At 40.1% G+C, this 89148-nt stretch carries 71 protein-coding genes, 3 tRNA genes and 2 pseudogenes; 49 read left to right on the forward strand and 27 right to left on the reverse strand.

Annotated elements, in window-relative coordinates:
- The first annotated feature begins 230 nt into the window (after positions 1-230).
- Entirely contained in the window at positions 231-4085 is a 3855-nt protein-coding gene (locus B4Z47_RS19000; protein WP_115047389.1) for a TIM-barrel domain-containing protein, read from the forward strand.
- Positions 4086-4162: 77 nt separating this feature from the next.
- On the opposite strand, the gene B4Z47_RS19005 is transcribed toward B4Z47_RS19000, so the two are convergent.
- The 3 genes from B4Z47_RS19005 to B4Z47_RS19015 form a co-directional block, all read right to left on the reverse strand.
- Positions 4163-5041: a pirin family protein gene (locus tag B4Z47_RS19005; RefSeq protein WP_070563786.1), complete on the reverse strand. Its 879-nt coding sequence runs from the start codon at positions 5039-5041 to the stop codon at positions 4163-4165.
- A gap of 129 nt (positions 5042-5170) precedes the next feature.
- Positions 5171-5485, reverse strand: a complete 315-nt coding sequence (locus tag B4Z47_RS19010; protein WP_070563783.1) for a hypothetical protein — start codon at positions 5483-5485, stop codon at positions 5171-5173.
- Positions 5486-5496: 11 nt separating this feature from the next.
- Positions 5497-5919, reverse strand: coding sequence for an OsmC family protein (locus B4Z47_RS19015; RefSeq protein WP_070563780.1), 423 nt, complete (start codon positions 5917-5919; stop codon positions 5497-5499).
- A gap of 261 nt (positions 5920-6180) precedes the next feature.
- Here B4Z47_RS19015 and B4Z47_RS19020 point away from each other — a divergent pair, with 261 nt between their 5' ends.
- The 9 genes and pseudogenes from B4Z47_RS19020 (at position 6181) to B4Z47_RS19060 (ending at position 20503) form a co-directional block, all read left to right on the forward strand.
- Positions 6181-6900 carry an outer membrane beta-barrel protein gene (locus B4Z47_RS19020; protein ID WP_139144934.1) on the forward strand — a complete coding sequence of 240 codons (720 nt, stop codon included), beginning with the start codon at positions 6181-6183 and terminating at the stop codon, positions 6898-6900.
- Positions 6893-7105: pseudogene (locus B4Z47_RS19025) on the forward strand (TMEM175 family protein); the annotation flags it as partial. The gene B4Z47_RS19020 and the pseudogene B4Z47_RS19025, both read left to right, overlap by 8 nt.
- A 138-nt stretch (positions 7106-7243) precedes the next feature.
- Complete coding sequence (locus B4Z47_RS19030; protein WP_236590881.1) at positions 7244-9268, forward strand: glycoside hydrolase domain-containing protein; 2025 nt, start codon at positions 7244-7246, stop codon at positions 9266-9268.
- Positions 9269-9704: 436 nt separating this feature from the next.
- Positions 9705-12242: a phosphodiester glycosidase family protein gene (locus B4Z47_RS19035; protein ID WP_286727729.1), complete on the forward strand. Its 2538-nt coding sequence runs from the start codon at positions 9705-9707 to the stop codon at positions 12240-12242.
- 140 nt (positions 12243-12382) lie between these two features.
- A complete protein-coding gene (locus B4Z47_RS19040) occupies positions 12383-12952 on the forward strand; it encodes a sigma-70 family RNA polymerase sigma factor (protein ID WP_115047393.1) in 570 nt (189 codons plus the stop codon).
- A gap of 64 nt (positions 12953-13016) precedes the next feature.
- On the forward strand, positions 13017-14201 hold the full coding sequence (locus B4Z47_RS19045; protein WP_115047395.1) for a FecR family protein: 1185 nt from the start codon (positions 13017-13019) through the stop codon (positions 14199-14201).
- Between the two features lie 116 nt (positions 14202-14317).
- Positions 14318-17806: a SusC/RagA family TonB-linked outer membrane protein gene (locus tag B4Z47_RS19050; protein ID WP_115047397.1), complete on the forward strand. Its 3489-nt coding sequence runs from the start codon at positions 14318-14320 to the stop codon at positions 17804-17806.
- Between the two features lie 18 nt (positions 17807-17824).
- Entirely contained in the window at positions 17825-19567 is a 1743-nt protein-coding gene (locus B4Z47_RS19055) for a RagB/SusD family nutrient uptake outer membrane protein (RefSeq protein WP_201303574.1), read from the forward strand.
- A gap of 27 nt (positions 19568-19594) precedes the next feature.
- On the forward strand, positions 19595-20503 hold the full coding sequence (locus tag B4Z47_RS19060; protein ID WP_115047401.1) for a glycerophosphodiester phosphodiesterase family protein: 909 nt from the start codon (positions 19595-19597) through the stop codon (positions 20501-20503).
- An 85-nt stretch (positions 20504-20588) separates the two neighbouring features.
- On the opposite strand, the gene B4Z47_RS19065 is transcribed toward B4Z47_RS19060, so the two are convergent.
- Positions 20589-21674 carry an SGNH/GDSL hydrolase family protein gene (locus tag B4Z47_RS19065; protein WP_115047402.1) on the reverse strand — a complete coding sequence of 362 codons (1086 nt, stop codon included), beginning with the start codon at positions 21672-21674 and terminating at the stop codon, positions 20589-20591.
- Between the two features lie 237 nt (positions 21675-21911).
- Positions 21912-22760: a helix-turn-helix domain-containing protein gene (locus tag B4Z47_RS19070; protein WP_115047403.1), complete on the reverse strand. Its 849-nt coding sequence runs from the start codon at positions 22758-22760 to the stop codon at positions 21912-21914.
- A 199-nt stretch (positions 22761-22959) separates the two neighbouring features.
- Between B4Z47_RS19070 and aroE the strand changes: the two genes are divergently transcribed.
- Positions 22960-23745 carry a shikimate dehydrogenase gene (aroE, locus tag B4Z47_RS19075; RefSeq protein ID WP_201303573.1) on the forward strand — a complete coding sequence of 262 codons (786 nt, stop codon included), beginning with the start codon at positions 22960-22962 and terminating at the stop codon, positions 23743-23745.
- Positions 23746-24384: 639 nt separating this feature from the next.
- Here aroE and B4Z47_RS19080 read toward each other — a convergent pair.
- A tRNA-Ile gene (locus B4Z47_RS19080) sits at positions 24385-24458 on the reverse strand.
- Between the two features lie 89 nt (positions 24459-24547).
- Between B4Z47_RS19080 and B4Z47_RS19085 the strand changes: the two genes are divergently transcribed.
- The 8 genes from B4Z47_RS19085 to B4Z47_RS19120 all read left to right on the forward strand — a co-directional run bounded on the left by B4Z47_RS19085 (position 24548) and on the right by B4Z47_RS19120 (position 32230).
- Complete coding sequence (locus B4Z47_RS19085) at positions 24548-25180, forward strand: HAD family hydrolase (RefSeq protein WP_175441966.1); 633 nt, start codon at positions 24548-24550, stop codon at positions 25178-25180.
- Between the two features lie 90 nt (positions 25181-25270).
- Entirely contained in the window at positions 25271-25465 is a 195-nt protein-coding gene (gene rpsU / locus B4Z47_RS19090; protein WP_046672133.1) for a 30S ribosomal protein S21, read from the forward strand.
- Between the two features lie 101 nt (positions 25466-25566).
- Positions 25567-26448 carry a tyrosine-type recombinase/integrase gene (locus B4Z47_RS19095; RefSeq protein WP_070563761.1) on the forward strand — a complete coding sequence of 294 codons (882 nt, stop codon included), beginning with the start codon at positions 25567-25569 and terminating at the stop codon, positions 26446-26448.
- 14 nt (positions 26449-26462) lie between these two features.
- A complete protein-coding gene (gene hpf, locus B4Z47_RS19100; RefSeq protein WP_070563758.1) occupies positions 26463-26822 on the forward strand; it encodes a ribosome hibernation-promoting factor, HPF/YfiA family in 360 nt (119 codons plus the stop codon).
- Between the two features lie 261 nt (positions 26823-27083).
- The gene (locus tag B4Z47_RS19105) at positions 27084-27458 is read left to right on the forward strand and encodes a DUF6686 family protein (protein WP_070563755.1); all 375 of its coding nucleotides are present in this window, start codon (positions 27084-27086) and stop codon (positions 27456-27458) included.
- A gap of 373 nt (positions 27459-27831) precedes the next feature.
- Entirely contained in the window at positions 27832-28359 is a 528-nt protein-coding gene (locus B4Z47_RS19110; protein ID WP_070563752.1) for a ferritin, read from the forward strand.
- A 224-nt stretch (positions 28360-28583) separates the two neighbouring features.
- Positions 28584-31262 (forward strand): TonB-dependent receptor, encoded by a 2679-nt coding sequence (locus B4Z47_RS19115; protein ID WP_236560267.1) that lies wholly within the window; start codon positions 28584-28586, stop codon positions 31260-31262.
- On the forward strand, positions 31259-32230 hold the full coding sequence (locus B4Z47_RS19120; protein WP_313396164.1) for an NAD(P)H-quinone oxidoreductase: 972 nt from the start codon (positions 31259-31261) through the stop codon (positions 32228-32230). The genes B4Z47_RS19115 and B4Z47_RS19120 overlap by 4 nt, the downstream gene beginning before the upstream one ends.
- Here B4Z47_RS19120 and B4Z47_RS19125 read toward each other — a convergent pair.
- Positions 32219-33082, reverse strand: a complete 864-nt coding sequence (locus B4Z47_RS19125) for an AraC family transcriptional regulator (RefSeq protein ID WP_070563746.1) — start codon at positions 33080-33082, stop codon at positions 32219-32221. The genes B4Z47_RS19120 and B4Z47_RS19125 overlap by 12 nt on opposite strands.
- A gap of 144 nt (positions 33083-33226) precedes the next feature.
- Between B4Z47_RS19125 and fucP the strand changes: the two genes are divergently transcribed.
- The 8 genes from fucP to B4Z47_RS19165 all read left to right on the forward strand — a co-directional run bounded on the left by fucP (position 33227) and on the right by B4Z47_RS19165 (position 41349).
- Complete coding sequence (fucP, locus tag B4Z47_RS19130; protein WP_070563743.1) at positions 33227-34492, forward strand: L-fucose:H+ symporter permease; 1266 nt, start codon at positions 33227-33229, stop codon at positions 34490-34492.
- A 10-nt stretch (positions 34493-34502) separates the two neighbouring features.
- Positions 34503-34835, forward strand: a complete 333-nt coding sequence (locus B4Z47_RS19135; protein ID WP_115047406.1) for an L-rhamnose mutarotase — start codon at positions 34503-34505, stop codon at positions 34833-34835.
- Positions 34836-34837: 2 nt separating this feature from the next.
- Positions 34838-36496 carry a UxaA family hydrolase gene (locus B4Z47_RS19140; RefSeq protein ID WP_112375752.1) on the forward strand — a complete coding sequence of 553 codons (1659 nt, stop codon included), beginning with the start codon at positions 34838-34840 and terminating at the stop codon, positions 36494-36496.
- 49 nt (positions 36497-36545) lie between these two features.
- Positions 36546-37859, forward strand: a complete 1314-nt coding sequence (locus B4Z47_RS19145; protein ID WP_115049457.1) for an alpha-L-fucosidase — start codon at positions 36546-36548, stop codon at positions 37857-37859.
- A gap of 2 nt (positions 37860-37861) precedes the next feature.
- On the forward strand, positions 37862-38626 hold the full coding sequence (locus tag B4Z47_RS19150) for an SDR family NAD(P)-dependent oxidoreductase (RefSeq protein WP_046672143.1): 765 nt from the start codon (positions 37862-37864) through the stop codon (positions 38624-38626).
- A gap of 41 nt (positions 38627-38667) precedes the next feature.
- Entirely contained in the window at positions 38668-39525 is an 858-nt protein-coding gene (locus B4Z47_RS19155; protein ID WP_115047407.1) for a fumarylacetoacetate hydrolase family protein, read from the forward strand.
- Positions 39526-39550: 25 nt separating this feature from the next.
- Positions 39551-40378 (forward strand): amidohydrolase family protein, encoded by an 828-nt coding sequence (locus B4Z47_RS19160; protein WP_070563734.1) that lies wholly within the window; start codon positions 39551-39553, stop codon positions 40376-40378.
- 179 nt (positions 40379-40557) lie between these two features.
- Positions 40558-41349, forward strand: a complete 792-nt coding sequence (locus tag B4Z47_RS19165) for an SDR family oxidoreductase (protein ID WP_115047408.1) — start codon at positions 40558-40560, stop codon at positions 41347-41349.
- A gap of 248 nt (positions 41350-41597) precedes the next feature.
- Here the strand turns inward: B4Z47_RS19165 and B4Z47_RS19170 are convergent.
- Together B4Z47_RS19170 and B4Z47_RS19175 are read right to left on the reverse strand one after the other, a co-directional pair.
- Positions 41598-41670, reverse strand: a tRNA-Phe gene (locus B4Z47_RS19170).
- 42 nt (positions 41671-41712) lie between these two features.
- Positions 41713-41785, reverse strand: a tRNA-Phe gene (locus tag B4Z47_RS19175).
- A 188-nt stretch (positions 41786-41973) separates the two neighbouring features.
- On the opposite strand from B4Z47_RS19175, the gene mnmA reads away from it, so the two are divergent.
- The 4 genes from mnmA (at position 41974) to B4Z47_RS19195 (ending at position 44911) form a co-directional block, all read left to right on the forward strand.
- Positions 41974-43065, forward strand: coding sequence for a tRNA 2-thiouridine(34) synthase MnmA (gene mnmA, locus B4Z47_RS19180; protein WP_046672147.1), 1092 nt, complete (start codon positions 41974-41976; stop codon positions 43063-43065).
- Between the two features lie 187 nt (positions 43066-43252).
- Complete coding sequence (locus B4Z47_RS19185) at positions 43253-44317, forward strand: PA0069 family radical SAM protein (protein WP_115047410.1); 1065 nt, start codon at positions 43253-43255, stop codon at positions 44315-44317.
- Between the two features lie 52 nt (positions 44318-44369).
- Positions 44370-44609, forward strand: coding sequence for a hypothetical protein (locus B4Z47_RS19190; RefSeq protein WP_115047412.1), 240 nt, complete (start codon positions 44370-44372; stop codon positions 44607-44609).
- Positions 44610-44629: 20 nt separating this feature from the next.
- Entirely contained in the window at positions 44630-44911 is a 282-nt protein-coding gene (locus B4Z47_RS19195; protein WP_236560372.1) for a GNAT family N-acetyltransferase, read from the forward strand.
- Between the two features lie 72 nt (positions 44912-44983).
- On the opposite strand, the gene B4Z47_RS19200 is transcribed toward B4Z47_RS19195, so the two are convergent.
- The 4 genes from B4Z47_RS19200 to B4Z47_RS19215 all read right to left on the reverse strand — a co-directional run bounded on the left by B4Z47_RS19200 (position 44984) and on the right by B4Z47_RS19215 (position 49299).
- Positions 44984-46402 carry an amino acid permease gene (locus B4Z47_RS19200; protein ID WP_046672150.1) on the reverse strand — a complete coding sequence of 473 codons (1419 nt, stop codon included), beginning with the start codon at positions 46400-46402 and terminating at the stop codon, positions 44984-44986.
- 387 nt (positions 46403-46789) lie between these two features.
- On the reverse strand, positions 46790-46951 hold the full coding sequence (locus B4Z47_RS19205) for a FeoB-associated Cys-rich membrane protein (RefSeq protein ID WP_083295845.1): 162 nt from the start codon (positions 46949-46951) through the stop codon (positions 46790-46792).
- 6 nt (positions 46952-46957) lie between these two features.
- Entirely contained in the window at positions 46958-49060 is a 2103-nt protein-coding gene (feoB, locus tag B4Z47_RS19210; protein ID WP_115047414.1) for a ferrous iron transport protein B, read from the reverse strand.
- A complete protein-coding gene (locus B4Z47_RS19215; protein ID WP_046672175.1) occupies positions 49060-49299 on the reverse strand; it encodes a FeoA family protein in 240 nt (79 codons plus the stop codon). Before B4Z47_RS19215 ends, feoB begins: the two co-directional genes overlap by 1 nt.
- Positions 49300-49427: 128 nt before the next feature.
- On the opposite strand from B4Z47_RS19215, the gene B4Z47_RS19220 reads away from it, so the two are divergent.
- Positions 49428-49877 (forward strand): MarR family winged helix-turn-helix transcriptional regulator, encoded by a 450-nt coding sequence (locus B4Z47_RS19220; protein ID WP_070563722.1) that lies wholly within the window; start codon positions 49428-49430, stop codon positions 49875-49877.
- 5 nt (positions 49878-49882) lie between these two features.
- On the opposite strand, the gene B4Z47_RS19225 is transcribed toward B4Z47_RS19220, so the two are convergent.
- Both B4Z47_RS19225 and B4Z47_RS19230 read right to left on the reverse strand, forming a co-directional pair.
- Entirely contained in the window at positions 49883-50692 is an 810-nt protein-coding gene (locus tag B4Z47_RS19225; RefSeq protein WP_070563719.1) for a ZIP family metal transporter, read from the reverse strand.
- A complete protein-coding gene (locus tag B4Z47_RS19230) occupies positions 50692-51273 on the reverse strand; it encodes a phosphatase PAP2 family protein (protein ID WP_070563716.1) in 582 nt (193 codons plus the stop codon). Before B4Z47_RS19230 ends, B4Z47_RS19225 begins: the two co-directional genes overlap by 1 nt.
- A 200-nt stretch (positions 51274-51473) precedes the next feature.
- Here B4Z47_RS19230 and glmM point away from each other — a divergent pair, with 200 nt between their 5' ends.
- Positions 51474-52856: a phosphoglucosamine mutase gene (gene glmM / locus B4Z47_RS19235; protein ID WP_070563713.1), complete on the forward strand. Its 1383-nt coding sequence runs from the start codon at positions 51474-51476 to the stop codon at positions 52854-52856.
- Positions 52857-52944: 88 nt separating this feature from the next.
- A complete protein-coding gene (locus B4Z47_RS19240) occupies positions 52945-55020 on the forward strand; it encodes a Na+/H+ antiporter (protein WP_115047415.1) in 2076 nt (691 codons plus the stop codon).
- 100 nt (positions 55021-55120) lie between these two features.
- Here the strand turns inward: B4Z47_RS19240 and B4Z47_RS19245 are convergent, their stop codons facing one another.
- From B4Z47_RS19245 to B4Z47_RS19260, 4 genes are all read right to left on the reverse strand, one after another.
- Positions 55121-56143, reverse strand: a complete 1023-nt coding sequence (locus B4Z47_RS19245; RefSeq protein ID WP_112375758.1) for a WD40/YVTN/BNR-like repeat-containing protein — start codon at positions 56141-56143, stop codon at positions 55121-55123.
- Positions 56144-56156: 13 nt separating this feature from the next.
- Positions 56157-56630 carry a hypothetical protein gene (locus tag B4Z47_RS19250; RefSeq protein ID WP_115047417.1) on the reverse strand — a complete coding sequence of 158 codons (474 nt, stop codon included), beginning with the start codon at positions 56628-56630 and terminating at the stop codon, positions 56157-56159.
- A gap of 1 nt (position 56631) precedes the next feature.
- Positions 56632-57120 carry a hypothetical protein gene (locus B4Z47_RS19255; RefSeq protein ID WP_286727730.1) on the reverse strand — a complete coding sequence of 163 codons (489 nt, stop codon included), beginning with the start codon at positions 57118-57120 and terminating at the stop codon, positions 56632-56634.
- A 96-nt stretch (positions 57121-57216) separates the two neighbouring features.
- Positions 57217-58239 carry a LacI family DNA-binding transcriptional regulator gene (locus tag B4Z47_RS19260; RefSeq protein ID WP_070563701.1) on the reverse strand — a complete coding sequence of 341 codons (1023 nt, stop codon included), beginning with the start codon at positions 58237-58239 and terminating at the stop codon, positions 57217-57219.
- 123 nt (positions 58240-58362) lie between these two features.
- Here B4Z47_RS19260 and B4Z47_RS19265 point away from each other — a divergent pair, with 123 nt between their 5' ends.
- From B4Z47_RS19265 to dctA, 8 genes are all read left to right on the forward strand, one after another.
- Positions 58363-59847 carry a xylulokinase gene (locus B4Z47_RS19265; protein ID WP_286727731.1) on the forward strand — a complete coding sequence of 495 codons (1485 nt, stop codon included), beginning with the start codon at positions 58363-58365 and terminating at the stop codon, positions 59845-59847.
- A gap of 1 nt (position 59848) precedes the next feature.
- Positions 59849-61177, forward strand: coding sequence for a xylose isomerase (gene xylA, locus B4Z47_RS19270; RefSeq protein ID WP_112375762.1), 1329 nt, complete (start codon positions 59849-59851; stop codon positions 61175-61177).
- A gap of 51 nt (positions 61178-61228) precedes the next feature.
- Entirely contained in the window at positions 61229-62905 is a 1677-nt protein-coding gene (locus B4Z47_RS19275) for a sodium/sugar symporter (RefSeq protein WP_115047423.1), read from the forward strand.
- A gap of 121 nt (positions 62906-63026) precedes the next feature.
- On the forward strand, positions 63027-64982 hold the full coding sequence (locus B4Z47_RS19280) for a gamma-glutamyltransferase family protein (protein WP_286727732.1): 1956 nt from the start codon (positions 63027-63029) through the stop codon (positions 64980-64982).
- A gap of 86 nt (positions 64983-65068) precedes the next feature.
- Complete coding sequence (locus B4Z47_RS19285; protein WP_115047425.1) at positions 65069-65671, forward strand: 2'-5' RNA ligase family protein; 603 nt, start codon at positions 65069-65071, stop codon at positions 65669-65671.
- Between the two features lie 84 nt (positions 65672-65755).
- Entirely contained in the window at positions 65756-67633 is a 1878-nt protein-coding gene (locus B4Z47_RS19290) for an Nramp family divalent metal transporter (protein ID WP_286727733.1), read from the forward strand.
- A 120-nt stretch (positions 67634-67753) separates the two neighbouring features.
- Entirely contained in the window at positions 67754-69664 is a 1911-nt protein-coding gene (locus B4Z47_RS19295; RefSeq protein WP_286727734.1) for a class II glutamine amidotransferase, read from the forward strand.
- 133 nt (positions 69665-69797) lie between these two features.
- Positions 69798-71063 (forward strand): C4-dicarboxylate transporter DctA, encoded by a 1266-nt coding sequence (gene dctA, locus B4Z47_RS19300; protein WP_286727735.1) that lies wholly within the window; start codon positions 69798-69800, stop codon positions 71061-71063.
- A 90-nt stretch (positions 71064-71153) separates the two neighbouring features.
- On the opposite strand, the gene lon is transcribed toward dctA, so the two are convergent.
- Positions 71154-73631, reverse strand: a complete 2478-nt coding sequence (lon, locus tag B4Z47_RS19305) for an endopeptidase La (protein WP_286727736.1) — start codon at positions 73629-73631, stop codon at positions 71154-71156.
- A 342-nt stretch (positions 73632-73973) separates the two neighbouring features.
- On the opposite strand from lon, the gene B4Z47_RS19310 reads away from it, so the two are divergent.
- Complete coding sequence (locus tag B4Z47_RS19310; RefSeq protein WP_112375771.1) at positions 73974-74630, forward strand: tetratricopeptide repeat protein; 657 nt, start codon at positions 73974-73976, stop codon at positions 74628-74630.
- 265 nt (positions 74631-74895) lie between these two features.
- On the forward strand, positions 74896-75450 hold the full coding sequence (locus B4Z47_RS19315) for a ferritin (RefSeq protein WP_286727737.1): 555 nt from the start codon (positions 74896-74898) through the stop codon (positions 75448-75450).
- Between the two features lie 92 nt (positions 75451-75542).
- On the opposite strand, the gene B4Z47_RS19320 is transcribed toward B4Z47_RS19315, so the two are convergent.
- The 4 genes from B4Z47_RS19320 to gpmI form a co-directional block, all read right to left on the reverse strand.
- Positions 75543-77837 (reverse strand): TonB-dependent receptor, encoded by a 2295-nt coding sequence (locus B4Z47_RS19320; protein WP_286727738.1) that lies wholly within the window; start codon positions 77835-77837, stop codon positions 75543-75545.
- Between the two features lie 163 nt (positions 77838-78000).
- The gene (locus tag B4Z47_RS19325; protein WP_159333236.1) at positions 78001-78315 is read right to left on the reverse strand and encodes a hypothetical protein; all 315 of its coding nucleotides are present in this window, start codon (positions 78313-78315) and stop codon (positions 78001-78003) included.
- A gap of 210 nt (positions 78316-78525) precedes the next feature.
- Complete coding sequence (locus B4Z47_RS19330; RefSeq protein ID WP_115047437.1) at positions 78526-79113, reverse strand: hypothetical protein; 588 nt, start codon at positions 79111-79113, stop codon at positions 78526-78528.
- A complete protein-coding gene (gpmI, locus tag B4Z47_RS19335) occupies positions 79094-80626 on the reverse strand; it encodes a 2,3-bisphosphoglycerate-independent phosphoglycerate mutase (protein WP_153845177.1) in 1533 nt (510 codons plus the stop codon). Before gpmI ends, B4Z47_RS19330 begins: the two co-directional genes overlap by 20 nt.
- A gap of 173 nt (positions 80627-80799) precedes the next feature.
- Between gpmI and B4Z47_RS19340 the strand changes: the two genes are divergently transcribed.
- The 4 genes from B4Z47_RS19340 to B4Z47_RS19355 all read left to right on the forward strand — a co-directional run bounded on the left by B4Z47_RS19340 (position 80800) and on the right by B4Z47_RS19355 (position 83798).
- On the forward strand, positions 80800-81258 hold the full coding sequence (locus B4Z47_RS19340; protein WP_157698559.1) for a DUF4783 domain-containing protein: 459 nt from the start codon (positions 80800-80802) through the stop codon (positions 81256-81258).
- Positions 81259-81335: 77 nt separating this feature from the next.
- A complete protein-coding gene (gene nadC, locus B4Z47_RS19345) occupies positions 81336-82193 on the forward strand; it encodes a carboxylating nicotinate-nucleotide diphosphorylase (RefSeq protein ID WP_070563656.1) in 858 nt (285 codons plus the stop codon).
- Positions 82194-82208: 15 nt separating this feature from the next.
- Complete coding sequence (gene plsY, locus B4Z47_RS19350) at positions 82209-82859, forward strand: glycerol-3-phosphate 1-O-acyltransferase PlsY (protein WP_046674998.1); 651 nt, start codon at positions 82209-82211, stop codon at positions 82857-82859.
- Positions 82860-82985: 126 nt separating this feature from the next.
- Positions 82986-83798, forward strand: coding sequence for a M48 family metallopeptidase (locus B4Z47_RS19355; RefSeq protein WP_070563652.1), 813 nt, complete (start codon positions 82986-82988; stop codon positions 83796-83798).
- A gap of 74 nt (positions 83799-83872) precedes the next feature.
- Here B4Z47_RS19355 and B4Z47_RS19360 read toward each other — a convergent pair whose 3' ends face one another.
- A complete protein-coding gene (locus B4Z47_RS19360; protein ID WP_070563649.1) occupies positions 83873-84349 on the reverse strand; it encodes a hypothetical protein in 477 nt (158 codons plus the stop codon).
- Between the two features lie 465 nt (positions 84350-84814).
- Here B4Z47_RS19360 and B4Z47_RS19365 point away from each other — a divergent pair, with 465 nt between their 5' ends.
- Positions 84815-88123: a TonB-dependent receptor gene (locus B4Z47_RS19365; RefSeq protein WP_286727739.1), complete on the forward strand. Its 3309-nt coding sequence runs from the start codon at positions 84815-84817 to the stop codon at positions 88121-88123.
- Positions 88124-88355: 232 nt separating this feature from the next.
- Here B4Z47_RS19365 and B4Z47_RS19370 read toward each other — a convergent pair whose 3' ends face one another.
- Positions 88356-88895, reverse strand: a complete 540-nt coding sequence (locus tag B4Z47_RS19370; RefSeq protein WP_070563643.1) for a transposase — start codon at positions 88893-88895, stop codon at positions 88356-88358.
- Positions 88892-89148, reverse strand: a pseudogene (locus tag B4Z47_RS19375) (hypothetical protein); the annotation flags it as partial. The pseudogene B4Z47_RS19375 and the gene B4Z47_RS19370, both read right to left, overlap by 4 nt.

Here is an 89148-nt window from a genome sequence, read left to right on the forward strand (position 1 = left end):
TCGTTTAAGTACTTCCGTATTTCCATGTATAAGACATTGCATATCCTCCGCCTATCGGTTATCGCAGCAGAGGACCGTCGGTGAGCCTGCTCCATCGGAAGCTGTTCCGAAACCGCCGCTAGCCTGCAACATTATTATTGGACAATCGTTTGCATTCCATAATTCCTTTTTTACTTCGATTTACTATTGTATTATTGTTATGTTAATTTAATGCATTATAAATCATACGCATGAAGATATCTTTTTGGAGCACAAAAGCACAAGTCAGTTTACTGATGGGATTGGCTTCTCCTTTTATTTTTCAACCCTCTCGAGTTGACGCTAAAGTAAGTACGATCAATTATTATAATACAATGGGTCGCGATCACGGAAACCGTATTATCACGATTCAGAAAATTAATCCGACAACAGTCGAGATTGTATACGATAATGGTCAACGTCTTACTTTAGATTTCTACGGTAATCATATTTTTAGGATGTTCCAGGATGTTCATGGCGGTATAATCCGTGAACCCGAAGCAAAAATATTGGTAGAGCAACCTCGGAAAACAGTCACTGGGCTTGAGGTAAAGGATGGAGGTAATAAGGTCAGCATCTCCACCAACGATATTCTTTTTTCAATGGATAAACAGACTTCACAGTTTAGTATCCTTAATCGTAAAACCAATAAGATTGTAGTTGAAAGCTTAAAGCCGGTCGTTTTTGAGGACAAACAAGTAAGCCTTGAATTAAAGGAAAATGCGGATGAGTACTTTTTTGGTGGTGGCGTTCAAAATGGACGTTTTTCACATAAGGGAAAAGTAATTGCTATCGAAAATCAGAACAGCTGGACCGATGGCGGTGTTGCCTCTCCAACCCCTTATTACTGGTCAACCAAAGGGTATGGTTTTATGTGGCATACTTTTAAGAAGGGAAGTTACGCCTTTGGAGCCAAAACCGCTGGCACAGTCAAATTGGCCCACGATACGGATTATCTGGATGTCTTTTTTATGGTTGGTGACGGTATTGTGCCTTTGCTCAACGATTTCTACCAATTGACGGGTAACCCAATTCTTCTACCAAAATTTGGTTTGTACGAAGGACATCTTAATGCTTATAACCGCGATTTTTGGAAAGAAGATGAAAAGGGAATTCTTTTTGAAGATGGCAAACGCTATAAAGAAAGCCAAAAGGACAATGGCGGAATCAAAGAATCGCTGAATGGCGAGAAAAACAATTATCAATTTTCGGCTCGCGCAGTCATAGACCGTTATAAAGCCCATGACATGCCTTTGGGTTGGATTCTTCCCAATGATGGTTACGGTGCTGGATATGGTCAAACGGCATCTTTAGATGGAAATATCCAAAACCTGAAAGAGTTCGGCGATTATGCACGTAAGAATGGTGTGGAAATCGGTTTATGGACACAGTCTGATCTCCATCCCAAAGACAGCATCAGTGCATTACTGCAACGTGATATAGTAAAAGAGGTACGGGATGCAGGTGTGAGAGTCCTAAAGACGGATGTGGCCTGGGTGGGCCCAGGATACTCCTTTGGTCTCAACGGGGTAGCTGATGTAGGGCATACCATGCCTTACTATGGCAACGACGCTCGTCCATTTATTATTTCATTGGATGGTTGGGCAGGTACGCAGCGCTATGCGGGTATCTGGTCGGGTGACCAAACTGGAGGTGTATGGGAGTATATTCGATTCCACATACCAACATATATAGGCTCGGGACTTTCGGGCCAGCCCAACATTACCTCTGACATGGACGGGATCTTTGGTGGTAAAAACTTCAAGGTCAATATCCGTGATTTTCAATGGAAGACTTGGACACCCATGGAACTCAATATGGATGGCTGGGGCTCGAACGAGAAATACCCTCATGCTTTGGGCGAGCCAGCTACTTCGATCAATCGTCTGTATCTGAAATTGAAATCTCAATTGGTTCCCTACAGCTATAGTGTGGCAAAACAAGCGGTAGATGGTCTGCCCATCATTCGCGCGATGTTTTTAGAGCAAGCAAATGCTTATACACTTGGAAAGGCAACGCAATACCAGTACCTCTATGGTCCAAATTTCCTGGTGGCACCGATTTATCAGGAAACACGTGTGGATGAGAAGGGAAATGATATACGCAATGGTATCTACCTGCCGGATGGTGAATGGATTGATTATTTTACGGGTGAAAAATACCAGGGTGGCCGTATCATCAATAACTTTAATGTGCCTATTTGGAAGCTGCCTGTTTTTGTGAAAAATGGAGCTATTATTCCGGTAACCAACCCGAATAATAATGTGCTGGAAATCAAAAAGGATCAACGTATTTATGAGGTGTATCCTTATGGGAATTCCAATTTCCTGGAATATGATGATGATGGAAAAACCGAGGCTTATCGGTATGGTAAGGGAGTAACTACATCCCTAACTTCGCAGTTAAACAATAATAAAGTTGTTTTTACGATTGCTCCAACACAGGGCGAATTTGACGGATTTGAAAAAATGAAGTCTACCGAAATTCGTTTCAACGTTACCAAAGCACCTAAGAAATTGACCGTAAAGGTCAATGGAAAAAATAATAAACTTAAAGAAGTGAACAGCTTAGATGCGTTCAATACTTCTGAAAATGTATATTTCTACGACGCACAACCAAACCTGAATCAGTTTGCAACCAAGGGATCTGAATTTGAAAAAGTACCTTTGGTGAAAAATCCGAAGTTGCTGGTACGACTAGCGAAACAGGATGTCTCATCGACTGCAATAGAAGTACAATTGGAGGGTTTCGAATATGCTCCTGTTGACAACTATCTGGCTCAGACCGGTGCTTTGACTTCGCCCAAAGCTGTTATCACAGATCAACATACACAAGCATATACCTTAACCCCAACCTGGGAAAAGGTTGCAAATGCTGATTATTATGAAATTGAATTCAATAATCTGATCTATTCGACCATCAAAGACAGTCAGTTGCTATTCGAAGGATTGGCCGCGGAAACTGATTACCAGTTTAAAATTAGAGCTGTCAATAAATCTGGTGTTTCAGATTGGAGTACATTTGCCGCAAAAACAAAGGCAAATCCATTGGAATTTGCCATCGAAGGAATCAAAGCAGAGACTTCTGTGGATAACCAAGGCGGAAATGGTATCAATAAATTGTTCAATTATGATGAGGGGGATATGTGGCATACAAAATGGGGACATACTGCGGTTCCGTTTGATATGATCTTAGATCTAAAATCCGTTAATCAATTGGATAAGTTTGTGTATCTTCCAAGAACCGATGGCGGAAATGGCATCATTTTAAAAGGAAAAGTATTCTATAGCAATGATAAGGACACCTGGACGGAAGCTGGTGGTTTTGACTGGAAACGTGATGGCGAAATGAAACGTTTTGATTTTGGAACCCATCCGGTGGCTCGATTTATCAAAATTTCAGTTTCTGAAGCTGTGGGAGGTTTTGGTTCAGGAAGAGAATTATATGTGTTTAAAGTGCCAGGTTCGTCAAGCTACTTACCGGGCGATATTAATAATGACCGATTGATCGATCATAATGACTTGACTTCCTATATTAACTACACGGGATTGCGACTGGGAGATGGAGATTTCGAAGGTTATGTCAGCAATGGTGATGTCAATAAAAATAATCTGATTGACGCTTATGATATTTCCAATGTTGCTGTTGTCATAGAAGGCGGTGCAAAACCAAATAAAGAAGAAAAGGTCAGTGGTAAATTAAAACTGATTCCTTCAAAAACGACCTTAAAATCGGGTGATATTGTGGAGATCAGTGTTAGTGGAGAGAATCTTAAAGCTGTCAATGCACTTAGTTTTGCTCTTCCTTACAATCAGGGTGATTTTGAATATGTCGGTATTGAGTCCGTACATTTAAAGGAGATGAACAATTATAGCAACGATCGTCTTCACACCAATGGAAGTAAGGCTCTGTATGCTACTTTTGTTAATCTGGGCAACAAGGAGACTTTGAATGGATCTGAAGTTTTATTTAAGATCAAATTGAAAGCAAAACGTAATGTCAATTTCAATCTGAAAGCAATAGATGGTATCTTCGTTGATAAAAAGCTGAATTCCGTTACTTTCTAAAATAAATAGCCTTAACAAAAAAGGGAGCCTCATAGGCTCCCTTTTTTTGTTAAATGATGTCTAAATAATGCACCTAATTAGTCCAATATCATACTAAGATCCATCAGCAGGATTTCAGTATCTGCTGAGGTTACTTTGAGGTTAATTTCAGCGACATCCCATATTCCAAAGCCATCTCTGCTTTCTAATTCTTTTCCTTCGACAGTAACACTACCTTTTATTACAAAAACATATACACCATTTCCTGCCTTTTTGATTCGGTATTTTGTTTGGACGTCCTTGTCAAAATGCCCCATGGAAAACCAGGCATCCTGATGGATCCATACACCCTCGTCTTCTCGATTTGGAGAAAGAATTTGCTGGAATTTATTCTGTCTTTGAGTTATATCCAATGTAATTTGATCGTATCGGGGGCTCACATTCCGTTGATTAGGGTACACCCAAATTTGAAGAAACTTGACTACCTGATCGGTGTTTTTATTATATTCACTGTGTATGATGCCTGTTCCGGCGCTCATGACCTGAATATCTCCTTTCCGGATAATGGCTTTGTTACCCATGCTGTCTTCGTGTTGCAAATCACCTTCCAAAGGAATACTGATGATTTCCATATTATCGTGCGGGTGTTTGCCAAAACCTCTTCCTTCAGCCACTATATCATCATTTAGCACCCGTAATACACCAAAGTGCATACGTTCGGGGTCGTGATAATTGGCGAAGCTAAACGTATGATTGCTATCTAACCAACCATGATTTGCATGACCGCGTGTAGCCGCCTTGTGGAGGACACTATGGTTTTCCAATTTGTCTGAATTATAGTTTACAGCTTCGGCATCCAGCGTTTCAAGCGGCTCTATCTCGTCAATATCATTCTTCAAGATATCAGCTGAAGACACTGTTGATGCAAATATCCCGGAACCCAAAAGTCCCTTTTTTATAAAGTTCTGTCTGTTCATGATCTTATTATTTAGTATCCAAAATTAGCCTATTGGCCGTCGATTTCTATTGATCTAGTTCAATAAAGAAAGAGTTTTAACGGTTTTCGGTTGTTTTTCTAGGACGCTATTGCTATATCCTGTGCTTTATTAAACGGAGAGTAAGTCTGGAAAAAGACTATAGACTTCATTTTTTAGAAGTCCACTTCCACCGCCATAATGTTTGATCAGACCAATCGGATAAGTGAGCCGCGTAAGGTGATCTGTTATTTCATGCTCTTCCTGAGGCGAGAGTCCCGAACTCAATAATAAAACATCTACAGGGACGTCAATAAGCTGTTTTTTACAGGCATCCAAATCGTATTGTATCGATGCATTCCAGTTGGGCGTGTTTTCAATGATTCTCTTGAGCGTGAGGAGAATTTCTTCATTTTTACCAAATATGAGAAAGGTTAAGATTTTCATGATGTTCTTTTTTAAGGATTTGTCCTGATGAGTGTATTGACAATGGCATTACCCTTTAAAATTTTTGAAATGGGACATTCTTCGGCAATTTGTTGCAGGCGTTCTCGGGTATCCTCTGCTAAGATTTGTCCAAAAGCTATCTCGCGATCAAAATATGTAACCACCTGTCCTTTTTCAATTTTGAGGTACATATTTGAACTGACTGAAATTTCTGGAATATCAAGCCCTTTTTTATCGATGTACATGCGTAAAGTAGCTAAGGTACAAGATACAAGCGATGAGATAAGAAGGGTGTAGGGGTCAGGCCCAAGATCTCTGCCGCCAAGTTTTTCAGGTTCATCCGTAATAAATTCACCATTCCTCCAGTGGATGCTGGTCTTATATTTCTGCTCGGCAATATGACCGATGACAGGGTTTTCCAATATATATTTCATACGGATAATTCTTTTGTTTGTAATACAACAAAAATAAGCCTGAATTGATTCATTTTCATTGATGTAGTTCAATAAATATAGTCATATTGTCTCCTGATATTTTTTTATTGGCTGATAAGATTGATGGATTTCCGCTGATGAATGCACCCTATCGTTACAGAAAAAATAAAGATTGGAGTAAGTTGAATCACATAAATTTTCTTACTTTTAACAATCAAATTCGCTCAATTTTTTAAAGGATTTTAATTTAATATTTCGGTTATGATGAAGAGATTTTTACTTGTCGGACTTTTTGCTGGTATAACCCATTTTATGGCTTTCTCGCAATCGCACGAACTACGTGTGGGTGTCACCTCCGGTGTGTCCAATTTTACGGGATCGGGAACCGAAGCAAAGAGTACGTTGAATGGATCTACACAACAGGACTATTATACCAATAATCCTTATGGAAAAAAATATGGAATCAATATTGGTGGCGCTTTAAACTACCGTTATGTTTTTGCCAACAACCTAATATCAGGTTTGGAAGGCGCCTATGAACGATTGCAGACAAAGATTGATTTGGAAGGCAATGAGTTTATGAATGGAAGCCGTGGTCAGACCCGTCTCAATCAACAATTTATCAATTTTAATCCTTTTGTTGGCTATCGTGTCTTTTTTGAACCGATGACAATGGATATACAGCTGGGTATGGATATTGCCAAAACGCTGAGCATCAAAGAAAATGGTAGCATTGAAGATAAACAGGGGAATAAAACAAGTTTTGATCGTGATAGAGGCAAGGTTATCGATTTGGATCTACGCCCGCGTTTACAGTTTAATGTAAATTATGACCGTTATACCATGTTTGCCGGTTATTCATGGGGCCTAAAAGACTACCGTAGTGGAATGTTGGGCGGTGATCCTGGTGTGGCGCGATTAAATGTATTCCGTTTAGGCCTGCAGTATCAGCTATTAACCCCGATCTTCAAAAATGACTAAAGGCAGGTTAGAAGCATTCAGTGATGGCGTTTTGGCCATCATTATAACGATTATGGTACTTGAATTATAAGTACCTGAAGGATTTACTTTTGCTAGCCTTAAACCATTATATCCTAAAGTTATCTCCTATATCGTTAGTTTTGTTTACGTTGGACTGTACTGGTATAATCACCATCATCTCTTTCAAATTGTTCGAAAAGTTCTCGAAGAATTAATAAATAAAAAACATCAGGCGCTGAAAAAAATAGTTGTTTGCTATGGCCAAGAACTGTATAGGTTAGCTTTTTGTATCGTGAAAAATCAGTTTGCGCCCTTTATACATATAAAAAATAATAGACTATATATGAAAAAATTACTGCTGTCTTTGATGCTCTGTTATGCTACAATTGCTGGAGCGCAGACCGATCGTGTAAACGTCTTCTTGGGATCTTCCGGCGACCACGGCCAGCTTTCACCAGCGGCTTCTTCTCCTTTCCATCAATTGAGCATTGTGCCCTATACTAATCCGGGGACGCATACGGGCTATGAGCATCTTGCCAAGGAAATTAAAGGCTTTACACACAATCGCCTCGAGGGAGTAGGTTGTATGGGCAGTGGTGGACTGATCCTTATTAGACCATTTATAAAAAATGATACAAAGCCGCTGAATAAAATTGACGAGCACGCCCAACCTGGGTATTATGCTTTAAAAACCGCAGAGGGTATTCAAGTTGAAGTGGCTGTGAATAATGATTTTGGTCGTGAACAATATACTTTTCCCGTGGGTAGGAAAGGTTTTTTTATTGATTTGGGGCATGCTTTCAATGGCGCTTTTGTTGACAATGAATTTACACAGGAGGGTAATCTGCTATTCGGTAAAGTACGTGCGAAAACGACCTGCCATGTGGGAACATATACCATTTATTATGCGCTGGAAATTCCTACAGCGAGCGAATGGCGAAAGGAGGGGAACAAGATCTGGGTAGACCTGAAGGAGGAAAGCCTTATAGCAGACGTCAATATTGCATTTTCGGCTGTGGATCAACAGGACGCAAAAAAGACACTTGCAGAATATGATAAGCTAGATTTTTCAACGGTAAAAAAACGTGCAGCTGATCGTTGGAAAACTGCCCTGTCGGTACTGCAGGTAAAGGGCGATTCGGATAAGGTAGATTTATTCTATTCCTTGCTCTATCGCAGTTTACAATCTCCTTATGTTATCAGCGATGAGCAGGGAAATTTTAGGGGAACAGACGGGAAAATACATCGTTCCAAAGAAATACGTTATCATGGATGGGCAATTTGGGACAATTATAAAACACAGCTACCGCTTTTGGAGCTGATAGATACTGAAATGTATCAGGGCGTTGTCTCCTCGATTGCAGACCTGTACCGTTATGGGAAATTTGACTTTGCAGGAGCTCATGAACCAGCAAATTCGGTCCGGACAGAACATGCCGCTGTCGTTCTTTTGGATGCGGTCAAGAAAGGATATCGGGTCGATATTGATGGAATAAAAGATTCGTTAATACATGATACCCTGCGCTATGATTTTAAGAAACCGGACAAGTACCTTGAAGCATGTTATGATATGTGGGCAATGTCCAAGCTTTTTCCGCAGAACAGCAAAATCTATCTGGAGCGAGCAAAATCATATCAGGCAATTTGGAATAAAGATTTCAAAGATCTGACCAAACGAGATGTCGACCGTATGTCGGCACGGGATATGTATCAGGGAACAATTAGGCAATATCGTTGGAATGTACCTTTTGATGTTATGGGATTAAGAAAGCTAGCAGGTGGTGAAGAAAATTTTACACAGCAACTGGATGAGTTTTATGACGGTTATTATTTCAATAGGGCGAATGAACCGGATATGCAATCGCTGACCTTATATAATGCGAGTAAAACCCCTTGGCGCTATCAGGAGTGGATACATCGAATTGCATTGGACACCATCATACAATATTACTTTAATGACAACAGCCGTGGAATCGGAGCACATATCGACCGGATCTATAAAAATGAGCCTAAAGCCTTTGTAAGAACCATGGACGACGATGCTGGTGCTATGTCGAGCTGGTGGGTGCTATCTGCGATCGGATTGCAACAACCTTTGGTCGGGGAACCTGTTTTTTATATCAGCGTGCCATTTTTTGATCAAATCAGATTGGAAAATAAAGAGAATCCACTGACCATTGAGGTGCCGAATCGAAGCGACAAAACGCGTTATATCAAATCGATTAAGTTGAATGGAAGGGATTTGAAGAGGTTATGGATCACACATGAAGAGCTTAGAAAGGGAGGGACGCTGCAGATTGAATCGTCGGAAATACCAACCGATTATGGAAGGGATGATCCTTGGATAAGTCACATGGACAACAATTAAACATGATCTGATCAGAGATTGTAGACTAAATTGGCGTTTTTTACTACTTGGAGATTTAAATATACTGACCATACAGATTTGAAAATCGATGACCAGTTAATTTGCTCCAGAATAGAATAACCTCATGCTAAAATAATGCAGTTACAAAATTTGCGATAAAAACTACGAAACTTAGTGGCTGTTTTTATCAAAGTGTGGTTGTATAGATATAATCTGGAAATGAACTTATTTTATTATTCAGATGTGTCTTCAATAACATATTTATTATTCCCTAAATATGTTGTTGAAGACTATTTCTAGAATGCAATTCGTAACCAAAACTACTCGGTCTGTAACCCTAAAATAGACAAAATTAATTATTTTCTTTTTTTATTTTTCTTGGTAAGGTGTTACTTTTTTTACCGTATCTAATAGTAAACTAAAGTATAAAAGAAAAATGAAACACTCAATTTGGATTTTTTTGTTAGCACTGCCATTTGCTCAGTGTAAAAAAATAACAACTGAGGTGGCTATTCCTACTACGGAAGAAACTTCAGCAAATGGTTCGATATCTACGGTTGAAGAAATGGAGGATTTTTTAAATGCCTTATCTTTAGGTGAGGATTTATCGAGGTTTAAAGATGATATTGGAGAAGTGTCACTGGCTAATAACATCGATATGCAAGATATAGATTGGGATAGTCTGAAGGCTTCGGTCTCTTCAGATGTGACTCAAGCAAATAAAGAGATTGAATATCGTTTAAGTGGGGGGCTGAATTTAGTCTTTAACGGAAATGGGCATCGACTTGAACATATAGATCGTGTGATTGATTTAGATCAAGGCGGTATTTCTTTCGGTTTGTTTGACGGAATTGATACATCTGGGGTCATTAAAAATCTGACGATGACAGGTGATATTATAGTTAATGGACAAAGTAAACAGGGTATTGCTATTGGTGCGTTTGGTGGATATGTTAAAGGTCGAATTGTAGATTGTACGAATTTAGTTAACATTTCATTTGCAGGTTCAGATCATGCTAATGTTTCGATGCGAATTGGAGGGATGGTTGGTGTGCTTGATGGCGGAAGTATTGGTCGTTTTGGTGAAGATTACTCCTGCATTAATAAAGGAGATGTAATCGTATCTGTTGAAAACAATTTGGCGACAGGCGTAAACAGTGGAATTCACTCTGGAGGAATTGTGGGATTTGTGCAAGGAACTGAAGCAATTATCTCGAATGCACAAAATTCGGGAACAATAAAAGTAGGGACGGGGCGTAGTGGAGGAATTGTAGGCTCTTTAAACGGAGGCAAAGTGGTTCAATGTATGAACGATGGTAAACTAATAGATGATTGGGAAAATAAGTTTCAAAACCGTGCGGATAGATATAATATAAAACGTATGGGAGGGATTGTTGGTGGTTCGGGAGCCAATACTTTGGTACAGACCTGCACAAACATGGGTTCCGTATTTTCAGTTAATGGCAGTCGTGTGGGGGGATTTGTGGGGCACAATGGGGGGTATGTAGATGATTGTACAAACGGTGGTATCATCCTTTCAGATGCTCGTGCTATAAGTTCTGCAAAACATGGTCCAGGGTGGGCTTGCGGATATTCCGGAACGAGTTCGTCTGATACATTCGTTAAAAATTGCCACATTGGTGGGAGGGTGGATAATTACAGTTTGTTTAGTCAAATTCCAGAGCAGGCTGCTGTAGCAACCTATAAAAATGCAGTGTGTCATGGTGCTTTCGATCCTATGTTGAATTATCTCAACAATAGGGATAATGATTATTACGCATGGGAAACGATTGACAGTATTCAATTAGCGCCTGGAGTATCATATCGAAAATATTCATTTATAAATTTTGGACAACATATTTATGCTGTTGAGATTGATTTGGACAATCCAAATGTAGTTTTTGAAACAGCAATGGCAAACGAAATATGTCCCAACCCCAATGCTAATCAGAATGCAAATAATGGAAAAAACCGACGTGAAACTCTATCTGAAACTATTACTCACAGACGGGCGCAAGGACGGAACATTGTAGCGGGAATAAATACAGGCTTTTTTAATTCGCATGACGGGTTTCCAAGGGGAGTACATATTGAAGAAGGGGAACCTGTTTTTATTAATAACCCGGATGTACGTAGACGTTTGGTTAACCATCGTCCCGGTTTTACATTCTTTACTGATCGTACGATAAGTTTTGGAGAGCGGGAGTTTAAAGGTAATGTGCGGATAGGGGCTGAGGAGTTCGAATTCTATTCTGTAAATGATACTATCGTTCGGTTAAATGGTAAAGTAAACTATGACGCCAATATATATACTAACCGTTTTGTAAAACAACCTTATGCTGGATTATCTAATCCAATTGGAGAGCGGGCTTTATTTTTAGTCTGTAGAAATCAAGCTGAGGGCTTGCAAGTAAATGTAGGTTACCAGACTGCGGAAGTTGTGCAAATAATAGATGGTCGAAATGCAGCGATTACAGTCCCATTTGTAGGTTCAAAGAAAGATTGGGTATTGCAAGTTACTGGGAGTAAGGCTGAGCGAATGCGTAGTTTACTTCAAGTAGGCAGTTTGATTGATGTGAAAAATACTTTGCTTATAGGCTCCGTTAGTAAGGAAATCAAAGTACACAATGCCAGTATGTTTCATTATGTTCAAAATGGTAATTATGTCGCTCCAAGCAGTGAAGCCGACGCATTGACTATCAACCCGACCACTAATATTGGAGTAAAAGAAAGTGGTAAAAAGATCATATTATTTTGTGTGGATGGTCGATCAGTAAACGATAGGGGTTTGGATTTTTATGAGGCCTATCGGGTTGCTGCAAAACTCCAGCTTAAAGATGTAATTAGATTTGATGGTGGTGGATCTACAACGATGTGGGCGAAGAGCATTGGAGAAGGTCGAGTTGTTAACCAAGTTTCGGATGCAAATGGTGAACGAAGTTGTATGAACTATTTACATATAAGAGTGAAATAAAGCGAGTTGTAAAAAGAAGGTTTTCTAATTATGGATAACCTTCTTTTTTTTATAACTAATTGTTTTGCAGATTGTTAACAAAAAATTAATTTTAGATTTTGTGCATTCTTCAGTAAATTTGTTTCAACTTAATCATATGTATGCTACTGACGATAGATATTGAAAAATTTAGACAAGGAGATCAAAAAATATTTGAAAAAGTATATGATTGCTACCAGAAACCATTATTACATTTTGCACGTACATTTATTCATGTAGAAGCGGCTGAAGAGGTTGTCAGCGATGCTTTCTTTGGTTTATGGAAGCATCGTATTAAGATAGATAATGATCGTCACCTAAAATCATTTTTGTATGTGACCGTAAAAAACATGTGTATTGATGTGTTGAGAAATGTTAAGTCTCTAGCAACATTTCCTATAGAAGATTTCGATTTTGCAAATGAAAAGCCGGAAATATTGGTCAAAATACTTTATTCTGATCTGTTGATGCATTTAGAACAAAAGCTTCAAAAGCTTCCTAATGCACAGCAAAAGGTATTCCGAATGAGCATTTTGGAAGGGATGAGCACGGAGGAAATCATAAGAGAGACAAATATGTCCGCGGAATCAATTTTTGTCCAAAAATCAAAAGCTATTTCCTCACTGCGCAAATCATTTGTGTACAATCCTTTGATGCTAATTGTGCTACAATATCTTATAGATCATAGATAATTTAATTTTTTTGGTAAGGTTGTAAACCTGTTTACGTATTAGAAGTAAATAGATTAAAAAGGAAGTGAAAGATTTAGCGGATTTACTAGAGAAAAAAGCAACAGGAGAATTAACCCCCGCTGGAGAGAAGGCACTTCAGGATTGGGCGAATAAAGATCCTTTATTCAAAAGTCTGATTGAACGTATAGATAACGAAGAACTATTTCTAAAAGACCTTAAAGAATTCCAGGATATCTCCACAAAACCTTTGTCAGAAGATCATCGTTTGTGGGATGCTATCCGTAGGGATGACAACACTAGAAAAAATAGATTCCGTTACAGTTGGATTGCTGTGGTCGCAGCAATTTTGGTTTGCTTTATCTACTTTTCTCCATATTTTTTGGTTTTTAGAGACAAGCAAATTTTTCAGACAGCACCTTTAGCCGATACTCGCAAAGATATTCTCCCCGGCAGAGACATCGCTTTTATCACGCTATCTAATGGAAATAGACTTACATTGGATGACATGGCTGTAGGAGCGGAGGTTACAGCAAATGATTTGCATATCCGAAAGGATCAAGATGGTTCATTAATTTGTGAAACACAAGAAAATGGAGGAGACCAGCGTGGCATGCTATTAAATCATGTTATAGAAACACCGCTTTCGGGTCAATATAAAATAACATTGACAGATGGTACACGAGTATGGTTAAATGCAGGATCACGGCTCTCGTTTCCATCACGCTTTAAAGGGGACGAACGATCGGTAATTTTAGAAGGTGAGGCTTTCTTTGACGTTAGAAGAATGCCTGAAAAACCATTTAAAATAGCGGTTAAACAACAGTTGGTTACAGTGCTAGGTACATCTTTTAATATCAATGCATATCCTAATGAGCCAAATGTGAAAACCACTCTTGTTGAAGGTAGTCTAAAGGTTGCTGCCGGAAACCAATCAAAAATTATAAAACCTGGACAGCAACTATTGGTATCGAATGGACTTCAGATGTCTGTTCATTCTACCATTGTGGAGGATGAAATTGCCTGGAAATTGGGTTATTTTAGTTTTAGATCAGATAACTCCATGGTTGTGCTAAGGCAATTGGAACGTTGGTATAACATTCATATTGTTATGAGTGAGGCTGTAAAAAAAGAGTTGAAATTGATAGGTAAAATAGATCGTAAAGCATCATTGGACCAAGTTATACGGATGTTTCGGACAAGTAATATTGATTGCAAGCTACAAGGGCATACCTTGATACTCGATATTTAACCACTAAAAATTTTCTCAACAATAATGAATATCCCCAAAGAGTAGTTGGCAGGATATGGGGACGCCCATGTCATATCCACGACTTTACTATATTTTTTATATGACAACATTGTAAAATGAATATTAAATCATTTCTTTCTACCTGCTGTTTGCTGCTTGGAGTCGCGGCAGTAAATGGTCAACAAATTACCTATAAAGCTCAAAATGTTGCTTTAGATCGGGTACTATTGGAAATAGAAAAGCAGAGTAACTGCTTCTTTCTATATCAACAAAAAGATGTTCAGAACAAGAGTTTAAAAGTTATAAATTGGGAAAAAGTCTCACTAAGGCATGCCTTAGATAGTATAGCTTACACACAAAACATGCAATACAGTATCGAAGGCAAAACAATTGTGTTTTCCATCGATACAAAGAAGAAGAAAAATGATTTCAACGGGTTAAAAGTGGAAGGATTGATTGTAGATCATAAGCAAGAACCATTAATAGGAGCAACTATACGTGTCAAAAACAAAGAAGATATCACGGTGGCTGACGAGTATGGCCGATTTGAATTCTTGTCGTTACATCAAAATGATATTTTAATTATTTCTTCTACGGGCTATGAAGAAAAGGAAGTTAATATAGGTAGCAATAATAGGCTACGGGTTGTACTAAATCAAAAAATAACGGCTTTAGAGCAAGTTATTGTTCAAGTAGGTTATGGACAGCAAAAAGCGAAAAACCTAACGGGAGCAGTGTCTGTCGTCCAAGCAAAGGATATTGAAAATAGGATCGTTTCGGGAACAGCACAAGCTCTACAGGGAATGGATCCTGCATTAAATATTACGTTTGGCACGGGGGCAATGGATGGTGGCTATGGAATCAATGTCAGAGGTACACCTTCAATCAATGGCGGTACGCCTCTGGTTTTAGCAGATGGTATTGAGGTCAGCCTAAGTCAGATCAACCCAAATGATATTGAGAGTGTGTCGATTTTGAAAGACGCATCTTCAGCCGCGATTTATGGCGCCAAAGCTTCTTCTGGTGTTATTTTGATAACAACTAAACAAGGGCGCGATCGAGGTGGTAATGGAGTAATTACATATAGTGGGCGCAAAGGTTTTTTACAAAATACGACATCGACAGACTTTATCAATACGGGCTATGATCATGTATCCATTGTGAATAAATTTTATAACATCTATCAGGGGACAGATATGGCAATCTATACAGAAGATGAAATGAAAATGCTGGAAGAACGAAAAAATGATAAGGTTGAGAATCCGGACCGACCATGGACCTATGTGCGAGATGACGGAAAGTATGCTTATTACGGCAATACCGACTGGTATAACCATTTCTATCGAAAAACCAGGCCAATGCAAGAGCATAATCTGACAGCTAATGGGGGGAATGAAAAGATCAAATATCATGTAAGCGGTAGACTATGGTCGCAAGATGGAATTTTTAATATTTACGAGGACCGCTTTCAAAGTTACTCGATGTTTTCAAAACTTGATGCACAAATCAAACCGTGGCTGAAGTATACTGGAACATTGAATTTCACTTCGTCCAATTATAAGTATGCAGGATATTATGATGAACAATTTACCATCAGAGCTTTACAAAGCAATATTTTATCTTCATTTGTACCTTTGAATCCGGATGGCTCCATTATGCAGTATCCCAATCAATTGAATGCTAATTCGCCGATAGGAGCTGGACATGGTGGCTTTTTAACAGCAAATAAAGCACGGAACTCCCGGGGTAACACGTATACAGTGTTGTCGAATAGGCTGGATGCTGAAATCACCAAGGGGTTGGTGTTGACTGCACATCATGCATATGGAAATAGGAAAAGATTGTATAAGTACCGCAATTTACCTTTTGATTATTCCCGTGAAGAAGGAGTATTGCTGAATTTTACGTCAGGAACAATTTCTAATTACTATCAAGAAAACCATTATCAGGTTCAGGATCACAACTTAAATGTGTATGCGACTTATGACCGCGATTGGGGGGCAAAGCATCATCTTACAGCGATGAGCGGTATTCAATATGAAAATTACCGGGAGACAAATCTCTCTGCACGGAAAAATGATCTTCTGAGCGAATCTCTAAGCTCTTTCTCTTTAGCTACAGGAGAGGCAACGGTCGGTCAAGCGATAGCTGCTTTTCGAACTTTAGGTATTTTTAGTCGTGCAAATTATAGTTACGCGGGAAAATATCTTTTGGAAATGACCGGTCGCTGGGATGCGACATCACGATTTGAACCCAATCAACGATGGGGATTTTTTCCATCGGTATCTGCTGGTTGGCTGATGAGCGACGAAAGTTTCTGGCAACCTTTGAAACAGATTTGGAATTCAAGTAAGTTACGAATTTCGTACGGTAGTTTGGGGAATCAGCAAGTTGGCAATTATGCTTACATCGAGGAGATTAAAACCTCTAATAGTATGAATTATACCTTTGATGGGACAACGAAGGCCAACTATGCGAATGTTTCGGATCCTATCTCATCGTCTTTAACTTGGGAGACTGTCAATACATCCAATCTTGGAGCCGACTTTTTGTTTTTGAATAGTAAGCTTTCATTTTCAGGTGATTATTTTATCCGAGATACAAAGAATATGCTGGCTCAATCGCTCACTCTACCTGCTGTCTATGGAGCGAATACCCCAAAAGGAAATGTTGCTGATTTAAGAACAAAAGGATGGGAACTTAAATTGAGCTGGCAAGACCAAATTAAACTGGATCATCCTTTACGATATCATGTAACGGCAACCTTGGGTGACTATAAAACAACCATTACTAAATATAATAATCCGGACAAACTGATTAGTGAGTATTACGTCGGAAGACAATTCGGTGAAATATGGGGCTATCGTGTAAAGGGATTGTTTGCAACTGATGAAGATGCTGCAGCCTATCAAGCGAGGCTGAATGATAAAGCAGTTAACAACAGAGTTTATACGAGTAAAAAGGAGAATTACCTCCGCGCTGGCGATGTGGAATTTATCGATCTTAATGGTGATGGCATTATCAATCAAGGCTCTGGGACAGTTGGAGATCCTGGAGATAAACAAATTATCGGCAGTACGCAACCGCGTTACAATTATTCGTTACGATTTGGTGCGGATTGGAACGGATTTGATGTGTCTATTTTCCTGCAGGGTGTCGGAAAGCGGAACTGGTATCCCACCGAATATGCCTATGATTTTTGGGGTCCATATTCCTTTCCTTCACTATCGTTTATTCACAGGGATTTTATGAATAATACGTGGTCTGAAGAAAATCCAGAAGGATATTTTCCCAAGCCGAGGGGGTATGCTTCTTATTCTTCAGGGGCATTAGGAGAAGTAAATGACCGTTATTTGCAGGACGTAGGCTATTTACGTCTAAAAAATCTCACAATAGGCTATACATTCAAATGGAAGGAAAAATCATCCACAAATATTCGGGTATACGCTTCAGGGGAAAATTTATATTATTGGTCCAAGTTGAAAAAATATAGTAAAACAGTAGATCCGGAATTGACGGTAACTTCTTCTACCTATGATGCAAACAGTGGTGTAGGCTATAATTTTTCGAAAACGATGATTTTCGGTTTGAATATCGTTTTCTAATTCTTTAAATAAAAAGCTATGATAACTATAACTATAACTAAAAGGGTAATTTTCGTGTTTGCTGTCCTATTGCTAATGGGCTGTAAAGATCAGCTTACACTAATGCCAGAGGATACGTTGAGTCCAAATAATTACTTTTCGAGTCGGGAAGAGCTGCGATTGTGGACGAATCAGTTTTACGGTCAATTGGATGAAGCGGATGAGCTGGCAGGTCAAAATGCTGACGATCATGTTGATAATTCTTTGGGAGCTTTGATTTTAGGACAACGTGATGCTGCAAGTGAAACTGGTTGGAACTGGTCACTTTTGCGGAGTATTAATTACTATTTACAAAATTCGTCCAATTGTGCTGATTTGGAAGCAAGAAAGCAGTATGATGGTGTAGCATATTTTATGCGGGCTTACTTCTACTTCAATAAAGTTAGGCGTTTTGGTGATGTACCCTGGTATGATCAAGTGCTGTCGTCTTCTGACGATGAGCTACTCTTTAAATTGAGAGATAACAGGACGCTTGTCATGGATTCAGTTATGGCAGATTTAGATAGAGCCATTGGTATGTTACCAATTGCCAAATCGGTATCAACTGTGACCCGTTGGACAGCTTTGGCATTGAAAACTAGAGCTGCTTTGTTTGAGGGTACGTATAGAAAATATCGGGGTATTGCTGAAGCTGATAAATATTTGTTGCAGGCAGTTCAAGCAGGCGATGAATTTATAACCAATAGCGGTTACACGCTTTATAAGGCTACATCAGGTATGAGTTATAGAGAGTTGTTTGTAAGTGATGATGCGATTGCGCAAGAGGTAATTTTGGCAAGGATATATAGTTCAACCGTTAACCTTATGCATGGTATACAGTTTAATATTATCAATAGTAAGCAGGGGATGACAAAACGTTTTATGAATCATTATCTCATGAAAGATGGTACCCGTTTTACGGAGCAGCAAGGATGGCAACAATTAACTTATAGTAATGAATTCGGCAATCGTGATCCACGGATGGCTCAGACCATCCTTCATCCAGGCTATAAACAGATTGGTAGCACGCAGGTTACTAAAAATCAATTAAGTTCTGCGACGGGATATCAGCCCATCAAGTTTGTTTCTTCATCGGCTTTTAGTGGCGCCTCAAAGGGAGTTAGTGATTTCCCATTATTTAGAGCTGCTGAAGTTTATCTCAATTTTGCAGAAGCAAAAGCTGAATTGGGAACACTGACACAAGGAGATCTAGATAAGTCAATCAATAAAATACGGGAACGTGCGGAAATGGCATCACTCCAATTAAACTGGGCTAATCAGTATCCCGATGAACTCCTATTAACTTACTATCCGCAGGTATCAAAAGACAATATGAAAGGTGTAATTTTAGAAATAAGGCGAGAACGAACGGTGGAACTTGTTATGGAAGGATTCAGGCAGTGGGATATTATCCGCTGGCACGAGGGGCAGCAGTTGGCCATGCCTTATTATGGCTGTTATTTCCCAGGCCCCGGCCGTTATGATATGGATAATGATGGTGTGGATGATCTTGTCTTATGGACAGGTGTCAAAGAATCAATAGCTAATGGAGTCAGCAAAGAAATTGGAGTAGACATCATTTTATCCCAGGGAACAAACGGATATGTTATAGCCTATCCCACAGTTAAAATTACTTGGAATGATAATCGCGATTATCTTTGGCCGATTCCCACAAGTGAACGGGTGCTCTCAGGTGGACGTCTGGTACAAAATCCAGGATGGGAAGATAGCTCAGGTTTTTAAGATTGTTCAAATTTAAAAGTTACTAAAATGGGAAAAGTGAAAAATATATTACTACTATTAGTTTTATTGTTAAATGGACTCGTTCAAGCACAAAACACAGTAGATAGAGCTCGTGTAATACGTCGGGCGCTATTGGAGCGAAATTCTGATCATGTTTTTGTAGTGACGCACCGAGGTGATTGGCGAAATTATCCCGAAAATTCTATTTCTGCTATAAAGAGTGCCATTCAAATGGGAGCGGATATTGTAGAGTTGGATGTACAGCGGACAAAAGACGGCGTGTTAATTCTGATGCATGACAAAACTTTAGATCGCACTACAACTGGCAGTGGTCTGGTAAAAGATACTGAATTTAATACTATTCAGACTATGTATCTGAAGAACGGAGCCGCTATTCGGACCAAAGAAAAAGTGCCGACATTAGAAGAAGCTTTGATTGTGTCAAAGGGTAAGGTTTTACTCAACTTAGATAAAGCTGACGATTATTTTGATGAAATATATGAATTACTAAAAAAAACAGGAATGTCGCATCAAATAATTATGAAGGGAAATCGATCAGCTACTGAAGTAAAAGAAAAATATGGTTCATACTTGACGGATATATTATATATGCCCATCGTTGATCTAGATAAGCCAAATGCCTTAACGAGTGTCGCTCAATTTTTAACAGAAATAAATCCGGTGGCGATTGAATTCGTGTTTTCTGATAAAAAAAACACAAAGGTTACTACCTTGCCGAAGCTTTTAGAAAATAAAAGTTTGATTTGGTACAACACACTTTGGGACACATTGTCAGGAGGGAATGATGATGATTCAGCATTAGCTAATCCGGATGCAATCTATGGTTATTTAATCAATCAATTGCATGCACGTATTATTCAAACCGATAGACCTATATTTTTGATTGATTATTTAAAAAAAATCGGAAAGCACTAATTGTAAAGACATTTTATAACAGATCTATGTGGATGCAAAAATGAGTGAAGCTTGTTTGGGTTTCACTTATTTTTGCATTTTGACTTTACTTCAATGCTTTTAAAATAGCTTTTTGGATAGTGTTAGCAATTCTTTTAAAACCTAAATCACTAAGGTGGACACCATCGGTAGTCGCTTCGTGGTCTGTTCCGATCAACTCGTCCGAGGAAATATAATAAATTTTCTTGACACCGTCTTTTACTAGCTTATCATATCCTTTTTTTGCGTTGTCGTTTTGTTGTTTCACACGCTTTCCAAGAACTAGGTCAAAATTTCCGTTTTCTCGAGATACAGTTTCCACCAGTATAATCGGAGTTGAGGGATTTTTTATCCTAACCTGTTTGATAAAAGGTATAATCCGTTCTTCAATTTCTTGTGGGCTTGGATTTGGGATACAATCTAGTACATAACAATCTGCCGGTACTGACGCTACATATTCGCCCACCTCTTTCTCCATTTTTGCACTTCCACTGAATCCGAGATTGATGACATCAACTCCTAGTTCTCGCTGTAAAATGGCAGGGTATGCCATACCCGGACGACTTGCAGAAGCCCCTTGCACTATACTTGAACCATAGATAACAATCCGTTTGTTTGGATCTATTTTTGGAGATCTTGGGATTGCAATATGCGCATGAGTAGATACTCCTACAGCTATCGATGTCGTGGTATTGTAAAGAGGTAAGTAAAGCATAAATTGTTTGAGACTGTTATCCATATTGTTGATTAATATATGCTCATTATTTGTGCTATCTTTCAGTGGTTTGCCTACATTTACGAATTGCCATTTCCCATCTTTTAGACAATATAAATCTAAACCACTATGACCAATAGGAGTCATATTTGCAGCATATCTAGCCGATTCAAGCTGCCATTTTGCTGCAATGAACCGGGAATCAGTTTCAAATAAGAATGCGATTCCAGCACTATTTTTTGCTAACTTTTGGACAGCGCTTGGTAGATCAATTTTTTCGTCATTGGGTATACGTTCATAAATTGGTGAAGATTTCTTTGCTTTGCCAATGATTTGAAGTTCAGAGGCAGGGATATATTTAATGTTTTCTTGAGCTTGTAAAGAATAGAATAGCAGGAGACTTGAGATAGAGCTCAATAAAGGTTTTATGTAATGCATTGTAGATTTTTCTTCTCTAAAAATAGTTTTTTTTGTCCGTTTGAGTATTTGTTTTAGGTTAAGTTTTAATGAATAAAATGTAAATTTTTAAAAATATCTGTTGATCAGACTTTAGAGGAATACGATAAATTCTTTTATAATTAATTACCGACTATTTTTCGATATGAAATCATGGAAATATATCTTAAAAGTGTTTTTTCGATGATTTTTTTGACAGTTAAAGGTTATTATAGATGCTTAAACTGTATTTTCAAGGTGTAAATTTCTATATACTTTTGGGGTCAGACCTATATGGTTTTTAAAAAATTTGTTTAAATGGCTTTCATCGGTAAAACCAAATTCATATACGATCTGCGATAGTGAAACGGTCGGAACAGTTAATCGAGTTTGAATTAAGTTTATGCGGTATTCGTTGACATAATTTCGATAACTTATACCAAACTTTTTTTTGAAATAATCACTGAAATAACTATTTGCAATAGAGAAGTGAGCGGCGATGTTTTTAATCTGAATAATTGACGGTTGGTAGATATGTTGATGTATGAAGGAAATGAGCTCTTCTTTACCGGGCTGACCATTGTCAATTCTTATATGAAGTTTAGCAGCAGCTTCGCTAATTAAGACTAAGATAGATCGTATCTGATAAAATATGAGCGCTGAACGAGAGATATCCTTCGAAAATTTGTACAATACTATATTCTCAATAATATTTCGAAGTATAGCATTGGGAGGTTCATCTATTTTTAATTTCACTTCCTTTAATAACTTATTCTTCATTATTCGGACAGGTTCATATAAATTGAAATTATCTACTGTATGCTGTGAGTGTTCTGACAGATATGCGTCTGTGAACTTTATAAATGTGAAGTGAGTACTTTTGTTTATCTCAAAATAATGTTCGTCTTCTGGACTTATTATAAACAGATCTCCTTCCCCATATTGAAACCTATTATTGTTCAGTAAATGAATGCCACTACCTTTGTGGATATAAACCAGTTCATAATAAGTATGGCTATGAAGGGGTAAATGAAAAGTCTTTTCTTCATAATCATGAATAACGAGTTGATCAAACTGTATTTTCTTCATTTTAAAAGTGCTTACGATAAAAATACAAAAAATACCTTTAAATATACCTGGGCGTGGCGCCGGTAATATGCAATCTTTGTAATAGAAGATTTATCATTTTGTATCAATTACTTTATTTCACATTTATGCAAGATAACATTGATTTTTTGCCTTTTATTACGGGCTCTTTTGCCAAACCAGCTTCTGAGATCCAACTGTAATGATGATTGAAGCAGCTTATAGATATCACAGTATCAACGCTCGTTATCTGAATTGCGAGGTTGAGCCTATGCATCTGGCAGATGCTATCAAAGGAGCAAAAGCCATGGGATGGATTGGTTTCAATTGTTCTATTCCACACAAAATAGCGGTCGTTCCATATCTTGATGAATTAGGAGGCTCTGCACGATTGATAGGTGCGGTTAATACTGTAGTTAGAAGGGGGAACCTTTGGATAGGTGAGAATACAGATGGAAAAGGATTTTTAAAAGCGCTAGAAATTATTGAAGATCCTAAGGACAAGTGTATTACAATATTTGGTGCTGGAGGCGCTGCTCGCGCAATTGCAGTTGAATTGGCGTTAGCGGGAGCCCATACAATTATTATTGTAAATAGGGACAAATCTAAAGGTGAAGAACTTGCCGATCTGATAAATAGTAATACTAAAACTAACGCGTTATTTAACTGTTGGGAAGGAAGGTATAAGATAAAATTATCAACGAATATTTTGATCAATGCAACTAGTGTAGGGCTGTTTCCCAATGTGGATCAAAAACTCGATATTGAATTTGATCTTATCGGAAAGGAGATGATTATCGCAGATGTTATACCCAATCCCCCAGATACTCATTTTATAAGAACCGCTCGAGAAAAGGGATGTAGCGTTTTAAATGGTCTTAGTATGCTCGTTAATCAAGGCAGAATAGCAATTAAATATTGGATGGATATGGACGTCGAGCCTTCTGTTATGCATTCAGCGTTGGCCAATGTTTTAAAAATACACTAATGATCAAATTTAAACGTGTAGAGCATATACTCATAAGTGTTCCTTTAGGCGGGCTAGCTTCAGCGCAAAGGTTTTATGCTGAGATATTGCGTTTGAATCAAATCCTTGGTAATCATCCCAGGGGGGCTATTTGGTTTGAAATCGGAGATATCCAGCTTCATATTCGTGAAGAAAAGTACCATCAAACAAATTCTGATATACATCCTGCGTTTGAAGTTTTCGACTTATCCCATGCTAAATTATTTTTGAAGAATCAGAATATAATCGTAAAATACTCGTCCAAGATAGATGGTCGAGAACGATTTTTTTTTCGAGATCCATTCGGAAATAGGTTTGAATTGATCGAATATCTAAGGTGCTAATATAGTGTAAACTTTACAGAAAAGGTATTATTTCCACATCGTAGGTACCATCTGATTTCTTGTGGTGTTCATAAACTTTTGCGCTGACGGTTGCTATAGTTTTTTCTTTAGCAGGTGAAAAATCCCGTTAGATATCTTTTTACGTGAAGTTCAATAAAAAACTATGCAAAACAGGCTGAAATGGTGTGATTCTCCTAGACCTTTACATCGTCGGAAAACGATGCGTAGAAACGAAAAAAGTCGCTTTTCTATATAGAAAAGCGACTTTTTTGTTCTGTGCTCCCACCTGGGCTCGAACCAGGGACCAAAAGATTATGAGTCTTCTACTCTAACCGACTGAGCTATAGGAGCAGGTCTTTTGTTTTGTCAATTTAAACAGCTGTTGTGCCGTTTTGACGATGCAATTATCGATATTTGTATTGATATTTCAAAATAATTCGATGGAAAAAATTAAAAATATTGTTCTTGATTATGGGAATGTGATCTTTATGATCGACTTTGTAAAATTGAAAGATGCTTTTACTCAGTTAGGTATAGAAAATGTTGATGCCGTATTTGGACATCATGGTCAAAGTGCACTTTTTGATAATTTTGATAAAGGAAAAATTGATTCGACGCAATTTCGTGAAGGGATAAGAGAATTAACCCAAAACCCAGCACTGACGGACGCACAGATTGATACGGCCTGGAACAGTTTACTGATCGGTGTACCACAGGGAAATCATGAGATTTTAGTCCAGTTGAAAGATCGATACCGTACCTTTTTGTTAAGTAACAACAATGCAATTCATTATGCCTATTGTATGAATGATATTCATGAGAAATATGGTGTTGCCGACAATGAAGGTTTTTTTGAAAAGACCTATTACTCTCATTTGGTAGGGATGCGCAAACCTGATGCGGAGATTTTTGAATTGGTTATGCAAGAGCAACAATTGGATCCGGCGGAGACTTTATTTATTGATGACAGCCCTCAACATCTAGCGACAGCAAAACAATTGGGTTGGCATACGGCATTGTGTACGAAGGAGAAACCGCTAAGAATTTTGTTGGAAGAATTCGAATTGCTATAAAAAATAATTTTGTTTTCCTTTTTAAAAATAAATAGCTTACCTTTGTCCCACTTTAAATTTAAAAGCGGCGAAAGGAGGTATATATAACGCATGATTATCGTAAATGTAAAAGAAGGAGAATCTTTAGATAGAGCATTGAAACGTTTCAAAAAGAAATTCGAAAAAACTGGAGTTTTAAGAGAGTTGCGTTCACGTCAAGCTTACGAAAAGAGATCTGTAACTCGTCGCATTCAAGTGAAAAAAGCGATTTACAAACAATCTTTGAATCAAGATGTAGCTAACTAATTGATTCGCTGAGAATTTTAAAATATAAAGGGAAAAGCAATGCTTTTCCCTTTTTTTTGTGCTTTTAAGTTTGTAATTTAAGCTATATAGCAAGGGAAAATATGTTGGAAAAGGAGTTTATTCGGTTTTTGCAGATTGAAAAAAGGTATTCAGAACATACGGTTATTGCCTATAAGCATGAGTTGGAGATGTTCCAGTCTTTTTTGGATCGTGAGGGACTGACTGTGCAGGATATCGTATACCGTGATTTACGTCATTATTTCGCGCAAATGGTAGAGTCCGGAAAAAATGCAAGTTCAGTCAACCGGAGTATGTCCTCCATGCGAACTTATTTTAAATTTTTGCAAAGAGAAGAGTGTATTGCGAAAAATCCCATGACGCTTATTAAAGCGTTAAAAACTGCTAAAAAATTACCGGTTGTTGTTGAAAAGGAAAAGCTGGTCCGTTTGTTGGATCAGATGGGGCAGGAGCAGGATGGGTTTGAATCCTGCCGCGATTATATGGTTATGGAATTGTTGTTCGGTACCGGGATTCGGTTGGCAGAATTGTTGAAAATTAAGGAGCAGGATATAGATTTTTTTAATAAAAATATTCTTATATTAGGTAAAAGGAACAAAGAACGCTTGGTTCCGATCAATAATCTTTTATTGAAAGAATTGAAAAACTATTTGCAACAAAAGGCGACGCAATTTGTTGATACTAATAACAGCTTACTAATCGTTACGAAAGAAGGAAAGCCAGCATATGCCAAGCTGATCTATGCTATTGTACATCGGCAATTGACGCTGATTTCTACTCAAGGTAAGAGAAGTCCTCATATTTTGAGACATACTTTCGCAACGGCCCTGTTGGACAACGGGGCGGATTTAAATGCAATTAAAGAGCTGCTGGGGCATGCAGGGCTTGCGGCAACACAAGTGTATACGCATAACTCAGCAGAACGATTGAAGTCAATTTATAAACAAGCTCATCCAAAAGCTTAAAAAAAGGAGGAAAAATGAACATTACTGTGCAATCCATTCGATTTACTGCTGATCAAAAGCTAATCGAGTTTATCAAAAAGAAAACAGGAAAATTGGAGCAGTTTTTGGATTCCATTATTGGTGGCGAATGCTACCTGCGATTGGAAAATGTCGATGATGAGGCAAATAAAATTTCAGAAATTAAATTAAATATCCCGGGAAGCCAGCTTTTTGCGAAAGGGCAAGCGAAGAGCTTTGAGGAGGCGACAGATATTGCTGTCGAATCCTTGCGTAGACAGATTAATAAACATAAAACAAAGACAAAAAATACAGTTATCAATGGACGTAATGAAGTTCTTACCCTAGAGGAAGAAGAAGAGGAAGAATACGATTAATAACTATTAAAATATAGATGTAAATGTAGGAGGTCAGTTATAGAAACTGGCCTCTTTTTTTGTACCGCTCTATTGTAATTGGTCCGTAAGAACCTAACGTGGATTTTCGGGGCTGTTGATCCATGTGAAATTAGGAAGGATTTATTTCCATTACTCGCTGAAAGGCTTATTTATATTAAATCAAAATAATCTTCTGTTTTACTTGGATTGATTATAAATAATATTTATTTTTGATCGATTTAAATGATAAGGGAAATAGAAATGTCAAAATTGGTTTGTCCGTTAGCACATGTTGAGGAAGTGTTTTCAACTATAGTAGGTACAGTTTATCAATGTAGCCGCAAAAATTGTTTCTGGTTGGAATATAATAATGAAACAACGTCTTTCTCGGTATCGGATTTTTTGAAATTTAAGAAACGTATCGATGGGATTGATGTTGAGCATATGCTTCATGATACAACACGCTCATCTGATTTTGAAATCATTATGCCTTTTCGTACAGAAAGATGTTTCATCTTAACTGTAGCGGATGTGCTCCAGTTGCGCGAATTATTAGATGGCGCTAAATTTATGATGGAATTGAATAGCGTTGTCAGAACTTGTTTGCAGGTTTCGCCATTTGCGGTTTTCGCTTAGGTAGTATATATAAACGAATTTAAAAAGCGGTGTACGTCTATGATGTACACCGCTTTTTGTTTTGTGGTGACCTTATTTAATTTTAATTTAAATAAGTCTCAATGGACTACCTTTTGTTTTTTGGTTGGCATTCCTGATTTTAAGTCCTTTCTGCCACTTATTGTTTTATTTGATGGCTTATTGAAAGTATCAATATTACGTATTTGTAATTGTATTGATTCTAAACAAGTTGTGGTTTGTTTGTCTAATTTAGACTGAATTTGTATTACATATTCTTGATACACATTTTGAATATCTGCTGTATCTTTGTGATGTAGTCAGGTGATCATGTGTTTCACTTGTTCATGTTTTAGAAATTAAACTTAAGGTAAATATGAAAGATTTATTGAAATTAAAATCTTCTTTGAAAGAAGAGATCGAAAATATATTGAATGCACAGATTAAAGTTGAAGCTCATTCTTCAGCATTATATTTGGCAATGTCTTCATGGTGTGATGATCAGGGTTTGGAAAATGCTTCCGAGTTTTTTGCGAAACAATCCAACGAAGAACGCGAGCACATGTTGAAGCTTTTCAATTATATTAACAACCGCGGTGGTCGTGCAATTTCTCCGGAAGTTACAGGTATTCCTCAAGATTTTGAATCATTCCGTGGTGTATTTGAGCAAACATTGGAACAAGAGATGTTTGTTACTGAACAATTCAATAATATTGCGGATAGATGTGCGAAGGAAAAAGACTACGTAACTTTTAACTTTGTTCAATGGTTCTTGGAAGAGCAAGTGGAGGAGGAGTTTGTTGCAAGACGTATTCTTGAATTATTCGATGTAATCGGTGAAGATGGTACTGGCCGTTGGGAAATTGATAAGCACCTCGTTAAGGTTACCTTTGCGGGTGAATAATAAATTGTAAAAAATAGTGTAAGAAACGAGCTGTTGAGAAAACAGCTCGTTTTTTTTATATACAAAATCACAACTTTTTACGTTAATAGCTTAAGAATTCTTATATTGAATTGTATTATTGCAAAGTCTATTTGATGGAACTAAAGGACGGGAATATTATCCGGTTAGTACTTTTTTTAGCTATAACGAACTTGTTTTTTTTACCCAAAACCACTTTAGGGCAGGTGTCAAAAAAAGAGGTTTATGGCATTGTTGTCGATACAGCTGGAAGGCCCCTAAATGGTGTAAGTGTTCACCTGACGAGTTCCCGCGATACCTTGTTCTCATCAACTTCCGCAACAGGTTATTTTCATTTTAATCGTGTACTGGGTAATGATATTCGTATTAGCTGTAGCCAGCTGGGCCTTAGTATCTTGGAACGTAGTTATCCCTTGTACAATAGCACGACAGCTAAATTGGATGTTGGAAAATTGACCATGTTTCCCCATGTATCCCTTTTAAAAGAAGTTGTTGTACTAAAATATAAACCCATTGTTTATAAGCAGGATACTGTTCAATTTAATCTGGATGCTTTTCAATTTGATCGTCGGGCACTCTTAGAAGAGGCTCTTAAGGCATTACCCAATATTCAGGTCTCGCGGGATGGTTCTGTCTACGCCTTCGGTAAGCCCATATCCTCTGTTAAGGTGGATGGTAAAAAATTCTTTGGTGGCGATGTGCTCACCGCCACACGCAATCTTCCTGCAGATTTTGTGAAAAGCGTTCAAGTTATTGATTTTTATGGTGACGAGGCGACGGCAAAAGGAATTAAAAGTGCTGAATCCGAAAAAGTTCTGAATATTGTGCTCAAAGATGATAAGAAGAAAATTACTTTTGGTCAAGCTACGCTTGGCGGTGGTTCGGTAGATCGTTACTTGGGGAGTGCTGGACTGAATCGTTTCAATGACGGTAAAGAGTACTCTGTTATCGCCTCGGTCAATAATACCAATACCAACCTTTTTTCTTTCGGTTCGCCCAATGGCGGGGAACGGGAGCGGGAAATGGGCGAGCTAGCGGATTTTGCGGACCCGACAGACGGCGTCAATAAAATCGGCTCTGTAGGTGGTAGTTTCTCTAGTCCGCTTTCTAAAACGGTAACAGCAAGCGGAAAATATAGCTTTACGCAACGTAATAATTATATCCAGGGAAATTCCTTATTACAATCGATATATGGGTATGGCAAAGCCGCGAATAATCTGATTAGTAATTTTGAAGATTACAAAATAAAATCAATCGATCGTATCCATAAAATGGACTGGGATTTTGATATGAAGCTGTCGCCCAAAGATCAGCTTAAAATATCGCCCAAACTATCTTGGACCAATTCGACCAGCAATACGTTAAAAGATAGAAGGATCCAAAATAATCGGTTAAGTAGTACGGGGAACTACGGCGCGGCCAATAGTACAGAAAGCCCTGCTGCGGCTTTAGATCTTTTTTACGTGCGAAGTTTTACTAAACCGGGGCGGAAAGTACTTTATACTTTGCATACGGATTTTAATTCCTTGGATAAAGATGAGGAAGTGCGCGATTTTAATAGAGCGATCGACAGCAGCTTGAAGGTGCCAAAAATAACGGAAACTTACCTGAATCAAATGGTCCGTTCCAGCAATGAGAATAAAAATATCCAAAGTCGCTTGTCGTTGGTGGAGCCCGTTGATTTAGGTGGTACCTTGGAGATCAATTACGATTTCGATTATACCAAAATTGATGCCCGTCGCTCTACTTTTGACAATAACAATAATTTTAACAACGGGCCCATACTGGTGGATTCACTTAGTTTGAAGTACGACTATTCTTTCGCAAGCAATAAAGTCGGCATGATTTACCGCCAAGACTTAAGCGAAAAAGTAAAGGTAAACTTCGGTTTTGCAGTTCAGCCGTCCGAATTAACGGGAAGTTCAACAGATAAACTGATAAAAACCTCCTATTCAAATGTTAATCTCGTGCCCTCTGCTGGATTGAAATGGAAGTTTACCAAAGAAGAGGATCTTTCTATGGACTATTATGGACGTAATAACCAGCCTAGTTTCTATCAGATACAGCCGGTGGTGGACAATACCAACACACAGAATATTGTGATCGGAAATAAGGATTTGAAATCTGAATTTGCACATAGTATTGTTTCAAAGTATCGCAAATCCATCACGCGGAGGGGACAATATCTGGAAGCCAGTCTTGCTTTTAACTTAGTAAATGATAAGATTGTAGCCAACCGGACAATTGAACCTAATTCAACGATACAGAAAACGACTTATCGCAATACAGAAGGCTACTATGATATTAAGAGCTATTATTTGTTTACAGCTTCTTTATTGTCGGATAATTTGCAGATGAGCTTAAATGGCAATGCAGATTATTACAACAATATTTCGTACGTCAATGATAAAAAGAGCTTTGGTGGACACTTTTTGTTTACACAAGCCCTTCAATTCCGCTATACCTGGAGTGATATTTTTGAAGCGGAATTAAATGGCAACTATTCGTTGAACAGGGCCACATTTGACTGGCCTGTACAAGATAATATCACGGCGCATTCTGGAATCGTTGGTTTGGGATCTAAAGCTTATTTGGGCAAACATTTTACCATGGGACTTGAACTTTCTCAAAAATTTAATGCGGGTTATTCGAGCTCATGGAACAATATTAATCCAACGATAATCAACGCCTATATGGAATATACTTTTGGAAGGAATAACTTGGGTATGTTGAGATTTCAGGGATTCGATCTAATGAATCAGAATACTGGAATTTCACGTGCCGTGGTGGGAAATGATATTTTAGACGTTCGAAACAATCGTTTGGCTCGTTATTTTATGCTTTCGCTCAATATAAGATTACAGAAATATCCCAAAAAATCATGATGAAAGCTGTCATTATTACTGAACCGGGCGGACCCGAAGTTTTGGAAGTCCGCGATGTGGAGATGCCGCAGATCGGTGAACTGGAAGTTTTAGTAGAAGTAAAGGCTGCAGGTGTAAATAGACCTGATGTTTTTCAGCGTAAAGGGAACTATCCGGCACCTGCCGGGGTGGATGCGCGGATACCTGGATTAGAAATAGCAGGGGTTATTGTCGCAAAGGGAACCGGGGTCGCTGACTGGAACATTGGTGATCGTGTATGTGCACTCGTAGCGGGTGGAGGTTATGCAAACTATGCTAAGGTCTATCAGGGACATTGTTTGCCTATTCCCGATCATTTAGATTTCGCGGAAGCAGCCTCGCTGCCTGAGACCGTATTTACAGTATGGGACAATGTCTTTCGAAGAGGGAATTTGCAGACCGGCGATCATTTTTTGGTACACGGTGGTGCTGGTGGGATTGGCAGTACGGCAATTCAGTTAGCGGCCTTGTTTGGTGCAGCAGTATATACGACAGTCAGCTCATCTGAAAAGGCTAGCTTTTGTAAATCATTGGGAGCAACCAAAACAATAAATTATAAAACGGAGGATTTTCTGGAGGCGCTGAAGCCTTTGGGGGTTGATGTTATTTTAGACAGTATTGGTGGTTCATATTTTGAGAAAAATATCAACCTTTTGAACCCCGATGGTCGTTTAGTATATATTAATGCGATGGAAAGCGCAATAGTCGAGTTAAACTTGCTCAAATTAATGCAGAAACGGATTGTTTTAACGGGAAGTACATTACGGGCGAGAGACCGTGAATTTAAGCAAGTGCTACGGGATGATATCTGGTCTCAGGTATGGCCGAAACTTAGCGCTGGCGATTTCAAACCGACCTTATACCGGGTGCTTCCTTTTGCCGAGGCTGCTGAAACCCATCGATTGATGGAAGATTCAAGCTTATTGGGTAAAATCGTCTTAAGTTTTTGATCGCTGAAAGCTGAGCGGCGTGGTGCCGGTTACATTTTTGAAGTATTTATGGAAGCTTGAAAAGTTTTGAAAACCTGATTCAAAGCAGATCTGCTTCACCGTCTGTTTGTTTTCTATTAATAAATTGCAAGCGGTTTTCACGCGCATTTCGATCAGAAATTGAAAGAGCGTTTTTCCGATCTGTGATTTGAAATAACGGCAGAAGGAATTTGGGGTCATTCCCGTGAGAGAGGCAAGTTCTTGCAGGCGTATCTGGTCGCGATAATTTTCACCGATATATTGCATGGCAATCTGCATACGGTTGGCATCCTGATCTTGCAGCTGGATGGTAAAAGTGGGGCTCGTTAACAGATCATGTTGTTCTTCGGCCGAAATATACTGTAATATTTCTAATAAATGAATAATACGTGGGGTACCTGTTGCTGCCAAGATAGCGTCAATTAATTGCGCAGTTTTTAGTCGGCTGCACTCCAATAATGAAATGCCTCTTTTGGAGACGCGAATAAGGTCTTTGATGGATTTATTTTCAGGTAAATTAATAAAATCATTTCCCCAAAAGTTCTCTTTAAAATGAAGCACACGAATATCTGCGCTTTCTGCTTCTTCCTCTTGAAGATAAATTTCGTCAAATAACCAATAATGAGGTAGGTTTGAACCCACAAGGGTGATATCGCCCGATTCAAAGCGCCGGACACTATCGCCAATAAATTGGGTGCCTGAGCCTTTGGCGAAATAAATTAATTCCAGTTCTTCGTGGTAATGCCAAAGATTATGGTACTGAGGTGTATTGTCTCTACGCGCGTTGAACGAATGCTCAAGATTGCTGTTTAAATGAAGCAGCTGTGCTTTCATAATTATGAAATATATGCAGTAAAGTTACATAATTCAGTTTAGCTATGGTAATATAGCTTAATAATTTGATAATATACTTGAATATTGTCTAGCATTTTTAAGCTTATTTTACATTAAATAACTACTTATAACCATTTGAAAAATATGACGAATAAAAAGAGTTACGCATTTGCCTTGATTTTGGTGACATCCTTGTTCTTTTTCTGGGGATTTATTCATAACCTTGATCCGATCTTAATTCCGCATTTGAGGAATGCGTTTAGTTTATCCCATTTCCAGGCTTCCTTAGTCGATTCGGCTGTATTTATCGCTTATTTTGTGATGGCGATTCCTGCTGGAATTATCATGAAAAAATATGGCTATAAAGCGGGTATTTTGATCGGATTGATCTTTTTTGCCATTGGCTGTTTTCTTTTTGTACCTGCGGCCAATACGATAAGTTATGTTTTCTTTTTGGGGGCATTGTTCGTTGTAGCCTGTGGTCTTACCATTCTGGAAACCGCTGCAAATCCGTATGTAGCGATTTTGGGAGATCCAGCTTCTTCGGCGCAACGGCTTAATTTTGCGCAGTCCTTTAATGGACTAGCAGCCTTTGTTGCTCCGATTTTTGGTGGAAAATTTATTTTATCCCATGAACCCAAATCACAGGAAGAACTGGCGCAAATGGCTGAGCAGGCAAAGATGGCGTATATTCAGTCGGAAACAGCTGCTGTGAAATTGCCTTATGTAGTATTGGGAATATTGATTTTATTGATCGCTGCCTTGTTTTTCTTTACCAAATTACCTGATATCAAAGATGCCGAGGAAGAAGGTAGAGCTGGTTTTTTCCACGCGTTGCGTCATAAAAATGTGCGTTGGGCCGTGGTGGCTCAATTTTTCTATGTGGGAGCGCAAGTCTGTATTTTAAGCTTCCTGGTATTGTATGCAACAGAAGCTGCGGGCATATCGGGTAAGGATGGGGCCGATTATGCTGGGTTTGCGGGATTGGCTTTTATGTTGGGCCGGTTTATCGGTACATTTTTTATGCGTTTTGTATCAGCATCCCAGCTTCTGATCATCTATTCCGCTATAGCGATCGTTCTATCCCTATTTGTCATCTTCGGATCAGGTATTCAGACCTTGTATGCATTGATCGGTATTGCATTCTTTATGTCTATTATGTTTCCGACGATATTCGCGTTTGGTGTACAAGGTATCGGTGCCGATACCAAATCTGCTTCCAGTTTGATCGTAATGTCTATTGTTGGTGGTGCTTTGTTACCTCCAATTTTGGGCTTTATCTCGGATAAAACAGGACATTTCCAGTATGGCTATTTTGTGCCATTGGTTTGTTTTATTGTTGTCTTATTGTTTGCTTTCCAAAATAGAAATGTCAGTATTGCAGAAACCGAAAATCTTAAATCACATTAATTAGTTAGTAATGAAAAGATATGTCATGGCTTTAGATCTTGTGGGCGATCCACAATTGATCAAGGAATATGAGGATTACCACCGTGAGGTTTGGCCGGAAATAAAACGTTCGATTCTGGATGCAGGTATTCTGCAGATGGAGATCTATCGTTTTGAAAATAGATTGTTTATGAACATGGAGGTGGGTGAAGACTTTTCATTTGAGAAAAAATCGGCTATGGATGCTGCCAATGAAAAAGTACAGGAATGGGAACAGCTGATGTGGAAATACCAGGCGGCCATTCCGGGGGCAAAGCCGGGAGAGAAATGGGTAATGATGACAAAAATATTTGAATTAGTATAATTATGGCTATACAGCGCTATTTACAGATCCATCCAATGGATAATGTCCTTGTTGCATTACAGGACTTGGCTGCGGGAACAACGATTGTTTTTGAAGGTAAGGAATTTACATTAAAGCAAGCTGTTGCTGCCAAACATAAATTCACCATCCAGCCAATGGAACAAGATACGGAGATATTGATGTATGGTGTTCTGGTAGGAAAATTGAATACTCCCCTAGCTGAAGGGGAACTCATTACCACTGAAAACTTGCGCCATGCGTCGGAAGATTTTAAAATGGGCAATCGCAAGACAGCCTGGACAAAACCTGATGTTTCTGCATTTAAAGATAAAACGTTCAATGGATTCCACCGTTCAAATGGGACTGTTGGAACGGCCAATTACTGGTTGGTTATTCCATTGGTTTTTTGCGAAAATAGAAATGTATTGACCCTGAAGGCTGCTTTTGAAGAAAAGTTAGGCTATAAAGTAAAAGCCAATAATTACGTGTCTGAGGTAGAAGATCTCATTAGCTTATATAAGTCTGGTGCTGATGTAAATGCGATTCTTAGTCAGGATCTACTTGCTAATTCGACTTCCAGTGAGCAGGAACGCCTGTTCAAAAATGTCGATGGAATCAAGTTTTTAAACCATGAAATGGGCTGCGGCGGAACCCGCATGGATTCGGATGCCTTATGTGGCCTTTTGGCTGGTTATATCACCCATCCGAATGTGGCGGGGGCAACGGTATTGAGTTTAGGATGTCAGCATGCGCAGGCTTCCATTCTGAAAGCTGAAATTGAAAAGCGAAGTCCAGGTTTTGATCGCCCACTGTATATTTTCGAACAACAGAAAGAAGGAACTGAAAAAGAGCTTATGCAAAAGGCGATTAAAGCAACTTTTGCAGGGATGATGCAAGCGGATAAAAATGAGCGCAAACCAGCCTCATTGGACAAATTGTGTATAGGTCTGGAATGTGGTGGTTCAGACGGATTTTCGGGCATCTCGGCCAATCCGGCGCTCGGATTTGTATCAGATATTTTGGTGACTTTAGGCGGATCGGTGATTCTGGCGGAGTTTCCTGAATTATGCGGCGTGGAACAGGAGTTGAGTGATCGTTGTATCGATGAGCCAACGGCGGAGCGTTTTATGTCGCTGATGCGTACTTACAACGCAAAAGCTGAAGCTGATGGTTCGGGATTCTATATGAATCCTTCTCCGGGCAATATTCGTGATGGTTTAATTACTGACGCAATTAAGTCTGCTGGGGCTGCCAAAAAAGGAGGAACATCACCTGTTGCAGCAGTGATTGATTATCCTGAATTGGCCAACGGTCCGGGGTTAAACTTATTATGTACGCCTGGTAATGATGTGGAAAGTACAACTGCAGAAGTGGCAGCAGGTGCTAATATTGTCTTGTTTACTACGGGGCTGGGTACCCCTACAGGTAACCCGATTGCACCTGTTGTGAAACTATCAACAAATACCAAGACTTTTGAGAAAATGCCCGATATCCTGGATTTGAACTGTGGTACCATTATCGAAGGTACAGAGACTATTGAGGAAGCCGCACACCGTATTTGGGATTATGTAATAGAGGTTGCTTCTGGTGAAGTGAAACCGAAGGCGGTGTTGTTGGGGCAAGACGATTTCATACCATGGCGTAGAGGTGTTTCTTTGTAGTTGGGTATAATGAGTTTATTGAAAATCCATGACAACTAATCATTTACATATGAAACTTAAACATGTAATCTGTGGTTTAGCCTTGCTGATGGGATCAGTATCCGCGAGCTATAGCCAGCAACATTATCAACCGAGTCCCGAAAATCTGAAAAATAGGGAGTGGTTTGAACAATCTCGGTTTGGTGTTTTTATCCATTGGGGGGTATATAGTGTGCTGGGGGATGGTGAGTGGGTCATGAACAACCAGAATATCAGTTTGGATGAATATGCATTGCTGCCTAAATTTTTCAATCCAATTTCCTTTAATGCGAAAGAATGGGCGAAGTTATTTAAACAGGCAGGGGCAAAGTATATCACCTTTACGACCAGACATCATGATGGATTTTCGATGTGGAACAGCCAGGTTTCGGACTATAATGTGGTGAAGAAATCTCCCTTCAAACGCGATATTGTGAAAGAGTTGGTGGAAGCTTGCCGTGCCGAAGGGATAAAAGTGATGTTCTACTATTCGCTTTTAGACTGGCACCGGGATGATTATCTGCCTGTTGGTAAAACGGGTGGTGGCATTGCGGGGCGCGATTCAACGAAAGGGGATTGGAATCATTATGTCCAGTTTATGAAAAGCCAATTAACGGAGCTGTTGAGCAACTACGGTGAGATCGATGGGATCTGGTTTGATGGTCATTGGGACAAGCCCAATGAAGATTGGCATTTCAAAGAAATCTATGAATTGATTCATACCTTACAGCCACAGTGCTTGGTGGGTAACAACCACCATCTGGCGCCATTTGAAGGGGAAGATTTTCAGATGTTCGAACGTGATTTACCTGGAGAGAATACTACTGGGTTCGGCACGAAAGTGCATGATGTTGGGAAACTACCGAAGGAAGTATGTGGAACAATTGCAGGATCTTGGGGATTTGAGCTGAAAGATCGGACACGAAAATCCTTTCAGGAAGTGCTGAAATACCTGGTCAAGGCAGCTAGTCATGGTTCCAATTTATTGCTCAATGTTGGCCCGATGCCAAACGGTGAGATTCAGGACTATCAACAGGAGCGCTTGAAAGAACTTGGAAAATGGCTATCGGTGTATGGTGAAACAATCTATGGAACAGCGGGTGGGGCGGTGTCACCAACAGACGATTATGCGTTGACAAAAAAAGGAAACCAAGTGTATCTACATGTGTTTAAAACGGATAAAAAGGAATTGTTGATTAATAACCTTCCTTATCAGGTGAAAAAAGTAAGCACATTTATCGGAAAGAAAGAGATTAAGTTTAGTTATAAGAACAATAGTCTACGCTTGGATTTGCCAACATCGACAGATGAAGCAGATTTGGTATTGACATTAACAATTAAATAACAATGGGAAAATTAGAACAAAAAGTAGCTGTAATTACCGGTGGTGGTAGTGGGATAGGCCGTGCGATCAGTCTGCAATTTGCTGCAGAAGGAGCAAAAGTTCATATTCTGGATTTGAATGAAGATGGCGGTAAGGCTGTAGTTGATGAGATCTTGGCTTTGGGTGGTCAGGCTGCATTTAATCGTTGTAATGTAACTGATCAACAAGAAATTACTGCTATAGCACAAAATATCGGAAAAATTGATATTTTAGTAAATAATGCTGGTATCGCTCATGTTGGTAATTTGGAAAATTGTCAATCAGAAGATTTTGAGCGTGTTTTTAATGTGAATGTTAAGGGAGCTTATAATGCATTGCATGCTATTGTGCCGATGATGAAGGCGCAGGGTTCGGGAGCAATCCTTAATTTAGCATCCATAGCTGCATGGGTTGGTATCACGGATCGTTTTGCGTATTCGATGAGCAAGGGGGCTATTTACGCGATGTCAATGTCTGTAGCACGGGATTACATGGCCTATGGTATTCGTTGCAATAGCATTTCGCCTGCACGTGTACATACCCCATTTGTGGATGGATTTATCGCAAAAAACTATCCTGGAAAAGAGGAAGAAATGTTTGAAAAACTATCAGCAAGCCAACCAATAGGCCGCATGGCGCAACCGGAAGAAATTGCCAAATTAGCACTTTTCTTGTGTAGTGACGATGCTGGATTTATTACTGGAAATGACTACCCTATTGACGGTGGTTTTATTAAATTGAATAATTAAAAAGCTAAAAATAAAATATCTATTATCTCAATACTATAAAAATGAAATTAATACGTTTTGGAGCTCAAGGCAAGGAGAAAATCGGTGTTCAGATCGATGGTGTAAATTACGATGTAAGCGCATTTGGTGGTGATTACAATGAACAATTCTTTGCAGAGAATGGTGTAGCCCGTTTAGAAGAATTTGTGAAGGCAAATGAAGGTAAGTTGATTGAAGTTCCTCAAGGCGAACGTATCGGAGCACCTTTTGCCCGCCCATCCAAAATTGTTTGTATTGGATTGAACTATTTAGACCATGCCAAGGAAACAAATGCACCAATTCCTGCTGAACCGATCATCTTTATGAAATCGACCACTTCGTTGGTAGGTCCATACGATAATGTGATGATTCCGAAAGATTCTGTAAAAACAGATTGGGAGGTGGAATTCTGTATTGTGATCGGTAAAAAAGCTTCTTATATAGAAGAGCATGAAGCCTTAGATTATGTGGTCGGTTATGTATTGCACAACGATGTTTCCGAACGTGAGTATCAGCTGGAACGTGGCGGTACTTGGGATAAAGGAAAAGGATGTGATACGTTTGCACCGATGGGACCTTTCATGGCGACAAAAGAAGAAATCAAAGATATCAACAATGTGCGTCTATGGTTGAAGGTAAACGGAAAAACCTACCAAGATGGTAATACCAAGGATTTAATCTTTTCGGTGGCGCATGTAGTATCCTATGTGTCTAAATTTATGACTTTGTTGCCAGGAGACGTGATATCAACAGGTACTCCGGCAGGTGTTGGCTTAGGATTTAACCCACCGATTTATTTGAAGCCTGGCGATGTGATCGAGTTAGGAGCAGATGGTCTTGGAGAGTCCCGTCAGACTGTGGTAGCGTATTCAAAAAATTAATTGCTCATTAGGTTTTCTTTTCATTATGCGTATAGATACCCATCAGCATTTCTGGAAATTCGATCCAATTAGAGATAGTTGGATTACCGAAGAAATGCAAGTCATCAGACGTGATTTCACCCCTTTGGATATTCAATTTGTGCTTGAACGAAATGGATTTGGAGGGAGTGTTGCTGTTCAGGCGGATCAATCCAACGAAGAGACTGCTTATTTGGTTCAGCTGGCTAGTGATTATCCTTTTATTAAAGGCGTAGTGGGCTGGATTGATCTTCAAGCAGCGGATATTCGACAACAGTTGGATGGCTATCAATCAGCTACGGTCATCAAAGGATTTCGTCATATTGTTGAAGGAGAAGCTGACCCTGATTTTCTCATTCGCCCTGCGGTATTAAACGGGCTGAAGGCCTTAGCAGATTATGGTTATACGTATGATCTGCTCATCCGTCCACGACATTATGCGGCAACGTTGGATTGTGTGCAGCAAAATCCAAATCTTCAATTTGTATTGGATCATATTGCCAAACCGCCGATCAAGTCGAAAGCATTTGATGAGTGGGCGGCGTTTATCGATGCGCTATCTGCCTTTCCAAATGTCGTATGTAAAGTTTCGGGACTTGCAACAGAGGCCGATTGGGAAGGATGGAAACTTGATGATTTTAAGCAATATCTGGAGCATATCTTTGCGCGTTTTGGAAAGGAGCGCATTATGTACGGGTCAGATTGGCCGGTATGTCTATTGGCGGCATCCTACGAAGAAAGTATTGCCATCGTTGAGGATAAATTAGGGCAATTTACGGCTGAAGAGAAGAACGCATTTTGGGCAGAGAACGCAATACGCGTGTATAATCTTTAAAAGGAAAAACTTCAGCATGCTATGAAAGGGAAAAATAGCATGCTGAAGCTTTTTATTGGTCATGAAGCTGGATAATGGGCTTAATGACGTCAATATAAATTAATCAATAACCAGAGAACGAATTCATTGTTGCGAATGTTAACCACAATCAATGAAACAAACCATTCAATAAAAGTATTATGGATCTTCATTTAAAAGATAAAGTTGTTATTGTTACCGGCGGAGCAAAAGGAATCGGGCGGGCTGTAGTCCACGCGTTGGCTAAAGAACAGGCTATTCCTGTCATTGTTGGCCGTAAACAAGCTGATAATGAAAAAGTCAAAGAAGAAATAAAGCAATTTGGTGTGGATGCACTCTGTATTGAAGCAGAATTATCTAAACCCGAAGATTGTGAAAGAGCCGTTCAAAAGACATTGGAAGTGTACGGGCGGATCGATGGTTTGGTGAATAATGCCGGACAAAATGATGGTGTTGGATTGGCATCGGGCAACTATGAAAGATTTGTTGCTTCGCTACATAAGAACTTAATTCACTACTATCTGATGGCACATCACGCTTTGGATGCGTTGAAAGCATCTAAGGGCAGTATCGTGAATATTTCGTCCAAAACTGGTGAAACAGGGCAGGGCAATACCTCGGCTTATGCGGCATCCAATGGTGGACGTAATGCACTTACGCGCGAGTGGGCTGTAGAATTGTTGCCTTACTCGATTCGTGTCAATGCCATTATTGTGGCAGAATGTGCAACTCCCCAATACGATACCTGGATTCAAACCTTATCAAATCCGGAGGAGACATTGAAAAAAATTACGGACCGCATTCCATTGGAGCATCGCATGACCACAGCAGCGGAAATCGCCGATACAACAGTCTTTTTGCTGTCTAACAAATCAAGTCATACAACTGGTCAATTGATTCATGTGGACGGTGGCTATGTGCATCTTGATCGGTCGATTATTGCTGAATCGTAGCAGAAAAGCGATTGGGTTTTGGAAATTAAACTTGAGTGGATTTTAAAAAGACAACGCCGGTTCATTTCCAAAATCCATGATCTTTTTTTTGATAATATCCCTCAATCAATCAATGAAAATAACACCCATTGAATTCAGGCAGTAGGGGTATGATGAATTTTCTATACGGCGGAGATGTGGGGGGGATGTTATATAAAATGCAGTTAGCTAAAACAAAAAAAGCTTGTTCATTGAACAAGCTTTTTTTGTGGTGCCACCTGGGTTCGAACCAGGGACACAAGGATTTTCAGTCCTTTGCTCTACCAGCTGAGCTATGGCACCAGTTGACCTTTTATTTAAATCTGTGATCATCAGATTGAAGCGTGGTGCCACCTGGGTTCGAACCAGGGACACAAGGATTTTCAGTCCTTTGCTCTACCAGCTGAGCTATGGCACCGCTTTTTTGCTATGGGTTTGTTCCCCTATTGCGATGCAAATATAGTCCGATAATTTGAATTCTAAAACTTTTATGCAGATTATTTTCGTACTTTTTTCGAACGTGTTGATTTTGATCGAGATAAAATTACAAGAAACTAACATATAGGAAAAGGAATAAGCTGTATCTTTGCATTTCAATAATTAGAGATGAGTAAAAGAGGAAGAGTTTTAGTTGCAATGAGTGGAGGGGTAGATAGCTCCGTTGCTTCTGTCATGCTCCACGAACAAGGATATGAGGTTATCGGTATCACGATGAAGACATGGGATTATGCATCCGCAGGTGGCTCGTCGAAAGAAACCGGATGTTGTAGCCTTGATAGTATCAATGACGCTCGTACATTAGCCGTAAACTATGGTTTCCCTCATTATATATTAGATATACGTGATGAGTTTGGAGATTTTGTGATTGACAATTTTGTAGAAGAATATATTGCTGGGCGCACGCCTAACCCATGCGTGTTGTGTAATACCCACATTAAGTGGGAGGCTTTGATGAAACGCGCTGACAAATTGGACTGTGAGTTTATCGCTACCGGGCACTATGCTAATATCCGTATGCACGACAATGGTCGTTATGTGATATCAAAAGGTAAGGATGAAAACAAAGATCAATCTTACGTTTTATGGGGCGTATCACAAGAAAATCTTGCCCGGACACAGTTTCCGTTAGGATCTTTCACGAAAAAGGAGATTCGTCAGATGGCTTTGGATATGGGACAGAAGGAATTGGCCAATAAGTCGGAGAGTTATGAAATCTGTTTCGTTCCTGACAACGACTACCGTGCGTTTTTGAGACATAAGGTGCCAACGTTGGATCAACAAATTGGTCCCGGTAACTTTATTCTTTCCGATGGTACCGTTGTAGGTAAACATATTGGTTACCCTTATTTCACCATCGGTCAGCGTAAAGGCTTAGGTATTGCCTTGGGTAAACCGATGTTTGTGATTGAGATCCTTCCGGAAAGTAATACGGTCGTATTGGGTGAAGAACATGAACTTGAAAAGTCACATGCTTACGTTCGTAATGTGAACTTTGTGAAATATGCAGGACTAGATCAACCGATGGAAGCAATTTCAAAGGTACGTTACAAAGACTCTGGTGCTTTGTCGACCATATCCCAAGAAGGCGATAAAGTGCGTATAGATTTTGTGCACAATGTGAAAGGTATTGCTCCAGGGCAATCGGCCGTTTTTTATGAAGGCAATGATTTACTCGGTGGTGGTTTCTTAATGAAATAAATAGAAGCTGGACTGAGATCTAAAATAAGAATTTTAATCCCTATACTGCCGCTGCGGTATAGGGATTTTTATTTGGTTTAAAATACGCTTTATTGGGACTTCAAACTAGAAGATATTCGCTTTCCCGCTTTGTGAAAAATTGGAAATTTTAATTTGTTTTTGCTAATAAAATTAGTAATTTTAACCTATGAATTCATCGGAATATTTGAAGGGCAGAGGGGCGCAGATCAATCCCAATAACAAATTTTTTTCTAATCAATACGTGCAGGAACATGTGGAGGGGCTGGATGAAGAATTTTTGGGTGCCGAGAAAACACAATTTATTCCGACACATCCAAAATCCATTATATCCAAATCAAATAGCCCGGATCTACGTTTTGAACGATCCATTAATCCCTATCAGGGCTGTGAGCATGGTTGTATTTATTGTTACGCGCGCAATTCGCATGAGTACTGGGGCTTTAGTGCTGGGTTGGATTTTGAACGTAAGATCCTAGTAAAACATAATGCGGCTCAGCTTCTCGAACAGGAGTTTAGAAAATCGAGCTATCAACCCGATTTGATTATGCTTTCAGGCAATACGGACTGTTATCAACCGATTGAACGGAAGCTGGGCATCACACGCTCGCTTTTAGAATTGATGGTCAAATACCAACATCCGGTCTCTATCATCAGCAAAAATGTACTGATGCGACGGGATTTTGATCTTTTGCGCGAGCTTGCAGCACACAATCTGGTTTCCGTTGCTGTGACCATCAATTCGCTGCGCGAGGAGGTACGTCAGAAAATGGAACCTCGGACTGCTACAGCGTCGGCCCGTTTGAAACTGATCGAGGGATTGACTGAGATAGGTGTACCCGTCATGTTAATGATGGCCCCCATCGTTCCGGGGATCAATAGTGATGAGATTTCAGATTTGATTCGTTCGGGAGCAGATGCGGGAGCCATTACGGCCTCTTATACCATCGTGAGGCTCAATGGACAGATCGGTGGTATCTTTAAAGATTGGCTCTATCAAAACTATCCTGATCGTGCTGAAAAGGTATTACACTGGATCGAAGCCTGTCATGGTGGAAAAATTAACGATACCGATTTTGGACGGAGGATAAAAGGGGATGGCCATATGGCTGAGAGTTTACAGCATTTATTCAAGCTTTCCGTCAAGAAATTTATGAATAATGGGACGCTTCCCTCCTTGAGAAGAGATCTTTTCCGCTTACCCGATGCAGGAACGCAGCTGGGCTTATTTTAGTTATTGTTGTCAAATGGTAGCATTAAATTAAGCCATTTGTGTAATTTTAAACATGGAAATTAGAACAGAACGGCTCAAGCTTAGATCCGTAGAGAAAATAGATTTGGAAAAGATCCATTCCCTATTAATGTATCCTGAATCTGCATTATTTAATCCGAGTGGATTTCCGAATGGAATAGCCCATACAGAGCAAATGGTGGAAGCTTGGTCGGCGCAAATCAATGAATTGGATGCCAGAAAGGATTATACCTTTTATATAGAAACCCTTGAAGGGAAGAGTTTATTGGGTTAATTAATATCAGTGTTGTCAAGCTGCGCTATCGAAATTCAGAAGTATGGTTTAAGCTTGTTGCGACAATGTGGAATAAGGGCTATGCAACAGAGGCATTGAACCGAATCCTGACATTTGGTTTCAAGGAACTTAATTTTCATAGAATTGAGGGCGGTTGTGCTGTTGGAAATATCGCTTCCGCTAAAGTAATGGAGAAAGTCGGCATGGTCAAAGAGGCGCGCAGACGGAAAATTTTGCCGTTAAAAGATGGTTGGAGCGACAATTATGAATTTGCTATTCTCGAGGAGGAATACCCGCATTAAATTTTAGCAAGAAAGCCTGATTCATGCAATGAATCAGGCTTTTTTGATTGATAAGATCAAGGTTCCAGTGAACTAAGATTTCTTTCTTTTGATCAAAACATAACTCACATAGAGTAATATAAGCCAAGCAGGGATCAATTCTACCGGAAGTTTCATCCCTGTTATCCACATGATGCCAAGTACAGCGATCAAAAAGATCAGACAGATATAATTACTTAAAGGATACAGAAAGGATGGAAACTTGGTGCGTAAGTGGGCATCGAGTTTATTCTTTCTGAAATACAAGTGTGTAATGGAAATCATGACCCAGTTTATAATCAGTGAAGATACCACCAGCGACATCAGGATCTCCAAGGCATTTTTAGGTGCTACATAGTTGATAAATACACAAATCGCCGCGAACAGTGCCGAAACTAAAATCGCGTTAATAGGCGCATGATTCTTGTTGAGTTTCGAAAGAAAACGGGGTGCATTTCCCTGCTCTGCCAATCCATATAACATTCTGCTATTGCTGTACACGCTGCTATTATAAACAGATAATGCAGCGGTAAGGACAATAAGATTTAGCGCATTTGCGATAATTTTTGTGAAATAGAAGGTCTTTCCAAAGATCGTAAATTCAAACCCATTGAGTTTGTCAAACACCAGCACAAAGGGACTTGTATCGGCGGTGATATTTGTCCACGGTGTCAAAGAGAAAAGAATAATCAATGCACCTACGTAAAAGATTAAGATTCGATAGATAACCTGGTTGGTCGCTTTGGGGATGTTCTTTTCGGGATGCTCGGCCTCGGCAGCAGTGATACCAACCAACTCCAGGCCACCGAAAGAAAACATGATCAATGCTATGGCGGAAAGAAGGCCTTCAAAACTTCCATCCGCTGTTTGGCTAAACCAACCTTTTGGGAAAAAACCACCATGTGAAGTCAGGTTGCTGAGACTTGCCTGCTCCCCTCCAGTACCGCTTACCAATAAATATGCACCAAAAACAATCATGGCAATGATTGCAACAACCTTGATAATGGAAAACCAAAATTCCGTCTCGCCATAAATTTTGACTGAGGCAAGATTAAGGGCGTTGATTGCAAAGAAGAAAAATAAACTTGATGCCCATAAAGGTATTTCCGGCCACCAGAATTGTACATAAACGCCTATCGCTGTGAGTTCGGCCATGCTGACTAAGATATACAGCACCCAATAGTTCCAGCCCGAAGCATAACCCGCAAAAGAACCCCAGTATTTATTGGCGAAGTAGCTAAAACTTCCTGAAACAGGTTCCTCAACAACCATCTCACCCAACTGGCGCATAATAAAAAAAGCAATAATTCCGGCGAAAGCATAGCCGAGGATAACAGCTGGCCCAGCCAATGTGGCAGCCTTCCCAATACCTAGAAATAAGCCCGTTCCGATTGCACCACCCAGGGCAATTAATTGAATATGTCTGTTTTGAAGTCCTCTTTTTAACTCCTCCTTATTGTTCTGTTTCTCCATGTGTATGGTTAATACGGTTACTAGTCTGTTTTAATCTGGTCCTTAGATACGGAAAAACCCATGAGGCTATTTGCTCCCGCCAAGGATCGTTTGAGCAAAATCAATGACGCCAGAAGAATTACCTGTTTATCGTAAAGCTTCCCAGCGAACGATTTGCCCTAAGCGCATAAAGTTAATAAAACACTTAGGTATTTGTGCACATTCTGTTGTGGTTTTAATGTATTTCGTTGTTTTTTTATAAACAATAGCGAGGGGCCTGTTTGACTCAGAAATAGAAAGCGCCGTAATTTGGAAATACGGCGCTTTATGAATTAGCAGCTAGTGTGATTTTTGGCCACTCTAACTAATAACGAAATCTTATTTGTAAATGCTACTCAAAAAGATAAATTAATTTGCTTTTTGTGTTTTTTCTACGCCGCAGTCGCATCCGCAGCCTTTCGAGCAGCTCGACTTGCCCTTTAGTGATTTTCGGACATTTTTAACGACATACCATACAGCCGCCAAAACGAGCATTCCTACGATGAGATATTGTACTGTTAAATTATCCATAGCTTTTTATTTTAAAAGTTGATAAGCAATCAAGGCACTGAAATACGCCAAGCCTGTCATAAAACCAAGCTGTATCAAAGTCCATTTCCACGAGCCTGTTTCCCTCTTTACTGCTGCAATTGTACTCATACATTGCATAGCAAAAGCATAGAAAAGTAATAAGGATACACCAGAAGCTAAATTATAAGCCGGTAAACCGGTATTCCTGTTAATTTCGCTTTTCATTTTGCCTAATACCGTTGTTTTAGATGCTTCATCTTCGATATCCACTTCGTCACCAAGGCTATATACTGTGGCCATTGTGCCTACAAAAACTTCACGGGCAGCAAACGAAGAAATAAGACCTATGCCCATCTTCCAGTCGTAGCCTAATGGTTTAACAACAGGTTCAATAGCCATGCCAAGATAGCCAAGGAAAGAGTGTTCCAGACGGTAAGATGAAACTTCATGGTCCAAATCGGCTTCGGACAGGTTGGGGTTATTTTTTGTCACATATTCCTCCGCCCGGCTAAATTTATCGTTCGGACCAAAACTACCCAATGCCCATAGGATAACGGAAATGGCTAAAATGATTTTACCTGCGCCGAAAACAAAGCTTGATGCTTTTTCCCATACATTTAAGGCTACGTTTTTCCAATCTGGAGTCTTATAGGTGGGGAGTTCAAAGATTAGAAATGATTTGTGTTTTGATTTGATGACTTTGGTCAGGATAATCGCCGATAGCAAAGCTGCGAATATTCCAAGTAGGTACATCACAAACAATACAATACCTTGTATTTGAAAGCCCCCTAATTTCGTGTCCGGTATCACCAGTCCGATCAGAACGATATAAATAGGTAGACGTGCTGAGCAGGTCATAAAAGGCGTTACCAGAATAGTGACCAGTCTTTCTTTGCTATTTTCGATGTTACGTGCCGACATAACCGCAGGAACAGCACAGGCTACGCCCGAAATCAATGGAATCACTGATTTTCCATTCAGCCCGAAAGGGCGAAGCCAGCGGTCCATCAGGAAAACAACACGGCTCATATAGCCCGTTTCTTCCATGATCGAGATAAAGATGTATAAAATAACGATCTGTGGAATGAAGATCACAATTCCGCCAATACCTTTGATAATACCATTGCTGAGCAAGTCGGTCAATGGCCCTGCCGGCAATGCTGTTTGTATATAGGCTGCAAGATCACCAAATAAACCATCGATAAAATCCATGGCTGGTCCAGACCAGGTATAAATTGCCTGGAAGATTAAAAAGAGGATTCCAAAGAAGATGACATAGCCAAAGATGGGATGAAGCAGGATGCTATCAATCGTATTGGTTTTGTTTTTATTGGAGGATTCATCCTTTGCATAGATTTCAGCAAGGCTGCTATCCAGGGATTTACTACGCAAAATGGCTTCGTCTTTTTGCAGTCTCTCGGCGCGTAATTGGTGTTTTTCACGGATTTGTTGAATCGCCTGATTTTTTTCTTTCGATAAAAAGGATACCTCGCCTTTGGCCAGGTATTGCCAGGTATGGTATTCCGTATCTAATGGAAAAAGACGTTTGGTTTCTTCTAATGCGGCATCAGCTTCCTTGGGTAGGCTAAATTTGCTGATATACATGGGCGGAACAGCATCAAAGTTTTTGATCAGCTGATCGATACCTTGTCCCGTACGTGCATTGGTTTCGTAGACTTTTGTATTTAATAGTTGCTCAAGCTTCTGAACATCTATTGTAATTCCTTTTTCTTTGGCTTCATCTATCATATTGATGACAAAGATGGCCGGCAGACCGAGCTCCCGGGCCTGCTGATAAAGAATAATAGACCGCTTTAAGTTCGTAGGTTCAGCGACGACAACGACAAGGTTAGGTCTGAAACTACTTTCTTTATTGACTAAAGTGTTGAAAACAACTTCTTCGTCCAGCGAACTTGGGAACAGGGTATATGTTCCCGGTAAATCAATAATACGATAAATTTTGTTGTTGGCTTTTACTTGCCCCTCACGTTTTTCGACCGTAATACCGGGATAATTTCCTACTTTCTGATTTAATTTTGTAATCCGGTTAAATAGAGATGTTTTACCCACATTTGGATTACCCAAAAGTGCAATAATCGGGTTATTCATTATTTCTGATCAATAAGGATGACTTTAGCTTCTGATTTGCGGATAGCAATTAAGGCGTTATTAGCACTAATATTTAGACATATGGGACCGTCCAAAGGTGCGATATGTTTCACTTCTACTTCAGTACCAGGTATAAACCCCAATTCGAAAAATTTAGCTGGAATTTCGTGTGAATCAAAATCAATAATTACCGCTTTTTCCCCTTTTTTTAGCTTATCTAAGCTAGTTCTATTACGCATCTGCCTGTTTTTTTGAATTCTTCAAATATACAGAATTTCTACCATTTAGAATGATTCTAATGTCATAGTTATGTATTTAGTAAAAAACAGCTATCTTTACTATTCAGAACGATTAATTATCAACCAGAATGAAGATTGAGGACGAAATCAAAGTAAGTAAATTCAGCAATGAATGGCATCGTTGTACGGTAAATATTCTATATACGTACAATTGGATTAACAATGAGCTTGAACAGCGAGCTGCCAAAGAAGGGATCACTTTGAAACAGTTTAATGTCTTGCGCATATTGAGGGGCCAATATCCTAAGCCTGCAACCAATAATCTGATTAAATCAAGAATGTTGAGTACCACCCCTGACATCTCGCGTATGATTGATCGCATGGTTTCCAAAGAATTGGTTTCACGTTGTCAATCGGGTGGAGATAAAAGGGCTGTGGATTTGGTTATCACCGAGAAGGGCTTGGAGATTCTTAAGAATCTAGATGAGGAAATGCTGATGAAGGATCTTTTACCCAATCGAATTAGTGAAGAAGAGGCAATGACGTTAAGTACACTGTTGGATAAACTTCGCGGCTAAAGAAATTAATGCGCATGGTCATGATGTTCATGATCATGCGGTTGTTGGTGTTGATCGTGCCCATGATCATGTTCTCCGACAAATAAGAAACTTCCGAGTGCAATCGCAACACCTGCAATCACAGCGATCATTTTCTTTTTATTGAATTTATGATGGTCAATGGAGCCCGATTCAAAAAGTATCGTCGTCGATATGTGTAAGAAGATACCAATAACGACGGCCATGATTTTATCAAAATATTGCTGGATATTCCCTACTTCACCTGCACTGATGGCTTTGCTCAGCAAAAAGCCAAAAGGGGTCATTGCCGCAAATAAAGCCAGTGTAATGAGGATGGTATTTTTCTTTAAATGTGTGCTTATTAGAATACTTCCCAACGCAAATGCGGCCGGAATGTGGTGGATGGATATGCCTAGTGCAAGTTCTGTCTGATGTGTAGCCGCAAGTGGCATTCCCTCGAGGAAAGCATGAAGACATAGGCTGAACATAATACCGATTGGAAAACGATGGCTATGGTGGTCATGATCATTTTCGGTATGGATATGGCCATGTTCGATCCCTTGGGAGAACTGTTCAAGAAATAGCTGGAAAAGAAATCCAGCAAGTACATAAATACCCAATACTTCAGGTGAAGTATTGTTGGACTGATAGACATGCGGAATGAGGTGAAGCACAGTAATAGAGAATAAATAGGCTCCACTAAAAGAAAGGATGAGTTTAAGGAAGCTGGTTCCTTTCTTTTGTACAAAAAATACAGCAATTCCACTTGCAAATGCAGGTATGAATAAAATTAAAATCAATAAAATTGAATTCATTATACGTGTTCAGTTTTAAAAAAGCTAGGCACAAACCGTTTAAATAAGTAGCCTGTTGCCAATCCAACCAGAATACCTAAGGCTGAACCACACAGGACATCAAACGGGTAATGGACACCAACATAAATTTGAGAGGCTGAGATTAGGGTTGCCCAGGTAATACAAAGCCAAAGCGCATGTTTCCATCTTCTCCGGAAAAGTACAATCCAGAAAAAAGCTAGGGAAAAATGATTGGCCGCGTGAGAGGATGTAAAGCTGAAGCCCGAACCGCATCGCACTCGGATGTTGACATTTTCTTTAAACTCCACGTCGTTACATGGTCTAATCCTTTTTACAGTCTTTTTGATCAAATGAGAGGATATACCATCGGAAATTCCGAAAGTAACCAAGGTCATGGCAACAATTAGGATACCTGTTTTTCCATAGGTCTTAATGAAAAATATGATCAGAAATAAATACAAAGGTGCCCAAGTGTATGGATTGCGTAATATCGGCAATAACCAATCAAATACGGGGTTACTCAAGCCTTGATTAATGGCCAGAAAAATCTCTTGATCGATGTGTACTAATTGTTGAATCATAAATGTTGCTGATGACAATGAAATTCCCAAACTTTAAAAACTCACTTTTCAAAAGTAAAAATAATTTCATTGCAAACGGTTGTTTCTTTTAAAAACAACTTTGTTGCAACAAATATACGTTAAATATTCATTAATTATAATTTTAATTCGATATTTTATTGCCATTGTGCTAAATTTACACGTTAATCAATTCAAAAGAAATGACTTTAATTAAATCAATATCAGGAATACGAGGTACGATCGGCGGACGTGCTGGAGAGGCACTTACCCCAATAGATATCGTTAAGTTTACAGCTGCTTATGGCAAAATAATTGTTAAGCAGAGTGGTATCAAAAAAATTGTTGTCGGAAGAGATGCGCGTGTTTCTGGTGAGATGGTAAGTAATTTGGTGATTGGAACCCTACAAAGCATCGGTGTTGATGTGGTTGACCTGGGTCTTGCAACAACGCCAACGGTAGAGATTGCCGTACCGATGGAAAAAGCAGCGGGTGGTATTATTTTGACTGCTTCACACAACCCCGGTCAATGGAACGCACTAAAGTTATTAAATGCAAAGGGTGAATTCATTTCAGATGCTGAAGGGCAAGAAGTATTGGCCCTTGGTGAATCCTTAGACTTTGATTTTTCCGAAGTGGAAGAACTGGGACAAGTTCATAAAGATTATTCATACTTACAGAAACATGTAGACGCTGTGTTGGCACTGGAATATGTGGATAAAGAAGCCATCAAAGCGGCTAATTTTAAAGTTGCTTTGGATGCAGTCAACAGTACCGGTGGTACATTTATACCTGCCTTATTGGATGCACTTGGTGTACAGACAATCTTTAAAATCCATTGTGAGCCAAATGGTCAATTCCCGCATAATCCAGAACCATTGAAAGAGAATTTGACGGATCTATCGGCTGCGGTTATTGAACACAAAGCTGATTTAGGGATTGCCGTAGATCCGGATGTAGATCGATTGGTCTTTATGATGGAGGATGGCGAGCTATTTGGTGAAGAATATACCCTAGTTGCCGTAGCGGACTATTTATTGCAGCATAAAAAAGGAAATACCGTTTCCAATTTATCTTCTACACGCGCACTACGTGATGTGACTAAAGCACATGGTGGCGAGTACTATGCGGCGGCTGTGGGCGAAGTCAACGTGGTTACAAAGATGAAAGAAGTCGATGCTGTCATTGGCGGAGAAGGAAACGGTGGTGTTATCTACCCGGCATCTCATTATGGCCGTGATGCGCTGGTAGGCGTGGCCATCTTCTTGACACATTTGGCTAAGCTTGGTAAAAAAGCCTCCGAATATCGTGCTTCTTTGCCGCAATACTTTATGTCAAAAAACAAGATCACGCTGACTCCGGAATTGGACATTGACAACCTATTGGCCAAAATGGAGGAAAAATATAAGCATGAAGACCATTCGACAATCGATGGCTTGAAAATAGACTTTGAAAATGAATGGGTGCATTTGCGTAAATCGAATACCGAACCGATTATTCGGATTTACTCGGAGGGACCTACGCCTGAAGCTGCTGAGCAGATCGCGCAGCGGATTATCAGCGAAATTGAAGAAATAATTAAATAAAAACAAAAAGCTGCATACGCAGCTTTTTGTTTTAAGACTGATCTCAGCGAAAGCGTATTGTCTGAGCGATTACGAAGTTTTATAATGTATGATTAGAAAGATCATTTTAGGTACGTATTGTTTTCTTAGTTTAATCTTATTTGTCTTTCCGACAAATGCCCAGCAGCCAATGGACGAAATCAATGGGCTGTTAGACCGTTGGCACAAAACCTCGGGCGAGGTAAAGTATGGCCCGTTTTTGAATGTTATTGCTTCAGATGGCGTTATTTTGGGTACTGATCATGATGAAAGGTGGGATAAAGCACATGCAGAGAAGTTCACCGATCAATATTTCAATCCAAAAAATGCCTGGACCTACACCTATGATAAGCGGCATATCAGCTTTAATGCAGATAGTACGACAGCGTGGTTTGATGAATCTTTTAAGATCAATACCAAGTCTTTTCGTGGCGTGGGGGTATTAAGTAAGCTGGATAATGAATGGAAGATTCGTCAATACAGCATGTCCATGTCGGTTCCCTATCAGGATGTTAAGTCTACCGTGGGCGGGAAGGCCGGTGAAAAAATTCACAGCAACCTCTTATTGGTTATGGTGCTGTTTTTCTTTATGGCCATGTTATTTGTGCTGAGTCAACGCTTAAAAATCTCTTACCCCATTCTGCTGGTTATTGGCGGACTGGTGATTTCGCTGATTCCGGGCGCGCCGGTTATTAGTGTTGATCCCGATATCGTATTTATGGTGTTTTTGCCACCTTTGCTTTTCGAAGCAGCCTGGTATACCAATTGGGGGAATTTTCTAAAGTGGCGACGGTCTATTTTCATCATGGGCTTTGGTTTAGTCTTTTTCACATCATTGGCCATTGCCTACTTTTCGGTCAGTATTATTCCTGGGTTTACCTTAGCGCTGGGCTTTTTACTGGGTGGGATTATCTCTCCCCCAGATGCCGTGGCCGCGAGTTCTGTCCTGAAGGGGGTAAGTATTCCTAAACGGGGAATTGCAATATTGGAAGGAGAAAGCCTGGTCAATGATGCGGCCTCATTGACTGTCTTTAGATTTGCATCCATCGCGATTCTTACTGGTCAGTTCGTAATGAGCAATGCGACGACACAGTTTCTGATGTTATCAGTCATGGGTGTTGTAGTTGGTTTGGTTATAGGTCACATCCTCTATATTTTCTTACGCTATGTCGCGAAATCGTCCAGTATTTCAACACCCATTACCCTCATCGCACCTTACCTGATGTATATTGTTGCGGAGCATTTTGAATGGTCGGGGGTCTTGGCGGTGGTTAGTGGTGGATTGTTTCTTTCCTTCCGGGCAGGCGATTACCTCAACTACCATACGCGCATCCAGACGAAGGAGGTTTGGGCGACAGTGGGCTTTCTATTAAATGGATTTGTTTTTATTTTAATTGGACTTGAGCTTCCGGTGATCATCAATGGATTGGGTGAATACTCCATGGAGGAAGCTATTGATTATGCCTTGGCGATCTGTGTAATTGTTATTGTTTTACGCTTAATCGCCGTTTATCTTTCGGCTTTTGTTCCCAGAATATTATTTAAACGGGTTCGCATCAAGGAAAAGAGTCCGGGGTGGCAACTGCCCCTGGTCGTTGGCTGGGCCGGGATGAGAGGCGTGGTTTCTTTGGCGTCAGCATTAGCGATTCCATTGACTTTATACGATGGAACGGCCTTCCCGCACCGAAATCTGATTTTGTTCATTACGTTTGTGGTTATTTTGGTAACACTCGTTTTTCAGGGGCTTACATTGCCTTTGTTGATTAAATTGATAAAAATTGAGGAAGTCGACGAGCAAGCTTCAATGGAAGAGCAAATTGATGAGATCCGTGTACGGCTTGGCAAAGAATCTATTGCATATCTGGATAAACATTATGCAAAAGAAATGCTGGAACATGAGACCATCGCTCGCGTCAAAGAGCAGATTATCCGAAGCGTAAATGCATCCGAACGAGCGAAAGAAGAGGATACGCGCGCGCAGCTTTCGGCAGTAAGGGGGCTCTATAATAAAATTATGCTGGAACTTTTGGCGCTGCGTCGTGATGGTCTGTACAAGATCAAGGAAAGCAAGGCTTTTGACAGCGATGTCATTAAAGAGATCGAGTATTCCCTGGATTTGGAGGAATCGCGTTTGTCGCGTAAGTAGTTATTTATAAGTGCGTAAATCTCGGTTTTGGACGACAAAACCTAGCGGCACAGTGCTGCAAAAAATAGTGTGTAGTGTTGCAGGAAATAGCGAATTTAGCTTATAATGCTAAATTCGCTATTTTGCCTTTATCGCCCACTAAAAATATCGCTCGACCTTTTTTTGCCTTTTGGACGGCATTGAAACTTTCCTTTCCAATAGGCGTCCAGTTTTTTCCGCCGTCATTCGATAGGTCTGTACCCGAAGTGCCCGTGCTGATCAGCTGTTTTTTTGAAAGATAAATAACGGCCGACTTAAAGCCAGCGGGTGCTGTCTGTGGTGCAGACCATGTTTTGCCGCCATCGTTGGTTAGCAGGCTATTTTTGTCTTTGTTTTTATCCGCCTTATAATCGCCACCGACGACAATACCCGTTTTTGATGTGTTAAATGCGACAGAAAAAGGGCCGGTGCTATTTGTGCCCTGAATGATGGGGCAGCTGTAACGTTGCCATGTGTTACCCTGATCCTTGCTGCTGTAGATATTGGAAACTGTCCCACCTGTGGCAATCCAATATGTTCCGCTGTTATCGCAATATATTGATGTTCCACTGGCTGCAAAACCGGCCTCGCCATCGGTAATGGTAAAGTGCATATTCGGGGATATATCTTTCCAGGACCTTCCGAAATCGGTGCTTTTCAATAGCGGCATTTTTCCCTGAATGGCGTCGCCAAAGGCAATGCCGACCCCTTTTGATGTAAAAGCAAAACCGTCATAAAATATTTCGGGCCGCTTGTCATTGAATACTTCTTTCCAGCTTCGACCACCATCCTGTGTGCTTAAGATAATGGCAGGGGAACCGGCCGATATAATTAAGGCTTCATGCTCATCAAATGCTTCGATATCCCTAAAATCTGTTTTTTCGTAGCCAATTGGATTGACCCACTGCCAGTTTTTTCCAGCATCGGTGCTGAGCCCAACTGTCCCATTGCTTCCGCTTACCCATAGAGTTGTATCATCAACTACACTTAAACCTCTGTAGCTGCTATTTCGTTCTTGATTTACGATGTTAATTTTTGCTTGTTGAGCACTCAAATGGCTCAGGAGAAAGATTTGGATAATAAGGGCAAGAAATAAAGGTTTCATGTGGTTATACTTTTTATTTAAACAAATCTACTCGTCTTTTTGAAACTTTTCCTTGTTTTTTTAAGATTGTTTTGCGGAGCTGAAGAAATCCAACGGTCATTTTCCGTGGTGATTTAAAATAAGGAATGCTCAGTACGACCAACAGCGCGATGCAGGCGGAAGTGCCGAGGGCTCCGCCATAACCAGTAAAAAATTTACTGGTATTGAGCAGTATTGTCGTGAAAATAGCGCCAGCTAGAGCCAAACCGAAATAGGTTGATAACTGGTTTTTGGAGACCATGCCTATAAATGACGCGCCTATAAAAATAGGGGGAATGTACTGTGCGAGATAAGGAGAAACACTTTGTGGGAAGAAATGTAGAAAACCTGCAACAAGTAAGGTCAGCAATGCCGACGAACGTACTGCCCCTTGGTGAAACTTGGTGTTGACATAGTATGTCGCCGTGCTCCCGATGGTGCCAACTAGGTATAAAATGAATGTTTCCATATTACTTAAAAATATATAAAAGGAGGTAAGTCAGTGAAACACCAAGAAAGGCCAATGTGCCTAGTTTACCGACGACACCATTTAATAAACTTTTCGATACAATCAGATAGATCGCTGTAAAAATACTGGCTGCTAAAATAAAAGAGAACCCATGCGCCACCTGCGCATTGGACATCCCTACAAATGCACCGCAATAAATTGCTGCCGGAAGGTGGGGTAGATAGCTTGAATTTTTGTTGATATTGGGAATGAACGAGGCGATGGTACCTGTCAGTGCTGCGCCCAACACAGGGCCCAAACCGAAAATCTGATTGAAATAGTAGGATGCAATCGCTCCTACAGGTACCCAAATAGCAATTTTAATCGATTCATATTCATGCCTGTGATGATGAATGGGCGACTTGAGGTAACTGTATAAGATCAGTAAGGACAGTAGGCCGATAAAAGCCAATACAATATAAGAATGTGTGTTTTCTACAAAGATGGCCACTAAAAAAAGGGCCTGAATGACAAATAATAAACAGATGCTTATTATCCTAAATTTCTGCCGGGCTTGCATTTAAATAAATTTAGGCAAAGGTACTGATTATTTGTCTATTCTATTGGTAGATTTTCTTTTTATCAATATAGGGTCAAGAACAATCTGTTCGATTGCTTCGTATGGACTTTTTTGTTTGACCATTTTCAGAAAGAGCTTAGCACATTCTTCGCCCATTTTGTTGGCCTGCTGGTCGATACTTGACAGTGTGGGCGTGATAAAAGAAGAAAAGGTCTGGTTTGCAAAACCGATCACACCAGTTGTTGGAATAGCAATATTTGCAGTTTTTAATGCTTGTATTATCCCGACAGCTGTAAAGTCATCGCCACCAATAAAGGCGTCAGGTTGGATTGCAGATTTTAGAATCTGTTCGGTTCCTTTGATACCGGCTTCAATGGATAAGTCGCCGCGAATAATAAAGTCCTTCTGCGGAGAAATCTGCGCGTCTTTTAGGGCGGCTTCGAAACCATGGAAACGATCCTGAAAAATCGCTATTTCTTTATCCGTTGTGATAAAGGCAATATTTTTGTAGCCCTGTTCAAGTAAATGCTGTGTTGCGAGGTAGCCTGCTTTAAAATCATCAAGTTTGACCACGGGAGCAGGAATATTTTTATGCGTACGGTCAAAAATAACCAAACATTTGCGCTGATTGATCACTTCCTGAAAATGCTGGGTTTCCTGCGTTTCTAGCGACAACGAAGCAATAATGCCGTCCACCTGGGCTTCCAGTAAAGTCTTCACGCCATTAACTTCATCCTCAAAAGATTCATTCGATTGATAAAGCAATAGACTATAATTGTGTTTTTTTAACTCTTTTTCAATACTATGTACCGCCTCTGCAAAAAAATGAATTTGCATGGTCGGTACGATGACTCCAATTGTATTGGACTTGCCCGAGGAAAGGGAGGACGCTAGCTTATTGACACTATAATTTAATTCCTTTGCTTTATCAAGCACAAGCTTGCGTGTCGCCTCGCTGATCGTAGGCACATTATTCAATGCGCGCGATACGGTAGAGACTGTCACTCCAAGCGCACGGGCAATATCGTAAATTGTCGTTTTTTTATTCACGCTCCAAAGTAAATAATTTTATTTAATATTTTGATAATTCAGAAACATATCCTACTTTTATGCAACCGGTTGCAATGTTTGTTTCCGCCTTTGTTTTAAAATAACCAGTTTCAATTAATTACCATGTATTTATTAGGTATAGACGTAGGTACTTCTTCCGTAAAGGTTTCGATTGTTGAGGCATCTTCGCAACGCAAGGTTTGCTCGGTGCAATATCCGGACGTAGAAGCTCCCATTATAACGGTGGAGCCCAATTGGGCTGAACAAAACCCGCTCGATTGGTGGGACTACTTTAAACAGGCTTTATTGAAGGCAAATGCGTTAGGGTTATACGATCCCAAAGCGATTTCCGCCATTGGTATTGCCTATCAGATGCACGGCTTAGTTATCGTCGATAAAGATCAGAACGTGTTGCGAAATGCAATTATCTGGTGCGATAGCAGGGCTGTAGAAATAGGGAATGCTGCTTTCGATGAAATCGGAAGATCTTTTAATCTGAGCCATCACTTGAATTCTCCGGGGAATTTTACGGCGTCTAAGCTGGCTTGGGTGAAGGCTAATGAACCGGCGATCTATGAAAAAATAGATAAGATCATGCTGCCGGGCGATTTTATCGCCATGAAACTTTCGGGACAGGTGACAACTTCCATATCAGCCTTGTCTGAGGGAATATTTTGGGATTTCAAAAACAATAAGCTGTCGGATACCATCATGGATTATTATGGCTTTGAGGATCATCTTATTCCTGAGATCTTACCCGTGTTTTCGACCCATGGACAGATTAAAACAGCTGTTGCCGAGGAGCTTGGCCTCTCTGGCACAGTGACTATCAATTATAAAGCTGGTGATCAGCCCAATAACGCACTTTCCCTCAATGTCCTTCAACCCGGGGAAGTTGCCGCGACCGCGGGCACTTCAGGGGTTATCTATGGGGTGAGCGACCAGTTGATTGCAGACCGTGAATCGCGCGTCAATACATTTGCACACGTCAATTATCGCGAGGATGATATCCGTACAGGGGTATTGCTCTGTATCAATGGGACCGGTATTATGAATAGTTGGGGCAGAAGGTTACTGGGGCGTGATTTATCCTATGAACAGATTAATGCACTAGCCGGCGCATCACCTATTGGTAGCAAAGGATTACAGGTTGTCCCATTCGGCAATGGCGCCGAACGCATGCTCAATAACCAAACAGTGGGGGCATCAATTACAGCGATAGATTTGAACAGACATGAGACAAGCGATATTTTACGCGCTATACAGGAAGGGATTGCCTATGCCTTCCGCTATGGCCTGGATATCATGCGTGAAAACAATTTGTATCCAAATATGATTCGTGCGGGGTATGCAAATTTATTCTTGAGCTCCGTTTTTAGGGAGTCATTTGTGGGGGCAACAAACGTTCCTGTGGAGATCTTCAATCACGACGGGAGTATTGGAGCCGCTCTTGGAGCAGGTATAGGAAGTGGGTATTATGACGATTTTACAGAAGCTTTTCGTTCTTTGAAACCTGTTTATACAGTGGAACCTCAATTTGTAGTGCAATATGAGGAGCACTATCAGCAATGGAAGGAATTATTAAACAAACAAATAAATAACAAATAAGATGAATATTATTAAAGGGAAAAAGGAATTTTTCAAAGGCGTTGGCCAAATTCAATTCGAAGGAAAAGACAGCACAAATCCATTGGCTTTCCGTTATTATAATCCAAAACAAATTGTTGGTGGCAAGACCATGGAAGAGTATTTTAAATTTGCCTGTTCATACTGGCATTCTTTCAACGGTAACGGATCTGATCCATTTGGCGGACCGACACATCAATTTCCATGGGATGAAAGCAACGACGTAATCACGAGGGCAAAAGATAAAATGGATGCAGCATTTGAATTTATTAGTAAAATAAATATCCCCTATTATTGCTTTCATGATGTGGACTTAATTGATTACTCGGATAATGTGGTTGAAAATGAAAAACGTCTGTCAACTATCGTTGATTATGCGAAGGAAAAACAAAAGGAAAGCGGTATAAAATTGCTTTGGGGAACAGCCAACCTTTTTAGCCATAAACGCTATATGAATGGAGCTGCAACTAACCCTGATTTTCATGTTCTTGCACATGGTGGAGCACAGGTCAAGGCAGCTTTGGACGCAACGATTGCTCTTGGTGGTGAAAATTATGTTTTCTGGGGTGGAAGAGAGGGGTATATGAGCCTTTTAAATACCAATATGAAGCGTGAGCAGGAACATCTTGCACAGTTTTTACATATGGCCAAGGATTATGCCCGCAAAAATGGTTTTAAAGGAACTTTCTTTATCGAGCCGAAACCATGTGAGCCTACAAAACATCAATACGATTATGATGCGGCTACTGTGCTGGGCTTCCTGCGTCAGTATAATCTTTTGGAAGATTTTAAATTAAATTTAGAGGTAAACCATGCGACATTGGCCGGACATACGTTTCAGCATGAGCTACAGGTTGCTGTAGATGCAGGTAAATTGGGCTCCATTGATGCTAACCGCGGTGATTATCAAAATGGATGGGATACGGATCAATTTCCGAATGACATCAATGAATTGACCGAAGCCATGTTGATTATTTTAGAAGGTGGTGGTTTCCAAGGGGGCGGTGTGAACTTTGATGCCAAAATCCGCCGGAATTCGACAGATCCTGAAGATCTGTTTTATGCACATATTGGTGGGATGGATCTTTTTGCACGCGCTCTAATTACGGCAGATCGTATCCTGCAGGACTCGGACTACAAAAAAATTCGGACAGACCGTTATGCTTCGTTTGACGCAGGTCATGGCGCATCGTTTGAAGATCGTAAATTAACTTTGGAAAACTTAAGGGATTTAGCAGTGGAATTGGGTGAGCCTAAAACCATCAGTGGTAAACAGGAGTATTTAGAAAATTTGGTCAATAGATATATATAGTTCTAAAAATATTTCTATATTAGGCGATCAAATTAAACCAATTACCAATACATGAATAATTATTTAAGCACAAAAGATTACATCGTTTTCCTGATCTACTTTGTTATTGTAGCAGGTTACGGATTATGGGTGTATTATCGCAAGAAATCTGAATCTGTAGGTTCCAAAGACTATTTTTTGGCTGAGGGGTCATTGACGTGGTGGGCTATCGGAGCCTCACTTATTGCATCCAATATTTCGGCCGAGCAATTTATCGGTATGAGCGGTTCCGGATTTAAGATGGGATTGGCGATTGCAACTTACGAGTGGATGGCTGCCATTACACTGATTGTCGTTGCGGTATTTTTTATCCCGGTATACTTAAAGAACAAGATCTTTACGATGCCACAATTTCTCCATAAACGATATAATGGAACTGTTGCGATGATCATGGCCGTTTTCTGGTTATTGCTGTATGTTGTCGTTAATTTGACATCCATCCTCTATTTGGGAGCCATTGCTGTAAGTAGTATTTCCGGTATCAGTCTGGAAGCCTGCATGTATGCCATTGCGATTTTTGCTGTGATCATTACATTGGGAGGAATGAAAGTAATCGGTTATACGGATATTATTCAGGTTTTCTTTTTGGTATTGGGTGGTTTGGCGACCACTTACCTAGCCTTGAACCTCGTTTCAGAGCACTATGGTGGATCAGGAGTATTGGAAGGCTATCACTTGATGACCGAAAAAGCTTCCGACCACTTCCATATGATTCTGGATCGTAAAAACGAGAACTATCTCGATTTACCGGGGCTAACCGTATTGATTGGCGGTATGTGGATCGTTAATTTGAACTACTGGGGATGTAATCAATACATCACGCAACGCGCGCTTGGAGCAGATTTGAAAACCGCGAGAAACGGTATCTTGTTTGCAGCATTTCTGAAGTTATTAATGCCTATCATTGTTGTGTTGCCGGGTATTGCAGCCTATGTCATGTGGAAAGATGGCTTGTTCCAAAATGAAATGATGCAACATGGTGAGGTAAACCCGGATCATGCTTATCCAGTTTTGTTGAATTTATTGCCAGCAGGTTTAAAAGGCTTGTCTTTTGCGGCATTAACAGCTGCAGTGGTCGCTTCTTTGGCAGGTAAAGCAAACAGTATCGCGACAATCTTCTCCTTGGATATTTATAAAAAAGTATTCAATACAGAAGCATCGGATAAGAAATTGGTCAATATCGGCAAGCTGACTGTTGTGGTTGCCATGATCTTGGGTGTGCTGATTGCTCCACATTTGGGTATTGATAAAAAAGGTGGATTCCAATATATTCAAGAATATACGGGTTTTGTATCTCCAGGTATTTTTGCGATGTTCATTTTAGGATTCTTCTGGAAGAAAGCAACTTCAAATGCGGCTTTGTTTGCAACAATTGGAGGTTTTATTTTCTCCATCATCTTCAAAAAATTGCCGGATTGGGTCGATCTGTCATTCTTGTCATCGACAGGTTTCTCTGTTCCAAATCCAACAACAGGAGTCTACGAAATTCCATTTTTGGATAGAATGGGATTCGTCTTCGTGATCTGTATTATCGGTATGATTCTCATCAGTATTGTCGACAATAAGCGTGGTGTCGTGCCAGCTGGATTGGAAGTTGATACCACGATGTTTAAACCACACCGGGCGTTTTTGGTCATTGCATTGATCGTAGCGCTATTGGTTACAGCATTATATTCTATTTATTGGTAATCCAATAGCAAATAAGATTTTAAAAACTCCTATCAATCTCGGTTGATAGGAGTTTTTTGTTTGTTTTAAAAATACCTATCTTGGTTTAACTAAAACCATTGCTTAACGAAAGATTGCTGCTATGAAAAGAAGAAGTACCCTGCTACTGACGACGATATTTGGATTACTTACTACCGGTATGCCGATGCTGAGTTCAGCTCAGCGCACACAGAAACCACCTTTACATGGAAAACATTGGATGGCTATTACGGGTAAGCCCTTGGCGGCAACAGCGGGTGCCCAACTATTCCAACAAGGCGGAAATGCGGTGGACGCTGCTTGTGCCATGCTCGCAGCAACCTGTACGATGTGGGATGTTTTGAGTTGGGGCGGAGAGACGCAGGCCTTAATTTATCATCCGAAATTAAAGAAGGTTATTGCCATAAATGCCTTGGGGGTAGCACCCAGTGGAGCGACAGTTGATTTTTTTAGGTCAAAGGGCTATGAATTTCCACCTGAATATGGCCCCCTTGCTGCGGTTACTCCGGGTACGCCCGGCGGATTGTGCTATATGTTGGCTCATTATGGAACGAAAAGTCTTGCAGAGGTATTGGCTCCTGCTCTTGAAATGGCTGCGGGTTATCCCATTGATGCACAAACAGCAACGAGTATAGAGCGGGGTAAAGACCGCATTAAAGAATGGTCCTACAGTAAAAAGGTATTTTTAGTACATGAAGGGAAATCCTGGGAAGCTCCCGAGGCGGGAGAGGTTTTTGTACAGCAGGATCTGCATAAGACCCTGTCCAAATTGGTAGAAGCCGAAAAGAAGGCCCTAGCAGCGGGAAAAGATAGGAAAGCCGCAATCATGGCTGCCTACGACCGGTTTTATACCGGCGATATTGCAGATGAATTTGTCCGTGGCAGTAAGGAGCAAGGTGGCTTAATCACGAAAGCAGACTTGGCCAATTGGAAACCTATTGAGGAGGAACCATTGCACGTCAATTATAAGGGCGTTGACGTGTATAAATTACAAGAATGGGCACAGGGGCCAGCCATGCTACAGAGCCTGCAAATGTTAAAAAACTTTGACCTAAAGGCCATGGGTTATAATTCTGCTTCTTATATTCATACACTCTATCAGGTTATGAACTTAGCCTTTGCCGATCGGGATTTTTATTATGGTGATCCCTACGGTAAACCGAAGACACCTATTCAAGGCCTATTACATGAGTCTTATGCGAAGGCGAGAGCTGCAACAATTGACCTTAAGCGAAATAACCCGAATGTACTTCCCGGAGATCCTTATCCCTATGAAGGGAAACAGAATCCTTATCTTCCGTTATTGGAGCAGCGTAAGCAGGAGTTTACACCACATGCGGAGCTGAAAAATGATTTTGTCCCTAAACATGACGCACGCTCAAGTTCGTTGCTAACGGAATTGCCAAAAACAGCTCTTTTGGCCTCTTTAGCGGTGGATAGTGCCTATGTTGACCGTTTATTACGGGGTACCACAAGTGTTGAAGCGGCGGATGAAGAAGGTTGGGTCGTTTCGATCACACCGAGTGGAGGTTGGCTTCCTGCCTGTATTGCCGGGAATACTGGGGTGGGCATGAGTCAGCGCCTACAGAGTTTTGTCTTAGATTCGTTGATTAACCCGTTCAATGTGGTCGAGCCAGGCAAAAGACCGCGTGTAACGCTCACCCCTTCGATGGCTTTGAAAAACGGAAAACCTTACCTTTCTTTTGCCGTGCAGGGCGGAGATACTCAGGATCAGAATTTACTGCAATTTTTCTTGAATATGGTCGAGTTTGGTATGACGCCACAACAAGCCAGCGAGGCGGCCAATATCAACAGTAATCAGCTTTGGCTATCGCTGGGAGGAACAAAGACCGATGATCGAAAACCGCGCTCAGGTAGCCTGCTATTGGACAAAAATACCGCTCCAGCAATTATTGAACAATTGAAGAAAATGGGGTATAGCATTCAGCTCGGCGATCGTACCAGTGGACCTATCAATGCGATTTATTTCGATCAGCAGCAACGTACACTTTGGGGCGGCAGCAGCAACAATGGGGAGGATTACGGCATCGGGTGGTAGTATTTCATTGGCTTTGCTTAGGTTTCGGTTTTGTTATCTCCACTGTATTTATTATCTTACCTACTGATCGGAAACTGATTTTTGTTATGGAGGGTAGTGTCAATAAATATTCGTTTGTTTTTCAGCCTGATGAAGCTGGTATTGTCTTGGTAGATGGCTTGAAGCGGCGATTACGTGCATCGTTAGCCGAACTGCTTCCCGACAAAAACAAAGGCTGGTATCCCAGTTGCAATTCCAAAGCTCATGTAACGATATGTGCTTTTGAAGCAGATGCGTGTAAACTGACAATGGCTATTGAGGCTTTGCAGGAGACTTTGGTCTATGAGCGTAGTCAGTATGTTTATTTCGATCATTTTTCATCATTTGCGGGTGGTGCTTTCTATATTGCACCAACTGTGCACGCCCGGAGTTATCTCAAGGACCGGGCGCGGAAGGTTGTTCAAACATTGACGGAGTTTGATTTGATCGAGATTAGCGACGAACCCCATATTTCGATTGGGCGACGTCTGGAGCCAGAGCAGCTTGAAATCGCAAAAGAACAGTTGCGGTCTGTCGATCTGAGCTTTATGTGCAAGGGCGTTCATGTGCGGCAGTATAAGCCTGATTTAGGTCAGTACGAGATCATCGATTTTATCCAATTTGGCAACCAATCGAAGGAAAATTCTGGCCAGCTGGCATTTAAATTCTAATAATATCGCGGTTTAATTGCCTAATAATGTAAAGCTTTTTATCTTTAAGGCTGACAATACACGATATTGCACTTATAGTACTTTATGCATTACGACGAATCTCATCATAAATCCCTATCTGATATCCATGAAAGTGTCGATGTCAATCAAGGGAAATCCAAATTTAAGAAGATACTTAGTTTCTTTGGTCCAGCTTATCTCATTAGCGTGGGGTATATGGATCCAGGCAACTGGGCTACCGATCTTGCTGGAGGAAGCCAATTTGGCTATACCCTGATTTGGGTGCTGTTGATGAGTAATATCATGGCGCTGGTGTTACAGAATCTATGCGCGCGCCTAGGTATTGTACGCGGTAAAGACCTTGCGCAGTGTAACAGAGAGACCTATCCTAAACGGATGAATTTTGTGCTCTATGTGCTTGCTGAAATTGCAATAGCAGCCTGTGATCTGGCGGAGGTTTTGGGAATGGCAATCGGTCTTAACCTCCTTTTTGGAATCGATTTGCTTTGGGGAGTAATGATCAGTTTTGCAGATACCTTCTTGCTGCTCTATCTGCAGAAGCTGGGGATGCGAAAAATGGAACTCTTTATCATCGGACTTATCGCGCTTATTGGCATGTGTTTCATGGTAGAAATGTTTTTGGCGAAACCTGATTTTGCAGAGGTAGCCACCGGATTTATCCCCAGTATCCCGAATAGCGCTGCATTATATATTGCCATAGGAATTATAGGTGCAACCGTCATGCCGCATAACCTGTATCTGCATTCGGCCCTGGTGCAAACGCGAAAAATTGACAGGAATGAGGTTTCTATCCGAAAATCGCTCAAGTATAACTTTTGGGATAGTGCCATCGCCTTGAACCTGGCCTTTTTGGTGAATGCGGCAATATTGATTCTTGCAGCCTCTGTTTTTCACAAGAACGGTATGCATGACGTGGCCGAGCTTGAAGATGCTTATCACCTATTGGGCAACCTTCTTGGAACGGAATGGGCCTCAAAATTGTTTGCTGTTGCCTTGATTCTTGCCGGACAGAGCTCAACGGTGACGGGAACCCTAGCTGGACAGATTGTGATGGAGGGATACCTTCGCTTGCGGATTAGTCCGACCTTGCGGAGGATTATAACGCGGCTTTTGGCTATTATCCCGGCTGTATTGGTGATACTCATTTCGGGTGAAGGTCGCGTTGGTCAGCTGCTGATCTTTAGTCAGGTGATCTTGAGTATGCAGCTCGCTTTTGCCGTCATCCCGTTGATCCATTTTGTGAGCGATAAAGGCAAGATGGGCACTTTTGCCATTAAACCGTTAACGAAAGTAGCGGCCTGGCTGATCGCGGCCATTATCGCTGTTTTGAATTTTAAATTAGTATACGACGAAGTGGTCGGCTGGATTGGTGAGGCCAACAATATTGTAGTAACCGTATTATTGATCTTGGGCGCAGTGGGCTTGTTTGCCTTATTGATGATGACCGTATTATACCCTATTTTACTTAAATCAAAACCAACGGAGCTGGAGGTGCACCCACCATTTGAGGCTTTGCATTTTGAGCATAAGGGCTCTTTTAAGAAAGTAGTGATTGCATTGGATTTCTCAAATTCAGATCAGAAAGTAATCCAATATGCTTTACAGCTTTCGCACGAGGATACTTCTTTTGTGGTTGTACATATTGTTGAGAGTGCATCGGTAAAGTATACCGGAGATTCGACAGATGATTTTGAATCGCGTCAGGATTTGGAACGACTGAAATTGTATGCAGACTTTCTCTTGTCCAAAGGACATCAGACGGAATATGAATTAGGTTACAATAACCGGATCAAGTGCATTGCTGAAATTTGTGAAAACTATAAAGCTGATCTGTTAGTTGTAGGCAGTCATGGACATAATGGGCTGAAGGATTTTGTTTTTGGTGAGACAGTTAACAAGCTGCGGCATGCAGTGAAAGTACCTGTTTTTATTGCTCAATAGGTTCTCAGTGACTATCTCAAAGAGTCTCTGTCTATTCACTGTAATTTTATTGCGGAAAAAGTGAGCGGGGCGATCGCTAAGTGCTAAATAATTCTTATTTTTGCGACATCAAATCAAGATATGAGCGACGCTATTAAACACGAGTGCGGAATCGCACTAATTCGCCTGTTAAAACCCTTATCTTATTATCAGGAAAAATATGGTACGCCATTTTATGGCATCAACAAATTGTACCTATTAATGGAAAAACAGCACAACCGTGGACAAGACGGGGCTGGAATTGCAACCATTAAATTTGATGTAAAACCTGGAAATCGTTACATTTCGCGTTACAGAGCTATGGGCTCAACTGCTGTGGCAGACATATTCGAATATGTACAGAAAAAATTTGCTTCTGTTCAGAAAGCATTTCCAGAGGAGTCAAAAGATACGCAATGGTTAAAAGATAACGTAAGTTTTACGGGGGAAGTACTTTTAGGACATTTGCGCTATGGAACGCATGGAAAGAACAGTATCGAAAGCTGTCACCCATTTTTGAGACAAAACAATTGGATGTCTCGTAATTTGGTGGTAGCGGGTAACTTCAACATGACCAATGTGGACGAATTGTTGCAACAGTTATACGAGTTGGGACAACATCCAAAAGAAAAAGCGGATACCGTAACCGTTTTGGAAAAAATTGGCCATTTCTTGGATGATGAGAACCAAGATCTGTTCGATCAATTCAAAAAAGAAGGTCATTCTAATATTGAGATCAGCTCGCTGATTGCTAAAAATATTGATGTTACCAAAATATTGAAGCGTTCGGCCAAAACGTGGGATGGCGGTTACACCATCGCAGGTATCTTTGGTCATGGTGATGCTTTTGTGATGCGCGACCCAGCGGGTATCCGTCCTGCGTTTTATTATCAGGATGAGGAGATCTTAGTGGTAGCATCGGAAAGACCGGTCATCCAAACTGCATTCAATATTCCTATTGGTGCTGTAAAGGAAATTAAACCAGGTCATGCCCTGATCGCTAAAAAAGATGGTACTGTATCCCAAGAGATGTTTAGACAACCCGTAGAACAACGTTCTTGCTCTTTCGAACGGATCTACTTCTCGCGTGGATCAGATGCTGATATCTATCAAGAACGTAAAGAATTAGGAAGATTACTGGTGCCTCAGGTATTGGAATCTGTCAAAAATAACATCAAAAATACCGTATTCTCGTTTATTCCAAATACAGCCGAAGTATCTTACTATGGCCTAATGGATGGTATCAATGCCTACGTTCGGGATTTTCAAAAAGAGACGCTATTAAATCGTTCAGAAAAGATTTCTGATGAGGAGTTAGATGAAATCTTGAGTATCAAACCTCGTTTTGAAAAACTCAACGTAAAGGATGCTAAACTGCGTACCTTCATTACACAAGATGCGGACCGTACCGATATGGTACAACATGTATACGATACGACTTACGGTATTGTAAAAGATCATGAAGATACCATCGTTGCCATTGACGATTCGATCGTTAGAGGAACAACGTTGAAACAAAGTATCTTGACGATCCTGGATCGTTTGAATCCGAAAAAAATTGTGATTGTTTCTTCTGCCCCGCAAATTCGTTACCCAGATTGTTACGGTATTGATATGTCACGTATGGGTGAGTTTGTCGCATTCGAAGCGGCAATTAATCTCCTCAAACAACGTGGTATGGCACATATTATTGATGAAGTTTATCAAAAATGTGTGTTGTCAATGACCCAAGATGTTCATGAGATCGAGAATTATGTTAAAGCGGTCTACGCACCGTTTACGGATGAAGAGATCTCAGAAGAAATTGCTCGTATTGTAAGACCTCACCACCTAAAGGCAGAGCTTGAAGTAGTTTACCAAACATTGGATAATTTACACAAAGCTTGTCCGGACCATAAAGGTGATTGGTACTTCTCGGGTGATTATCCAACACCTGGTGGAAACAAGGTTGTTAACAAAGCGTATATGAACTGGATTGAAGGAAAGAATGTAAGAGCATATTTCAGCAGCTAAGTTCAAAATTATATTAAAGAGGGATGCATTTATGCGTCCCTTTTTTTTATATATTCGTACCAATTAGTGTCAATATCCTAAATTAAAAAACCAATTAAAGCAAGGGAAATTGCTGTCCGTAAATAAACCGATCATGAAGCATATTTTTAAGAGTCTCTATTTTCAAGTCATCGTTGGGATACTTGTGGGGATCATCTGTGGTATCTATTACCCTGACTTCGCTGTCAAGCTAAAACCATTGGGAGACGCTTTTATTAAACTGATCAAGATGGTTATTGCGCCATTGATTTTTAGTTCCATTGTGATCGGTATAGCTGGAATGCAGGATACGAAAAAAGTGGGAAAAATCGGCTTGACTTCCATTATCTATTTCGAGATCATGACCACGATTGCCCTGATTATCGGTCTGGTCTTTGTTAATTGGATACAGCCGGGTACCGGGATGAACGCCGATCCAGCGAGCCTTGATGTATCTTCGATATCCCATTACATCTCAGAATCCAAGAAACCACATGGTTTTATGGATTTTATCATCGGGATCATTCCAGATAATGTGATTGCTGCGGTAGCTTCGGACAACATGTTGCAGGTACTCGTTTTTGCCGTACTATTTGGGATCGGTATGACAAAAATCGGGCAGAAAGCTTCCGAGCCGGTCCTCCATGTATTGCAATCTTTTCTGAAGGTTCTCTTCTCCATTATCAAAATGATCATGTACCTGGCGCCAATCGGTGCAATGGGAGCAATGGGTTTTACGATCGGTAAGTTTGGGATCCAGGCCTTATCCAAACTCTGTATGTTGATGTTGAGCTTCTACCTAACCTGTTTTATTTTCGTGGTCATCGTGATTGGAGCGGTATTGTATTTTTATCTCAAGGTGAATGTTTTTAAGTTTTTAAAATACATCAAGGAAGAAATTCTGATTGTATTGGGGACCTCCTCTTCTGAGTCGGCTTTGCCGGGCATTATGCAGAAGATGGAAGATGCGGGCTGTGCCAAGCCTGTTGTGGGCTTAGTTATCCCCACGGGTTATTCTTTCAATCTCGATGGGACAAGTATCTATTTGACGATGGCAGCGGTCTTTATTTCGCAGGCCCTCAATATGCATCTCAGCCTGGAGCAGGAGATTACCTTATTGCTGGTATTGCTATTGACCTCCAAAGGGGCTGCGGGCGTAACAGGAAGTGGTTTCGTTACCCTTGCCGCGACTTTGCCTGTGGTTGGCCATGTACCGGTAGAATCTGTCGCTTTGATCTTTGGTGTGGATCGTTTTATGAGTGAAGCAAGAGCGATAACCAATTTGATCGGAAATTCAGCGGCAACGCTGGTTATTTCAAAATATGAAAATAGTTTGGACGAGGATCTTTTGCATGAAAAGCTGGGATCTAAACGCGTATAATCGGTGAGGGGAATAGGTATAGATTGTATAACAAAGGTGCTATCCAAATTCTTTGGATAGCACCTTTAATTCAAAACCCTTCGGTATCTGTTAATTCTCTTTTTTTGTATTTTCTATATCTTGAGCCAGATCGATGGCACCCATTACTTTTTCTTCCAATAGCGCGAGCTTGATCACCTGGGACATTTCAGTCACATAGTGGAATTGCATGTCTTTGATATAATCTTCCTTGATTTCCAAGATGTCTTTTTCATTGGATTTACAAAGGATAATATCTTTGATGTTCGCACGTTTTGCGGCAAGGATTTTCTCCTTAATACCGCCAACAGGCAATACTTTTCCACGTAAGGTAATTTCACCTGTCATGGCTAATTTTTCCTTCACTTTACGTTGAGTAAATAGCGATGTCAGTGCGGTAAGCATTGTTATACCAGCTGAAGGACCATCTTTTGGAATAGCACCCGCAGGAACGTGGATATGGATATCCCAATGGTCGAAAACGCGGTAGTTAATGCCAAAATCCGAAGCATGGGCTTTCAGGTAGGCTAGTGCAATCGACGCAGATTCTTTCATGACATCACCCAAATTACCTGTCAGGCTCAAACGTCCTTTTCCAGGGCTCAGCGAAGATTCTATAAATAGGATATCGCCACCTACGGAAGTCCAGGCCAAACCCGTTACGACACCGGCAACATTGTTATTTTCATAAATGTCCTTATCAAATATTGGAGCACCTAGGATATCAAGCAGATCCTGTTCGTTAATACTCGGACTGTAATCCTTTTCCATGACAATGCGTGTTGCAATACCACGTACGACAGAGCCGATCTTTTTTTCTAATCCACGCACACCAGATTCACGTGTGTAATCCTCGATAATCTGTTCGATGATCTTAGCTTTTAACGAGACATCTTTGGCCGCCATTCCATGCATTTCGCGTTGTTTTGGCAAAAGGTGCTTTTTCGCGATTTCGATTTTCTCCTCGATGGTATAACCATTCACTTCGATAATTTCCATCCGATCCAATAACGCAGGTTGAATAGCACTCAAGGAATTGGCCGTCGCAATAAACATTACTTTGGAAAGGTCAAACTCCATTTCGACATAATGATCATAGAAATGTGTATTTTGTTCCGGATCCAATACTTCCAATAAGGCCGACGAAGGATCTCCTTTGAAGTCCGCGCTCATTTTATCGATTTCGTCCAAAATAAAAACCGGATTTGCTGCTCCTGCTTTTTTCAGTGACTGTATGATACGGCCCGGCATTGCGCCGATATAAGTTTTACGGTGTCCTCTGATTTCTGCTTCATCGCGTACACCACCCAAGGCCATACGGGTATATTTACGCCCCAATGCTTTGGCAATAGATCTTCCCAAAGAGGTTTTACCGACTCCAGGAGGGCCTACTAAACAAAGAATAGGTGCTTTCATATCATTTTTTAATTTCAATACCGCAAGGTATTCAATGATACGTTTTTTTACTTTCTCAAGCCCATAATGATCTTTATCGAGCACTTTTTGTGCTTTGTTTAAATCAAAATTGTCTTTTGTTGTTTCATTCCAGGGTAGATCAAGTAGTAGCTCAAGGTAATTGAGCTGTACCGAATAATCTGCAGCCGCAGGATTGATACGCGATAGCTTTTCGAGTTCTTTTGTGAAATGTTTTTCTACATCAACATTCCATTTCTTTTTCTTACCCCGTTTTTTAAGCTCTTCCAGCTCAAGATCGGGGGTGTTTCCACCCAGCTCTTCCTGGATTGTTTTGAGCTGTTGGTTCAGGAAATAGTCACGTTGTTGTTTGTCAAGGTCGACACGTACTTTATTCTGAATCTGGTGCTTTAGTTCCAACATCTGGATTTCAGTGGTCAACAGCTCCAGTAAAAGTTTGGCCCGGTTCTCCACTTTGGGTATCTGAAGCAGTTCCTGTTTTCTGATCATTTCGACATTGATATTCGACGAAATGAAGTTGATCAGAAACGAGGGGCTTTCAATATTTTTGATGGCAATACCAGCTTCACTAGGTAAGTTTGGCGAAAGCTGGATGATCTGCAGCGCCATTTCTTTTAAGGTAGAAATTGTCGCTTTAAAGTGCTTGGTCATCTTCGGTTTCGCTTCGTTGAATTTCTCCACACGCGCCTTTAAATAAGGTTCGGTTTCGACAATTTCCAACAAGTTGAACCGTTGTTTTCCCTGGATAATGACGGTGGTATTACCGTCAGGCATTTGGAGTACTTTAATGATATGAGCTACAGTGCCCACTTTATTTAGTTCTTCAAATCCTGGGTCCTCTACAGTCATATCCTTCTGAGAAACAACACCAATAGTTTTACTGCCTTTATAGGCTTCTTTGACTAATTTGATGGATTTATCTCGACCTACGGTAATCGGAATGACAACACCGGGAAATAATACGGTATTACGTAAAGGCAAAATAGACAATGCTTCTGGAATTTCAGCATTCGCCATATTATCTTCATCCTCTTGTGTAAGTAAAGGGAAGAATTCGGTATCCTCTGCAACGATTGGAATTGCTTGACTGAAATCAAAAGTTTCGAATTTGCTCATAGTATTTATTTTGTGTATTTGGCAGTCGCTGACATGTTGACGGCTGACTTTCAAATTTTAAGCTTCTATTATTGTTTCCCCTATATTGCAAGGGAAGTGCCAATTGCTAAAAGTGAGCAAAATTACAAATCTATTTTCTAGAATAGGAAAAAAAGGCAGGTTAAATAAAATTTATCTGCCATTTGTTGGAAAAATAGGCATAATAATTGTAATATTGGAATGTGAAAGGGCACCGATGGCAGTTCTTGCGTTTAAAGAAATCAATCGGCGGTTTTTTCAAAAATGTAGAAACGATCACACGTGATCATTAAAGAGTGAATATAAAAACGTAACTAGTTAGATATGAATTTAAAATCATTTAAATTGGGTTTGTTTACTGGGGTTTTTGCCTTAGTTGCTTTTAGCGCGAATGCACAACAACCAAAACAGGCTGAGCATAGCAACGCTAATGTGAGAATGGGGCAGAAAGCTCTTTTGGATGGTGATTTCAAGAATGCCGAGTCATACTTGACAAAAGCCCTACCTCAGGAAGGGAAAGATCCGGATGTATTATACATGTTGGGATATTCTCAATTTCAAAATGGTGACTATAAAAAATCAGCGGAGACTTTTGGGAAAGTAGTTGCATTGAACGGTAAAAATGCAAATGCTTTATACTTCAAAGCGAAAGCAACAAACAACCTTGCTACTCAATCCACAAACAAAACATCTGTTGCCAACAAAGAACAGTTGTTGAAAGTTGCTATTGAGGATTATTCAAAAGCGATTGCCATTACGCCTACTGATTCGAAATTCTATCAAAATAGAGCGATTGCGAATCGTGATTTAGGTATCTTGATCGGAACAGCGGGTACGCCGAACTACAATAAGGCAATGGCAACTGACGCTTATAACAATGCAATCAAGGATTATGAAAAAGTGTTGAGCTTTGATGCATCGAAGAAAGATATTCAAACTGAAATCAAAAAAGCGAAAGTATATAGAGATAACTTGAAATAGTATCGCTATAAAAGCATAGAAAAAGGGAATGCCAATGGTATTCCCTTTTTTTTGTGCTTATTAATTTTGTACCTATTGATTTTGTACCTATTGATTTTGTAACTATTGATTTGTGCCGGTTGAAATGTACTTATAGGAATGTAACGGTTGGTCACAAATGAGATCCAGTTTCATTTAGAGGGGTGAGTTTCGGCAGTTTTTCCTCGATAAATTTCAAACGAAATAAGCACTGAAACTGTTCTTTTCCTAAATCAAAATGAATATTATGGAAACGAATCGATTGTCAAAGGAAATGCAGGAAATTTTAATCAGTCAGATGACAAAAGAGGCTGAGGCTGCACAGATTTATTTGGCGTTGGGGGTATGGGCAGATGATCAGGGTTATGGCGGAATCGCCAATTTTCTGTATAGACATGCCCAGGAAGAGCGTAATCACATGACTAAGATTATGGGGTATATACTTGAACGGGGTGGTCGTCCTAGGATACAAGCTATCGCAGAGCCGCCAGCTGACCCACAATCATTGACCGAATGCTTTAATCGCGTTTTTAAACACGAAGTAGATAATACTGAAGCGATCTATAACATCGTCAATTTGGCGTTGGCGGAAAAGGACTGGGCAACATGGAACTTTGCGCAGTGGTTTGTTAAGGAGCAAATCGAGGAAGAGAAGTTAGCATTGGAATTGATGGATAAATTGAAAATCGCCGGTGGTGACCGCGCATCAGATGAATCCTTGTTCGCGTTGGATTCCTCGTTGGAAGCCATGCCCGACGAAGTGACTTTGGCAAGAGAAGCAACAGCAGATGATCCCAAATAATTGTAAAACAGAAAAAGGCGGGATCGTAGATCCCGCCTTTTTCTATTTTACTGTGTACTAATCTTAATCGACTCGTTTGTGCTAAGCTAAATTTACTTTATGCGCAATGGCATATACACACCGAAGGTGATGTTTCTCCCCATGTTATAGACACCAAAGCTCGTGTCTTCCTGTGAAAGACGTCCTGGGCGCAATCGGCTCAGTGCATCGTAATAACGTTTGTTGGTCAAGTTTGAAGCTGCTGCAAATACTTTGAGCTGTTGCGATCCGAGATGTAATGTTGTACCGATCCCTGCGTTCAATAAGGAATACGAGTTTGCTGGGGTTTCGAAGGTTTCATCAATGCGGTTCTGTTTGAAATAATTGTCCAGACCCACAGAAACGTAGAAAGCATTCAAACCGTTAATCTTAGGCTCAAGTCGCAATGTATTGTGAACAACACCAGCTGGAATCAATGCAAGCGGTCTGTTAAATGTATTGTTCTGTGCATGGGTATAGCTAAATGTATTATCCAGGTGTATCCAGTTCAACAAATGAAAATTTAGGCTTCCTTCGACACCATAAAGATTGGCGTTGACCTGGCCATAGCGATATACGTCGTAGGTATGCGAATCGCCATCTTCACCCACCACAGTTTTGGTATCGCCTTTTGTTGTTGAGGCATAGATAAAGTTGTGGATATAATTTTCATAGATTCCGATACTTCCTGTGACGATGCTATGTCCAAACTCCAGCGTTGCATCCGCTTGGTAGCTTCGTTCAGGTTTCAGGTTTTCATTTCCCACTTCATAGCGGTAAGTCCCTTCGTGCACCCCGTTTGAGCCGAGTTCAGCGGGATTAGGGGCTCTAAATGCCGAACCCGCATTTGCTTTGAAATTGAGGTCTTCGCTGAAAATATGGGTATATCCAAGTGCTCCGCTAACATTGCTGAAACTATTTTTAAAGCCAGCGAACTGCTCTTCGTCTTCAATAAAGAGCTGCTTGCCTTTGTTGTTGACGTAGTCATAGCGTAATCCAACGTTAAAGGTGTTTTCGCCCCAGGTTTTCTTTGCATAGCCAAAAGCGCCCAATTCCAACTGATCATAGGCCGGAATTAAGAATTCAACACCTTTATTTAAACTGTGTTCCTGGCTAGCACTAATACCAAAGACATGTTGCCAACCATTTTTTTCACTCAACGAATATTTTGCGTCAAGTGAATATGTATTCAAATCAAAGAATAAAGAAGGTGTTGCTTCTTCGAGCTCCCGACGTTGATTTTTTTGATAGCCCAGATCAAGTTTTAAACTACCCGAACCGATGACAAAGTTATTGTTGAGGGCCAGTTTGTAATGGCGGATATCCTGTTTAGGGAAATCTAAGGTCCGGCTTTTTGAGTTTATGTAAAGCGGGTCACCAGGTTCGGCGTCGTAAAAGCCGATATTATTTTTCAGGTATGAAAAATTCAGATGAGAGTAGCCCCATTGTTTGTTTAGCCCGAGCATACCACTGAAATTACTGGTATTAAAACCACTATTGCCATATCGGCCTGCGGGTGTATTATACGAATAGGCATTTTGATAAGAACTACGCCCACGCCATACGAAGCCATTTTCATTACCGGTAAGCATAACCGAACTATTGGTTAGTCCGTTGTTGGTGGAGTAGCTGCTCAATACTTCACCTTTAATTTGCCCAGCTGTAGGAACATTTGGTTCAAGCACATTGATTACACCGCCAATAGCATCAGATCCGTACATCAAGGAAGCGGCACCGCGTAGGACCTCCACACGATCCGGTTGATTTTGGTCGATTTCAATACCATGTTCGTCTCCCCATTGCTGTCCCATCTGTTTGACACCATCACTTACCGTGACGACACGATTATAGCCAAGACCCCGTATAACAGGTTTTGAAATGCCTTGTCCCGTTGTGATCTGGCTTAGTCCGGGAACTTGTCGGGCAAGCGCATCAATAAGATTCGTCGCATTTCCCTGTAATTCATCTTTGGAGATTACAGCAACCGAAGTACTGTTGCGCCGGCTCTGTGAAGTAACCAATGTACCTGTAACGACGACTTCATTGGTTTCAATAATACTTTCGGTTAGGGCGAAATCAAGGGAAAGATTTTCTGAAGTTAAATCGACGGTCTTGACAACGGACTGATAGCCCAAGAAACGGACCTCAACTAGGTAGCGTCCACTTGAAGGAAGTGATTTAAAGCTATAACGACCTTGTTGGTCTGATGCAGTGCTCGAACGAAGCTGTTGCAGAGATATTGTAGCACCGGCAATGGGAAGATTTGTTTTTGCATCCGTTACTTTACCGCTGATTGTTGCGGCAAGGGCCGGAAATATGGAGAAATAGGAGACAAGCATAAAAATGCAGCCTATAATTTTAAGTTTCATCTGTACGAATAATTTTTACGTATATATAACATCAAGGATAATAGAAACCCAATAACTCATCGTATGAATTCTTGAGATTGTCTAGTTCTAAAAACTTTTATGAAGTCGTTTGTCGCAATAATGAGAAGAATATAGGAGTGACATTATCGGACTTATGTAAAAATTAAGCGATGGGGGGACCACGATTGCCAGAAAGCAGTGATCGAATAATTTGATCTCCGGTGATAAACAGGCCAAATTCAACCTGCTGTGTCGGAAGTATTAATTCGTGCAGCGTAAAATGGAAAAGAATTTGTGGATGTGAATTTTGGTCACAGATGGAACACTTCGGATGGTCTCCATGGTGTTTTTTTGCAGGACTGTCTACGATACTGAGTGCAGTTTGCGGATGCGCATGGGTATACACAATGAACTGACCAATTAAGAAGGTCATTAAGAGCATGAATGCTGCGAATTTGTTCAATGAGATATCTTTCACGCTGAAATCACTACGTTTAAACCCATTTATCCGTTGAGTTATTTTGTTAATCAGATCAAAGGTAAGGAAAATATAATACAAAGCAATTGTGTTGCATTTATTATTTTGAACCGATTATCGAAAGGATGTGATAGGGGATACCCATCGGAACAAAAAAAAGTGTCTATCCAAAGATTAGATAGACACTTTGCATATGATCGATAAGGTTGTTTATTTTTTGGAAGGAATAAACTTGCCTTCAATTTCATATTGATTGGCATCCAAGCCTTGGACATCTTGAAATTTGACAATGCGATAAAGCGAGTCCGTATAATAGTCTAATTTTTCTTGACTATCGTATAAGGTATTTGTTATCTTTTTATCGATATGGATGTGTTTTACCTTTTCGTTGTTATCAAACTCGATGCGTAACTTTTGTATTTGTAGTTCTTTCTTTTTAGCTGTAAATTCTGTTACACAGTCTACAGCTTTAACTTCATACAGTGATGGATCGAAGTTTTTGCTGATGTCGGCAGCTTGAAAGGCGGAAAGTTCATTTTTCCAGTTGCTAATTTTCAGTTCCTTTTGTTCTTTTTCTCCATCTTTGTTGACAGATTTTAGAACCGAGGGGTTGAGTTGCTGCAGGCGATTGACCTCGGCAGTAAAGAATGAATCAACAGAAAATATGTCTGAAGATTTTTGAGGACCTTTTGTCGCGGATGGAGATCCACAGCTCCAAAAAAGCAGCGCACTGCCCATAACAAGGGAAAGTGCTCTGCCACTATTTATAAGTAAATTATTATTCTGATACCAATACATTTCCTGTCATTTCAACGGGGATATTGACGCCTAAAAGCTGTAAGACGGTTGGGGCAATATCACCTAATTTACCATCTGCTATTTTCTTATACTGATCGTCAATTAAGATACACGGAACCAAATTGGTTGTGTGTGCCGTATTTGGTGATCCATCTTCATTGACCATAAACTCGGAGTTACCATGATCGGCCAAAATAATAAAGGAGTAACCATTTTTAAGGCCTGTTTCAACAACCGTTTTTGTACATTGATCAACAGTTTCTACCGCTTTTATGACAGCGTCAAAAACACCTGTGTGACCTACCATGTCTGGGTTTGCAAAATTCAGACAGATAAAATCTGGTTGAAGGGTCTCCATATCGTTGACGATAGCTTCTGTAATTCCTTTAGCAGACATCTCTGGTTGAAGATCGTAGGTCGCTACTTTTGGTGATGGAACCAACAAGCGGTTTTCACCTTCAAACTGTTGTTCACGACCTCCTGAAAAGAAAAATGTCACGTGCGGATATTTCTCTGTTTCGGCAATACGCGTTTGTGTTTTATGATTTGCTTCCAACACTTCACCCAAGGTATTGGTCAAGTTATCTTTTTGGAATACCACTCTGACATTTTGGAATGTTTCATCGTAAGAGGTCATTGTCACATAATATAGATCTAATGGTTGTAGATCATATTCTGGAAATGCCTTTTGTGTCAATGCAATTGTAATCTCGCGGCCACGATCTGTTCTGAAGTTGTAACAGAATACAACATCACCTTCTTGGATTGTTGCCACTGGCGCACCGTTTGCATCTACCAATGCAATTGGTTTCACAAATTCATCGGTTACACCTTCGTCGTATGATTTTTGGATCGATGCAACAAGGTCATTGGATTTTTCACCTTCCGCTTTTACCAAAAGATCGTATGCTAATTTTACACGTTCCCATCTGTTGTCGCGGTCCATTGCATAATATCGGCCTATTGCAGAGGCAAAAGTACCTGTTGTCGTCTTTAAATAGTCTTGTAAGTCTCTAACATAACCAATGCCGGAGTTTGGATCCGTATCACGGCCATCTAAAAATGCATGTATAAAAACTTGGTCACTTGTCAAGCCGGCCTGTTTTGCAGCATCACATAAGCCTTTTAAGTGCTTTGTATGTGCGTGTACACCACCATCAGAAAGTAATCCGATTAAATGTACCTTTTTGTTATTTTCCAATGCATATTTAAATGCGTCTTGAATAATAGGGTCCGAATTGAATACACCGTCATTGACAGCTTTGTGAATACGACCCAATTCTTGATAGACGATTCTTCCGGCGCCAAGATTCATGTGACCAACCTCCGAGTTACCCATCTGTCCGGCAGGTAAGCCTACAGCTTCACCCGAAGCCTCTAAGCTCGAGTTTGGATAAGCTTCTAATAAATGATCTAAAAATGGTGTGTTTGCAGCTTCAACTGCATTTGATTTATCATGTTTTCCATATCCTAGTCCGTCTAGGATCATGAGTGCAACTTTTTTCTTATTCATCGTATAACAAAGATAATCTTAATTTTAGAATCTATCAACGCATCTTAAAAAGTTCCCTTGTTAATCCCTAATAATTTTATAGGTTTGTGGCATAATTTATGTTCGGTAAAAAAACGGAGCTACCTAATGATTGATATGGATGATAGAAGCTGTTCTATAATATGTTGAGCTATATGAAATTTTTAAGCTATTGCGCATTTATACTTATTAATAGTCTTTTTGTACACACTGCGGCCTTCGGGCATTATTTAAGAGAAGTAAATACAGTGGTAAAGGTAGCTTTGCCAGGTGATGATGATTCTTTAGGAAGTATTTCAGAGGAACTGAAATCGTATTTGAAAGAAGGTAATGCAAAAAATATGGCCAAGTATTTCGGCTCAAACTTAACCTTATCTATTTTGGGGGAGAATGGCGTATACACAAAGTATCAGTCAGAAATCATGTTGGCGGCATTTTTTAATCAGCATAAACCCAAGACTGTTAAATTGACGCAAGCCAGCAATGCGAACAATGGCTATCAATATTTTACATTTACATTAGCTACAGAACAAACAAACTATCGTGTCTTTATTAAGATCGGCGTAGGAAATAATAACCATTCGATTGAAGAGCTAAGAATCGACAAAAATTAAAGCTAGCGATGCTTTTTTTATAAATCTATTTTTCGATTAAAAAATTATTCCACATCTTAGCCCAATAAATAGTATTTATGGAGAAGGAAATCAAGGACTATCTGGCCCAGTTTGTAAAACAGGCTGTCGCGGAAGATTTGGGCGATGGTGATCATACCTCACTTTCTACGATTGAGGCTGGGGCGCAAGGTGAAGCCAAATTGATTGTTAAGGATAATGGTATTTTAGCAGGGGTTGAAGTCGCACAGGCGATTATTGCTTATATTGGCGATACGTTGGCCTGTGAGGTGTTTATCCAGGATGGAAGTCAGGTTAAAGTAGGTGATATTGCTTTTTATGTGAGGGGAAATATCCAAAGTATTTTGCTGGCAGAGCGTTTGGTGCTGAATGTCATGCAGCGTATGAGCGGCATTGCGACAACTACCCGAAAATATGTAGACCTTCTCAAAGGTACAGATACGAAAGTTTTGGATACACGGAAAACCACACCCTTATTGCGTGTATTGGAGAAAGAGGCCGTTCGTATAGGAGGTGGAACCAATCATCGTTTTGGTCTTTTTGATATGATTTTAATTAAGGACAATCATGTGGACTATAGTGGTGGTATTGTGCCGGCGCTAAAACGTGCAAATGATTACAGAAAGAACCTAAATAAACCAATAGAAATAGAAATTGAAGTCCGAAATTTTGCGGAGCTTGATGAAGTTCTTAACTTTGGCGAAGTGGACCGAATCATGTTAGATAATTTTTCGCCGCAGGATGTAGCCAAAGCTGTTCAGCTAATTGACCATCGATTCAAGACAGAGGCCTCTGGGGGAATAACTTTCGACACGATCCGATCGTATGCGGAGGCTGGGGTAGATTATATTTCAGTAGGCGCTTTAACACATAGTGTAAAGAGCTTGGATCTTAGTCTGAAAGCCAAATTAATATAAGAACTGATTTAATTAATGATATCGATTTATTTAGTAACTGCAGTATTACTAGCTTATTTGTTTGGTTCCATACCTACAGCAGTTTGGTTGGGACAGGCATTTTATGGGGTAGATGTTCGTGAGTATGGTAGCGGTAATGCTGGGGCGACTAACACCTTTCGCGTATTGGGCCCTAAAGCGGGATCGATCGTGATGTTTGTAGATATATTTAAAGGCTGGACAGCAACAAACCTGGCTTATTTAATAGAACTGGGGCAAAATACCAGCGATGTCCAATTTGTCAACTTTCAGTTGGCACTTGGCGTTATTGCGGTATTAGGACATTTGTTTCCTGTATTTGCAGGGTTTCGAGGTGGAAAAGGGGTGGCAACCCTGTGTGGTATGATCCTCGCTATACATACACCTGCCGCTTTGGTCTGTGTTTCAGTGTTTATCATCATCCTGCTGACAACTCATTATGTTTCGCTCGGTTCCATTTCTGCAGGTTTTGCATTTCCTTTTAGTTTGGCCTTTATTTTTAAAACAACGATACCTTCTGTGCTGCTTTACGGAATAGCCATCTGTATCCTGTTGTTAATTACCCACCAAAAGAATATAGAGCGTCTGTTAAAGGGGCACGAGTCCAAGATCTACCTTTTTAAGAAAAAAGCGAAGGAAAAAGAATAGGCACAATAATTGTATTTGCTAAGTACGATTTAATAATTATTGTGAAATATCCATATGGGAAGAGCGGAAACGCGATGAACAACGTTTGGATATTCCATATGACCATGGAAAGAAAAATATAGACATATGAACGGAATGTTAAAGTATTCGGCTATCGTATTAGCATGCGTAACACTGGCATCGGGGCTGTCAGGCTGTGCAACTTCAGCTGTTACCGGCAAAAAATATTTAAAATTAGTGAGTGCTGATCAAGTGAACCAACAAGCTGCATTGGCTTATAAAGATTTTTTATCGAAAAATAGCGCGAAAGTAGTAACCGGAACTGCAGATGCGGCGATGGTAAAACGTGTTGGTAACAAGCTTGCAACGGCGGTAAATCAGTATTTGCAGAGTACAGGTCGCGCAAATCAATTTAACTTCAATTGGGAGTTTAATCTGGTGAAGAGTGATGACGTGAATGCATGGTGTATGCCTGGGGGTAAAGTTGCGGTATATACCGGAATATTACCAGTAACACGTACAGAAGCGGGATTGGCAACAGTAATGGGACACGAGATAGCACACGCTATTGAAGAACACTCTGTGGCTCAGGCTTCGAATCAGATCGCTTTACAGCTGGGTGGACAAATTTTAGGTTCAGCTGCAGGCGTATCTGGAAACAGTACGCTTGGTGTTTTTAATAATCTGTATGGATTAGGAGGCAACTTGGCGCAACTGAAATTTTCGAGAAGCGACGAATCGGATGCGGATGCAGCGGGTTTGATTATTATGGCTTTGGCGGGTTACAATCCCAATGAAGCTGTAGATTTCTGGAAGCGTATGGCATCGGGTAGTCAAAAAGGGCAGCCTGAGTTTTTGAGTACCCACCCGAGTGATGAGCGACGGATTGCGGATATTCAGAAATTGATTCCAAACGCAATGAAATATTATAAAAAATAAACGATTGATAGGATACGAAAAGAGGAATTTGCGTGAGCAGATCCCTCTTTTTTTTGCAATATATTTTGATCAAGTTACACCCCGGCTAGCGCATCGCTAACGCCGAGCACTACACCGATAACCAATCCCATAAAATTAAAGGCTATGGTAATGATGACCATGATGCCAATAAATTTGTAATGTTTTTTTAACGCATCCAAGCAGAGCTCCAGCTGAATGGTGTCGCGGTTTTCAATAGCTTTCTTTGCTTTTGATCCGAAATTATAAAGGAAATAAATTGGAAGGCAGAAAAAAGCAAGAAATAAAAGATAAAGTACACCGAATGTGGATAAGGCCCCTGCTGTGACATATTCGTCGGCCCCGAGTGATAATGCACTGGCTCCGAAGATTAGGCTGACCATGGTTATGGCAGAAATGCCGATGAAAATAAAACAGACAATGGCCAAAAAATTGGCCCATTTGGCCGCTGAAGCCAAGAAGGAGAGTCCTGCCGGAGACAATTTAATGTCTGCAGGTTCTTGAAAAGAAGAATTTTGAATACCGTCTTCCATGAAGCATAAATTATTAGGTGTGCGAATTTCTGAAAAGTTCTTGGCTTTTGAAACATTTTTTATATAAACCATCAGGCCTATAGAATCGTTTAGATTTTTTTGGTCAGAATAAGTTACAGTGGCTCAAATTCGACAAGAAACTGAGTTGTTTAATAAAAGTCTCGATTGACAGGAAATTAGTTAAAAATTTTCAAAAAGTTAAATTCCGATTGGAAGAATGTTGTTACAAAAAAAAAATCCAGAATTGATGTGGAAAACTATTTTTGATCCGATAATTAGAATGTAAATGCTGGTTTAAAACATCTTACAACGTTTTTTGTCGTGATAAATTATAGGTTGATGTCTGATTTTTGGTGTGGATTTCATGAAAAGGGTGTGGTTTAGTGTGTTAAGTTTATATTAAGTCCTTTGTAATTTCAAATCTCTTAGTAATTTTGCTTAACATTTTTTAACAAATCACATTATATGAAAAGATCTTTACTCTTTTTCGCTCTTGTTATGGCCAGCTATGGTGCTGTACAAGCTCAGGTTACAACAAGTAGCGTTACAGGTATTGTAAAAGAGGCTAATGGACAGTTCACATCGGGAGCAACAATTAAAGCTACGCATGTCCCATCAGGAACAGTTTATTCAAGCTCGGCTAATGCTGCAGGCAGGTTTAACCTTGCCAATATGCGTGTTGGTGGACCTTACAGAATTGAAGTAACCTATGTAGGACAACAACCTATCGTGTATGAAGATGTTTATTTACAATTAGGTGAACCTTTCGTGGTAAATCCTGTTTTCGGCGATTCAGCGACTAATCTTGAAGAAGTAGTTGTTACAAGAGCTGGAGTTTTAAAAGGAGAGCGAAATGGAGCATCTACCATTGTTGGGCGTCGTCAGATCGAAAATTTGCCTACAATTACTAGAAGTGTAAATGATTTAACCCGTTTAACTCCGCAGGCTAATGGGACTGCTATTGGTGGGGGAAATTACCGTGCCAATAATTTCACTGTTGACGGAGCGAATTTCAATAACCAATTTGGTATTGGCCAAAATATTCCAGCAAATGGATCTCCAATTTCTATTGACGCGATAGAGCAGATCTCAGTGAATGTAACTCCTTTTGATGTTCGCCAATCAGGTTTTACAGGAGCGTCTATTAATGCTGTAACACGTTCTGGTCGTAACGATTTCTTTGGCTCAGCTTTTTATAGTGGTCGTTCTGATAAACAACAAGGAACTCGTGTAAATGATGTGGTGTTTACACCTAATGATCTAAGTGTAAAACAGTATGGTGTAAGTTTAGGTGGTCCAATTATTAAAAACAAGTTATTCTTCTTTGTGAATGTTGAACAATTGAAGCAAACTGAACCAGGGCCGACCAAAGTTGCTTCTGTAAAAGAATCAGACTATGGAACTACAAGTTATTTTGCAAGACCTACAGTTGCTTTTATGGATGAAGTGAGCAATTATTTGAAAAATACTTACGGTTATGATCCTGGTGCTTACCAAGGATATTCTTCGAAAAGTAATAATGATAAGATTTTTGCTCGTATCGACTGGAACATTGCTGATAATCACAAAATCAATTTTAGATACAACCAAGTTAAAGGGAAATCTCCTTCTAATTTGAGTTCTTCATTTAGTGGTTCTAATATTGATACAAAAGTGTATCCAATGAGTAGAACTGGAAATAATGCTTTAAGTTTTCAAAACTCGAATTATTTTCAAGAAACAAACTTATATTCCGCGACAGCCGAATATAATGGAAAGATTGGTAATTTGAATCATTCTGCTCGTCTCTCTTATGTGAACCAAGATGAGCCTAGAAGTGTCTCGGGAAGTGTATTTCCTTTAGTAGATATACGTGATGGTATTGCTGGTACTGGTGGTAATATACTTACCTCTTTTGGAACAGATCCGTTTACGTACGGAAATCTTCGCTCGGTCAAAACTTGGACTGCAAATTATGACGCTAACTATACCTTGAACGATCATTACTTTACTGGAGGTCTTCAGTTTGAGACATCGCGTACTGTAAACGGATTCCAACGTTTTGGTGCTGGTTACTATATGTATAACTCTTGGGAAGATTTTACTGGTGGCAAACCTGCTGTAAACTATGCGCTGACTTATCCGTTGACGGCAGATGGCTCACAGGCTATGCCAAGCTTCAAGTTTAACCAATGGTCACTTTATCTGCAAGATCAGTTTACAGTAAATGAAAAATTGAAATTGACAGGGGGGATCCGCTTAGAGCTTCCAACATATCCTGATGTATCGGAAATGAAAACTCATCCACTGTTGCAGAGCTTAGAATTTGCTAACGGACTTCATCTAAATACAGGTGCGATGCCTAAAACAAGAGTAATGGTATCTCCGCGTTTTGGATTTAATTATGATGTTAATGGTGATCGTTCATTTATTGTTCGTGGAGGTACAGGAGTATTTACTGGTCGAATTCCTTTTGTTTGGATCGTTGCTCAATCAGGAGATTCTGGTATGCTTCAATATACAAAGACTTATGCTGCTGGCGATGCAAATATGCCATCATTTAGCCCAGATATTAAAGCAAACTACCCTGCCACGCCTGATGCAGCAGGAACTTCATTGCCCGGAAATATGTCAGCGATGGATGTTAACCTTAAATTTCCTTCAACTTGGAAATCAAGTGTAGCTGTTGATTACAAGTTACCTTGGGGAGTAGTGGGTACAGTAGAGGCTATCTATAATAAAGATATTAATGCTGTAGTTGCAAAAAATGTAAACTTGGTTGATCCGACGGCAATGAATATCGCTGGATATGGAGATACTAGATTTATTTTCCCGAATGCAAACGCAGATAAATACCTATATACAATTGACTCAAAAGGACAACCTGTTAAAGGATCTACAGGACAATTTATTCCAACGTACATGACCAATGCGAAAGGTGGACATTATTATTCGGTAACTGCTCAATTGCAAAAAGGCTTCGATAAAGGATTTTCCGGAATGGTTGCATACACTTATAGTGGAGCTAAAAATTACGGTGATGGAGCTGGAGATCAAATTCAAAACCTATGGTCTATTCCTCTTCAAGCAAACGGTAACTCCAATAATCCCGAACTGGGATATACTACCAATATTGTTCCTCATCGTTTAATGGGATCTGTGACTTACACCAACAATTGGATTGGTAAATTGAACACTTCGATGACATTATTCTATAGTGGAAGCTCAATGGGTAGATTCTCTTACTATTATGGTTCTGATTTTAATCGTGATGGTCAAAATAATGACTTAATCTACATCCCGAAAGATGCTTCAGAATTGAAATTTATTGATATAGCGGCTGGTAACAGTAACTATGGTAAGAAAGCATACACTGCGCAGGAGCAATCCGACATATTTTGGAGCTTAGTGGATGGCGATAAGTACCTTAGCGAGCACAAAGGAAAGTATGTTGAACGTAATGGCGCTGTTGCACCATGGAGACACCAGTTTGACTTCCATTTGTCACAAGAAGTATTTAGAGGAATCGGTGGCGGAAATAATTCATTAGAATTCTTCTGGGATGTGATGAATATTGGTAACCTATTTAATTCTTCTTGGGGTACTTATAAAATTAATAACAATATTTTATTGACTCCAAAAAATATTGATAAAGTAGCAGCAAATGGCACTACAGTTCCAACATTTAACTTGGGCTATGCAAATGGCGATGTAATAAAAGAGTTGAATCGACCGAACGAATCGATCTCTTCAACTTATTATATGCAGTTTGGTGTTAAATTTAAATTTAACTAAGCATAATATATAGTAAATTAATCTACGACACCCCAAAAGCTTGATGATAGCTTTTGGGGTGTTTTTTTTCGATTGCAAAAAGTGCTCGAATTAGGGGGGTATTGCAAATTAAAGGTAGTGTAAACTGAACTGTGTCACATCACTCCTTTTAGGGTTCGTGCTCAGAGGCTGAAAGCCTCGAGTGCGACCCCTAAAACGAGTTGCCGAAGGCTTTAATTCTATCCCCAAATTTCTATATAACCAACATTAATATACTGTTAAGTAACTTATTGAAAAACAAACTCACTGGCACTGATATCTGATTTTTTCGTAGTGTTTCTAAATAGAGCGTCTTCTCAACTGGAAGATATGCTTGCTTTTTTGTTAACATGTTATAAATAATGACTGCTAGCTTTCTGGCTGTAGCTGTAATTGCAGCAACTCTACCGTTTCTTAAAGCGATTCGTTTAAAAAAATAATTTAGATACCCCTCCTTTTTATTGCCAATTGAGTTTGCGGCATGTCGGAGCGCATCTGCCAGCTTATTTTTACCCGACTGAGTTCTTTTAGAAATTATTTTGCCTCCAGTTTTCTTGTTGTTGGGTGCCAGGTGAAGCCAACTCGTAAAGTGTTTAGCCGTAGGAAACGAACTTAAGTCTGTTCCGACTTCTGATAGAATGGTTAATATGGTTCCCTTTCCAATCCCTTCTATCTTTGAAAGATCCACTCCGGCACTCATTTGATAGCTTAATTGAGCTAAATCAATATTTATTTCATTTTTGGTAAGCGTCAACTTTTTAGCAGAAGGGTAGTAAGGTCTCGCTTCGCCATCTTTTCTCTCATTTTCCTCGATTCTTTGTTCAAGTTGTTTTTTATCTCAACATCGCATTCTTGAATTTTTTTCTGAAGATATTGATAGAGCTCATAACTTTGTTTAAGTTCAAATATATACTCTTCACGCCAGTCTCCTGTCAATGCTAATGCAATTTCGTTCTTGCACTTTTTGACCCTATTGTGTGCGAGATTTATGATACTCCCTATTTGCT

It is taken from the genome of Sphingobacterium sp. UBA2610 (assembly GCF_002339225.1).
Classification (GTDB): domain Bacteria; phylum Bacteroidota; class Bacteroidia; order Sphingobacteriales; family Sphingobacteriaceae; genus Sphingobacterium; species Sphingobacterium multivorum.

Bases quoted from the DNA above. Each gene is read 5' to 3' on its own strand.
- B4Z47_RS19200 (WP_046672150.1), bottom strand. From the start codon at position 46,402: ATGGAGAAACAGAACAATAAGGAGGAGTTAAAAAGAGGACTTCAAAAC.
- B4Z47_RS19150 (WP_046672143.1), top strand. From the start codon at position 37,862: ATGGGAAAATTAGAACAAAAAGTAGCTGTAATTACCGGTGGTGGTAGT.
- B4Z47_RS19330 (WP_115047437.1), bottom strand. From the start codon at position 79,113: ATGTATTGGTATCAGAATAATAATTTACTTATAAATAGTGGCAGAGCA.
- B4Z47_RS19085 (WP_175441966.1), top strand. From the start codon at position 24,548: ATGGAAAAAATTAAAAATATTGTTCTTGATTATGGGAATGTGATCTTT.
- B4Z47_RS19105 (WP_070563755.1), top strand. From the start codon at position 27,084: ATGTCAAAATTGGTTTGTCCGTTAGCACATGTTGAGGAAGTGTTTTCA.
- feoB (WP_115047414.1), bottom strand. From the start codon at position 49,060: ATGAATAACCCGATTATTGCACTTTTGGGTAATCCAAATGTGGGTAAA.
- B4Z47_RS19015 (WP_070563780.1), bottom strand. From the start codon at position 5,919: ATGAAATATATATTGGAAAACCCTGTCATCGGTCATATTGCCGAGCAG.
- B4Z47_RS19035 (WP_286727729.1), top strand. From the start codon at position 9,705: ATGAAACACTCAATTTGGATTTTTTTGTTAGCACTGCCATTTGCTCAG.
- gpmI (WP_153845177.1), bottom strand. From the start codon at position 80,626: ATGAATAAGAAAAAAGTTGCACTCATGATCCTAGACGGACTAGGATAT.
- B4Z47_RS19315 (WP_286727737.1), top strand. From the start codon at position 74,896: ATGGAAACGAATCGATTGTCAAAGGAAATGCAGGAAATTTTAATCAGT.
- B4Z47_RS19240 (WP_115047415.1), top strand. From the start codon at position 52,945: ATGATTAGAAAGATCATTTTAGGTACGTATTGTTTTCTTAGTTTAATC.
- B4Z47_RS19155 (WP_115047407.1), top strand. From the start codon at position 38,668: ATGAAATTAATACGTTTTGGAGCTCAAGGCAAGGAGAAAATCGGTGTT.
- aroE (WP_201303573.1), top strand. From the start codon at position 22,960: ATGATGATTGAAGCAGCTTATAGATATCACAGTATCAACGCTCGTTAT.
- B4Z47_RS19310 (WP_112375771.1), top strand. From the start codon at position 73,974: ATGAATTTAAAATCATTTAAATTGGGTTTGTTTACTGGGGTTTTTGCC.
- B4Z47_RS19040 (WP_115047393.1), top strand. From the start codon at position 12,383: ATGCTACTGACGATAGATATTGAAAAATTTAGACAAGGAGATCAAAAA.
- B4Z47_RS19010 (WP_070563783.1), bottom strand. From the start codon at position 5,485: ATGAAAATCTTAACCTTTCTCATATTTGGTAAAAATGAAGAAATTCTC.
- dctA (WP_286727735.1), top strand. From the start codon at position 69,798: ATGAAGCATATTTTTAAGAGTCTCTATTTTCAAGTCATCGTTGGGATA.
- B4Z47_RS19095 (WP_070563761.1), top strand. From the start codon at position 25,567: ATGTTGGAAAAGGAGTTTATTCGGTTTTTGCAGATTGAAAAAAGGTAT.
- B4Z47_RS19230 (WP_070563716.1), bottom strand. From the start codon at position 51,273: ATGATTCAACAATTAGTACACATCGATCAAGAGATTTTTCTGGCCATT.
- B4Z47_RS19225 (WP_070563719.1), bottom strand. From the start codon at position 50,692: ATGAATTCAATTTTATTGATTTTAATTTTATTCATACCTGCATTTGCA.
- B4Z47_RS19110 (WP_070563752.1), top strand. From the start codon at position 27,832: ATGAAAGATTTATTGAAATTAAAATCTTCTTTGAAAGAAGAGATCGAA.
- B4Z47_RS19135 (WP_115047406.1), top strand. From the start codon at position 34,503: ATGAAAAGATATGTCATGGCTTTAGATCTTGTGGGCGATCCACAATTG.
- B4Z47_RS19275 (WP_115047423.1), top strand. From the start codon at position 61,229: ATGAATAATTATTTAAGCACAAAAGATTACATCGTTTTCCTGATCTAC.
- B4Z47_RS19280 (WP_286727732.1), top strand. From the start codon at position 63,027: ATGAAAAGAAGAAGTACCCTGCTACTGACGACGATATTTGGATTACTT.
- plsY (WP_046674998.1), top strand. From the start codon at position 82,209: ATGATATCGATTTATTTAGTAACTGCAGTATTACTAGCTTATTTGTTT.
- B4Z47_RS19215 (WP_046672175.1), bottom strand. From the start codon at position 49,299: ATGCGTAATAGAACTAGCTTAGATAAGCTAAAAAAAGGGGAAAAAGCG.
- B4Z47_RS19355 (WP_070563652.1), top strand. From the start codon at position 82,986: ATGAACGGAATGTTAAAGTATTCGGCTATCGTATTAGCATGCGTAACA.
- B4Z47_RS19145 (WP_115049457.1), top strand. From the start codon at position 36,546: ATGAAACTTAAACATGTAATCTGTGGTTTAGCCTTGCTGATGGGATCA.
- B4Z47_RS19125 (WP_070563746.1), bottom strand. From the start codon at position 33,082: ATGAAAGCACAGCTGCTTCATTTAAACAGCAATCTTGAGCATTCGTTC.
- B4Z47_RS19250 (WP_115047417.1), bottom strand. From the start codon at position 56,630: ATGGAAACATTCATTTTATACCTAGTTGGCACCATCGGGAGCACGGCG.
- B4Z47_RS19165 (WP_115047408.1), top strand. From the start codon at position 40,558: ATGGATCTTCATTTAAAAGATAAAGTTGTTATTGTTACCGGCGGAGCA.
- B4Z47_RS19160 (WP_070563734.1), top strand. From the start codon at position 39,551: ATGCGTATAGATACCCATCAGCATTTCTGGAAATTCGATCCAATTAGA.
- B4Z47_RS19220 (WP_070563722.1), top strand. From the start codon at position 49,428: ATGAAGATTGAGGACGAAATCAAAGTAAGTAAATTCAGCAATGAATGG.
- B4Z47_RS19205 (WP_083295845.1), bottom strand. From the start codon at position 46,951: ATGGATAATTTAACAGTACAATATCTCATCGTAGGAATGCTCGTTTTG.
- B4Z47_RS19360 (WP_070563649.1), bottom strand. From the start codon at position 84,349: ATGGAAGACGGTATTCAAAATTCTTCTTTTCAAGAACCTGCAGACATT.
- nadC (WP_070563656.1), top strand. From the start codon at position 81,336: ATGGAGAAGGAAATCAAGGACTATCTGGCCCAGTTTGTAAAACAGGCT.
- B4Z47_RS19245 (WP_112375758.1), bottom strand. From the start codon at position 56,143: ATGAAACCTTTATTTCTTGCCCTTATTATCCAAATCTTTCTCCTGAGC.
- lon (WP_286727736.1), bottom strand. From the start codon at position 73,631: ATGAGCAAATTCGAAACTTTTGATTTCAGTCAAGCAATTCCAATCGTT.
- B4Z47_RS19290 (WP_286727733.1), top strand. From the start codon at position 65,756: ATGCATTACGACGAATCTCATCATAAATCCCTATCTGATATCCATGAA.
- B4Z47_RS19365 (WP_286727739.1), top strand. From the start codon at position 84,815: ATGAAAAGATCTTTACTCTTTTTCGCTCTTGTTATGGCCAGCTATGGT.
- glmM (WP_070563713.1), top strand. From the start codon at position 51,474: ATGACTTTAATTAAATCAATATCAGGAATACGAGGTACGATCGGCGGA.
- B4Z47_RS19070 (WP_115047403.1), bottom strand. From the start codon at position 22,760: ATGAAGAAAATACAGTTTGATCAACTCGTTATTCATGATTATGAAGAA.
- B4Z47_RS19050 (WP_115047397.1), top strand. From the start codon at position 14,318: ATGAATATTAAATCATTTCTTTCTACCTGCTGTTTGCTGCTTGGAGTC.
- rpsU (WP_046672133.1), top strand. From the start codon at position 25,271: ATGATTATCGTAAATGTAAAAGAAGGAGAATCTTTAGATAGAGCATTG.
- B4Z47_RS19295 (WP_286727734.1), top strand. From the start codon at position 67,754: ATGAGCGACGCTATTAAACACGAGTGCGGAATCGCACTAATTCGCCTG.
- B4Z47_RS19120 (WP_313396164.1), top strand. From the start codon at position 31,259: ATGATGAAAGCTGTCATTATTACTGAACCGGGCGGACCCGAAGTTTTG.
- B4Z47_RS19285 (WP_115047425.1), top strand. From the start codon at position 65,069: ATGGAGGGTAGTGTCAATAAATATTCGTTTGTTTTTCAGCCTGATGAA.
- B4Z47_RS19190 (WP_115047412.1), top strand. From the start codon at position 44,370: ATGGAAATTAGAACAGAACGGCTCAAGCTTAGATCCGTAGAGAAAATA.
- B4Z47_RS19140 (WP_112375752.1), top strand. From the start codon at position 34,838: ATGGCTATACAGCGCTATTTACAGATCCATCCAATGGATAATGTCCTT.
- B4Z47_RS19185 (WP_115047410.1), top strand. From the start codon at position 43,253: ATGAATTCATCGGAATATTTGAAGGGCAGAGGGGCGCAGATCAATCCC.
- xylA (WP_112375762.1), top strand. From the start codon at position 59,849: ATGAATATTATTAAAGGGAAAAAGGAATTTTTCAAAGGCGTTGGCCAA.
- mnmA (WP_046672147.1), top strand. From the start codon at position 41,974: ATGAGTAAAAGAGGAAGAGTTTTAGTTGCAATGAGTGGAGGGGTAGAT.
- B4Z47_RS19000 (WP_115047389.1), top strand. From the start codon at position 231: ATGAAGATATCTTTTTGGAGCACAAAAGCACAAGTCAGTTTACTGATG.
- B4Z47_RS19340 (WP_157698559.1), top strand. From the start codon at position 80,800: ATGAAATTTTTAAGCTATTGCGCATTTATACTTATTAATAGTCTTTTT.
- B4Z47_RS19005 (WP_070563786.1), bottom strand. From the start codon at position 5,041: ATGAACAGACAGAACTTTATAAAAAAGGGACTTTTGGGTTCCGGGATA.
- B4Z47_RS19060 (WP_115047401.1), top strand. From the start codon at position 19,595: ATGGGAAAAGTGAAAAATATATTACTACTATTAGTTTTATTGTTAAAT.
- fucP (WP_070563743.1), top strand. From the start codon at position 33,227: ATGACGAATAAAAAGAGTTACGCATTTGCCTTGATTTTGGTGACATCC.
- hpf (WP_070563758.1), top strand. From the start codon at position 26,463: ATGAACATTACTGTGCAATCCATTCGATTTACTGCTGATCAAAAGCTA.
- B4Z47_RS19320 (WP_286727738.1), bottom strand. From the start codon at position 77,837: ATGAAACTTAAAATTATAGGCTGCATTTTTATGCTTGTCTCCTATTTC.
- B4Z47_RS19030 (WP_236590881.1), top strand. From the start codon at position 7,244: ATGAAAAAATTACTGCTGTCTTTGATGCTCTGTTATGCTACAATTGCT.
- B4Z47_RS19020 (WP_139144934.1), top strand. From the start codon at position 6,181: ATGATGAAGAGATTTTTACTTGTCGGACTTTTTGCTGGTATAACCCAT.
- B4Z47_RS19055 (WP_201303574.1), top strand. From the start codon at position 17,825: ATGATAACTATAACTATAACTAAAAGGGTAATTTTCGTGTTTGCTGTC.
- B4Z47_RS19265 (WP_286727731.1), top strand. From the start codon at position 58,363: ATGTATTTATTAGGTATAGACGTAGGTACTTCTTCCGTAAAGGTTTCG.
- B4Z47_RS19065 (WP_115047402.1), bottom strand. From the start codon at position 21,674: ATGCATTACATAAAACCTTTATTGAGCTCTATCTCAAGTCTCCTGCTA.